A 113,048-nucleotide genomic window follows, 5' to 3' on the forward strand; every position below is an offset into this window, starting at 1 on the left:
CCGACCTCGACAACGCCGGGCCGGTGATGGAGCGCTTGTTGCTGCTGCCGGGCTACCGTGCACGGCTGCAAGGTCCGCAGGAAGTGATGATCGGTTATTCCGACTCGGCCAAGGACGCTGGCACCACGGCGGCGGCCTGGGCGCAATATCGTGCACAGGAACGCCTGGTGGAGATCTGCCGCGAGCAGCAAGTCGAACTACTCCTGTTCCACGGTCGCGGCGGTACTGTTGGTCGTGGCGGTGGCCCGGCGCACGCGGCGATTCTGTCGCAGCCGCCGGGATCGGTGGCGGGGCGTTTCCGCACCACCGAGCAGGGCGAAATGATTCGATTCAAATTCGGCCTGCCAGATATCGCCGAACAAAACCTCAATCTGTATCTGGCGGCGGTGCTTGAAGCGACTTTGCTGCCGCCACCGCCGCCAACGCCTGAGTGGCGCCATCTGATGGATGAGTTGGCGGCTGACGGTGTCAGTGCTTATCGCCAGGTCGTGCGGGAAAACCCGCAATTCGTCGAGTACTTCCGCCAGTCCACGCCGGAGCAGGAACTGGGGCGTTTACCGCTCGGTAGTCGCCCGGCCAAGCGTCGCGCGGGCGGCATAGAAAGTCTGCGAGCGATCCCGTGGATTTTTGGCTGGACGCAAACGCGGTTGATGCTGCCAGCGTGGCTGGGTTGGGAGTCGGCGCTGAGCAAAGCACTGGAGCGCGGCGAAGGCGAATTGCTCGGGCAGATGCGTGAACAATGGCCGTTCTTCCGCACTCGTATCGACATGCTCGAAATGGTCTTGGCCAAGGCTGATGCGGATATCGCATTGTCCTACGATCAGCGTCTGGTCGAGCCGGACTTGCTGCCGTTGGGCGCGCAGTTACGCGACCTATTGTCGCAGGCGTGTGCGGTGGTGCTCGGCCTGACTGGCCAGTCGCAGCTGCTGGCACATAGCCCTGACACCCTCGAATTCATCCGTTTGCGCAACACCTACCTCGACCCGCTGCATCTATTGCAGGCCGAATTGCTGGCCCGTTCGCGGCAACAGGAGGTCGAGCAGGGCAGCCCGGTGGAACAGGCGTTGCTGGTGTCTGTGGCGGGGATTGCCGCCGGTTTGCGAAATACCGGCTAACGTTTTTGTCGTGGCGTGCGGCATCGGCAACAAACGTCGGATGCCGCTTTGCCTCACGGCGCAAAGTGCCGCCAGGCGACAGTTAATGATGGGGTTGCGACTTGGGTTACCGCGTCGCAAGGTCGCGGGGGGCTTCGGTTTCTCCGACTTTTGGCGTCTTGTGTGGGCGCAGCCTGCTGTGTATCTTGATCAGCCTTTGGCCGTTTGTGCGGCCACGACCCGTATTTTCAGGATTCGTCCCAAGCGGCGAATCCTTTGTTTTGTAAAAGCTTTTTATAAAAAAATTGAGGAGCACATCTAATGCGCGTCATTCTGCTGGGAGCTCCCGGGGCCGGTAAAGGTACTCAGGCTAAGTTCATCACCGAAAAATTCGGCATTCCACAAATTTCCACCGGCGACATGCTGCGTGCAGCGGTCAAGGCCGGTACTCCACTGGGCGTGCAAGCCAAGAGCATCATGGATGCCGGCGGTCTGGTGTCGGATGACCTGATCATCGCACTGGTTCAGGACCGTATCGCTCAGCCTGACTGCGCCAACGGCTTTCTGTTCGACGGCTTCCCGCGCACCATTCCGCAGGCTGAAGCCCTGGTGACTGCCGGTGTTGAGCTGGATGCCGTGGTTGAAATCGCTGTTGAAGACGAAGAAATCGTTCAACGCATCGCCGGTCGTCGTGTTCACGAAGCCAGCGGCCGCGTTTACCACATCGTCTACAACCCGCCGAAAATTGCGGGCAAAGACGACATCACCGGCGAAGAGCTGGTACAGCGCAAGGACGACACCGAAGAAACCGTGCGTCATCGCCTGTCGGTCTACCATTCGCAGACCAAGCCGCTGGTGGAGTTCTATCAGAACCTGTCCGCGAAAAACGCTGGCAAGCCGAAGTACAGCCACATCCCGGGCGTTGGTTCGGTCGATGCGATCACCGCCAAGGTGCTGGCCGCGCTGAGCTGAAAAGTCTGAACCGCAGCATCATCCACGGCCCGCTTGCGGGCCGTAGTTGTTTATACTGACGCACTTTTTCCCACCCCTGTTTTGGAAACATCGATGAGCACCTTGCTGGCCCTGGACACCGCGACTGAAGCTTGCTCCGTTGCTTTGCTGCATGACGGCAAGGTCACGAGCCATTACGAGGTGATCCCGCGCCTGCACGCGCAGAAGCTGCTGCCGATGATTCAGCAACTGCTGGCCGGCGCCGGCACCACGTTGCAAGCGGTCGATGCGATTGCCTTCGGTCGCGGGCCGGGTGCGTTTACCGGGGTGCGGATTGCCATTGGTGTGGTGCAGGGGCTGGCGTTTGCGCTGGATCGTCCGGTGTTGCCGGTATCCAACCTTGCCGTGCTGGCGCAGCGCGCGTTGCGTGAGCACGGTGTGAGCCAAGTCGCGGCGGCCATCGATGCGCGGATGGATGAAGTGTATTGGGGCTGCTACCGCGAGACGGCGGGGGAGATGCGTCTGGTTGGTGCCGAAGCGGTGTTGCCGCCGGAAGTCGCGGCGCTGCCGGCCGATGCCAGTGGCGACTGGTTCGGTGCTGGCACCGGTTGGGGTTATGGCGAGCGCATTGCGGTCAATCTGAGCGGCTCCAACGCCGGCATGCTGCCCCACGCCGAAGACCTGCTGACGCTGGCGCGTTTTGCCTGGGAACGCGGCGAGTCGATCCCGGCGGATGACGCGCAACCGGTTTACCTGCGCGACAAGGTCGCCACCCCGAAAGCCCGCTGATTCACTCGATACCGAATTGCCCCTTTCGCGAGCAGGCTCGCTCCCACAGGTACAGCGCTGTCCTTGTGGGAGCGAGCCTGCTCGCGAATAGCTTTCTGCCGACGACACCAATCGTCAGTTTCTAACCCCGCGTTTTAAACCTTTTGCGCTTTATGTGTTCTAGTTATCACTCGGCGGTTTGCTAAGTCAGTCAAGTGCCGCTAAATTGCCATCATCGATACCGAGCATGAATTTATGCGTATAGACGGCCTTTCCTCTCAGTCCTACCCCATCAAGCGCAAGCCTCGCAAAGGCCATGTGACTGTGGATGAGTCCGTCGACGATATCGACGGTGAGATCGAATTTCCGACTGAAGAGCAACTGGCTGCCCGTGCTGCCGCCAAAGCCGCCGCGCAACGCCTGAGCAATCTGCCCGCCCGTCAACAAGACATGATTTACCACCGTGCGATGAAAAAGAGCGTAGCCATGGCCTTGGCCAGCTACCTGAGCACCGCCGGTTTTGTCGATTGGGATGCAGACGTGCTGGGCCTCGATCTGTACATCTGATGGATCTGCCTTACTACCTCGGTTGCCCGTCCTGGAGCGAAAATGCCTGGCGCGAGTATCTGTACCCGGTAGACGCCAAAACCGCCGATTTCCTCGGTCTCTATTCGCAAGTGTTCAACGCCGTTGAAGGCAACACGACCTTCTACGCTAGCCCGTCGCCGGCCACCGTGCAGCGTTGGGCCGAGGTGATGCCCGAACACTTTCGCTTCACCGCCAAATTTCCCGGCGACATCAGCCACAGCGGTGATCTGCGCGAGCAACTGACCGCCGCCGATACCTTCCTGCAATTACTCAAACCCCTCGGCCAGCGTGTCTCGCCGATGTGGTTGCAACTGTCGAAAAGCTTTACGCCGCATCGCCTGCCGGAACTGGCAGCGTTCATCGATGCGCTGGATTGCCCGTTGGCGGTGGAAGTGCGGCATGAACAGTTCTTCGCCAAGGGCGAGAGCGAACGCCTGCTGAATCGCCTGCTGCTGGATCGTGGTGTCGAGCGCATTTGCCTTGATCCGCGTGCGCTGTTCAGCTGCCTGTCGACCGAGTCTTCGGTGATTCACGCGCAATCGAAAAAGCCGCGAGTGCCGACACGCCCGGCGGCATTTACGCAATTTCCGCAGGTGCGCTTCATTGGCCATCCAGAGCTTGAGGCCAACGACCCGTTTCTGCTGCCGTGGGTGGCTAAAATCGCCGAGTGGATCGAAGAGGGGCGCACGCCGTACATCTTCCTGCACACCGCCGACAACCTGTTGGCGGCAAAACTGGCGCAACGTTTTCACACGCAACTGATGCAACGTTTGCCTGGCCTGCCAGCGCTGCCTGAGCTATACAGAGAACCCGCCGCCGAGCAACTTGACCTGCTCTGAGGCGGATTTTTATCCTGCCAGGGAGCCTGCCGATGGACGCCTCAGCCCTTCAAGAACAAACCCGTAAAGCCCACGCCTTCAAAGTCCTGCATGAGCGTCCGGGGATTTTTGTCATTCCCAATCCGTGGGATGCAGGTTCGGCGAAAATGCTCGCCAGCCTGGGGTATCAGGCCTTGGCGACCACCAGCGCCGGGTATGCGTTTTCCCAAGGCAAGGCTGACGGTGCCTTGAGCCTTGATGAGACCTTGGCCAATGTCCGCGCAATCGTCGCCGCGACGGATCTGCCGGTGGCGGTGGATCTGGAAAACGGTTTTTCCGATGACCCGGCCGAAGCCGCGAAAAGCCTGCTTCGCGCAGCCGAGGCGGGCGCGGTGGGTGGCTCGATCGAAGACGCCACAGGCCGCGCGGATGCGCCGATCTATTGTTTCGAACACGCCGTGGCGCGCATCGAAGCCGCTGTTGCTGCGGTGCGCACGCTACCATTTCCCTTCATCCTCACCGCGCGTGCGGAAAACTATCTGCACGGCAATCCCGACATCAACGACACCATCCGCCGCTTGCAGGCCTTCGCCGAAGCAGGCGCCGACGTGCTGTACGCGCCAGGGTTGCGCAACGCCGAAGAAGTGCTGGCGGTGGTGCGCGCGGTGGCGCCGAAACCGGTCAATGTGCTGATGTCCGGCGGTTTGAAACTGACCGTGCAGGAGCTGGAGGAAATGGGCGTGCGCCGCATCAGTACTGGTTCGGCGCTGGCGTTGGCGGCGTTCGGCGAATTTTTTCGCGCCGCTGAAGAGATCCAGCAATCGGGCACGTTCGGCTTTACCTCGCAGTCGATGCCGTACGCCAAGGCCAATCAGTTCTTCAAGGGTTGAGCATGGGGCGATGGATTGCGCTAAGCGTCCTGTTGATCATCGGCGGCGCGTTGATCAGTGTCTGGCGCGGTTGGCTGGACGTGCCGCCAGAATGGAATCCATGGGCGCCGCTGGATGTGCAAGCCGCGCCCAACTGGCTGACCGGTTACAAGCTGATGCGCTTGCGCAGTGATCCTGAGCTCTGCGCCCAGGCGTTAAGCAGTTCCGATCTGCGCGTCACACCTCAATCCGACAGCCCCGACGCCAAGTGCCCACTGATCGGCGCATTACGCGTGCAGGGCGGTGAGGTGGCGCTGAGCAGCAGTTTCCTCGCCAGTTGCCCATTGGCGGTCGCCTACGCGATGTTCGAGCACCATTCGCTGCAACCCGCCGCACAGTCGGTTTACGGTCAGAAAGTCGCGCGAGTCGATCACCTCGGCAGCTTCGCCTGTCGCAATGTCTACAACCGCGAAAGCGGCGCGCTCAGCCGTCATGCCAGTGCCGATGCGCTGGACATCGCCGGTTTTCGTCTGGCCGACGGTCGCAGTATCAGCGTGCTCAAGGACTGGCCGAAGCAAAATCAGGACGCGCAGTTTCTCCGTCAGGTGCGCGACGGTGCCTGCGAGGCGTTCAGTGTGGTGTTGAGTCCGGATTACAACGCCGCCCATCGCAATCACTTTCATGTCGATGTCGGGCGCTGGAGCGTGTGTCGCTGAGTGTTAAGCGGCTAGGCGCAGGTTCTGCAGAACGATCGGACGTGCCCAGCCGTTATCGAAGTCCAGCGCTTTCTGTTGCTCGACGATTTCTTCCGGCGGGAACGGCGGGTAAGGCTTTTGCAGCAGATCCAGATCGAACTCGGCAATCGGCAGGTACAGCGGTTTCTTCTGCGGTGCCGGGCCTGGTTCTGGTGTTGGCTGACCGTTGTTGATCACCACCGGCCGTACCCAGCTGCTGTCGAAATCCTGTTGCTCTTGCTGAGCTTTCAATTCTTCTGGCGGGAACGGTGGGAATGGCTTGTCGAGCAAGTCCATTTCGAACTCGGCGATCGGCAGGAACAGCGGCTCCGGCGGACGCACTTCGGTCTCGACCACATCGCACTCGCGCTGGCTGACGATGTGCGCGTGCAGCTCGCTGCCGATGGTCGGTTCTTCAGGGCTGCTCAGGTCAACCGGCGGAAATGTACCGCAGGCAGGCACCACTTCACTCGTCTGTTCGGCCAGCGCCTGGGCAAAGAAATCCTGCCACAGATGACTGACGCCGCTCAGTGCTTGAGTGTTTTGACGGCTAAAGTCGCCATGGGGCGAGATGTAGCCAATCGATGTGGGAAGAATGCCTGACATTTTTTTCGGTTGACGCTCAGCTCTGGCAAAATGCGCGTTGAATGAATTATCGGCGGTTTTTGCCGATCCTTGAATTTTTGAGCGTGTTTTCCATGATCGAGCAACCCGCGGCCTGCCGCATCCATGTCGAAGCCCTCGGCGCGACGTATGAAGCGCAAGCCGAGCAGTGGGCCGAGCGTCTGGGCCTGCCGCTTGAAGTGGCGGACGGCGAGTTTGCCTTGCAGGTCGGCGAGCAGGGTTTGCAGCTGCAACAGCTCGGCCCGGACGCACCGGGGCCGGTGCGCGTCGACTTCGTTGAGGGCGGCGCGGCGCATCGGCGTTTATACGGGGGCGGCAGCGGGCAGATGATCGCCAAGGCTGTCGGCATTGCTCAAGGCGTGCGCCCGCGTGTGCTGGATGCCACGGCGGGGTTGGGCAAGGATGCGTTTGTGCTGGCCAGCCTCGGATGCGAAATGAGCCTGATCGAGCGCCAGCCATTGATTGGTGCGCTGCTGGAGGACGGTCTGGCGCGCGCGGCGGAAGATTTCGACGTGGCCCCGATCGTGGCGCGGATGAAATTGCTCAAGGGCAATTCCATCGAAGTCATGCAGAACTGGGAAGGTGAGCCGCCGCAGGTGATTTATCTCGACCCGATGTTTCCGCATCGCGAGAAGACCGCGCTGGTGAAGAAGGAAATGCGTCTGTTCCGGCCGCTGGTGGGCGATGATCCGGATGCGCCGGCGTTGTTGCAGGCGGCGCTGGCCTTGGCGACGCACCGGGTAGTGGTCAAGCGACCGCGCAAGGCGCCGTGCATTGAGGGGCCGAAGCCGAGTCATGCGCTGGATGGCAAATCGAGCCGCTATGACATCTATCCGAAGAAAGCGCTAAAACCCTAAGACCGAGTCGCTGCTATTCGCGAGCAGGCTCGCTCCCACCTTGGAATGCATTTCAACTGTGGGAGCGAGCCTGCTCGCGAAGGCGTCCCCCCAGACACCACAGAATCAGGGGCGATAGGCGCGCATAAACAAAGCCACCACTTCCTCGATATGGCTCTCTGCAGCCTCTTCGCTCAACGGCTCCCCACAGCCATACAACAGCCGGAAATTTCCCGCGCCCTTGATCAGGCAAAAGAAATGCTCGGCGGCATTGCGCGGCAGATCGATGCTCAGCACGCCCGTCTCGTGGATGCGCGTCAAAAGCCGCTCCATGCCCTGCACCATGCGCTGCGGGCCGGCCTCGAAGAAGATCAGTGACAGCTTCGGGTCCTGACTGCCCAGCGCCATGATCAAGCGGTGCAAGTTCACCGATTCATCGCTGTTGATCAGGTGATGAAAGCCTCGCGCAATGTTCAGCAACACATTTTCCACGGCGATGCCTTCAGGCAATTCGAAGAACAGTGGCGGTAATTGCTCTTCGCATTTGGCCACCACGGCGGCGGAGAACAGCGTCTCCTTGTCGTTGAAATGGCTGTAGACCGTCAGCTTCGACACGCCGGCCTCGCTGGCGACCGCGTCCATGCTGGTGTTGGCGTAGCCATGACTCAGAAACAGAATTTTCGCCGCGTCGAGGATGGCCTGGCGCTTGGCCAGATCCTTGGGGCGGCCCGGACCGTTTGGAGCTGAAAGATTGTTCGACATTCTTCGCTTTTAATACTGGACTGGTGAGTTTGCTATTAATACCATACCCGCCAGTATAATTATTCCAAGCACCATTAGCGAAAGGTCCGTCACCATGTTCCGCCATGCGTTGTCCCTCGCGTTGCCAGTGAGTCTGGCGTTCCTTTTGTCAGCGTGTGGTCAGGAAGAGGCGACGCAAGTCACCGTGCGACCGGCCATGGTGGTGCAGCCAGAGCCTTCGGCGCAGGCGATGGAAAGTTATCCGGGCGAGGTTCGCGCTCGCTACGAACCCGATCTGGCCTTCCGCATTGGCGGCAAAGTCAGCCGACGACTGGTCGATGAGGGCCAGCGGGTGAAGGCTGATCAGCCACTCGCCGAGCTCGATCCGCAGGACGTGCGCCTGCAACTGGAAGCCACCCGCGCCCAGGTCGCCGCCGCCGAAGCCAATCTCAATCTGGTGCGTGCCGAGCGCGATCGCTACAAGACCCTGATGGATCGGCAGATGGTCAGCCGCTCGGCTTACGACAATGCCGAAAATCTTTACCGCTCCGGTGAAGCCCGCCTCAAACAAATCAAAGCCGAATTCAACGTATCGACCAATCAGGCCAGTTACGCCGTGCTGCGTGCGCCGCAGGATGGCGTGGTGGCCAAGCGTTCGGTCGAGGTGGGGCAGGTGGTTGCCGCCGGGCAAACCGTATTCACCCTGGCCACTGATGGCGAGCGCGAAGTGTTGATCAGCCTGCCGGAGCAGAGCTTCGGGCGCTTCAAGGTCGGTCAGCCAGTGACGGTTGAATTGTGGACGCAGCAAAACCAGCGATTTGCCGGGCAGATCCGCGAACTGTCGCCCGCCGCCGATCCACGCTCACGCACCTTTGCTGCACGTATTTCCTTCACCGGCGGCAAAGTCCCGGCCGAACTGGGCCAGAGCGCCCGGGTGTTTGTGCAATCGGCTGACAGCGTTTCCCTGTCGGTGCCGCTCTCGGCACTCACCGCGGAAAACGGCGCGACCTACGTGTGGGTCGTCAACGGCAACAACACCTTGAAGAAAACCCCGGTGCGCATCGGCCCGTTCGGCGAGAAAAGCGTACCGGTGCTCGAAGGCTTGAACGCCAGCGACTGGGTGGTGGCCGCCGGTGTGCATGTGTTGCTTGAAGGGCAGCAGGTGCGTCCGGTGGATCGCTCCAACCGTGTGGTCAATCTGGCGGACAAGGAGTAAGCCCCGATGCGCTTCAACCTTTCCGAATGGGCGCTGCGTAATCGCCAGATCGTACTGTTCCTGATGCTTTTGCTGGCGATCGTCGGTGCGTTGTCCTACACCAAGCTCGGCCAGAGTGAAGACCCGCCGTTTACTTTCAAAGCCATGGTGATTCAAACCCGCTGGCCGGGGGCGACCGCGCAGGAAGTCTCGCGGCAGGTCACCGAACGCATCGAAAAGAAACTGATGGAAACCGGTGAGTACGAACGCATTGTGTCGTTCTCGCGCCCCGGTGAATCCCAGGTGACATTCATTGCCCGCGACTCGATGCACTCCAAGGAAATTCCCGACCTCTGGTATCAGGTGCGCAAGAAGGTCAGTGATATTCGCCAGACCTTGCCGCCGGACATACAGGGGCCGTTCTTCAACGATGAATTCGGTACCACGTTCGGCAATATCTATGCGCTGACCGGCGACGGTTTCGATTACGCGGTGCTCAAGGATTACGCCGACCGTATCCAGATCCAGCTGCAACGGGTCAAGGATGTTGGCAAGGTTGACCTGCTTGGTTTGCAGGATGAGAAAATCTGGGTCGAGCTGTCCAACGTCAAACTGGCAACGCTCGGCTTGCCGCTGGCGGCGGTGCAACAAGCGCTGCAAGAGCAGAACGCGGTGTCGACCGCGGGGTTCTTTGAAACCGGTAGCGAGCGTTTGCAACTACGAGTCTCAGGGAATTTTCAGACGGTCGAGGAGATAAAAAACTTCCCGATCCGCGTCGGTGATCGTACGTTCCGCATCTCCGATGTCGCCGATGTGCGTCGCGGGTTCAACGATCCACCGGCGCCGCGCATGCGCTTCATGGGCGAAGACGCGATTGGTCTGGCGGTAGCGATGAAGGATGGCGGCGACATTCTGGTGCTGGGTAAAGCGCTGGAAGGCGAGTTCTCGCGCATCCAGAAAAACCTCCCGGCCGGTATGCAATTGCGCAAGGTTTCCGACCAGCCGGCGGCGGTGAAAACCGGAGTCGGCGAGTTCGTTCAGGTACTGGTCGAAGCGCTGGCGATTGTCTTGCTGGTGAGCTTCTTCTCCCTCGGCGTGCGCACCGGCATGGTGGTGGCGCTGACCATTCCGCTGGTGCTGGCGATGACTTTCGCCTGCATGTATTACCTCGGCATCGGCCTGCACAAGATCTCCCTTGGCGCGTTGGTGTTGGCGCTTGGCTTGTTGGTGGACGACGCGATCATCGCCGTGGAAATGATGGCGATCAAAATGGAGCAGGGCTTTGATCGCATCCGCGCGGCGAGTTATGCCTGGACCAGCACCGCGTTCCCGATGCTCACCGGCACATTGATTACTGCCGCCGGGTTTCTGCCGATTGCCACGGCGCAGTCCGGCACTGGCGAATACACCCGCTCGATCTTCCAGGTTGTCACAATTGCGCTGCTCGCTTCGTGGGTGGCGGCGGTGATGTTTGTGCCGTATCTGGGGGAAAAACTCCTGCCGGATCTGGCGAAAATTCATGCGGCCAAACATGGCACTGGCGACGGTCAGCCGGATCCGTATGGCACGCCGTTCTATCAGCGGGTTCGGCGTTTGGTGGAGTGGTGCGTGGCGCATCGCAAGACCGTAATCGTGCTGACGGTGGGGCTGTTTATCGCCTCGGTGATGTTGTTCCGTTTCGTCCCGCAGCAGTTCTTCCCGGCCTCCAATCGACTGGAGTTGATGGTCGATCTGAAATTGGCTGAAGGCGCGTCGCTGGCCAATACCACCGGTGAGGTCAAACGGCTGGAGGCGATGCTCAAGGATCATGCGGGCATCGACAATTATGTGGCCTATGTTGGCACCGGTTCGCCGCGTTTCTACCTGCCGCTGGATCAGCAGTTGCCGGCGGCGAGCTTCGCGCAGTTTGTGGTGTTGGCGAAAACCATCGAAGAGCGTGAGGCGCTGCGCAGATGGTTGATCGAAACGCTTAACGAGCAATTTCCTGCATTGCGTTCGCGGGTTACACGCTTGGAAAACGGTCCGCCGGTTGGCTATCCGGTGCAGTTCCGCGTCACCGGCGAACACATCGAAGAGGTCCGCGCGTTGGCGCGCAAAGTGGCGGCCAAGGTTCGCGAGAACCCGCATGTGGTCAATGTGCATCTGGATTGGGAAGAGCCGAGCAAGGTGGTCTACCTGAATATCGATCAGGATCGTGCCCGGGCGTTGGGTGTGAGCACGGCTAATCTGGCGAAATTCCTGCAGAGTTCGTTGACCGGGTCGAGTGTCAGCCAGTATCGCGAAGACAATGAGTTGATCGAGATTCTGCTGCGCGGCACGGTGCATGAGCGTACCGAGTTGTCGTTGTTGCCGAGTCTGGCGGTGCCGACGGATAACGGCCGCAGCGTGGCGTTGTCGCAGATTGCTACCCTTGAATACGGCTTTGAGGAAGGGATTATCTGGCACCGCAATCGTCTGCCGAACGTGACCGTGCGGGCGGATATTTATGGCAAGGAACAGCCGGCGACGCTGGTGAAGCAGATCATGCCGACGCTGGATTCGATTCGCGCCGAGTTGCCTGATGGTTATCTGTTGGATGTCGGTGGCACGGTGGAGGATTCCGAGCGTGGGCAGAAGTCGGTGAATGCCGGGGTGCCGATGTTTATTGTCGTGGTGCTGACGTTGTTGATGGTGCAGTTGCGCAGTTTTTCGCGCACGGCGATGGTGTTTTTGACGGCGCCGTTGGGGTTGATCGGGGTGGTGCTGTTTTTGATGGTGTTCCGCCAGCCGTTCGGGTTTGTGGCGATGTTGGGGACGATTGCGTTGTCGGGGATGATCATGCGCAATTCGGTAATTCTGGTGGATCAGATTGAGCAGGATATCAAGTCCGGGCTTAAGCCTTGGCAGGCGATTATCGAGGCTACGGTTCGACGCTTCAGGCCGATTGTGTTGACGGCGTTGGCGGCGGTGCTGGCGATGATTCCGTTGTCGCGGAGTGTGTTTTTCGGGCCGATGGCGGTGGCGATCATGGGGGGGTTGATTGTTGCGACCGCGTTGACGCTGTTGTTTTTGCCGGCGTTGTATGCGGCTTGGTTCAGGGTTCGGCGCGAGGCTTGATCCTTTGTTTGACGTGGCGGCCTTCGGGCCGACCATGTTCTTGGGGGTTGGGTGAATATCCGTTTCTGCGGGTGCTGCCGCTGGCGGTTTCGCTTTTACAGCGAGTCCCTTTGGCAAACGCCCCAAAGGAACCAAAGGTCTGCGCCCTGACGTTCGGCCCGCTCGCTGGGGCTCGGGGTTCCTTCGCTCCGGGATCGATCCGGGGGCATCGCTTCCGGTTTGCTTCGCTGCACCTCCTTTCGATGTGTTCGACTTCGTCGAACGGTCGCTGCGCTCCCACCCCCGGATCAATCCCTCCACTCAGCCTGCCGACGGGCTTCCAGATCAAGATCAAAAGCTGCAGCCGAGCTAACGCTCATCCTGTTGAGTGGTGAGGAGCAGAAGCGATCTGCTCTTGCTCTTTTGTGGGAGCGAGCTTGCTCGCGAAGGCGGCCTGACAGCCGACCTGTTTTCTGCAGATGTACGCAATCCAAATGTAGGAGCGAGCCTGCTCGCGATGAGGTCCTGACAGCCGCCCAATCTCTACCGGCATACACCCAATCCAATTGTGGGAGCTGGCTTGCCAGCGATGGCGGCCTGACAGCCGACCTGTTTTCTGCAGGTGTACTCAATCCAACTGTAGGAGTGAGCCTGCTCGCGAAGGCGGCCTGACAGCCGACCTGTTTTCTGCAGGTGTACTCAATTCAACTGTGGGAGCGAGCCTGCTCGCGAAGGCGGCCTGACAGCCGACCCGTTTTTTGCAGGTGTACTCCATTTAACTGTAGGAGTGACCCTGCTGGCGATGACGATCGGACAGGCAAAATTGTTTAACCGTGTTGCGAAAATACAGAACCTTCCCACAAGGTTTTCAGGTTGTCCGTCGGAAGCGCGATCTCTAGGCTAGGTCTGTCGCTGCAAAAATCAGCGACCGGGTTTCGCAGCCCGGTTAAACTTCAGACGCACAGCGTCCACCATCCGAAAGCGGGCGCTTTTTTATGCCTGTGTCATGGCGGTTGTGCGCGGGATACCTTCGGGTATGCCGGGTGCCTGAAGTCCCGGTCTGCGAACCTGCGTACAGCTGCCACCTAACTTTCGTTTCGCAGCGAACGGTGGCGGCTCCACTACTTCAGGAGATTTCGCCATGTTCAAAACCACACCCAATCCCCCCAAACCCGTCAGCCATCCCAGCACAATTTTTACCGTCCTTCCCTAAGTCGATTCCGAAACATTACTCGCTCACGCCTGTGAAACCCTGGCCTCAGCCAACATCATGGCCAGCGAACTGGCGTTCACCCTGAATGGCCCGACGTGTAGTCAGCTTCTGGGTATTCAGCAGATGATTTCCCTCGCTGAGCCGTCGGTGAATCGCGTCCTCGATCAAGTCGATCCGCAAAACTGACGCCCACAAAAAAGCCCGCTGAACCGGTAAAGGTCAGCGGGCTTTTTGTCGTTCAGCACATTACAACGTGCCGAACACCTTCTTCGCCAGGCTGGTCGCCGCAGCGGCCGGGTTCTGGCGGATGGTTTCTTCCTGTTTGCCGATCATCTCGAACAGGCCATTGAGCGCTTGCTCGGTGACGTAGTTTTCAACGTTGGCGCTCTTCGCATCGACAACGCCAAACGCAGCAGCCTGGCCCGCGAACGAGTTGTACTTCTGCGCTACGCCAACCTTGTCGGTCGCTTGTTTGACGATCGGCAGGAACTTGGCGCGGATCTGTTCGCGGCTGGATTTGTCGAGGTATTGCGTGGCCGAGTCCTTGCCGCCACTGAGGATGCCTTTGGCGTCTTCCACGCTCATTTTCTTCACGGCATCGACGAGGATTGGCTGGGCCTGGGTCACCGCGGATTCGGCAGCCTTGTTCATGGCAGTTTCCAGTTCTTCAACCTGGGCGCCCATGCCGAAGGCTTTCATTTTGCTCGCGGCTTTGCCGAGTTTGCCCGGCAGTTCGATCTTCACGTCGGGGTTGTTGCTGAAACCGCCGGGTGTGCCGAGTTGTTTGACGGCGATTTGCGCACCCTGGGTCAGGGCATCCTTGAGGCCGCCGGTGGCGTCTTTTTGCGACAGGTCACTCAGCGACAAGGCCATGGCGCTGGCGGAGATCATCAGGCCTGCACACAGGCCGGCGAAGCGAAGGGTAGGGCGGAGCATGGCGGCTTCCTTGAGGCAGAAAATGAATTAACGAACGGCGTCGACGCGAATTTTCAGCGGCTGCGGGTCGTTGCCGTCGAGTTGCACGGCGTGGTTTTCGGTGGTGATGAACATCAACTCACCGTTGATTTCAATGCGCGCGCTGACCGAGTAACGGTGGCCCGGTTTGACCTGCGCCGGATCGTAGCTCAAGTGGAAGGGCAGCGGTACCTGGCCTAGGACCGGGCCTTTCTGTTCATCCAGCACCACGGCTGGCGCATCGGCCAGCGAAACGTCCTGCAGGCTGACGCTGAGGGTCGTGCTCGGTGGCAGGGCGATGCGCTGCAAGTAGAACACTTCACCGTCAAGGCCGACCTTGCCGGCAGGTGTGGTCGATTGGCAGGCGCTGAGCAGTGTGGCGGCGGCGAGCAGGGTGAGTTTTTTCATCGGACGTTCTCCTTTTCAATGTGGGAGCGAGCCTGCTCGCGAAAGCGGTTTAGCATTCAACATTTCAGTTGTCTGACACTCCGCCTTCGCGAGCAGGCTCGCTCCCACAGGGTTTGCATCAGGTCTCGGGTTGGGCGACGACCTGATCGGCAGCATCTTCACTGCGATGCAGTGCAACCTGGCGGATCGACAAACGAATCTCCGCCGGCAACACGCGCTTGGCCGCACCTTCGGCGAGTTCGCCAAGCAGCTCGTGGTAACTCAGTTTTCCGGCTTCGTCGCGGCGCAGCACGTCGAGGTCGAGCATCGTCTGGATGAAGTGACGGAACAGGCTCTTGTCGAAGAACTCCGGCGCATTCAGACCGTGGAGGATCGACAGGCGCTGGGCCATGACCGTGCAGAGATCTTCCAGCTCTTCGGCGCTGACGGTGTTCTGGCCGCTGTTGAGCAGCAAGGACACGGTCATGTAGAAGCGCTGCAAGGTCTGGGCGATGCTCTTCGACAGCAGCGTCAGCAATACGAAATGCCGCGAACTTGGCGCCGGACGCAGGTAGACGTCCTTCTCGAAGCGCAGCAGGCCTTGCTCGACGAATGCTTCCAGCCACTGATCAACCACACCGTCCAACTCATCCAGCGTCCAGCGAATGAACAGTTCCGATTGCAGGTACGGATACAACGCGCGGGTGTAGCGCAGGATCTGTTCGCGACTCATACGCGAAGCGCTCTGGAAGAAGCTCGCCAGCAGCGCAGGCAACGCGAAGATGTGCAGCACGTTGTTGCGGTAGTAGGTCATCAGGACGGCGTTCTGCTCGTCCAGATAGAGAATCTTGCCCAGCGCATCGTTCTGCTCGGCGAGCAGGTCCATGTCCTTCACATGCTCGATCAGCGCACGACCATCGCCTTCCGGCAGCGTGGTGTGCGGCGAATACGGGACTTTGCGCAGCAGCGCCAGGTACAGATCCAGTACCCGTGCCATGGCGCGATCGTCCAGTGCCAGACGTGTGGTCGACAGCAGCGCCAGCGCGACAAGGTTGACCGGGTTGATCGCCGCCGCTTCGTTCAAATGCTGCGCGACTTTCTCGCCAAGGCGATTGGTGGTTTCGTTGAGCCACGCCGGTTTGTACTGCGGGCCGAGTTCCTGCTGGCGCCAGTCCGGTTGCTCGGCATCGAGGAATTCCGCCAGTTTGATCGGCTCGCCGAAGTTCACCGCGACCTGACCGAAGCGCTGCTTGAGCGCACCGATGACTTTGAAAATGTCGAAGATCGATTCTTTCTTCTTGCTCGCGCCGCGCAGTTCGCCGAGGTAGGTGCGACCTTCCAGCACGCGCTCATAACCGATGTACACCGGCACAAACACGATCGGCATCCGCGACGAACGCAGGAAGCTGCGCAGGGTGATGGCGAGCATGCCGGTTTTCGGCTGCAGCATGCGCCCGGTGCGCGAGCGGCCGCCCTCGACGAAGTACTCGACCGGGAAACCTTTGGTGAACAGGGTGTGCAGATATTCGTTGAACACCGAGGTGTACAGCGGATTGCCCTTGAATGTGCGACGCATGAAGAACGCGCCGCCGCGACGGAGCAGGCTGCCGATCACCGGCATGTTCAGGTTGATCCCGGCGGCGATGTGCGGCGGGGTCAGGCCGTTGCGGAACAGCAGATACGACAGCAGTAAATAGTCGATGTGGCTGCGGTGGCACGGTACGTAGATCACTTCGTGACCCTGGGCGACCTTCTGCACGCCTTCGATGTGGTTGACCTTGATGCCGTCGTAGATCTTGTTCCAGAACCAGCTGAGCACCACTTCGAGGAAGCGGATCGCGGTGTAGGTGTAGTCCGAGGCGATCTCGTTGCCGTAACGCAGGGCCTGGGCCTTGGCTTTCTCCGCGGAGATGTTTTCGCGCTCGGCTTCGTCGAGGATCGCTTGCTTGACCAGTGGCTGGTTGAGCAGACCTTTGACCAGGTTGCGACGGTGGGAAATGTCCGGGCCGATCACCGCTGCTTTCAGATTACGGAAGTGTACGCGCAGGATTCGCTGGGCCATGCGCACGGTGCGTTCGTGGCCCTTGTTGTGCTCGATCAGCTCGCGCAGGTGAATCGGCGCCGAGAATTGCACGCGGGTTTTACGCCCGAGAACAATGATGCTCAACAGACGACGCAGGCGCCCGGTGACGGCCCAGCTGTCGGCGAACAACAGCTTCCACGGACTGTTTTCGCTGTCCGGCGATTGGCCCCAGAACACGCTGACCGGAATGATCTGCGCATCTTCAGCAGCGTTCTGCGTCAGTGCGCTGACCAGGCGAGTCAGGGTTGGCGGCGCGCCGCGTTTGTCCTGGCGACCGAGCCAGTCTGGGTCCGGCGTCAGGTAAAAAAACGCCGCCGGTTCGATCAGCGAACCCACCGACACCGGCAGCACCGGACGCGGCAGGCCGGCCTTGGTGCACTCGGTGTCGAGCACGGCCAGATCGGTCAGCGAAGGGTTTTGCAGGACGTAGAACACCGGACGACTGCGGTCGAGGTTGAGGGTGAACGACGACTGGTTGATCGTCTCCGAGCGAACCCAGAGGTACAACAGTCGGCGCAAGGTGCCAAACACAAGACGGCGGAACGGGGAACGGGTCATACGGCTTCTGCGTGAGTGGATAAAACCGAGCATTTGCTCGGGAGGTCGACAGTTTGCCGTATTCACCGAAAATCGGCAAAAAAGCGGCGAAGTAATCTCCTGTTGAGAGTTTTCGCGCCTGTCATATACTCGGCGGTCTGTCGCCGGGGCCCTTTTATGGACGTCGGACGCAGGCTGACGTTCCGCAAAGGCTTTCCTGCGAAAAGCCTGTTCAATAATAAAAAAGGAGTATGAACAGATGGCAACACGTGAAACCGGCAACGTGAAGTGGTTCAACGACGCCAAAGGCTACGGCTTTATCCAGCGCGAAGACGGGGTGGACGTGTTCGTGCACTACCGCGCGATTCGCGGCGAAGGGCATCGGTCGCTGACTGAAGGCCAGCAGGTCGAGTACGCGGTGATTACCGGCGAGAAGGGTTTGCAGGCTGAAGACGTTGTAGGCCTGTAATACAACTCTTCAGAACGCCAAAAACCACTGTGGGAGCGAGCCTGCTCGCGAATGCGTAGTGTCAGTCGATATGAATGGTGACTGATACACCGCATTCGCGAGCAGGCTCGCTCCCACATGGGATCTGCGTTGCCTGTTGTTAAGCGGTTTTCCAGGTGATTTCTTCTTCACCGTCTTCGCTGATGCGCATCCAGCGATCCGCCGTTTCCTCACCTTCTTCTTCAACCCACGTGCCCGGCGCGCAACGCACTTCCACGTTCAGCGCAGCGAATGCGGCGCGGGCGCAGGCGATGTCGTCGTCCCATGGCGTCTGGTCGCTTTCCAGGTACAGGCTGTTCCATTTGCCCACGGCTTTCGGCAGCCAGGTCACCGGCACGTTGCCGGCCTTGCACTTGTAGGTCTGGCCTTTCTGAACCCAGTCGGTGCACGGGCCCAGCGCGGCGCCCAGCCAGGCCGAAATGGCCTTGTGGTCGACGTCGGCGTCTTTCAGGTAAATCTCGATATCCGGTTGGCGCATGGATGTCCTCACTGCGGGTCTGAAAAATCCATTCGCGGATTTAGCCGGCCCCGGGCACTCGCCCGAGACCAAAAGTTATTGAAGAACGAAATAATCGTAGCGCATCGACACGGTGGTCTCGAACGGCTCGGCCTGTTCGATCACCGCCGCACGACGCTCGGCACTGGCGCGCCAGCCGTGGGGCGTCATCGCCAACAGGTTGGCGCGATCCTCGGGCTTGTCCAGCGTCAGCTTGAATTCCAGGGTTTCACTGTGCGCCAGCGCCATGCCTTCCGGCACCAGGGCCAGATGCTTGTCGTCGGTGTACTCGCGCACTTCGTCGTACAGGCGTTCGCGCAACTCCATCAAGTGGCCGCTGGTCGGGCCGACTTTCATCAGACCGCCGCCGACACTGAGCAAGCGCTTGGCCTCTTCCCAATCCAAAGGACTGAAAACACTGGCGAGAAACTGGCAACTGCCCGACGCCAACGGCACGCGGGCCATGCTGGCGATCAACCAGGTGATTGCCGGGTTGCGTTTGCAGGCGCGTTTGACCGCTTCACGGGAAATATCCAGCGCGTAGCCATCAGCGTTCGGCAGGGCCTCGGCGATCTGCGCGGTGTAATAACCCTCGCCGCAACCGATATCGACCCAGCGATCCGGCGCATAACTCGCTGCCAGTTCGGCCAGACGCTTGGCTACCGGCGCGTAATGGCCAGCGTTCAGGAAGTCGCGGCGCGCTTCGACCATGGCCTGGTTGTCGCCAGGATCACGGCTGTTTTTGTGCTGCACCGGCAGCAGGTTGAGGTAACCCTGTCGCGCACGGTCGAAACGATGGCCGGCGGGGCAGACCACGCCGTTATCCACCGCATTCAGCGGTTCACTGCAGATGGGGCAAGCGAGCATCAGGCGAGCAACTTGATCAGGGTCTGGTAGTAGATTTCGGTCAGCACATCGAGATCTGCTGCCAGCACGCGTTCGTTGACCTGGTGAATGGTCGCGTTGACCGGGCCCAGTTCAACCACCTGCGTACCCATGGTCGCGATGAAACGGCCATCGGAGGTGCCGCCGCTGGTCGACGCCTTGGTCTCGCGGCCGGTGATGTCCTTGATGCTCGCCGACACCGCGTCGAGCAGCGCGCCAGGTTCGGTGAGGAACGGCAGACCGGACAGCGCCCAGTCGATGTGCCAGTCCAGATCATGCTTGTCGAGAATGTCAGCCACGCGCTTCTGCAGGCCTTCAACGGTCGATTCGGTGGAGAAACGGAAGTTGAAAACCGCCACCAGATCGCCCGGAATCACGTTGGTCGCGCCGGTGCCGGAGTTGACGTTGGAAATCTGGAAACTGGTTGGCGGGAAGAAATCGTTACCGTGATCCCAGTGCTCGGCGGCCAGTTCGGCCAGCGCCGGAGCGGCGAGGTGGATCGGATTCTTTGCCAAGTGTGGATAGGCGACGTGGCCCTGAATGCCTTTGACCGTGAGCTTTGCACCCAGCGAGCCGCGACGACCGTTTTTCACCACGTCGCCAACCAGTGTGGTGCTCGACGGTTCGCCGACGATGCACCAGTCCAGACGCTCGTTGCGCGCGGCCAAGCGCTCGACCACTGCTTTGGTGCCGTGATGCGCCGGGCCTTCTTCGTCGCTGGTGATCAGGAACGCGACCTTGCCCTTGTGGTTCGGGTAGTCGGCGACGAAACGCTCAGCGGCGACGGTCATCGACGCCAGGCTGCCTTTCATGTCCGCCGCGCCACGGCCGCAGAGCATGCCGTGCTCATCGATCACGGCGTTGAACGGGTCGATCTGCCACGCGGTGACCGGGCCGGTCGGCACCACGTCGGTGTGACCGGCGAAGCACAGTACCGGGCCGTCGTTGGTGCCGTGGGTCGCCCAGAAGTTATCCACATCTTCGATGCGCATCGGCTCGAGGCTGAAACCGGCATCGCCCAGGCGCTGCATCATCTGCTTCTGGCAATCGGCGTCGACCGGCGTCACGGACGGACGGCGGATCAGGTCGATGGCGAGTTGGAGGGTCGGCGAAAGGTCGGCGTGGGCCGTCATGGAAAACTCCGGGATCATGAATTTGAGCGAGGGCCAATGTGGGAGCGAGCCTGCTCGCGAATGCGGCGTATCAGGCAACATAAGGGTTGAATGTTACAAAGCCTTCGCGAGCACGCTCGCTCCCACAGGGATTGGGTTCGGTCGGTTACACCGCGTATCACGCCAAGCCCCGCAAAATGGCGGTTATCTTAAAGCAAAACGGCGACCATTGGCCGCCGTTTAGTGCATCGATGAGGATTTAGACGACCGGCGCCGGCTCAGGCGCAGCGGCAGGTTTGGGCAGCGACGACAGGAACGCCATGATCAGCGCCGCCAGATACGGCAGCGACTGCACCAGCAACATCACCACCCAGAAGCGCATGTCGTTGCTCGGCATGCCGTTGACCAGATAGATCCCCAGCGCCGCGCCCCACAACAGCAGCATGATGAACAGCTCTTCGCGTGCTTCGGAAATCGCCACCCAGAAGCCGTGGTTGTCGGCGTTTTTCGGCGTGCGGAAGAACGGAATGCTGCTGGTGAAGAAACCGTACAGCACCGCTTTGGCGATGGTGTGCGACAACGCCAGCCCGGCCAGCGCCGCGCAGAAGGCATCTTTCAGGTTCACGCCGACGGCGCGACGGTAGAGGAAGATGATCTTGCCGACCTTGAACACGAACAGCGCCAGTGGCGGGATCGCGAAGATCAGCAACGGCGGATCGACCCGCTGCGGCACGATGATCATCGCCGCCGACCACAACAGCGCGCCGACGGTGAAGAAAATGTTCATGCCGTCCGCGACCCACGGCAACCAGCCCGCGAGGAAGTGATAGCGCTGGCCACGGGTCAGCTCGGTGTCCTTGCCGCGCAACAGGCTGCCGGTGTGACGCTTGATGATCTGGATCGCACCGTAGGCCCAGCGGAAACGCTGCTTCTTGAAGTCGATGAAGGTGTCCGGCATCAGACCCTTGCCGTAGCTGTCGTGGTAATACGCCGCCGACAGGCCTTTTTCGAACACGCGCAGACCGAGTTCGGCGTCTTCACAGATGCACCAGTCAGCCCAGCCCAACTCTTCCAGCACCGAACGACGGGTCATGGTCATGGTGCCGTGCTGAATGATCGCGTCACGGTCGTTACGGGTAACCATGCCGATGTGGAAAAAGCCTTTGTATTCCGCGTAGCAAAGCTTCTTGAAGGTGCTTTCGTTCTGATCGCGATAGTCCTGCGGCGATTGCACCACAGCGATTTTCGGGTCGGCGAAGTGCGGCACCATGTGCTTGAGCCAGTTCGGGTGTACGCAGTAATCGGAGTCGATCACCGCGATCACTTCGGCGTCCTTGGCAGTGTGCGGAATCAGGTAGTTCAGCGCGCCACCCTTGAACCCGGCCAAGGGCGAAACGTGGAAGAACTTGAAGCGCGGGCCGAGGGTTTCGCAGTAGTCGCGCACCGGTTCCCAGACCGCCGGGTCCTTGGTGTTGTTGTCGATGATCAGGACTTCGTAGTCCGGATAATCCAGCGCTGCGAGGGCGTCGAGGGTCTGTTTGACCATGTCCGGTGGCTCGTTGTAGCACGGCACATGGATCGAGACTTTCGGGCGATAGCTGGAGTCGCCCTCGACCGGCAGGAACTCGCGCCGACGCTTGTGAATCCACACCGCTTCGGCCAGTTCATGCGCCTCGGTCAGCAAGACGATGAACACGCCGAGCGCACCCAGCGCCAAGAGAATGCCGACCGTCAAACTGAACCACGTGCTGTATTGCAGGCTGTAGTCGTAACCGATCCACACCAGCACCGAACCGCAGAGGAACGCGATGAAGGTCAGGAAGATCCGCCCGCGTTGACGCAGCGCCGAGCCGTCGATCATCAGCAGGGTCAGCGACAACAGCGCCAGCACCACCGAACCGATCGCCAGTACGCGCCATTGCGGAATCGCGACCACCGGGCCCTCGAAGTTGAATTTCTGCTGACGCGCAGCGTTGAACACGCCCCAGTAGGCGCCGACCGAACCTTCGTCACTGGCCTTCCACGGCTGGTCGAAGGCTTCGATCACGAAGTAGTTGAAGCCTTGGCGGTTGAGCTTGTTGACCAAGGTCCGCAGGTAGATCGCCTGATCCGCCGGCGACGCATCGGCGCCGCCACGCATGCGGCCGTTGCTCGGCCAGCCGACCTCGGAGAGCAGCAGCGGTTTTTTCGGGAACAGCTTTTTCAGATCGCGGGCACGGTCGAACACGAACTGGCCGGCCTTGTCGACCGGGATGAATTCCCAGTAAGGCAGAACGTGCGCAGCGATCAGGTCAACGTGCTTGGCCAGTTCCGGGTGTTCTTCCCAGACGTGCCATTGCTCTGACGTGGTCACCGGCACTTTCACCGCAGAGCGCACGCGATCGAGCAATACGCTCAGCTCTTGGGCGGTGATTTCCTTACGGAAAATCGCTTCGTTACCGACCACCACACGAACCACGCTGCGCGAGGTGTTGGCCAGTTCGATGGCGCGGGTGATTTCCCGTTCGTTGCGTTCCTGGTCGGGACTGATCCAGATCCCCAAGGTCACGCGCAGGCCGAATTCTTCAGCCAGTTTCGGGATGTCTTGCAGCGAGCCGTCGACCGAGTAGATACGGATGTTGTCCGTCAGCTTGCTCATGATCTCCAGATCACGGCGCATTTCGTCGTCAGACGGATACTGATCCTTCTGCGGGAATTGTCCTTGCTGGAACGGCGAATAGGAGAAACCGGAGATCTGCTCCGGCCAGTTCGGCGCGGAAACCGGGCGATTGATCAGCGCCCAGAAACCGGTGAACAGGGCAGCGATTGCCAGAACCACCACCAGGTTGAGTCCAAATTTACGCGATGACATAGCTATTTCGGGTTCCAAAGGCTGTGGAACGAAGGATCGGTCGGCTAGACGCCCGAGGGGCGCGCATCCTACACCGGCAGTTCACAAGTCGTACATCAGACAGGGAAATGCCCGACATTGGGCAGCCGACTTTGACTTAAGTTCTTACACTTGTAGCTGATGTTTAGAACTTGTCGCCGCGTAGCCCTATAATGCGCGCCGGTTTTTGGGGTAATGGTCATGAGTACAGAAGATCCGCGGTTTGCAGGCATCGCCCGTTTGTATGGCATTGAAGGCCTGGAGCGCCTGCGCGCGGCCCATGTGGCGATTGTCGGCGTCGGTGGCGTCGGTTCCTGGGCGGCGGAAGCCATGGCCCGCTGTGGCGTCGGCGAGATTTCGCTGTTCGACCTCGATGACGTCTGCGTCAGCAACGCCAACCGCCAGTTGCACGCGCTGGACAGCACCGTCGGCAAACCCAAGGTCGAGGTGATGGCCGAGCGTCTGCGCGGGATCAACCCGGATTGCACCGTGCACGCCGTGGCGGATTTCGTTACTCGCGAGACCATGGCTGAATACATCACGCCGAACGTTGATTGCGTGATCGACTGCATCGACGCGGTCAACGCCAAGGCTGCGCTGATCGCTTGGTGCAAGCGCCGCAAGATCCAGATCATCACCACGGGTGGTGCGGGGGGGCAGATTGACCCGACGCTGATTCAGGTGTGCGACCTCAACCGCACGTTCAACGACCCGTTGGCGTCGAAAGTGCGCTCGACGTTGCGGCGTGATTATGGTTTTTCGCGCACCGTGACCCGGCATTACAGCGTGCCGTGCGTGTTTTCCACCGAGCAACTGCGCTATCCGAAACCGGATGGCAGCATTTGTCTGCAGAAGAGTTTTGTCGGCGATGGCGTGAAGCTCGACTGCGCCGGTGGGTTTGGCGCGGTGATGATGGTCACGGCAACGTTCGGCATGGTCGCGGCGACCAAGGCAGTGGACAAGATTGTCGCGGGTGTACGGCGTCCGGCTGACCGAGTCAAATCTGACGCCTGACCGGTTGATCGTTCCCACGCTCCGCGTGGTAATGCAGCCCGGGACGCTCCGCGTCCCATCCAGAGCCGAACGCGGAGCGTCCGTTGAGGCATTCCCACGCAGAGCGTGGGAACGATCAGTCAGCGAGCCAGCTCATTCATCCGCTGGAGCACGGCATTGAGGCCATTGCTGCGCGATGGCGATAGCTGACGCGAAAGGCCTAGCTGATTGAACCAGTCCGGCAAATCAACCTGCTGCAATTCAGCCGCCGACAACCCGTTAACCCGCAACAGCAACAACGCCACCAACCCGCGAATCATCCGCGCATCGCTGCTGGCGCTGAACTGCCAGTGACCGTCGTGCAACGCCCCAACCAGCCACACCTGACTCTCACAGCCATGCACTCGGTTGGCATCGCACTTGTCGGCGTCACTCAACGGCGGCAGACGATCACCAAACTGCATCAGCAACCGCGCCCGCTGTTCCCAGCCGGCTGCGTTCTGAAAAATGTGCAGCGCTTCAGCCGCCGCGACCGGCAAACTCATCGCAACAACTCCAGCGCCTGATCCAGCGCTTCAAAGAAGCGCTCCAGATCCTCGGAATCGTTGTACAGCGCCAGCGACACCCGAATCGCGCCAGCCAGTTCGAAGCTTTTCAGCAGCGGCATCGCGCAGTGATGCCCGGCGCGCACGGCGATTCCTTGCTCGGTCAGCAAGTGCGCCAGATCAGCGTTATGCACACCCTCGACAACAAAACTCGCCAACGCCAATTGCGGCTTGCCAAGCAATCGAATGCCGTTACGCGCTGCGAGGCCGCGCAGCAAATAGTCATGCAGCGCTGCTTCATGGGCCGACACCGAGTCCTGATCCAGCCCGGCCAGATAATCGAGCGTTGCGCCGAGGCCGATCACACTGGCAATCGGCGGCGTGCCCGCTTCAAAACCCAGCGGCGCAGGGCGGAAACGCGCGTCGTGATAGTTGGCTTCCAGGACCATCTCGCCACCGAACTGCCACGGTTTCAGTTGCTCAAGTGCTGCGTTGCGCCCGAACAATACGCCGAGGCCATCGGGGCCATACAGTTTGTGGCTGGAAAACACATAGAAGTCGCAACCCAGCGCCTGCACGTCATGCCGGCCATGGACCACGCCTTGCGCGCCATCGACTACAGTCAGCGCGTTCTGCGCCTTGGCCATGCCCAGCAAGGCCGGCAATGGCTGCCATGCACCGAGCACGTTGGACAACTGACTGACTGCCAGCAAGCGCGTGCGCGGGCCGATCAAATGTACCGCGGCAGCAAGGTCGATCAGACCGTCGGCATCCAGCGGCAGGATCACCAGTTTCAGGTTGCGACGTTGCGCCAGTTGCTGCCACGGCAGCAGGTTGGCGTGATGCTCCAGGGCGCTGATGACAATTTCATCGCCCGGGTGGAAAAGATGTTCCAGGCCATAAGCCAGGAGATTCAGCGCACTGGTGGCGCCGTGGGTAAAGATGATCTGCCCGCTGTCACCGACATTGAGCCACTGGGCGACCTTGAGCCGACTGTCTTCGAACGCCTGCGTCGCGTGAGCGCCGGGCAGGTGTTGCGCACGATGCACATTGGCTGCGCCATTGGCGTAGTAATGCGTCAGTGCGTCGAGCAGGGCTTGTGGTTTTTGCGTGGTGGCGGCGTTGTCCAGATAGGTCTGGTCTTGCCGTTGCAGCGCGGCGATGGCCGGGAAATCGGCACGCCAGGGGGAGGGAATCATCATGTGGTATACGCCTGACCCTGTGGGAGCGAGCCTGCTCGCGAAGGCGTCCTTGAGGACGCTAAAAGCTTCGCGAGCAGGCCCGCTCCCACAGGTTATCAATGTGCTGCTTAGTTGTGAGCGTGCAGCGCTTCGTTCAGTTCGATCGCCGATTTGTGGGTTTTGCACTCCACAGCACCGGTTTCCGAATTGCGACGGAACAGCAGATCAGTCTGACCGGCCAGCTCGCGCGCCTTCACAACCTTGACCAGGTTGTTGTTTTCGTCGAGCAGGGCAACCTTGGTGCCAGCGGTCACGTACAGGCCCGACTCAACGGTGTTGCGGTCACCCAACGGGAAACCGATACCGGCGTTGGCGCCGATCAGGCAGCCTTCGCCAACCTTGATCACGATGTTGCCGCCGCCCGACAGGGTGCCCATGGTCGAGCAACCGCCGCCCAGGTCCGAACCCTTGCCGACGAACACTCCAGCGGAAACGCGGCCTTCGATCATGCCCGGGCCTTCGGTGCCAGCGTTGAAGTTGATGAAACCTTCGTGCATCACGGTGGTGCCTTCACCGACGTAAGCGCCCAGACGCAGACGTGCCGCGTCAGCGATACGCACGCCAGCCGGAACCACGTAGTCGGTCATTTTCGGGAACTTGTCCACCGAGAACACTTCCAGCAGCTCGCCACGCAGGCGGGCTTCCAGTTGCATTTCCGCCAGTTCGCTCAGGTCGATTGCACCCTGGCTGGTCCACGCTACGTTTGGCAGCAGCGGGAAAATACCGGCCAGGCTCACGCCGTGTGGCTTGACCAGACGGTGCGACAGCAGGTGCAGCTTCAGATACGCCTCAGGCGTCGAGGTCAGCTGTGCGTCTTCGGCCAGCAGGGTGGCGACCAGTGGCTTGTGGCTTTCAGCCAGACGGGTCAGCAGCTTGCCTTGCACGGCGTCGATGCCTTTCACGGCTTCAGCCAGTTGTGCAGCCTGGGCGGTGGTGAAAGTGATGGCCTGGTTGCCTTCGGTGTAACCGAGGATTGGCGCAACTGCCGCGACCAGTTCGGCCGATGGGTTGAGCAGTGGCTGTGCGTAGAACACTTCCAGCCACGCGCCTTGACGGTTCTGAGTGCCGACACCAAAGGCGATGCTGAACAGGGAATTGGACATGTAAATACACCTCTACAAAGAGTGACGGGCTGCTTACTTCAGAGCGGCCGCGTAGATATCTGGCTTGAAGCCAATCAGGGTTCGGTCACCGAGATCGAGCACCGGGCGCTTGATCATCGAGGGTTGAGCGAGCATCAGTTCGATGGCTTTCGACTGGTCGAGATCGGCTTTGCGTTCGTCGTCGAGTTTGCGAAAGGTCGTGCCTGCGCGGTTCAACACCGTTTGCCAGCCGTGTTCGTCACACCATTGGGTCAGGTGTTCACGGTCGATGCCGGCGGTTTTGTAATCGTGAAAGTCGTAGCTGACAGCGTGTTCATCGAGCCAGGTGCGCGCCTTCTTCATGGTGTCGCAGGCTTTGATGCCGAAAAGGTGCAACGTTTTACTTGAAACGGTCAAGGAATTGCCCCCTTTACAGGTGCTGGAGAAAAATGGTGTCGGATTATGCCATGACCAAACCGGTTCGCGGCGCCTCAGGTCGATTTGGCAATGCAAAACCCTGTGGGAGCGAGCTTGCTCGCGAAGTGGTCGTGTCAGTCAATATCTCTGTTCGGTGAATGACCGCATTCGCGAGCAGGCTCGCTCCCACAAGGGACTGCAATCGGGCAGTGCTACATAGGTGCAACGGTCAGACACAGCCTAAGCGGCTAATATGGCAGTTCAACGCTGTCGATTGTCTGAGATTTCCGCTTTATGCAAACTGCTTATACCGTCCTGATCCTGCTGATGCTGGTCAGCGTTTCGCGTCTGGTCGGACGGGTCATCCCGCTGCCGCTGCCCCTGGTGCAAATCGCCGCTGGCGCCTTGCTCGCCTGGCCGACCCTCGGTCTGCACGTGGCCCTTGATCCCGAATTGTTCCTGTTTCTGTTCCTGCCGCCATTGTTGTTCTCCGACGGCTGGCGCATGCCCAAGCGCGAGTTCTGGCACTTGCGCGGACCGATCCTGACCCTGGCGGTCGGGCTGGTGCTGTTCACCGTGGTCGGCGCCGGCTACTTCATTCATTGGTTATTGCCGTCAATTCCGTTACCGGTAGCCTTTGCCCTCGCGGCGGTTTTGTCGCCCACCGACGCCGTGGCGGTGTCGGCCATTTCACAAAACCGCTTGCCGACCCCGCTGATGCATATATTGCAGGGCGAGGCGCTGATGAACGATGCCTCGGGTCTGGTGACCTTCAAGTTCGCCCTGGTGGCGGCCATCACGGGCGTGTTCTCGCTGACCAACGCCAGCCTGACCTTTGTCGTGGTGGCGCTCGGCGGACTGGCGGTCGGGGTGGCATTGAGCTGGCTGGTCGGGCGCTTGCGGGCGTGGATGATCGCCCGTGGCTGGGACGATCCGGCCACTCACGTGGTGTTCATGTTGCTGTTGCCGTTCGCCGCTTATGTGTTGGCCGAACGCCTCGGCGTCTCGGGCATTCTCTCGGCGGTAGCGGCGGGGATGATGCAGAGCTGGCTTGATCTGCTGCCACGACAGACCAGCACTCGCTTGCTCAATCGCAGCGTCTGGTCGCTGCTGGAATTCGCCTTCAACGGTCTGATCTTCCTGCTGCTCGGCCTGCAATTGCCGGACATCATCAAAGCCGTGGTCAGCCACGAGCCAACCTTGTGGCCGACGCTGTTCTATCGCTGCCTTGATGTCGTGGCGATTTTCCTCGCGTTGGTGTTGCTGCGGTTTATCTGGGTGCAGAGTATCTGGCGCTTGTCGGTGTTGCTGCGACGTTTGCGCGGCAAGGGCGAGCTGACACAAGTGCCGACCGCGCGCTCCTGTTGGTTGCTGACTGTCGGAGGGGTGCGAGGTGCGGTGACACTGGCGGGTGTGATGTCGGTGCCGATGTTGATGGGGGCGGACGCGTTCCCCGAGCGTGATCTGCTGATCTTCATTGCTGCCGGGGTGATTCTGCTGTCGCTGATATCGGCGTGTATCGCTCTGCCGCTGTTGTTGCGCGGGATCGAAAAGAGCCCGGACGACAAACGGCGCCAGGAAGTGCGCGATGCCTGGCGCAAAACTGCGGAAGCGGCGATTCATGCGCTGGAAACAGAAGAAACGTCTCCGCAGGACGCTGCTCAAGCCGCGCTGTCGGCCGAGCTGAAGGCACGGATCATGTCCGAGTATCGCCATCAACTCGATGTCTTCAACGATTCCGCCGAAGCTCAGGCCTTGGCGTTCCAGATGGATCTGCTCGAGCGACGCCTGCGCTTGAAGGCGCTCAGGGCACAGCGTCTGGAACTCTATAGCCTCAGTCGTCATCACCAGATCGGTGATGACGTCCTGAGAGAGGTGTTGGCTGATCTTGACCTGAGTGAAGCCAATCTGGGGCAGGTCAAATAGACACATCCTGATAGTTGATGGGCGGATAAGCTATTCTCGCTAATTGCTTGTCGCCTTCACTGATGTGTTTATTGATGGGGATCTCGAAGTTGTTGGTAGTCAAAAAAGATTGAATCGGGTAGTGCATGATGGAGTGCTTGTCGTAGTTGCCCAGAACAAGCCCGCCGGTCGTGTCGAGATCAAAGAGATTCAAATCGACCTCATCTTTTTCCCAGCCGACGACTTCGACGAAATATTGGTATACGGCATCTTTATCCCATGGAATGTTCGCATCGGGATGAAGGTGAGCGTGATGGAAGCCCAGCGCATGGCCAAATTCATGAATCAGTGAGATTTCGAAGGATGGTGTATCTGATCGTTCTGTGACTACTAACGTAGGTTCGTCGGATGCGATCGTCAGGGCATTCGTCCCTAGTGCCGAATAATTGCCGGAGCCCTCCAGATCGATACGAATCTGGCCGGGGCCATCCTCAACCCGTTCGAAGGCAAGGCTGACAAAGGGTTCCCATTGTCGAATGCAACGTTCAACGCGGTATTTCATTTCCTCAGGGAGCGCGCGCATGAACGAAAAACTGACAGTGCTGGCGTTTTTCCAGAACTTTTCCGAGTAAGCCACTGAGCGTTTGGTGCGTGCCGGTGAATACAGGTTATCTGCATCCAGCCTGGGTTTTAGTATTTTTACGTAATGGTAATTTTGCATGGTTAATATCCATATTTTTATGACTTGTCGGTAAGTGCACTGAACCTGGCATTTAAAAAGTGTTGTCAAAGTCGCTGCGACTTAAAGACTAACTTTGCCGGGTAAAGGCAGGAAGACGAGAAATAATTGGATATGTAACCTGCAATCGAGCCTGCGCGCCAGATTGCCTGGCGCGGGCATGTGATGTTTACTTTTGTCGCGTTGCAAACGCGCGAATTCGCTCCGCCGCTTCTACGCACTCTGCCAATGGTGCAACCAGCGCCATGCGCACGCGGCCAGCCCCCGGGTTGACGCCATCGACGTCACGGGACAGGTAAGAACCCGGCACCACGGTCACGTGCTCCTGCTCGAACAGATCGCGGCAGAACGCGGCGTCGTCGCCTTGCACGTTCGGCCACAGATAGAAACTGCCATCCGGGCGCTGCACGTCCATCACCGGGCTGAGGATTTCCAGCATCGCATCGAATTTTTCGCGATACAGCGCACGGTTGGCGCGCACATGCACTTCGTCATTCCACGCCGCCACGCTGGCCAGCTGCGTTTGGACCGGCATCGCGCAGCCGTGGTAGGTGCGATACAGCAGGAAGCCTTTGAGAATGTCGGCATCGCCGGCAACAAAACCCGAGCGCAGGCCCGGCAGGTTGGAGCGCTTGGACAGGCTGTGGAACACCACGCAACGCTTGAAGTCCTTGCGGCCCAGTTCGACACACGCAGTGAGCAGGCCCGGCGGCGGGGTTTGCTCATCGAAGTACAACTCGCTGTAGCACTCGTCGGCGGCGATCACGAAATCGTACTCGTCGGCCAGGGCGATCAGCTTTTTCAGGGTATCGACCGGGATCAGTGCGCCGGTCGGGTTGCCTGGCGAGCAGAGGAAGAGGATCTGGCAGCGTTTCCAGATATCTGGCGAAACCGCATCGAAATCCGGGTTGAAGCCGTTCTCGTCGAGGCACGGCAGGTAATGCGGCTTGGCCCCGGCAAGGAATGCGGCGCCTTCGTAGATCTGGTAGAACGGATTCGGACTGACCACCAGTGCGTCGTCGCCACGGTTGACCACGGTCTGGGTGAACGCGAACAGGGCTTCACGGGTGCCATTGACCGGCAGCACGTTGCGCGCCGGGTCGATCCAGCCGCTCGGCACGCCGAAACGACGCTCGCACCAGCCGGCGATGGCTTCGCGCAGGGCCGGGATGCCGAGGGTGGTCGGGTACACGGCCATCTGATCCAGACTGTTGGCCAGAGCCTCGGCGACAAAGCTTGGCGAACGGTGTTTCGGCTCGCCGATCGACAGAGCGATCGGGCGTTTGTCCGGGTTCGGCGTCACGGTGCCGAGCAGGGCGCGGAGCTTTTCGAACGGGTACGGCTGGAGCTGGTTCAGAGCATTGTTCATTGGGGCAGGGTCTCTCGCAAAGCCATTTGAATCCGGGGCGCCATCAGATACTGATGCGCGACAGTTTGATATCGGGTTCCTGATTGACGCTCAGTTGCTCAACGATCGCATCCTGCAAACGGCTGCACAGCAGCGGGTCGGACAACGGTTGGTTGTGGGCGTCGGTGATGAAGAACACGTCTTCCACCCGCTCGCCGAGTGTCGCGATCTTGGCGTTCTGCAGCGACAGGTCGAACTCGAGGAAAATCCCGCCGATCCGCGCCAGCAGGCCCGGGCGATCGGGCGCGGTCAATTCCAGCACGGTCACCGGACGCTGCGCATCATTATGAATCGTCACCTGCGGCGCAAAGGCGAAATGCTTGAGCTGGCGCGGCACCCGGCGTTGAATGATCGTCGGGTAATCGTCGGGATTGCGCAGGGCTTCGGTCAAGCCTTCGCGGATCTGCTTGACCCGCGCCGGGTTGTCGCCGATGGACTCGCCTTCGTTGTCGAGCACGATGTAGGTGTCGAGGGTGAACTGGCTGCTCGAGGTGATAACCCGGGCGTCATGAATGTTCAGGTTCAGCTGATCCATAGCCGCCACGGTCACCGCGAAGAAATCATGCTGGTCCGGTGCATAAATGAAGATCTGCGTGCCACCCTCGAACTCGCGTTGGGTGGTTTCCTTGATCAGCACCAGCGGCCCGCCATCGACGGGTTGCTGGAGGATCGCGTCGCTGTGCCAGGCCACGTCACCGGCGGTATGGCGCAGGAAATAGTCATCGCCCAACTGCGCCCACAACTGCTCGACATCGTCCGGATCGGTGCCGCCGCGCACCAGAATATCCAGTGCGGCGCTTTGGGTCTGGCGGATCTGTTCTTCGCGATCCACCGGGTTTTCCAGACCGCGACGCAGCGCGCGTTTGGTCTCGGTGTAGAGCTGACGCAACAGGCTGGCGCGCCACGAGTTCCACAGCGTCGGGTTGGTGGCGTTGATGTCGGCCACGGTCAGCACGTAGAGATAGTCGAGACGGGTTTCATCGCCGACAGCCAGGGCAAAGTCGTGGATCACTTGCGGGTCGGACAAATCCTTGCGCTGAGCGGTGGTCGACATCACCAGATGGTTCTGCACCAGCCAGACGATCAGGCGGCTGTCCCACACCGGCAACTGATGGCGCTGGCAGAACGCCTCGGCATCGACCGCGCCGATCTCCGAGTGATCGCCATGTCGGCCTTTACCGATGTCGTGGTACAGGCCGGCCATGTAGATCAGTTCGGGCTTGGGCAGCTTGGCCATCAGCTTGGCGGCCAGCGGGAATTTCTCCGAGACCTGGGTGTACTGCAATTTGCGCAGGTGCTTGATCAGGTTCAGCGTGTGCGCATCGACCGTGTAGATGTGAAACAGATCGTGCTGCATCTGCCCGACGATAAAACCGAACTCCGGCAGATAACGCCCGAGAATGCCGTAACGGTTCATCCGGCGCAGGTTGCGGTGGATGCCGATCTTGCACTTGAACAGTTCAATGAACAGGCTGGTATTGCGAATATCGTTGCGGAAGTTGTCGTCGATCAGGTGACGGTGCTCGCGCAGCAGACGAATGGTGTCGGCGCGCACGCCTTTGATTTCCGGCTGCTGGGCCATCAGCACGAAAATCTCCAGCATGGCGAACGGCGTGCGGCGAAACACGTTGTCGTTGCGTGCCTCGATATAGCCGTCGTGGAGCTGGAAGCGCGAGTTGATCGGCTGCGGCGGCGCTTCGTCTTCCGGCGCGAGGATCACTTCCTCGAAATGCTGGATGATCAGGTCGCTGAGCTGGGCGATGCTCATCACTACGCGGAAATACTGTTGCATGAAGTTTTCGACGGCCTGCTTGGCGTCGTCGCCTTCAAAACCCAGTAGTCCGGCGATGGTGCGCTGGTGGTCGAACAGCAAGCGGTCTTCGGAGCGGCCGGCGAGCATGTGCAGGGCGTAGCGAACCTTCCAGAGAAATTCCTGAGAGGAGGCGAGCAGGGCGTTTTCACTCTCGACCAGGAAACCTTCGCCGGCGAGGGCGCGCAGGTTCAGGGTGCCGTATTGGCGACGCGCAACCCAGAGAATCGTCTGAATATCCCGCAGTCCGCCGGGCGAGCCTTTGACGTTGGGTTCCAGGTTGTATTCGGTGTCGTTGTATTTGTGGTGGCGGGCTTTTTGTTCGGCACGCTTGGCCAGGAAGAACTCCTTGGCCGGCCACATGTGTGCGGTGCTGGTGACGTCGAGCATGCGCTGGCGCAGGCGCTCGGGGCCGCAGATGGTGCGGCTTTCCATCAGGTTGGTGACGACTGTCAGGTCGGCGCGGGCCTCTTCGGCGCATTCATCGACCGAGCGCACGCTCTGACCGACTTCCAGGCCAATGTCCCACAACAGCGTCAGAAAACGCTCGATGGAGTCGCGGAAGACCTCGTGATCGGCGCTGTCCAGCAGGATCAGCAGATCGATATCGGAATAAGGGTGCAGCTCACCGCGACCATAACCGCCGACCGCGACCAGTGCGATGTCGGCGTCTTCACTCCAGTTGAACTGCTCCCAGGCCTTTTGCAGGATGTTGTCGACGAACCAGGCACGGTCTTCGATCAGCCGGCGAATGTCGCGACCCTGGCGAAAACGCGTGTCGAGCACCTCGCGAGCCTGGCGGATCGCCTTCTTGAACGCCGCGATAGGACTCGCTTTGAGAGCCAGTTCGGCCTGGAACTGACCGCGGTCGAAGAGTTCGGGATCCACCTGCGGCATCGATTGGCATTCCTTCTATAAGGCTGGGAGCGTTGTGTGGATCAGGCCGAGATGCGCGGGATGGTGTCGTCGGCGCGCAGGGTGAAGATCTCGTAGCCAGTGTCGGTCACCAGCAGGGTGTGTTCCCACTGTGCTGACAGCTTGCGATCCTTGGTGATCGCGGTCCAGCCGTCACCCAGTACTTTGGTGTCGGCCTTGCCCTGGTTGATCATCGGCTCGATGGTGAAGGTCATGCCGGCCTTCAGTTCCATGCCGGTGCCGGCGCGGCCGTAGTGGAGGATCTGCGGCTCTTCGTGGAAAACCTTGCCGATGCCATGACCGCAGAACTCGCGAACCACCGAGAAGCCGTTCTTCTCGGCGTGCTTCTGAATGACTTCGCCGATGTCGCCGAGGCGGCAGCCGGGTTTGACGATCTCGATCGCCTTGTACATGCATTCCTGGGTGATCTGCGACAGGCGTTCGGCCCAGACGGGTACTTCGCCGACATGGAACATGCGGCTGGTATCACCGTGGTAACCGTCCTTGATCACGGTCACGTCAATGTTCAGGGTGTCGCCGTTTTTCAGCGGCTTTTCATTCGGGATGCCGTGGCAGACCACGTGGTTGATCGAAGTGCAGATCGACTTCGGATAACCCTTGTAATTGAGCGGGGCAGGGATGGCTTGCTGCACATTGACGATGTAGTCGTGGCAGATCTGGTTCAGCTCATCGGTGGTGACGCCCGGTTTGACATGTTCGGCAATCATTTCCAGCACATCGGCGGCCAGTTTGCCGGCGACACGCATGCCAGCGATGTCCTCGGGGGTTTTGAGGTTGACGGTCATACAGGCTCTCTCTGCGCTCGGCGGCGCTTGCTGATACGAATAGGGCGGCAGGTGATCGTTTTGCGACCCTGAAAAACGCGATTCTAACAGACGCATGGCGCAATTCAGCGCCCGCGTGCATCGCTTCTCTCTATACAATGGTGCGTTCGGGGCCGATTCCAAGGGGGCTGCGCCCATGTCCTTGGTGCGAATACAGATTCCGGGTTCCGTTTCGGCGCACCCTGTGGTATAAAATGCGCCGCTTTCCGGGGATACCCCGAAAAGCTTAAATCCACACACGTGTCGACACGATGACCTGGGTGCTTTTGGCTTTATGCCACTGGTTGGTCATTGGGATACGTGGAGGCCAAACCCGACTTATTAAGGAACTATCATGTCCCAAGTCAATATGCGCGATATGCTGAAGGCCGGTGTGCACTTCGGTCACCAAACCCGTTACTGGAATCCGAAAATGGGTAAGTACATTTTCGGCGCGCGTAACAAGATTCACATCATCAACCTTGAAAAAACCCTGCCAATGTTCAACGAAGCTCTGACTTTCGTAGAGCGTCTGGCCCAGGGCAAAAACAAGATTCTGTTCGTCGGCACCAAGCGTTCCGCTGGCAAGATCGTTGCTGAAGAAGCAGCACGTTGCGGTTCGCCGTACGTCGATCACCGCTGGTTGGGCGGCATGCTGACCAACTTCAAAACCATTCGTGCTTCGATCAAGCGTCTGCGTGACCTTGAAGTTCAAGCCGAAGACGGTACTTTCGCCAAGCTGACCAAGAAAGAAGCGCTGATGCGCTCCCGTGACCTGGAAAAGCTGGATCGTTCGCTGGGCGGCATCAAGGACATGGGCGGTCTGCCTGACGCACTGTTCGTGATCGACGTTGACCACGAGCGCATCGCGATCACCGAAGCCAACAAGCTGGGCATCCCGGTAATCGGCGTTGTCGACACCAACAGCAGCCCGGAAGGCGTTGACTACATCATCCCAGGTAACGATGACGCAATCCGCGCTATCCAGCTGTACATGGGTTCGATGGCTGACGCAGTTATCCGTGGTCGCAACAATGTTGCTGGCGGTACTGTTGAATTCGCAGCTGAAGAAACTCAGGCTGCAGCTGAGTAATTGACGCCCTGGCGTTGACTCAGTAAGCAAAAAGGGGGCTTGGCCCCCTTTTTGCCACCTCGAAAACCATTTGTCGGCGCCCACGGCACTGTTTGTAATGTGCGGCAGCTAACAAGGGTGGTTCGGGAAGAATTGAACGCCCGTTCGATCGGGTGGAATGGTTGAAAACCTATCCAAGAGGAATTTGAAAATGGCAGCAATTACTGCAGCGTTGGTTAAAGAACTGCGCGAGCGTACCGGCGAAGGCATGATGGATTGCAAGAAAGCCCTGGAAAAGGCTGACGGCGACATCGAAAAAGCCATTGATGACATGCGTGCTTCGGGCGCGATCAAGGCTGCGAAGAAGGCTGGCAACGTTGCCGCTGAAGGCGCAATCGCAATCAAGGACGACGGTAAAGCTGCCGTTATCCTGGAAGTGAACTCGCAGACCGACTTCCTGGCTCTGCAAGACGACTTCAAGAACTTCGTTGCTGTCAGCGTTGAAAAAGCTTTCGCTGACAAGCTGACCGACGCTGCTCCACTGATCGCTTCGCAAGAAGCCGCTCGTGAAGCACTGGTTGCCAAAGTAGGCGAGAACGTCAACATCCGTCGTCTGGCCCGTATCGAAGGTGACGTTGTAGGTTCGTACCTGCACGGCAACAAGATCGGCGTTGTTGTGGCTCTGAAAGGCGGTGACGTCGAGCTGGCCAAAGACATCGCGATGCACGTAGCGGCAAGCAACCCTGAGTTCCTGCTGCCATCGGAAGTTTCGGCTGAAGCGATCGAGCGCGAAAAAGCTGTGTTCCTGCAGCTGAACGAAGAAAAAATCAAAGGCAAGCCAGAAAACATTGTTGAAAATATGGTCAAAGGCCGTATCAGCAAGTTCCTGGCTGAAGCGAGCCTGGTTGAGCAGGCGTTCGTCAAGAACCCTGAAATCAAGGTTGGCGAACTGGCCAAGAAAGCCGGTGCTGAAATCGTTTCCTTCACTTACTACAAAGTAGGCGAAGGCATCGAGAAGCCGGTCGACAACTTCGCTGAAGAAGTTGCTGCCCAGCTGGCTGCCGCCAAGCAATAAGACGGTTTTTCAACTGTCGCCCGAAAGAGGCTGCCCGCTTACGCGCGCAGCCTCTTTTCAGATGGGGTTGCCAATTTTTATTGGTTTCCACTTGGAACTGACTTACAAAGCCATGTTCCGATGGCGCTGAAGCAGCGCCAAGCTAGAGTGAACGCCAGCTGTAAACAGCTCGCAAAGAATTTTAAATACGCCGCAGGAGAGATTCGCAATGGCTCAGCAGGGCAGTGGTTATCAGGCTCGCTATAAACGCATTCTACTCAAGCTTAGCGGCGAGGCCCTGATGGGCTCGGAAGAGTTCGGGATCGATCCAAAAGTGCTGGATCGCATGGCGCTGGAAGTCGGCCAGCTGGTCGGTATCGGCGTACAGGTCGGTCTGGTGATCGGCGGTGGCAACCTGTTCCGCGGCGAAGCCTTGAGCAAAGCCGGTATGGATCGGGTTACAGGCGACCACATGGGCATGCTGGCCACTGTGATGAACGCTCTGGCCATGCGCGATGCGCTGGAACGTGCCAACATCTCGGCCATCGTGATGTCGGCGATTTCCATGGTGGGTGTGACCGATCACTACGATCGCCGCAAAGCCATGCGTCACCTGAACTCCAAAGACGTCGTGATCTTCGCTGCCGGTACCGGCAACCCGTTCTTCACCACGGATTCGGCAGCCTGCCTGCGCGCAATCGAAATCGATGCCGACGTCGTGCTGAAAGCGACCAAGGTCGATGGCGTCTACACCGCTGACCCGTTCAAAGACCCGCATGCCGAGAAGTTCGATCATCTGACTTATGATGAAGTACTGGATCGCAAGCTGGGCGTGATGGATCTGACCGCTATCTGCCTGTGCCGCGACCACAAGATGCCGTTGCGCGTATTCAACATGAACAAGCCCGGTGCCCTGCTGAACATCGTCCATGGCGGCGCTGAAGGCACCCTGATCGAGGAAGGTCAACAATGATCAACGAAATCAAGAAAGACGCTCAAGAGCGCATGCAGAAATCCCTGGACTCTCTGGCTCACGCTTTTGGTCAGATTCGTACCGGCAAGGCTCACCCAAGCATTCTGGGTAGCGTGATGGTGCCGTACTACGGCGCGGACACCTCCATCACTCAAGTGGCCAACATCACTGTAAAAGACTCGCGCACCCTGCAAGTCGTCGCCTTCGAGCGCAACATGCTCGCAGCGGTCGACAAGGCAATCCAGAGCGCTGGCCTGAACCTCAATCCGACCAACCTGGGCGAATTGTTGCTGATCTCCATGCCTGCCCTGACTGAAGAAACCCGCAAGGGCTTCACCAAGCAGGCGCGCAGTGCCGCCGAAGACGCGCGTGTTGCCGTGCGCAACATTCGTCGTGACGCCTTGGGCGAGCTGAAGAAACTGGTCAAGGACAAAGAAATCAGCGAAGACGAAGAGCGTCGTGCCGCTGCCGATATTCAGAAACTCACCGACAAGGCTGAAGCTGATATCGACACGGCTACCAAGCAAAAAGAAGCGGATCTGATGGCCGTATAAGGTTCGAGCTTTTAATGGACAAGACCAAGCAGACTGCGCCGTCCGCGGTGCCGCGCCATGTCGCGATCATCATGGATGGCAACAATCGCTGGGCGAAAAAACGCTTTATGCCGGGTGTCGCCGGGCATAAAGCGGGCGTGGATGCTGTGCGTGCCGTGATCGAGGTGTGTGCTGAGGCCAAGGTCGAAGTGCTCACCCTGTTCGCGTTTTCCAGTGAGAACTGGCAGCGCCCGGCCGATGAAGTCAGTGCCTTGATGGATCTGTTCTTCAAGGCATTGCGTCGAGAGGCCAAGCGCCTCAACGACAACAACATCAGCCTGCGCATCATTGGCGATCGTTCGCGCTTCCACCCTGAGCTTCAGGCGGCGATGCGCGAAGCCGAGGCCATGACCGCCGGCTCCAACCGCTTCATTCTGCAGATCGCCGCCAATTACGGCGGTCAGTGGGATATCGCCCAAGCGGCTCAGCGTCTGGCGCGTGAAGTTCAGGCCGGACACCTGCGTCCGGAAGACATCACCCCGGATCTGCTGCAAACCTGTCTGGCGACCGGCGATCTGCCATTGCCCGACTTGTGCATCCGCACCGGTGGCGAGCATCGCATCAGCAACTTCCTGCTGTGGCAACTGGCCTATGCCGAGTTGTATTTCTCCGACCTGTTCTGGCCGGACTTCAAACACGATGCCATGCGTACTGCGCTGGCCGATTTCGCTTCGCGTCAGCGTCGCTTCGGTAAAACGAGCGAACAGATCGAAGCTGGAGCCCGGGTTTAATGCTTAAACAACGAATCATCACTGCGCTGATCCTGCTGCCGGTTGCCTTGTGCGGGTTTTTCCTGCTGGAAGGTTCCGGTTTTGCGCTGTTCATCGGTCTGGTCGTGAGCCTGGGGGCTTGGGAGTGGGCGCGTCTGGCTGGCTTCGCCGCACAGTCGTTCCGTGTCGGCTATGCCGCTGTCGTTGCGCTGATGTTGTTCGTCATGTACGTGCTGCCGGGCCTCGCCCCTTGGGTGTTGGGCGCTTCGGTGTTGTGGTGGGCAGTGGCAACGTACCTGGTGCTGACGTATCCGCGTTCGAGCGAGCGCTGGTCCACGGCGGCCACCAAACTGGTGATCGGCCTGCTGATTCTGCTGCCGGCCTGGCAAGGTCTGGTACAGATCAAGCAGTACCCGCTGGGTAACTGGCTGATCATGGCGGTGATGGTGCTGGTTTGGGGCGCCGATATCGGTGCCTATTTCTCTGGTCGAAAATTCGGCAAGCGCAAGCTGGCCCCGCAAGTCAGTCCGGGTAAAAGCTGGGAAGGCGTCTACGGTGGTCTGGCGCTGAGTTTGCTGATTACAGCGATTGTCGGTCTCGTGCGTGACTGGACCGTCGCCGAGCTGCTTAAAGGCTTGATTGGCGCTGCGCTGATCGTCTTCATCTCCGTTGTCGGCGACCTGACCGAAAGCATGTTCAAGCGTCAGTCCGGCATCAAGGACAGCAGTAATCTGCTGCCCGGTCATGGTGGGGTGCTTGATCGTATCGACAGTCTGACAGCGGCAGTCCCGGTGTTTGCAGTGCTGCTGTGGATGGCGGCACCGTGAGTCGTCCTCAACAGATTACCGTTCTCGGTGCGACGGGCTCGATCGGTCTGAGCACGCTGGATGTCATTGCCCGACATCCTGAGCGTTATCAGGTGTTCGCGTTGAGTGGTTTCACGCGTCTCAGTGAGCTTTTCGCCTTGTGCGTGCGCCACGTGCCGCAATTTGCCGTGGTTCCCGAGGCTGCTGCCGCGCGTGGCTTGCAGGACGATTTGCGTGCCGCCGGTTTGCCGACCCGTGTGCTGGTGGGGGAGGAGGGCCTGTGCCAGGTCGCTGCTGCTCCGGAAGTCGATGCGGTGATGGCTGCGATCGTCGGTGCAGCAGGTTTGCGTCCGACCCTGGCGGCTGTCGAAGCTGGCAAGAAGATTCTCCTGGCCAATAAAGAAGCGCTGGTGATGTCCGGCGCCTTGTTCATGCAGGCGGTGCGCAAGAGCGGTTCGGTGTTGTTGCCGATCGACAGTGAACACAACGCGATTTTCCAGTGCATGCCACAGGATTTTGCCCGTGGATTGAGCTCGGTGGGTGTTCGTCGGATTTTGCTCACAGCCTCTGGCGGCCCGTTCCGACAGACGCCGATGAGTGAGTTGGCGCATGTTTCACCTGACCAGGCGTGTGCGCACCCGAACTGGTCCATGGGGCGCAAGATTTCGGTCGATTCGGCCAGCATGATGAATAAGGGGCTCGAGCTGATCGAGGCCTGTTGGTTGTTTGATGCCAAGCCGTCGCAGGTCGAGGTAGTGATTCACCCGCAGAGCGTCATTCACTCGCTGGTCGATTATGTCGATGGCTCGGTGCTGGCGCAGTTGGGTAATCCCGACATGCGTACGCCGATCGCCAACGCCCTGGCCTGGCCGGAACGCATTGATTCGGGCGTGGCACCGCTGGATCTGTTTGCTGTCGCGCGTCTGGACTTCGAAGCGCCGGATGAAGAGCGCTTCCCTTGTCTGCGTCTGGCACGGCAAGCTGCCGAGGCTGGCAACAGTGCACCGGCGATGCTCAATGCGGCCAACGAAGTGGCGGTGGCAGCGTTTCTCGACGGACGGGTCCGTTACCTGGAAATCGCGAGTATCATCGAGGAGGTCTTGAGCCTCGAGCCGGTCGTTGCACTGACAGATCTCGATGCCGTGTTTACGGCTGATGCCAAGGCGCGAGCTCTGGCTGAGCAATGGTTGAAGCGTCACGATCGATAGAATTTGCAACACAATGGCTACACGCGACACTGAACAGGATTGCGGAGAAAGTAGATGAGCGCGCTCTATATGATTGCCGGCACCCTGATCGCCTTGGGTGTGCTGGTCACCTTTCACGAATTCGGCCACTTCTGGGTCGCGCGTCGCTGTGGCGTCAAGGTTCTGCGTTTCTCCGTAGGCTTCGGCATGCCGCTGCTGCGCTGGCACGACAAGCAGGGCACTGAGTTTGTGGTCGCGGCGATACCGCTGGGCGGCTACGTCAAAATGCTCGATGAGCGCGAAGGCGAAGTGCCGGTCGATCAGCTTGATCAGTCGTTCAACCGCAAATCCGTGCGTCAGCGTATCGCTATTGTTGCGGCCGGCCCGATTGCCAACTTCCTGTTGGCGTTGGTGTTCTTCTGGGTCTTGGCCATGCTCGGCAGCGAGCAGGTGCGCCCGGTCATCGGTGCGGTTGAATCCGGCAGTATCGCTGCCAGTGCCGGTTTGAGTGCAGGTGAGGAAATTGTCGCGGTCGATGGTGAACCGACTTCCGGTTGGGCGGCGGTCAATCTGCAATTGGTCCGACGCCTTGGCGAAAGCGGTTCTCTGCAATTGCTGGTGCGTGAACAGGGTTCTACTGCGGATTCGCCGCGTGAGCTGAAGCTGGATAACTGGCTCAAAGGCGCTGATGAGCCGGATCCGATCCGCTCGCTGGGTATCCGTCCATGGCGCCCGGCTTTGCCGCCGGTGCTCGCCGAGCTCGATCCGAAAGGCCCGGCCCAGGCGGCTGGCCTGAAGACCGGTGACCGCCTGTTGGCTCTCGATGGTCAGGCGCTGAATGACTGGCAGCAGGTGGTCGACACCGTTCGTACGCGTCCTGATACCAAAATCATGCTGCGCATCGAGCGCGACAGTGCTCAAATCGACGTCCCGGTGACGCTGGCGGCGCGTGGTGAAAGCAAATCGCCAAGCGGTTATCTGGGGGCGGGCGTAAAAGCTGTCGACTGGCCGCCGGAGATGATTCGCGAGGTCAGTTACGGGCCTCTGGCTGCGATTGGCGAGGGTGCCCGTCGTACTTGGACCATGAGCATTCTGACGCTCGATTCGCTAAAGAAAATGCTGTTCGGCGAGCTCTCGGTAAAAAACTTGAGTGGACCGATAACCATTGCTAAAGTGGCGGGCGCTTCTGCCCAGTCGGGCGTCGCTGATTTCCTGAATTTCCTTGCTTATCTGAGTATTAGCCTGGGCGTTCTGAATTTGCTGCCCATTCCTGTACTGGATGGGGGGCATTTGTTGTTTTATCTGATCGAGTGGGCGCGTGGTCGTCCCTTGTCGGATCGGGTGCAAGGTTGGGGGATACAGATCGGTATCAGTTTGGTGGTCGGGGTGATGTTGCTTGCTCTGGTCAACGATCTGGGTCGACTGTAACGCTTCGCTGAATTGCGAATCTGCCGCATTTTGCGGCAGTTTGTTTATTGCCAGTTGGAATAAGAAAGGACTTCATGAAACGTCTGCTGCTAACTGCGGTTCTCACCGTATTGATGATCGCCGAAGTTCACGCCGAGTCCTTCACTATCTCTGATATTCGCGTCAATGGCCTCCAGCGGGTCTCCGCGGGTAGCGTTTTTGGTGCCTTGCCGTTGAACGTCGGTGAGCAGGCGGATGATCGTCGCCTGGTGGAATCCACTCGTGCGTTGTTCAAAACCGGTTTCTTTCAAGATATCCAGCTGGGTCGCGAAGGCAACGTTCTGGTCATCACGGTCGTCGAACGTCCGTCGGTCGCCAGTATCGAGATCGAAGGCAACAAGGCGATCTCCACTGAAGACTTGATGAAAGGTCTCAAACAATCCGGTCTGGCCGAAGGCGAGATCTTCCAGCGCGCCACCCTTGAAGGTGTGCGTAACGAACTGCAGCGTCAGTACGTCGCGCAAGGTCGCTACTCGGCTACGGTCGATACCGAAGTGGTCTCGCAACCGCGTAACCGCGTTGGTCTGAAAGTGAAGATCAACGAAGGTACCGTTGCCGCCATTCAGCACATCAACGTGGTGGGCAACACGGTTTTCCCCGAGGAAGACCTGACCGACCTGTTCGAACTGAAAACCACCAACTGGCTGTCGTTCTTCAAGAACGACGACAAGTACGCCCGTGAAAAGCTTTCCGGTGACCTGGAACGTCTGCGTTCCTACTATCTGGACCGTGGCTATATCAACATGGATATCGCTTCGACCCAGGTGTCCATCACCCCGGACAAGAAGCACGTCTACATCACTGTCAACGTCACCGAAGGCGAGAAATACACCGTTCGTGACGTCAAGCTCAGCGGTGACCTGAAAGTTCCTGAAGATCAGGTCAAGTCCCTGCTGCTGGTGCAGAAAGGCCAGGTGTTCTCGCGCAAGCTGATGACCACCACATCCGAGCTGATCACCCGCCGTCTGGGTAACGAGGGGTACACCTTCGCCAACGTCAACGGCGTACCGCAGCCGCATGATGATGACCACACCGTCGACATCCTGTTTGCTGTTGATCCGGGCAAGCGTGCCTATGTCAACCGCATCAACTTCCGTGGCAACACCAAGTCCGAGGACGAAGTGCTGCGTCGTGAAATGCGTCAGATGGAAGGTGGCTGGGCTTCGACCTACCTGATCGACCAATCCAAGACTCGTCTTGAGCGTCTGGGCTTCTTCAAGGAAGTCAACGTTGAAACCCCGGCTGTGCCAGGTGTCGACGACCAGGTTGACGTGAACTATGCCGTTGAAGAACAGGCTTCCGGTTCGATTACCGCCAGTGTCGGTTTCGCCCAGAGTGCCGGTCTGATCCTCGGTGGTTCGATCACCCAGAACAACTTCCTCGGTACTGGTAACCGCGTCAGCATCGGCCTGACCCGCAGCGAATATCAGAGCCGCTACAACTTCGGCTACGTTGACCCGTACTGGACCGCCGATGGCGTGAGCCTGGGTTACAACGCGTTCTATCGCACCACTGACTACAAAGACCTCGACGTCGATGTAGCAAGCTATGCGGTAGACAGCCTGGGTGCCGGCGTCAACGTTGGCTACCCGATCAGCGAAACTTCGCGTCTGACCTTTGGCCTGTCGGTTCAACAGGACGAGATCAAGACCGGTACCTACACCGTTGACGAGATTTTCGACTTCGTTAACAAGGAGGGCGACAAGTACCTGAACTTCAAGGCGTCGGCCGGCTGGTCCGAGTCCACCCTGAACAAAGGCGTACTGCCGACCCGTGGCCGTTCCCAGAGCCTGACCCTGGAAACCACCGTGCCGGGCAGCGACCTGTCGTTCTACAAGCTTGATTATCGCGGTCAGCTGTTCCAGCCGATCAGCGAGAACTACACCCTGCGCCTGCATACCGAGCTGGGTTATGGCGACGGCTACGGTGGAACCGACGGCTTGCCGTTCTATGAAAACTACTATGCTGGTGGTTTCAACTCGGTTCGTGGCTTCAAGGACAGCACCCTCGGTCCACGCAGTACGCCGAGCCGTGGTACCAACCCGGGCACGCTTGCTGACCCCGACCAGGATCCGCTGCCGTTCGGTGGTAACGTCCTGATCCAGGGTGGTGTCGAGGTTCTGTTCCCGCTGCCATTCGTGAAAGATCAGCGCTCCCTGCGTACTTCGGTATTCTGGGACGTGGGTAACGTATTTGACTCGCAGTGCAAGGACACTACCAATGCGAACGGCTCGACGTCGAACACCAAGTGCAACGACATCAGCCTGAGCAACATGGCCAGTTCCGTCGGTGTGGGTGTGACCTGGGTCACCGCACTGGGTCCTCTGAGCTTCGCGTTGGCCATGCCGATCAAGAAGCCGGATGAGGCTGAAACTCAAGTGTTCCAATTCTCCCTCGGCCAGACGTTCTAAGCGTCTGACCCAAGATAACGACAATGGATTTTGTAGGAGTGCATCGTGCGTAAGTTGACTCAATTGGTTCTCCTGGCCTCCTTGATGGTGGCAGGCCCGGCATTTGCCGACATGAAAATCGCTGTTCTGAACTATCAGATGGCCTTGCTCGAATCCGACGCAGCGAAGAAGTACGCCGTGGATGCCGAGAAGAAGTTCGGCCCGCAACTGACCAAACTGAAAACGCTGGAAAGCAGCGCCAAGGGTATTCAGGACCGTCTGATGGCCGGTGGCGACAAAATGCAGCAAGGTGAACGTGAGCGTCTGGAGCTGGAATTCAAGCAAAAGGCCCGTGACTTCCAGTTCCAGTCCAAGGAACTGAACGAAGCCAAAGCTGTTGCCGACCGCGAAATGCTCAAGCAACTGAAGCCGAAACTGGATAGCGCAGTGGAAGAAGTCATCAAGAAAGGTGGTTTTGACCTGGTGTTCGAGCGTGGCGCAGTGATTGATGTCAAACCACAGTACGACATCACGCGCCAGGTTATCGAGCGCATGAATCAGCTGAAGTAACCCATGACCGTGACTATCAAGCTCGGCCAGTTGGCCGAGTTCCTCGGCGCCACCCTGCGTGGCGACCCTGAGAAGCAAATTACTGGGCTAGCCACTTTGCAAGAGGCTGGCCCAGCTCAGTTGAGCTTTCTGGCAAACCCTCAATATCGCAAATACCTGGCAGGCTCGCAGGCAGCAGCACTGCTGCTCAAAGAGGCCGATGCCGAGGGTTTTGCCGGTAATGCGTTGGTGGTGCCTGATCCTTATCTGGCTTACGCACGCATCTCACACTTGTTCGATCCCAAGCCAAAAGCCACTGCGGGTATCCATCCTTCGGCGGTCATTGCGGCGGACGCAGTGGTTGATCCAACCGCCAGCGTCGGTCCTTTCGTGGTGATCGAGGCCGGCGCGCGGATCGGTGCGCAAGTGACACTGGGCGCGCATTGCGTCATCGGTGCACGCAGCGAAATCGGTGAGGGCGGCTGGCTCGCTCCACGCGTGACGCTGTATCACGATGTACGCATCGGCAAGCGCGTAGTGATTCAGTCCGGTGCCGTGCTTGGTGGTGAAGGCTTCGGCTTCGCCAACGAAAAAGGTATCTGGCAGAAGATCGCGCAGATCGGTGGCGTGGCCATCGGCGACGATGTCGAGATTGGCGTGAATACCGCCATCGACCGTGGCGCTCTGGCCGATACCGTAATCGGTAATGGCGTGAAGCTCGACAACCAGATCCAGATTGCCCACAACGTTCAGGTCGGTGATCACACCGCGATGGCAGCGTGCGTCGGGATCTCCGGCAGCACCAAAATCGGCAAGCATTGCATGCTCGCCGGCGGTGTCGGGCTGGTCGGCCACATTGATATTTGCGACAACGTTTTCCTGACCGGGATGACCATGGTGACCCACTCGATTACCGAGCCGGGTGCCTATTCTTCCGGCACAGCCATGCAACCGGCGGCCGAATGGCGCAAAAGCGCGGCCCGCATTCGTCAGCTCGATGATATCGCGCGGCGTTTGAAACAGCTGGAAAAGCGCGTAGGGGAAGTGACCCCTGACGGCAATGCTTCATCAGATGGCTGATACCATTTCCATATCAAGTGTGCACAGCCGCTAGACTGCCTCCTTGATTTGCTAGAGGAGTGCGCGTCAGTCGCGCTCCCAATCTTTACATAGGCTTCCCCCCGAAATGATGGACATCAACGAGATTCGCGAATACCTGCCTCACCGTTACCCGTTCCTGCTGGTGGACCGGGTGGTGGAACTGGACACTGAAGGCAAGCGCATTCGCGCCTACAAGAATGTCAGCATCAATGAGCCGTTCTTCAATGGTCACTTCCCTGCGCATCCAATCATGCCGGGCGTGTTGATCATCGAAGCGATGGCTCAGGCTGCCGGGATCCTCGGTTTCAAAATGCTTGATGTGAAGCCTGCCGACGGCACGCTTTACTACTTCGTCGGTTCCGACAAGCTGCGCTTCCGTCAGCCTGTGTTGCCGGGCGATCAGCTGATCCTCGAAGCCAAGTTCATCAGTTGCAAGCGCCAGATCTGGAAGTTCGAATGCCAGGCTTCGGTCGATGGCAAGCCGGTCTGCTCGGCTGAAATCATCTGTGCGGAACGCAAGCTATGAGTTTGATTGACCCTCGCGCAATCATCGATCCGTCGGCCGTTCTGGCTGACGGCGTCGAGGTCGGCCCGTGGTCGATCATCGGCGCAGGTGTGGAAATCGGCGAGGGTACCGTGATTGGGCCGCATGTAATCCTCAAAGGCCCGACCCGCATCGGCAAGCACAATCGCATCTACCAGTTTTCCTCGGTAGGCGAAGACACGCCCGATCTGAAGTACAAAGGCGAAGAAACCCGCCTGGTGATCGGTGACCACAATGTCATCCGTGAAGGCGTGACCATTCACCGTGGCACCGTGCAAGACCGTTCGGAGACCACGCTGGGCGATCACAACCTGATCATGGCCTATGCCCACATCGGGCATGACAGCGTCATCGGCAATCACTGCATTCTGGTCAACAACACAGCGTTGGCCGGGCATGTACATGTGGATGACTGGGCGATCCTTTCCGGATTCACCCTGGTTCACCAGTATTGCCACATCGGCGCTCACAGCTTTTCCGGTATGGGCACGGCGATCGGCAAGGACGTTCCGGCGTTCGTCACCGTGTTCGGCAATCCCGCAGAAGCGCGCAGCATGAACTTCGAAGGCATGCGCCGTCGCGGTTTCAGCGAAGACGCGATTCATACCCTGCGTCGCGCTTACAAAACCGTCTATCGCCAAGGCCTGACGGTTGAGCAGGCGCTGGCCGAACTGGCTGAACCTGCTGCGCAGTACCCGGAAGTGGCAATATTCCGCGACTCCATCCAGTCGTCGACTCGCGGCATCACGCGCTGATCATGGCCAATCTGCGTATTGCGCTGGTGGCGGGTGAAGCTTCCGGTGACATTCTCGGCGCCGGTCTGATGCGCGCCCTCAAGGCACAGCATCCGGCGGTCGAGTTCATCGGCGTCGGCGGGCCGTTGATGCAGGCTGAAGGCCTGACTTCGTACTTTCCCATGGAGCGTCTGTCGGTGATGGGGCTGGTGGAAGTCCTTGGTCGCCTGCGCGAGTTGCTCAAGCGCCGCAAGGATCTGATCGTCACGCTGATCGCCGAGAAGCCGGACGTATTCATCGGTATCGATGCACCGGACTTCAATCTCAACATTGAATTGAAGCTGCGTCAGGCCGGGATCAAAACCGTGCATTACGTCAGCCCTTCGGTGTGGGCATGGCGGCAGAAGCGTGTACTGAAGATTCGCGAAGGTTGCGATCTGATGCTGACGCTGTTGCCATTCGAAGCCAAATTTTACGAAGAGAAAGGCGTACCGGTACGGTTCGTCGGCCACACGCTGGCCGATACCATCCCACTGGAAGCTGATCGCGCTGCGGCCCGTGCCGAACTGGGCTTGCCCGACGGCCCGCTGGTGGCGCTGATGCCCGGCAGCCGTGGCGGTGAAGTGTCCCGCCTCGGCGCGCTGTTCCTCGATACTGCCGAACGTCTACGTGCGATGCGCCCGGGTTTGCGCTTTGTCATTCCGTGCGCCAATGCGGAACGCCGCGCGCAGCTTGAAGAGCTGCTCGCTGGCCGGGATCTGCCGGTGACCCTGCTCGATGGCAAGTCTCACCTGGCCTTGGCGGCGTGCAACGCCGTGCTTATCGCCTCCGGCACCGCCACCCTCGAAGCGCTGTTGTATAAGCGGCCGATGGTGGTGGCTTATCGCTTGGCGCCGCTGACGTTCTGGATCCTCAAACGCATGGTCAAGAGCCCGTACGTGTCCTTGCCGAATCTGCTGGCCCAGCGTCTGCTGGTCCCGGAATTGTTGCAGGATGATGCGACGGTCGAAGCGCTGGCCCAGACGCTGTCGCCGTTGATCGACGGTGGCGAAGAACAAACACGCGGTTTCGACGAGATCCATCGCACGCTGCGGCTGGATGCCTCCAATCAGGCGGCGGACGCCGTCCTTAACCTGATCGGTCAGACACGATGAGCAAGACAAGCATGCAGATGGGCCTGGATTTCACCCTGGTCGCCGAAGTCGACGAACTGGTCGCCGGCGTCGATGAAGTCGGTCGCGGCCCGTTGTGCGGGGCCGTGGTCACGGCAGCGGTGATCCTTGATCCGAACCGCCCGATCCTCGGTCTCAACGACTCGAAGAAACTCACCGAAGCCAAACGCGAAAAGCTCTACGACGAAATCATCGAGAAATCCCTGAGCTGGTGCATCGCCCGCGCCGAAGTCGAAGAAATCGACGAGCTGAACATTCTCCACGCGACCATGCTGGCCATGCAGCGCGCGGTCGCCGGCCTGCACATTCAGCCGAAACTGGCGATGATCGACGGCAACCGCTGCCCGCAGTTGCCGATGCGCGCCGAAGCGGTGGTGCAGGGCGACGGCAAGGTGCCAGCGATTGCTGCTGCGTCGATTCTCGCTAAAGTCAGTCGCGACCGCGAAATGGCTGCTTTCGACTTGATCTACCCGGGTTACGGCATCGGCGGCCATAAAGGCTACCCGACGCCCGTTCATCTGGAAGCCTTGGTACGTCTCGGCCCGACGCCGATTCACCGACGCTCGTTCGCCCCGGTGCGTCAGGCTTATGAAGCGCTCGAAGGCCTGACACAGGTTTAGTCGCAAGGCTGATGTTTTGTTCGAGGCCCGGTACAATCCGGGCCTTGTTGTCTCTATGTAACTGGACAGGATCACTATGCCGGCTTCATTCGTTCATCTACGCCTGCACACTGAATACTCGCTGGTCGACGGGCTGGTGCGGATCAAGCCACTGGTCAAGGCGCTGACCGGCATGAACATGCCTGCCGTCGCGGTCACCGACCAGAACAACATGTGTTCCCTGGTCAAATTCTATAAAAACACCATGGGCGCAGGCATCAAGCCGATCTGCGGCGCCGACCTGTGGTTGTCGAACAAAGACCCGGATGCACCGCTGAGCCGGCTCAGCCTGTTGGTGATGAACGCCAAGGGTTATCGCAACCTCACCGAGTTGATCTCGCGCGGCTTCATCGAAGGCCAGCGCAACGGCATGATCATCGTCGAACGCGAGTGGGTCGCCGAAGCCAACGAAGGCCTGATCATGCTGTCCGCCGCCAAAGAAGGCGAGATCGGCATGGCCATGATCGGCGGCAACCCCGCTGAGGCCGAAGCCTTGGCGCGCGAGTGGATGGCGGTGTTCCCGGATCGTTTCTATCTGGAAATCCAGCGCACCAACCGTCCCAACGATGAAGAGCAATTGCACGGCGCCGTTGCCCTCGCCGACAAGCTCGGCGCGCCGCTGGTGGCGACCAACGATGTGCGCTTCATCAAGCAGGAAGACTTCGCCGCCCATGAAACCCGCGTGTGCATCGGTGAGGGCCGCGCCCTCGACGATCCGCGGCGTTCGAAGAATTACAGCGATCAGCAATACCTGAAAAGCGCCGAGGAAATGATCGAGCTGTTCAGCGATATTCCCGACGCGATTGAAAATACCGTCGAGATCGCCAAGCGCTGCAATATCGAAGTGAAGCTGGGCACTCACTTCCTGCCCAACTTCCCGATCCCCGATGGCATGACCATCGATGAATATTTCCGCAAGGTGTCCTTCGACGGTCTCGAAGAGCGCCTGTCGGTGCTGCTGCCCAAGGACACCACCGAAGACTACGAAGCCAAGCGTCAGGTCTATGTCGATCGGCTGAATTTCGAGCTGGATATCATCATCCAGATGGGCTTCCCCGGTTACTTCCTGATCGTGATGGACTTTATCCAGTGGGCCAAGAACAACGGCGTGCCGGTAGGTCCTGGCCGTGGATCGGGTGCCGGGTCGCTGGTGGCTTACGTGCAGAAGATCACCGACCTCGACCCGTTGGAATACGACCTGCTGTTCGAACGTTTCCTTAATCCGGAACGGGTATCCATGCCCGACTTCGACGTCGACTTCTGCATGGACGGTCGTGACCGGGTGATCGACTATGTGGCCGAGAAATACGGCCGCAACGCGGTAAGCCAGATCATCACCTTCGGTTCCATGGCCGCAAAAGCGGTGGTGCGTGACGTGGCGCGGGTGCAGGGCAAGTCCTACGGCCTGGCGGATCGTCTGTCGAAGATGATTCCGTTCGAAGTCGGCATGACCCTGGAAAAAGCCTACGAGCAGGAAGAAATCCTCCGTGACTTCATCAAGGTCGATGAAGAGGCGGCAGAAATCTGGGAGATGGCACGCAAGCTCGAAGGCGTCGTGCGTAACGTCGGTAAACACGCCGGTGGTGTGGTAATCGCCCCGACCAAGCTGACCGACTTCTCGCCGATCTATTGCGACGAGGCCGGTGACGGTCTGGTAACCCAGTTCGACAAGGACGACGTTGAAGCAGCCGGTCTGGTGAAGTTCGACTTCCTCGGTCTGCGGACCCTGACGATCATCGACTGGGCGCTGAAAACCATTAACCGCGACCGCGCCAAGGTCAACGAGCCGCCGCTGGATATCGCGTTTATCCCGCTGGACGACAAACCGACGTACTCGTTGTTGCAGAAAGCTGAAACCACTGCGGTGTTCCAGCTTGAATCGCGCGGCATGAAAGAGCTGATCAAAAAGCTCAAGCCCGACTGCCTGGAAGACTTGATCGCACTGGTGGCCCTGTTCCGTCCGGGCCCGCTGCAGTCCGGCATGGTGGACGACTTCATCAACCGTAAGCACGGTCGCGCCGAATTGGCGTACCCGCACTCGGATTACCAGTACGAAGGCCTCAAGCCAGTATTGGCACCGACTTACGGCATCATCCTGTATCAGGAACAGGTGATGCAGATTGCTCAGGTCATGGCCGGTTACACCCTCGGCGGTGCGGACATGCTCCGTCGCGCCATGGGTAAGAAAAAGCCCGAAGAGATGGCCAAGCAGCGCGGCGGTTTCATTGAGGGTTGCGCGACCAACAATATCGACGCCGACCTTGCCGGTAACATCTTTGACCTGGTAGAAAAATTCGCCGGTTACGGCTTCAACAAATCCCACTCCGCCGCTTACGGTCTGGTGTCGTACCAAACGGCATGGCTGAAAGCCCACTACCCGGCGCCATTCATGGCCGCGGTACTCTCGGCGGATATGCACAACACCGACAAGGTCGTGACCTTGATCGAAGAAATTCGCACCATGAAGCTGCGTCTCGACGCGCCGGATGTGAATACTTCGGAGTTCAAGTTCACGGTGAACGACGATGGCCGCATCGTGTATGGCCTCGGCGCGATCAAGGGGGTCGGTGAAGGCCCGGTGGAAGCGATCACCGAAGCGCGTCAGGAAGGTCCGTTCAAGGATCTGTTCGATTTCTGCGCGCGGGTCGACCTCAAGCGCATCAACAAACGCACGCTGGACGGTCTGATCCGCAGCGGTGCGCTGGATCGTCTGGGCCCGTACTTCCACGACGAGCAAAAGGCTTATCAAGCCAACATCGACCGTAACCGCGCCGTGCTGCTGGCGGCGATGGAAGAGGCGATCAAGGCTGCCGAACAGACCGCCCGCACCCACGACAGCGGCCACGCCGACCTGTTTGGCGGGTTGTTCGTCGAGGCAGATGCCGACGTTTACGCGTCCCATCGCAAGGCCAAGGAGCTGACCCTCAAGGAGCGTCTCAAGGGTGAGAAAGACACCTTGGGCCTGTACCTGACCGGTCACCCGATCGACGAATACGAAGGCGAGATCCGCCGTTTCGCCCGTCAGCGCATCATTGACCTGAAACCGGCCCGGGATACACAAACCGTGGCGGGGATGATCATTGCCCTGCGGGTGATGAAGAACAAGAAGGGCGACAAGATGGGTTTCATCACCCTCGACGACCGCTCGGGGCGGATCGAGGCGTCGCTGTTCGCCGATGCGTTCCATTCTGCGCAGTCGTTGTTGCAGACTGACGCGATGGTGGTGGTCGAAGGTGAGGTCAGCAACGACGACTTCTCCGGCGGCCTGCGCTTGCGGGTAAAGCGCGTGATGAGCATGGAAGATGCGCGCACCAACCTGGCCGAGAGCCTGCGCCTGAAGCTGCAAACCCAGGATCTGAAAGGCGATCAGCTACGCTGGTTGGGTGATTTGCTCAAGCGTCATCGCGGCGCGTGCCCGATTACCATGGAGTACACCAGCCCGGATGCGAAGACCTTGCTGCAGTTTGGCGAGACGTGGCGGATCGACCCGGCAGATGCCTTGATTCAGGCTCTGCGTGACCAGTTCGGGCGAGACAACGTCTTCCTCCAATACCGTTGACCGGCGAGTGCCATTACTGCGCTTGCCCGCAACCTGAATTTTTAATCTCGACCTCAGCGCGCCTCTCCCTTAAGGTAGGGCGCGAATAGACAACCGGCCGGCCCAAGCTCATTTGGGACACGACCCAAGACGGACGCCTATGAACCCGAATTTTCTAGATTTCGAACAGCCGATCGCCGACCTGCAAGCCAAGATCGAAGAGTTGCGCTTGGTCGGTAATGACAATTCGCTGAATATCGGCGATGAGATCTCCCGCCTGCAGGACAAGAGCAAGACGCTGACCGAAGACATCTTCGGCAAGCTGACCAGCTGGCAGATCGCACGCCTGGCGCGTCACCCGAAACGCCCCTATACCCTCGACTACATCCAGCACATCTTCACCGAGTTCGACGAACTGCACGGCGACCGTCACTTCTCTGACGACGCCGCCATCGTTGGCGGCATCGCCCGTCTGGACGATCAGCCGGTGATGATCATCGGTCACCAGAAAGGCCGTGAAGTGCGCGAGAAGGTTCGCCGCAACTTCGGCATGCCGCGTCCGGAAGGCTACCGCAAGGCTTGCCGTCTGATGGAGATGGCCGAGCGTTTCAAGATGCCGATCCTGACCTTCATCGACACCCCGGGTGCCTACCCAGGTATCGACGCTGAAGAGCGTAACCAGAGCGAGGCGATTGCCTGGAACCTGCGCGTGATGTCGCGTCTTAAGACCCCGATCATTGCCACCGTTATCGGTGAAGGCGGTTCTGGCGGTGCATTGGCGATCGGCGTCTGCGACCAACTGAACATGCTGCAGTATTCGACCTACGCGGTGATCTCGCCGGAAGGTTGCGCTTCGATTCTGTGGAAAACCGCAGAAAAAGCGCCGGATGCTGCTGAAGCGATGGGTATCACCGCCGAGCGTCTGAAAGGTCTGGGCATCGTCGATAAAGTTATCGGCGAGCCTCTGGGCGGCGCACACCGTGATCCGGCTGCCGCCGCTGCATCGATCCGTGCCGAGCTGAGCTCGCAACTGGCGATGCTGAAGAAGTTCGATAACGAAGCGCTGTTGAAGCGCCGTTATGATCGACTGATGAGCTACGGTCTCTAAGTCGAACGCAATACCTCTGTAGGAGTGAGCCTGCTCGCGATGAGGGCGTAACATTCAACCAATGTGTTGGCTGTCACACCGCTATCGCGAGCAGGCTCACTCCTACATTTGTTTTGGGGCAAAGAGTTAAATATGGGTCAGTCCATGATTGATTTGCCTTCCCGGCTGTTGCTCAACCTTGAGCCTTGGCGCAATGCCGCTCATTGGCGCATCGCGTTATCCGGTGGTCTCGATTCCACCGTCCTGCTGCATCTGCTTGCCTCTCTGGCAAAATCTGAATCCCTCCCTGCGCTAAGCGCCATCCATATCCATCACGGCCTTCAGGCTGCGGCTGATGCGTGGCCACAACACTGCCAGTCTGTCTGCGATGCGCTGGGGGTGCCGTTGCTGATTGAGCGGGTGAGGGTGCAACCGGGCGCGAGTCTGGAGCAGGCGGCGCGGAATGCGCGATACGCCGTGTTCAGTGCGCTGACGCAAGCCAATGACGTGTTGCTCACTGGCCAGCATCGTGATGATCAAGCGGAAACGCTGTTGTTTCGATTCATGCGTGGTGCGGGTGTGCGCGGATTGGCGGGGATGCCCAAGCAGCGACCAGTCGGGCAGGGCACACTGATTCGTCCGTTACTGGATGTCTCTCGTTCCGAGCTGGAAGCGTATGCGCAGGCTCATCACTTGAACTGGATCGAAGACCCATCGAATCAGGATCGGCAGTTCTCGCGCAACTACTTGCGCCATCAAGTCATGCCGCTGCTGACCGGGCGCTGGCCGCAAGCGCAGGTGAGCATGGCCCGCAGCGCCGCGCATCTGCGTGAAGCGCAGGGCTTGCTCGATGAGCTGGCGCAGATTGATCTGGCGCAGGCGGCAACCGCCCATGATTTCCAATGGCTGGGATTGCCGTCGCTGGCGTTGGCGCCGCTGGCGGCGTTGTCTGCCGCCCGCCAGCGAAACGCCCTCAGTCACTGGCTCGAACCGCTGACGCGCCTGCCGGACACCGACCATTGGTCGGGTTGGACGGATCTGTGCGATGCCGCCCCTGATGCCTCACCGATCTGGCGTCTGGCCGATGGCGAGTTGCACCGCAGTGCCGGTCGTCTGTGGTGGCTCAGCGGTGACTGGCTACGCACGCCAGTGATCGGCTGCGAGTGGCAGAGCCCCGCGTCAGCGCTACGCTTGGGCGATAACGGACGTGTCATGTTCAGCGGGCAAACTCCCGTCGGGCCTTTGCAGATTCGCTATCGGCAGGGCGGCGAAGTCATGCATCTGGCGGATCGCGGCCACCGCGATCTCAAGCGCCTGCTCAATGAGCGCGCGGTGCCGGGCTTTGTCCGTGGCAGATTGCCGCTGCTGTTTCGCGGCGATGAATTGCTCGCGGTGGCGAACCTGCCGGGACTTGATGGTCATGTGCAGGACGGCTGGAAATTGCATTGGCTGCCAACAGACGAAGATCAAGGTTTGAGCTGAAAGGAGCATTCCGGTAGACTACGCTCCCTTCTTGATACAACTTCTGTGGATTCGCCTGAATTGCAGGAGTTGCCGATTACCAAGCAGTCTTTGCTGGGCGATTCCAAAAAATGTGTAGCGAGCAACGTACCGGTATTTTCACTTCCGGTCTGTCCCAACGCGGCGGTTTTTTTGAAAGGTGCACTGTGATTAATGCAGGTGATCGGGGGCTTCGGCCTTCCTTCGCTTTCCCCGGCGGCTCGTACCGCTTTAACGCAGACTTCTAGGGTTTTTCATGACGCGCTACATATTCGTCACGGGCGGTGTTGTTTCTTCATTGGGGAAAGGCATTGCATCGGCTTCATTGGCGGCCATCCTGGAGGCGCGGGGACTTAAGGTCACCATGCTGAAGCTGGACCCGTACATCAACGTCGACCCGGGCACCATGAGCCCGTTCCAGCACGGTGAAGTGTTCGTCACCCACGACGGCGCCGAGACCGACCTGGACCTGGGCCACTACGAGCGGTTCATCCGCACGACCATGACCCAGAACAACAACTTCACCACTGGCCGTGTCTACGAGCACGTGCTGCGCAAAGAGCGCCGTGGTGACTACCTGGGTGCAACCATCCAGGTGATCCCGCACATCACCGACGAAATCAAGCGCCGCATCATCAAGGGTGCCGGTGACGCTGACGTGGCAATGGTCGAGATCGGTGGCACCGTCGGTGACATCGAGTCGCAACCGTTCCTCGAGGCCATCCGTCAACTGCGTTTCGAAATCGGCGCCAAGCGCGCGATGCTGATGCACTTGACACTGGTGCCGTACATCGCCACTGCCGGCGAAACCAAAACCAAACCAACTCAGCACTCGGTAAAAGAGTTGCGTTCGATCGGCCTGCAGCCGGACGTGCTGGTGTGCCGTTCCGATCACCCGATCGACATTTCGTCGCGTCGCAAGATCGCCCAGTTCACCAACGTTGAAGAGCGCGCGGTGATCGCTCTGGAAGACGCCGACACCATCTACAAGATCCCGGGCATCCTGCACTCGCAGGGTCTGGACGATTTTGTTGTCGAGCGTTTCGGCCTGCAATGCGGCAGCGCTGATCTGTCCGAGTGGGAAGCAGTGGTTGACGCCAAGCTGAACCCGGAACACGAAGTGACCATCGCCATGGTCGGCAAATACATGGAACTGCTGGACGCCTACAAGTCGCTGATCGAAGCGATGAGTCATGCCGGCATCAGCAACCGCACCAAGGTCAACCTGCGTTACATCGATTCCGAAGACATCGAAAACCAGGGCACTGCGCTGCTCGAAGGTGTCGACGCGATCCTCGTACCGGGCGGCTTCGGTCTGCGCGGCGTGGAAGGCAAGATCACTGCCGTTCAGTACGCACGTGAAAACAAGGTTCCTTACCTGGGTATCTGCCTAGGTATGCAAGTGGCGGTGATCGAGTTCGCTCGTAACGTCATGGGCTGGAAAGACGCCAACTCCACCGAGTTCGACCGCGCCAGCGGCCATCCGGTTGTCGGTCTGATCACCGAGTGGGAAGACGCAACCGGTGCCGTTGAAGTGCGTACCGAATCGTCCGACCTGGGCGGCACCATGCGTCTCGGCGCACAGGAATGCCTGCTTGAAGCCGGCTCCAAGGTGCACGACTGCTACGGCAAGGACGTGATTGTTGAACGTCACCGTCACCGTTATGAAGTGAACAACAACCTGTTGCCACAAATCATCGAAGCCGGCCTGAAGATTTCCGGTCGCTCCGCTGACGCGGCATTGGTTGAAGTGGTTGAAGCTCCGGATCATCCATGGTTCGTCGCTTGCCAGTTCCACCCTGAGTTCACCTCCACACCACGTGATGGCCACCCGCTGTTCAGCGGCTTCGTCAAAGCAGCGTTGGCTCAACACCAGAAGAAGGCGTAACCCCGATGGCACAGAAGATCATCCGCGTCGGCGACATCGAGATTGCCAACGACAAACCCATGGTGCTGTTCGGCGGCATGAACGTGCTGGAAAGCCGTGACATGGCCATGCAGGTTTGCGAGGAGTACGTGAAGGTCACCGAAAAACTCGGTATCCCTTACGTGTTCAAGGCCAGCTTCGACAAGGCCAACCGTTCTTCTGTGACCTCCTATCGTGGTCCTGGCCTGGAAGAGGGCATGCGCATCTTCCAGGACATCAAACAAGCCTTCGGCGTACCGATCATCACCGACGTCCACGAGCCTGATCAGGCCGCGGTCGTCGCTGAGGTCTGCGACATCATTCAACTGCCGGCCTTCCTGTCGCGCCAGACCGATCTGGTCGTCGCGATGGCCAAGACCAATGCAGTGATCAACATCAAGAAAGCCCAGTTCCTCGCGCCTCAGGAGATGAAACACATTCTGAACAAGTGCGTGGAAGCGGGTAACGATCAATTGATCCTCTGCGAGCGTGGTTCGAGCTTCGGCTACAACAACCTCGTGGTCGATATGCTCGGCTTCGGCATCATGAAGCAGTTCGAGTACCCGGTTTTCTTCGACGTGACCCACGCGCTGCAAATGCCGGGTGGTCGTGCCGACTCCGCCGGCGGTCGCCGCGCACAGGTTCTGGATCTGGCCAAGGCCGGCATGAGCCAGTCGCTGGCGGGTCTGTTCCTTGAAGCACATCCGGATCCGGACAACGCCAAATGCGACGGCCCTTGCGCCTTGCGCCTGGACAAACTGGAGCCATTTCTGGCCCAGCTCAAAGCTCTGGACGAACTGGTGAAGAGTTTTCCGACGGTAGAAACCGCGTAACACTCAATTCTCCGGTAAAGTACCGCACGATTTGTCGCTCATGCCCTCGGGCATGAGCGTTATCGTCTGCAAGTCTGCCCGCTGCACACCCCTTGCCGACGGTAAAAAGATTTCCTCTAGCTGCGTCGTTTTCGTCAACTTTGGAGTGTTTACAACAATGGCAAAAATCGTCGACATCAAAGGTCGTGAAGTTCTCGACTCCCGTGGCAATCCCACCGTGGAAGCGGACGTGCTTCTCGACAACGGCATCATCGGCAGCGCTTGCGCGCCGTCCGGTGCATCCACTGGCTCGCGTGAAGCGCTCGAGCTGCGTGATGGCGACAAGAGCCGTTACCTGGGCAAGGGCGTGCTCAAAGCGGTAGCCAACATCAACGGTCCGATTCGCGATCTGCTGCTGGGCACCGACCCAAGCGACCAGAAAGCCCTGGATCACGCGATGATCAAGCTCGACGGTACCGAAAACAAGGCAACCCTGGGCGCCAACGCCATCCTCGCCGTATCCCTGGCTGCGGCCAAGGCTGCTGCACAGGATCAGGACCTGCCGCTGTACGCACACATCGCCAACCTCAACGGCACGCCGGGTGTTTACTCGATGCCGGTGCCGATGATGAACATCATCAACGGTGGCGAGCACGCCGATAACAACGTCGACATCCAGGAATTCATGGTGCAGCCGGTTGGCGCCAAGTCGTTCTCGGAAGGTCTGCGCATGGGCACCGAGATTTTCCATCACTTGAAAGCTGTGCTGAAGGCCCGTGGCCTGAGCACTGCCGTTGGCGACGAAGGCGGTTTCGCACCGAACCTGGCGTCCAACGAAGACGCGCTGAAAGTGATCTCCGAAGCTGTGGCCAACGCCGGTTACAAGCTGGGCACCGACGTGACCCTGGCCCTGGACTGCGCGGCCAGCGAATTCTACGAAGACGGCAAGTACAACCTGTCCGGCGAAGGCCAGGTGTTCACCGCTGAAGGTTTCGCCGATTACCTGAAAGGTCTGACCGAACGTTATCCGATCATCTCGATCGAAGACGGTCTGGACGAGTCCGACTGGGCTGGCTGGAAAATCCTCACTGACAAGATCGGCGAGAAGGTTCAACTGGTAGGCGACGACCTGTTCGTCACCAACACCAAGATCCTGAAAGAGGGCATCGACAAAAAGATCGCCAACTCGATCCTGATCAAGTTCAACCAGATCGGCACCCTGACCGAAACCCTGGAAGCCATCCAGATGGCCAAGGCTGCCGGTTACACCGCAGTGATCTCGCACCGTTCGGGCGAAACCGAAGATTCGACCATTGCCGACCTGGCTGTGGGCACTTCGGCTGGCCAGATCAAGACCGGTTCGCTGTGCCGTTCCGACCGCGTTTCCAAGTACAACCAACTGCTGCGTATCGAAGAGCAGTTGAATGGCAAGGCCAAGTACAACGGTCGCAGCGAATTCCGCGGCTAAGTACAAATCGATGGAAGGACACCGGATTGTGTCGAAAAAGTCGTGACAGCGATGGATTTGCCACTAATCTGATGCCTTAACAGCACAAGCCTGGGTCTTCCAGGCTTCGTGCTATCAGATGCTTCAAAGTTTTGGCGTGGCTGTCTTTTTTCACTGGATACCTGATATTCGATGCGCAGTCCTTACTGGTTGTTTCTCGTTTTGCTCTTGCTACTGGCCGGTCTGCAGTACCGCCTGTGGGTGGGCAATGGCAGTCTGGCGCAAGTCGCAGAGCTGAATCAGCAGATAGCTGATCAACACGCCGAGAACGAAGGTTTGCTGGAGCGCAACCGAGTGATGGACGCTGAAGTCAGCGAGTTGAAAAAGGGCATGGAGACCGTTGAAGAACGGGCTCGTCACGAACTGGGCATGGTCAAGGACGGCGAAACCCTTTACCAGTTGGCCCAATGATCAACTCCCTGCCGGCCTTCTGGGCCGTGATTCCTGCCGCGGGCGTCGGTGCCCGAATGGCCGCGGACCGTCCCAAGCAATACCTGCAACTGGGCGGACGCACAATTCTCGAACACAGCCTTGGCTGTTTCCTCGATCACCCAAGCCTTAAAGGGCTGGTGGTCAGTCTTGCGGTTGATGATCCTTACTGGCCGAACCTGGCGTGCGTCAGCGATCCGCGTATTCAGCGGGTTGAGGGCGGGGCCGAGCGTTCCGGCTCGGTGCTCAATGCCTTGCTGCACCTGCATGCGCAGGGTGCCGATGATGAGGATTGGGTGCTGGTGCACGATGCGGCACGGCCCAATCTGAGTCGCGATGATCTCGACAGGTTACTGGATGAACTGGCGGATGATCCGGTGGGCGGTTTGCTCGCCGTCCCTGCGCGCGACACGTTGAAGCGCGTCGACAAGCACGGTCGTGTGGTGGAAACCGTCGATCGCAGCGTGATCTGGCAGGCGTATACGCCGCAGATGTTTCGTCTTGGGGCGTTGCATCGGGCGTTGGCGGACAGTCTGGTGGCGGATGCGGTGATTACCGATGAAGCTTCGGCGATGGAGTGGGCGGGGCTGAAGCCGCGTCTGATTGAGGGGCGGGCGGATAACCTCAAGGTGACCCGGCCGGAAGATCTCGAATGGTTGCGTCAGCGTTGGGCGAATCGCCGCTGAATTTTTGTGGTGCCTGTTGAATCGCCATCGCGAGCAGGCTCACTCCCACCTTTGATTTGCGCCTGACCCCAAATTTGCATTCACCGCCGATCCCCTGTGGGAGCGAGCCTGCTCGCGAAAGCGATAGTTCAGGCAACCCATCACTCAGCTTCGATACTCCGGCCGCTCAGCCAATCCTTCCTTGAGAAAATCCACCAACTTGCGCACCTTCGGCGACAGATGCCGCTGTTGCGGGTACAGCGCCCACACCGCCGTATTCGGCGGCTGATGCGCCTCCAGCAACGAAATCAACGCACCGCTGTGCAAATGCTCCAGCACGTAATAATCCGGCAACTGACACAACCCCACTCCCTGTAACGCCGCATCCAGCACTGCTTGCCCACTGTTGCAACGCCAGTTGCCCTGCACGCGCTGGGAAAACTCGCGCCCGTTTTGCTCAAGCTGCCAGATGTCCGAACTGCCGATCAGGCAATTGTGCCGACTCAATTCCGACAGGCTGTGTGGGCGGCCATACCGTTCAACGTAGGACGGAGAGGCGCAGAGATACATGCGTCGTGGCGCCAGCCGGGCGGCGACCAGGCGCGAGTCCTGCAACCGACCCAGGCGAATCGCCAGATCCAGCCCTTCATGCACCAGATCAAGTTGGCGATTGCTCAATTCGATATCGATGCGCAGCTGCGGATACAGCCCCATGAACCGCGTCACCAACGGCACGATAAACCGCTCGCCGTAGGCGACGGCGCAGGTCATGCGCAGCATCCCTTTTGGTTCGCTGGTCAGATCGCCGACAGCGCGCAATGCTTCCTCGCGACCATCCTGCAAGCGTTGGCAATGTTGCAGAAAGGTCTGCCCGGCCTCGGTCAGTGTCACGCGACGGGTACTGCGATAAAGCAGCCGCGTCTGCAAGCGCTCTTCCAGTCGTACGATTTGTCGACTGACGTGAGAGGAAGAAACCCCAAGACGTTCGGCAGCGGCGGTGAACTGGCTGCATTCGGCAACGGCAACAAATTCGTCGATGCCTTCCCAGCGGTTTTCGGACATTCGATTATCCCTGTACGGCAATAATATTTTGCATTTGTCCGGATTATTAATCAGTTGGCGCTGAACTACACTGGCTGTCTGGTTTTTTTATTCAATGGATTCACTGGAGAGTCAGCATGATCAAGTCGCGCGCCGCCGTTGCCTTCGAGGCCAAGAAGCCGCTGGAAATCGTAGAAGTCGATGTCGCCATGCCCAAGGCCGGTGAAGTGTTGCTGCGTGTAGTCGCTTCCGGTGTTTGCCACACGGACGCCTACACCCTGTCCGGCGCTGACCCGGAAGGCATCTTCCCGTCGATCCTTGGCCACGAAGGTGGCGCAATCGTTGAAGCGATCGGCGAGGGCGTGACTTCGGTTGCCGTTGGCGATCACGTCATTCCGCTGTACACCCCCGAATGCGGCCAGTGCAAATTCTGCAAGTCGGGCAAGACCAACCTGTGTCAGGCAATTCGCGCCACTCAGGGCAAAGGTTTGATGCCGGATGGCACTTCGCGTTTCTCCTACAAGGGCGAAACGATTTTCCACTACATGGGTACTTCCACGTTCTCGGAATACACCGTGTTGCCGGAAATCTCCGTGGCCAAGATCTCCAAGGACGCGCCACTGGAAAAGGTTTGCCTGCTGGGTTGCGGCGTCACCACCGGCATCGGTGCAGTGCTCAACACCGCCAAGGTCAAACCGGGTGACACCGTGGCCATCTTCGGTCTGGGTGGCATTGGTCTGTCTGCGGTGATCGGTGCCGTGAAAGCCAAGGCTGCACGCATCATCGCCATCGACATCAACCCGGCCAAGTTCGAGATCGCCAAGCAACTCGGTGCAACCGACTGTGTGAACCCGAAAGATTTCGATCGTCCGATCCAGGAAGTGATCGTCGACATGACCGATGGTGGTGTCGACTTCTCCTTCGAGTGCATCGGCAACGTGCAATTGATGCGCGCCGCCCTTGAGTGCTGCCATAAAGGCTGGGGCGAGTCGGTAATCATCGGCGTGGCCGGAGCCGGCCAGGAAATCGCGACCCGTCCATTCCAGTTGGTGACCGGTCGCGTCTGGCGCGGTTCGGCATTCGGCGGCGTGCGCGGTCGTACCGAGTTGCCAAGCTACGTCGATATGGCTCAGAGCGGTGAAATCCCGCTGGATACTTTCATCACCCACACCATGGGTCTGGAAGACATCAACAAGGCCTTCGACCTGATGCACGAAGGCAAGAGCATCCGTACCGTCATTCATTTCTAAAAGCAGCCCCAAGTTACAAGCTTCAAGCTGCAAGCAAAGGCGCTTTTGCCTTTTCTTGAAGCTCGAAGCTTGCCACTTGCAGCTGGGAGAATCCCCATGAGTCTGGAAAACATCTCCTGTCAGAAAAGTTTTGGCGGTTGGCACAAACGCTATCGCCATCGCTCCGACGTGCTCGGCTGCGACATGGTGTTCGCCGTCTACCTGCCACCGCAAGCGGAGCAGGGCGGCAAGTTGCCGGTGCTGTATTGGTTGTCGGGCCTGACCTGCACCGATGAAAACTTCATGCAGAAGGCCGGCGCGATGCGCATGGCTGCTGAACTGGGTTTGATCATTGTTGCGCCGGACACCAGTCCGCGTGGCGCCGATGTCCCGGGTGATCCGGACGGCGCATGGGATTTCGGCCTCGGCGCCGGGTTCTATCTGAATGCCACGCAAGAACCCTGGTCGCGGCACTATCGGATGCATGACTATGTCGTGCAGGAATTGCCTTCACTGGTTGAAGCGCATTTCCCGGCATCGGACAAGCGCAGCATCAGCGGACACTCCATGGGTGGCCACGGTGCGTTGGTCTGCGCGTTGCGCAATCCTGGGCGTTACCAATCGGTGTCGGCGTTCTCGCCGATCAATAATCCGATGGATTGCCCATGGGGCCAAAAAGCATTTTCCCGCTACTTGGGCGAAGACCGTTCGAAATGGAAAGAGTGGGATGCTTGTGCGCTGATTGCCGAAGCGGATGAAAAACTGCCGCTGCTGGTCGATCAAGGCGATCGCGATGACTTCCTCGCTACCCAGCTCAAACCCGAAGCCTTGCAACAAGCGGCAAAACAAGCGGGCCATCCGCTGACATTGCGCCTGCAACCGGGCTACGACCACAGCTATTTCTTCATCTCAAGCTTTATAGACGACCACTTGCAGCATCACGCACGCGCTCTGCGCGGTTAATGCGGGTAGAATCACGCCCTGACAAAAATCGGGGCGTTTTTTTTATGCGTATTGGCCACGGCTATGATGTGCACCGTTTCGCTGAAGGCGATTTCATTACTCTGGGCGGCGTGCGCATTGCACACAGCTTCGGGCTGCTCGCTCATTCCGACGGTGACGTCCTGCTGCACGCCTTGAGCGATGCCTTGCTCGGCGCCGCTGCGCTGGGTGATATCGGCAAGCATTTCCCGGACACCGACCCGCAATTCAAAGGCGCCGACAGCCGTGCGCTGCTGCGTCATGTGGTCGCGCTGATCCACGCCAAAGGCTGGAAAGTCGGCAACGTCGATAACACCATCGTCGCCCAGGCGCCAAAAATGGCCCCGCATATCGAATCGATGCGCGCGTTGATCGCGGCGGATCTACAAGTTGAGTTGGATCAAGTGAACGTGAAAGCTACCACCACCGAAAAGCTTGGCTTTGTCGGTCGCGAAGAAGGCATCGCCGTGCACTCCGTTGCCTTGTTGCTGCGCGCATGAATGAACTGCAATTGCTCGGCCCGCGCGCCTATGGCGAACCCTTGGGCACCGCGGTACTGAAAGCCATCGCTGAAGATTTTCAGGTGGATGAAGTCCTCGACATTCCGTTCAGCGGCGACGGCGAACACCTGTGGATCTGGGTCGAAAAACGTGGCTTGAACACTGAAGAAGCCGCACGGCGTATCGCCAAGGCTGCCGGCGTGCCGTTGCGTACCGTCAGCTATGCCGGTCTCAAGGATCGTCAGGCGCTGACCCGCCAGTGGTTCAGCGTGCAATTGCCGGGCAAGGCCGATCCGGATCTGACAGCGGCGGAAAACGATACGCTGAAGATCCTCAAGACCACCCGCCACAAGCGCAAGCTGCAACGTGGCGCGCATTCGGCCAACGGTTTCACTTTGCGCCTGACTCAGTTCGCTGGCGACAAAGACGCGATCGAGCAGCGCCTGCAACTGATCGCTAAACAAGGTATTCCCAATTATTTCGGTGCCCAGCGCTTCGGCCATGACGGCGGTAACGTCGTCGATGCGCGTTCGTGGGCGGCACGCAAGGCCTTGCCGGAGCAACGCAATGTGCGTTCGCGGCTGCTCTCGACCGCGCGCAGTTTTCTGTTCAACAAGGTGCTGGCGGCGCGTGTTGCCGATGGCACCTGGCAAAAAGCCCAAGTCGGCGATCTGCTGGCCTTCACCGACAGTCGCAGTTTTTTCCCTGCCGGTGAAGCTGAGTGCAGCGATCCGCGTCTGGCCATTCTTGATCTGCATCCGACCGGCCCGCAGTGGGGCGAAGGTGACTCGCCGACCGCAGGGGCTGTCCATGATCTGGAGCAGGGGATTGCCGCTGGTGAAGCGGATCTGCGCGATTGGTTGATCAACGCCGGCATGAGCCACGAACGTCGCATCCTGCGGCTGCCCATTGGCGGGTTGACGTGGCATTATCCCCAGCCTGACATTCTGCAACTGGAATTCGTCCTCCCGGCCGGATGCTTCGCCACCGTATTGGTGCGCGAGCTCGTTGATCTGGTGCCGGTGGGGCAGACGGACAGCCCATGCGTATTCTGATTTCTAACGACGATGGGGTAACCGCACCCGGTCTCGCCGCGCTTTATGCTGCGCTGGCGGATTACACCGAGTGCGTGGTTATCGCCCCGGAGCAGGACAAAAGCGGCGCCAGCAGTTCGCTGACGCTCGACCGTCCGCTGCACCCGCAATACCTGGCCAACGGCTTTATCAGCCTCAACGGCACACCGACCGACTGCGTGCACCTGGGCCTCAATGGCTTGCTGGAGCGCGAGGCGGACATGGTGGTCTCCGGGATCAACCTCGGTGCCAACCTGGGTGATGACGTGTTGTATTCCGGCACCGTCGCGGCAGCGCTCGAAGGGCGCTTCCTCAAGCGTCCCTCGTTTGCCTTTTCGCTGGTCTCGCGGCAGGTGGATAATCTGCCGACGGCGGCGTACTTTGCGCGCAAACTGGTCGAGGCCCATGCCGGGCTCGATCTGCCGCCGCGCACGGTACTCAACGTGAACATTCCCAATCTGCCCATCGATCACATTCGTGGCATCCAGCTGACCCGTCTCGGCCATCGCGCGCGGGCGGCGGCGCCGATGAAAGTGGTCGACCCGCGTGGCAAGGCCGGTTACTGGATTGCCGCTGCCGGCGATGCCGAAGATGGCGGCCCGGGGACTGATTTTCATGCGGTGATGCAGGGCTATGTTTCCATCACTCCGTTGCAGCTCGATCGCACCTTCAACGATGCGTTCAGAAGCCTCGACGGCTGGCTGGAGGGACTGCGCTGATGGCCCGTGAACACGAAGACCGACTGCGCAGCGGTATCGGCATGACCTCCCAGCGTACCCGCGAGCGGCTGATCCAGCGCTTGTATGAGGAGGGCGTGTCCAACGCCAAGGTGCTGGAAGTGATTCGGCGCACGCCGCGCCACCTGTTCGTCGACGAGGCGCTGGCACATCGCGCTTACGAGGATACGGCGCTGCCGATCGGCAATAACCAGACGATTTCCCAGCCTTATATGGTGGCGCGCATGAGCGAGCTGCTGCTGGAGGCGGGGCCGCTGGATAAGGTGCTGGAGATTGGCACTGGTTCCGGTTACCAGACCGCTGTGTTGTCGCAATTGGTCGAGCGAGTGTTCTCGGTCGAGCGCATCAAGGTCCTGCAGGACCGGGCCAAGGAACGTCTGGTTGAACTGAACCTGCGCAACGTGGTGTTCCGCTGGGGCGATGGCTGGGAAGGCTGGCCGGCGCTGGCACCGTATAACGGCATTATCGTCACGGCCGTGGCCACCGATGTACCGCAAGCCTTGCTCGATCAACTGGCTCCGGGCGGGCGCATGGTGATCCCGGTGGGCTCGGGAGAAGTGCAGCAATTGATGCTGATCGTGCGTGAGGAAAACGGCTTTTCCCGGCATGTTCTGGGCGCCGTTCGTTTCGTGCCGTTGCTTAATGGGCCACTGGCCTGAGCATTTGTCTGCGTGCGCTGAATTCCTTTCGTTCGCCTGTGTCTTACTCCGGCAGCGATGGTTTAAACGCAGCAGATTGTCAACTTGCAAACGTGTGCGCGAAGCGATTTCGCTTCATTAAAGGTAAAGCCGATCCGGCCCGTTATACTGGCGACACCTCATGCCGGAATCCGGCATTTCACATTTTTCAGCCACCACAAAGGGAGCGGCGGGTGAGTCTCACAGTCATTGCGCAGCGTATGGGTAACACGAGCTTTCAGCGCCTGGTGACTGGCCTTGTCTTGAGCACCTTGCTGGTCGGTTGCTCCAGCACCAAATCGAGCAATGTCCGGGTGGTCGATCGCAACAATGCGGTGGCCCAGCGTCCTACCGTGACGACCGGACAGTATGTAGTCCGTCCGGGCGATACGATGTTTTCGATCGCGTTTCGCTACGGTTGGGACTACAAAGCCCTCGCGGCCCGGAACAATATTCCTACGCCGTATACGATCCATCCGGGTCAGACAATTCGCTTTGATGGCCGGACCGGTTCAACGCCGACGGCGGTGGTGAGCAACAGCAGTTCTTCGCCTTCTTCGTCGAGTAAAACCACGGTAATCCGGCGCCAGGCAAATGGCACGACAACCACCACAACCACCGGTTCTACGGGGGCTGTACCGTCCGTCGCCAGCAAACCGGCCCCCGCGCCACTGCCTCCAGCGGGCCCGGCCCCGACCGGCTGGGGATGGCCATCTAATGGCATTCTGATTGGAAAATTCTCTTCAAACGGTAGTTTGAATAAAGGAATTGATATCGCCGGAGATTTGGGACAGCCTGTTTTAGCTGCGTCTGATGGGACGGTGGTATACGCCGGGAGTGGCTTAAGGGGCTACGGCGAATTAGTCATCATCAAACACAGCGAAACCTACGTCAGTGCCTACGGACATAACCGCAGGCTGTTGGTTCGGGAGGGACAGCAGGTCAAGGTCGGACAGACAATTGCCGAAATGGGGTCAACGGGTACAGACCGGGTGAAACTGCATTTTGAGATTCGCCGCCAAGGTAAACCTGTAGATCCACTGCAGTTCCTGCCAAGACGTTGATTTGTAAGCCAGCCTGTTCCGTCGCGTAGAGGGGACAGGCTCCAGCGCTGCCAAGGATAAAGGCGTCGCTTGAGCTTGGGGTCGAACTCACCAAAGGACTATAACAATGGCTCTCAGTAAAGAAGTGCCGGAGTTTGACATCGACGATGAGGTTCTCCTTATGGAGACCGGCATCGATTCGGATTCGATGTCGAATGATGAAGGGGCTGCTCCACCTTCCGTTCGTTCCAAATCCAAACACTCCGCTTCACTTAAACAACATAAGTACATCGATTACACGCGGGCACTTGATGCCACGCAGTTGTATCTCAACGAAATCGGCTTTTCCCCATTGCTCTCCCCGGAGGAAGAAGTTCATTTTGCGCGCTTGTCGCAAAGTGGCGATCCGGCCGGGCGCAAGCGCATGATTGAAAGTAACCTGCGGCTGGTGGTCAAAATCGCCCGGCGTTACGTCAATCGGGGGCTGTCGCTGCTGGATCTGATCGAAGAGGGCAACCTCGGACTGATCCGGGCGGTGGAAAAGTTCGATCCCGAGCGCGGCTTCCGCTTCTCGACCTACGCGACCTGGTGGATTCGTCAAACCATCGAGCGCGCGATCATGAATCAGACCCGGACCATCCGGTTGCCGATTCATGTGGTCAAGGAACTCAACGTGTACCTGCGGGCTGCACGGGAGCTGACGCAAAAGCTCGACCACGAACCTTCACCCGAAGAGATCGCCAACCTGCTGGAAAAACCGGTGGGCGAGGTCAAGCGCATGCTTGGTCTGAACGAGCGGGTTTCTTCGGTCGACGTCTCGCTGGGTCCGGATTCGGATAAAACCCTGCTGGACACCCTCACCGATGATCGTCCGACTGATCCTTGTGAACTGCTGCAGGATGACGACCTGTCGCAGAGCATCGATCAATGGCTGTCTGAGCTGACCGACAAGCAGCGCGAAGTGGTTGTACGCCGCTTCGGCCTGCGCGGTCACGAAAGCAGCACGCTGGAAGATGTTGGCCTGGAGATCGGCCTGACCCGGGAGCGGGTGCGGCAGATCCAGGTGGAAGGCCTCAAGCGCCTTCGGGAAATCCTGGAGAAGAACGGCCTGTCGAGCGAGTCGCTGTTCCAGTAAGCGCCTCAAACGCCCGCCCGCAAAAGCCCCGACTGGTTCGGGGTTTTTTGTTGGCCTGGATTTGTTGGCAATCCATGTCCACCCTGCTCATTGCCGGACGTACGGTTGGCAATTCCATCGTTTGTAGTCTCGCGGTGTAAGCCTTGGCTTACTCTTTCGTAAGTGTTCACTATCTTTACACCGCGGCAGACGTCGATTGCTCTAAATAATTTTGTTTAACTTGTTGATTTGTATATATATTTTTTAATGTGAAGTGCTTATTACAGCGCTTTTCCGCTCCGAGGGCCGATTGCTCTTGGCAGGGAACTCTTTAGTATCTGGGGTGTGTCGACGGACAGACACGCCCTTCAAGGATGAGGGGAACGGACATCGCAGGACGCGATTCATCAGGACGATGAAAAGGAATACAGGGAATAGGGAAAAAATGTGGGCGGGTCATACCGCCCCTTTTTTTGTCTGCACAAAAGCAAAAAGGCCCGCAAGGGGCCTTTTATTCGAGCGCGTGACAGATCAGCGTTCGAGGTCTTTGATCTTGCCTTTGACGCCATCCCACTCTTCGGCATCCGGCAGCGATTCTTTCTTCTCGGTGATGTTCGGCCAGATTTCAGCCAGCTCAACGTTGAGTTGAATGAATTCCTGCATCTCTTCCGGAACTTCGTCCTCGGAGAAAATGGCTACGGCCGGGCATTCCGGTTCGCACAGGGCGCAATCGATGCACTCATCCGGGTGAATCACCAGGAAGTTCGGGCCTTCGTAAAAGCAGTCCACCGGACAGACTTCTACGCAGTCGGTGTACTTGCACTTGATGCAGTTGTCGGTGACGACGAAGGTCATTTCTAATTTTCTCCTCAGGCGGCGGCAGCGTTGCCCCTTCACGGTTGGGGTCGCCAGGTTCGGGAGCGATACCTGCTGGCCAGGCTATTAGCCAGCAGCATCCCAAACCGCGCGAGATTCTAACAGCTTGAAGCCGTTTGCGTTATATCCGCTTCTTCAGTACTTATATCCGGTTCTTCAGTGCATAGAGCATTTCGAGTGCACGACGCGGGGTCATGTCATCGATATCCAGCTTGGCCAGCTCATCCAGTACCGGATGCGGCAGGCTGGCGAACATGTCGCTCTGCTGCGGTGTTGCTGGTTTGCCCTTGGCAGCCGGCTTCGGCGCCTCGTGGGGCAACGCAGTGTCTTCCAGTCGGCTCAAGTGTTCGCGTGCACGCACGATTACTTCGCTGGGTACACCGGCGAGTTGCGCCACCGCCAGACCGTAACTCTGGCTGGCCGGCCCTGGCAGCACGTGGTGCAGGAACACGATGCGTTCATTGTGCTCTGTAGCATTGAGATGCACGTTGGCCACCAGTGGCTCGGCTTCCGGCAACACGGTCAATTCAAAATAGTGTGTGGCGAACAGAGTATAGGCACGCAGATGAGCCAGACGCTCGGCCGCGGCCCATGCCAGCGACAGACCGTCGAAGGTGCTGGTGCCGCGACCGACTTCGTCCATCAGCACCAGACTGCGCTCGGTGGCATTGTGCAGGATGTTGGCGGTTTCGCTCATCTCGACCATGAAGGTCGAACGGCCACCGGCCAGGTCATCGCTGGAGCCGATTCGGGTGAAGATACGGTCGACCAGCGACAGTTCGCAACTGGCCGCCGGTACGAAGCTGCCGATATGCGCCAGCAGCACGATCAACGCGGTTTGACGCATGTAGGTGGATTTACCGCCCATGTTCGGGCCGGTGATCACCAGCATGCGCGTGTTGTCGTCCAGGCTCAGGTCGTTGGCCACGAACGGCGTGGTCAGCACTTGCTCAACCACCGGGTGACGACCCTGGGTAATACGCATGCACGGCTCACTGACAAAACGCGGGCAGTTCAGGTCGAGGTTCAGCGCACGCTCGGCGAGGTTGCTCAACACGTCGAGTTCAGCCAGCGCGCCGGCGGTGTCCTGCAGCGGTGGCAACTGGCTGATGAGGTCTTCCAGCAGCGCCTCGTAGAGCATTTTCTCGCGGGCGAGGGCACGGCTCTTGGCCGACAGTGCCTTGTCTTCGAATTCTTTCAGCTCAGGCGTGATGAAACGCTCGGCCCCTTTGAGGGTTTGCCGACGGATGTAGTCCGCCGGCGCCGACTCGGCCTGTTTGCTCGGCAACTCGATGAAGTAGCCATGAATGCGGTTGTAGCCGACTTTCAAGTGGCTCAGGCCAGTGCGGGCTTTCTCGCGGGCTTCGAGATCGATGAGGAACTGGCCGGCGTTTTCGCTCAGCGATTGCAGCTCGTCGAGTTCGCTGTCATAGCCGGTTTTCAACACGCCACCGTCACGGATCACCGCTGGCGGGTTATCGATAATGGCTTTTTCCAGCAGTGCCGCCAGTTCCGGGTAAGTGCTGGTGGTGGTCGCCAGACCTTGCAGGTGCGGCGCTTCCAGATCGGTCATCGCCACTTGCAGTTCAGGCAGGGCGCCAAGGGCGTCACGCAGCCGTGCGAGGTCACGAGGACGGGCATTGCGCAGGCCGATCCGCGCGAGAATGCGCTCGATGTCGCCGATTTCCTTGAGCTGCGGTTGCAGCTTTTCGAAACGGTAGCGATCGAGCAGGCAAGTGATCGAGGTCTGTCGCGCCAGCAGCACGGTCAGATCGCGCAACGGGCGATTCAGCCAGCGAGTCAGCAAACGGCTGCCCATCGCGGTCTGGCAGCGATCGACCACCGATTGCAGGGTGTTGTCGCGGCCACCGGCCAGGTTGGTGTCGAGTTCGAGATTGCGGCGGCTCGCGCCGTCGAGCACCACCGTGTCGTCGAGTCGTTCGTGACGCAAACTGCGCAAGTGGGGCAGGGCGGTGCGCTGGGTTTCCTTGGCGTAGGCCAACAGGCAACCGGCGGCGCCGATGGCCAGGGTCAGGTTCTCGCAGCCAAAGCCCTTCAGGTCTTGGGTGGAGAATTGCTGGCAAAGGCTTTTCAGTGCTGAGTCGCGCTCGAAATCCCACGGCGCACGGCGACTGACGCCACGGCGTTTTTCCGCGGGAAGATCCCTCGGCCAATCGTCCGGGATCAGCAATTCCACCGGGTTGATCCGCTCCAGTTCCGCCAGCAGATTTTCCCAGCCTTTGATTTCCGACACGCTGAAACTGCCGCTGGTGATGTCCAGCACGGCCAGACCGAACAGACGCTCGTCACCCAGCAGCGCAGCGATCAGGTTGTCGCGGCGCTCATCGAGCAGCGCCTCATCACTGACTGTGCCAGGCGTAAGGATGCGCACCACCTGACGTTCCACCGGCCCTTTGCTGGTCGCCGGGTCGCCGACCTGTTCGCAGATCACCACCGACTCGCCAAGCTTGACCAGTTTTGCCAGATAGCCTTCCGCCGCATGGTAAGGAATGCCACACATCGGAATCGCCTGCCCCGCCGACTGCCCGCGCGCGGTCAGGGTGATGTCGAGCAACTTGGCCGCCTTCTTCGCGTCTTCGTAGAAGATCTCGTAGAAGTCGCCCATGCGGTAGAACATCAGCTGATCCGGGTGCTGATTCTTCAGGCGCCAGTACTGCTGCATCATCGGGGTGTGGGAGGACAGGTCTGAAATGGCTTTATTCATCAGGGGTTTAGCTATACCGGAAAAAGTGACAAGACAAAAACGGGGTCGTTCGCATCTACGAAATGGCGAGTGTTTGCCAGCGATGCGCCCCGAGGGTTGATTCAGTGGGGCTGAGTATGAAGTTTTTTTGAGGTGGATGCAGCAACCCGCCGCCGCTCGGGTTGGCATTGTGTCCTATAGTGCCGAAAAGCTATCGAATGATCGGAGTTCGTGGGTTGAAGGTCAGTTGAGGAAGCAGCGTGGAACAGTCTGAAGGCATTGGCTCAGGATCGACACCGAGCGATTGCTACTACGATGCAGAAAAAATGTCCCTCACTCGGGCGCAGCGATCAGTCTGTCTGGGCAGCAATGAAAGTGATCTGTTGTTGGCATTGATCGCCGGAGTTACCGATAAGGAACAGCTCATCTCGCGGGTCTGGGGTGAGCGCGGGCTGGTGATTTCCGACAGCAGTTACTACAAGACCCTGCACTTGCTTCGCGCGCACCTCGCCGACGTCGGTTTGCCACGGGACAGTCTCAAGACCTTGCCGCGCCGAGGCGTGGTGCTGTTGTGTGAAATCAGGCTGGTCAGCGCTACTGTCGCCGAGATTGAATCCCCGCCTGCGCCAGTAGCCTCTGATGAGCAGGCTTGCATTACCGTTACGAAGTCGTCGCGCCGCTACTGGCGCTTCCTTCTGTACGTAGTCGTTGCGTCGGCAATTGCACTTCCACTGTTTTACGCTTACTTGCTCTTTAAGAAGCCCGCCGATCTGGAAGAGTGGAAACTCGTCTGGCGGGAAGGCGATGCGAAGTTATATGTGGAAGAAAGTGAAAGGATGTCCAAGGACGAAATTGTAAAAGCGCTCAGCGAATTCGAACCGCCCATTGTGTTGTCCGATACGAACTTCTATGTGCGAAAGCCGCTCTCCCAGTTGTTGATCAAGTGCGTAAAGCCTGAAAGTAAGGGGGAGGCCATATGCGTGAATTATCAGCTCGTTGGAAAAAAATAATCGCACTCTCGGCTATCTCTTCGGTGTTGATTTTCGGTGTATTGGTTGTTCGGTATTTCTATTTGATCAATCGCGACATTCCGCGTGCACCGTGTTTTGCTTCCATCGATTTTGTGCATACCCATGATCACAAAGTTCGCTGGCATGGCGTCGGTGATATGACGATCGACCCGAAAGAAGGCGCCCTTTATGTTTATTACCTGGTGAAAACACCAGAGGGCAAAGTCTATACCTATGATCGAAAGTTCAACATTGCCCTCACTCATCTCGATACGTCCAGGTTCTTGTTCAAGACGCGATCGGTTGTAAAGTTTGATGCCGATACTGCAGGAGATGAACTGCCGTTCATGGAAAGAGGCTTTCAAGGCGGCATGGTGACGTTTAATTACTTCTCCGATGCCGAGTACTACTACAACATCAATAACCTGATCAAAGGCGTCTGCCACGTCCCGCGTTAGCGAAAAACCCGCTGGCGCAAGGCCCCGGAGTGACTAAGTAAGACTGAGTAAGATGCCAGTAAGGCCGTGATGGTCCTGCGTTGTTAATGTGATTCGAGTCAGGCCAATAGCCTCTGCGACTGTAACGGAGAGTCAGCGCAGTGCGGCTGTTGTTATTGCCTGCAAGCATTCGACGACGTTTAGGATATTGAGGGGGCTTTATAAATGCTCTGGTTTTGCGTGCGTAATCATCATGGGGTTCAGGCTCCGGCATGGAAACGATCCATTGCTATTAATAAAGAGGGTACTGTATTCGTTGCAGCAGCGATTGCTGGAAAAGAAAAAGACGTGAGTATTTCCACATTATCTGATCGCACGCCGGTGTTGCTGTGTTTTGATCATGTTTACGTACCCGTGGCGTGGCTGGTCAAACACTTTCCAATATGTAAGGCGCACTGTCGCGATATGGTGTCGGCAGCCTTGTTCGGCCTACAGAGAATATTGAGATGCCGTGATGCCTGGAGTCGCATCAGCTATTTCTGCAACCGTTCGGGTGAGAAGAGTTACTTGGGGTATGTCTCATGAAGCCAAGTCTGTTTTGCAGTCTGTCTCTGGCCGTCAGTTGCGTTTTAATCATTGATCGTTCATTCGCCGACGCGCGTCAAAGTTGCGCGCCGCGCCGCGCTGAACTTGTCCGACAAATAGAGCGCGCCAACGCAGCGGATAATGTTTATCGCAAGGCCGGCCTGGAGCAGGCGCTGGCCAATGTCGAGCGTTACTGTCGCGAACCGTCGGTAGAGGATGACCACGAAAAAGCCATCCAGAAAGCCGAAGCTGAAATTCGGCGCAGACAAAACCATCTGAAAGCGGCGCGTCAGTACGGTGATGTGAAAGTCATCAAGAAGCAAGAAGCCAGGCTCGAACGGGCCCAGGCAAAACTGCAACGGCTTGTGAATGAGTAAGCGCCAGTTCGGCTGTGAACCAACCTCTGTATCAGTGACCACCGGAAATTCGATGATGAAAAACGCACTTGTCTTTGCTTCACTCTTTACCTCTGCCATTTTGCTCTCCGGTTGCACCGCCACCGATTGGGTACACGCTGCTGGTGGAATCCTCGGCGCCAAAGACGACTACGACAAAAAAGCCCGAAACGATCGGCTCAAGCGAGCGAATGCGGCGGCACGTCGAACCAAATACTGATTTATGCATAAGTTATGCAAATCAGCATTTGTCTTCGCGTGTAACTTCAAGCACTATGCGCGTTATGCAAAAACGCAACGTAGCCTCCGTCTTAAGAGCACTGCTCGACCAGCACGGGATCTCCCCCACGGAGCTCCACCGTCGCACCGGCGTGCCTCAATCCACTCTCTCGCGGATTCTCAGCGGGAAGATCGTCGATCCCTCGGATAAACACATTTCGAAGATCGCCGAGTACTTCGCCGTGAGCACCGATCAATTGCGCGGGCGCGCAGATGTCGCCCCGTCGGCCGGTGCCGCGCGCGATGACGTACACGCGGAACTCAAGGACATAATGCTGTGGGACGACGATACGCCGGTCGATGATGACGAAGTATCGGTGCCGTTCCTTCGCGAGGTTGAATTGGCTGCTGGATCAGGAAGATTCGTCATCGAAGAGAGCGAGCGCTCTAGCCTGCGCTTCGGCAAGCGCAGCCTGCGTCATAACGGTGTGCAGTTCGACCAGGCCAAATGCGTGACCGTACGTGGCAACAGCATGTTGCCGGTGTTGCGTGATGGCGCCACCGTCGGTGTGAATGCGGGCAAGTGCGGCATCGGTGACATCATTGATGGCGACCTGTACGCGATCAATCACAACGGCCAGTTACGCGTAAAGCAGCTTTACCGCTTGCCTACCGGCATTCGTCTGCGCAGCTTCAATCGCGATGAACATCCGGACGAGGACTACAGCTTCCAGGAAATCCAGGAAGAGCAGATTGTCATCCTCGGTCATGTCTTCTGGTGGGGCATGTACGCCCGCTAACCCGACCCTCTCCAGAAAAACCCGTCCATTGGCGGGTTTTTTTTCGCCTGAATGAAACCGTCAAGCCCTTGAGTTGCGGGGCTTTCATGCATTTCGGCATTTCTTGCGCATAAATAAATGCATTTACGCATTGACTGTATATGCATACATGCATATTCTTGCCACCAAGCCGCTCGACAAAGCGGCTGGCAAGAAAGCTCTTTAGTTCCACAAGAACAGGCAGCGATGAATCGGCCTCAACGGTTCAGAGGGTTGGCAACTGACCCGGGTGTGCAGCGTAAAGCACCAGAAGCAGTTATCCGGCGGGCAGGGACCGCGGTCGGAAAAACAATTTGAATGGACTCGTACCGCGCCAGTAGCGCCGAAAAGTCAGCTTCCTTCTTGAACACAGGATTTGAAGGAAGGCGAAGGAGCGCATTACTGAAAAGCCCGGTGCATCACCGGGCTTTTTGGAATGCCTTTATGACCGCGTTACCCATTCACCGAATCAAAAAGCGAAGGAGTATCAAATGAACCTTTATGCACTGATTGAGTACGGCAAAGTCAGTCAACTGAAAGAAAGCGAAGCCGAGCCACCTTTTGTATCGGCAATGACTGTCTGGGTCGATGTGACAGGAAATACGAAAGTGCGGGTTGGCTGGGAGGCAACACTCAATGGCGTCTGGACGTTTACTGCGCCATCCGAGCAAGACTTGCGCAATGACGCTCAGGAAAAGAAATGGCAGTTGCTGAATGGGGCCACGATGTGGCTGATGCTCAACTCTCTGCAATTCAAGGCGGATCTTGACGTAGCAGACCCGCAGGAGCAGGCGTTGCTACTTCTGCACAAACAGTACTGCATTGCTCTCAGCGATATCGATAAGCAAGCAGGTTACCCGGTGACCATTGATTGGCCAACCGTACCGTACTGACAAGAGCACATTGCCGGTCGCTCCGCTGATAGCAGTTTAAGTGCCTGCCTGAACTCGCAGATGTTTAAATCAAGGTAAGTACTGATTTAAAAATACATAAGGAAGTAACAATGAACCGTTATGCTCTTATCGAGACGGTGTATCAACAAAACTATTACGTCGTCTCGCAACTAGTGGATGCGGATGATTTTCCTCCCTTCCCTGAAAATGGCGGGGGAAGCTGGATTGATACCGCGGGACTCGCGGTTCAAGTGGGTTGGCTGGCTCAATTTCAGACGTTTCAGTGGGTCTTTACCGAGCCGGACTACGAGGCTTACGTGCGACTTGCCACGGCCCGAATGAGCGAGCGTTTTGACAAAGCCATTCACTGGCTTACCTTTAATCCACTGCAATACAAAAAAGATATCGGTACTGCCACGCCTGACGATGAAGCTGCACTGCTTTCTTACAAGCAGTACTTTGTCGCCGTCAGCGAAGTAAAAAACCAGTCTGGTTATCCATCAATCATCAACTGGCCAATCGCGCCATTCTGAAAAATAAAAGGCTCGGTGAATTGCCGGCTTTCTTACATGTTCATTTACTCGCCGCACTTATTTCGACCGGATGAGTTGAAAGTCGAGAAGTGCCGAATCACGCATGTTGTTAATACAAACAAGGAATTAACATGAATCGTTACGTATTCATTGAGATGAGTAATCAGTACCCGTTTTCCCGGGTTGCGGAGATTATCGAGTCTGAAGAAACACCGCTCACTCCTCCTCAGGGGATCTCGGGCAGTTGGTACCAGGTTGCAACGGATACCATCGTTCAAGTGGGCTGGAAGGCTACGTACGCGGCAACTGGCTGGGTCTACTCGGAGCCAACGTATCAGGACTATGCCGATCTCGTCTTGACGCGTATTCGTCAGCGCATCGGTGCTGCGTCCAGCTGGCTTGATCTCAATCCCGTGCATTACAAGGTCAATCTAGGTGTCGCCACGCCAGAAGAAGAGGCCGCCTGGACTTCTTACCAGCAGTACTACATCGCTGTCACCGCTGTGAAAAATCAACCGGACTACCCGTTCACGATCGACTGGCCGGTAGCGCCCTTCTGATTACGTAGCGCCTGTCAGACGAAACCGAGAGTGCATTACTGAAAAGCCTGGCCCAAGCGCCGGGCTTTTTGGAATGCCTACCTGAAGAGACATCGCTTGAGCCCAACACACATCACTCATCAATCACCTACGGAGGCGTGAAATGACAAACGAGCAACAAGCGTTGGCAGACATGCCTATCTGGCTGGTCATCCTCCTTGCCGTCGTCGGCGGGGTGTCCGGCGAAATGTGGCGCGCCGACAAGGAGGGCGCTCGTGGCTGGCCGCTGTTACGGCGTCTGGCCCTGCGCTCCGGCGCCTGCATGATCTGCGGCGTGTCGGCGATCATGCTGCTGTATGCCGCCGGCATGTCGATCTGGGCTGCCGGCGCGTTCGGTTGCCTCACCGCAATGGCCGGGGCCGACGTGGCCATCGGTCTGTACGAGCGCTGGGCGGCCAAGCGCATCGGCGTCTGCGAAGTCCCGCCGCGCGATTCGCCGACCGATCCATGATTCCCGCAAAGAGAAACGCTGAATATGAATGACGAAGATCTGGCCGCAATCAATCGATTGGTTGCGGCGCTGCAAATCCAGTCCGACAGTCAGACGGCATTGAGTGCCTCCATTCGATTGTTGGCGCAAAGCAATCAGGCACTGGTCGATTTGATAAAGAGCCGAGAACCGGATCCCAACGCACCGCCCTATCTGGACGGTACACCTGCACCCTGACTGAACGCCGCTCGCAACGCCGAGACAGGTCCATCCGAGTAATACCCTCAACCCCGCTATTGCGGGTTTTTTGTTCAATGGAGAACGCCAGATGTCGATTCTTACCCAAGGTACTCAAATTTTCGCCCTTGTTCCGCCAGCCGCAGGCACCGGCCCTTACACCGTACTGGAAATCGAGCACGCTACTTCGTTCGATCCGGGCGGTGCCCCTGCAGAACAGATTGAAGACACCAGTCTCAACGCTGAAGAGCGCACCTATAAAAAAGGTCTGCGCACACCTGGTACCGCCAGCCTCGGCCTCAACGCCGACCCGACCAACGCCAGCCATATCCGTCTGCATCAATTGTCGGAAGCCGACGGTGATACCGGCATCAAATGGGTTGTGGGCTGGTCTGACGGCAAAGGTGTTGCGCCAACGGTGAATGCTCAGGGCAATGACTTCGAATTGCCAGCCACCCGTACCTGGTTCGCCTTCGACGGTTATGTGTCGGACTTCCCGTTCAACTTTGCACTCAATGCCGTCGTCACCACTACCGTCACTATTCAGCGTACCGGTGGGTCCGCCTGGATCAAGAAAGCCTGAGATCAGCCATGAACCTCAAACAACTGAAAGCCAAGGGCGGCATCGTCGACGGTCAGCCGATCAAAAAAGAAGTGAGTTGGACTCATCTCGATAGTCAATCGGGCAAGGAAGTCACTGACACTTTCACGTTGCACATTCGCCGACAGTCGTTCGGCGTGATTGAGCGACTGTTCGCCCAAGGTGAAAACGAACAGAGCCGGAACGCGAGTTACATTGCGGCGTCGGTCTCGTTGGGAGCCGAAGGCGCGGAAGCACTTTCCTACGACGACGCCTACAACCTCGAACCTTCGTTAGGGTTTCTGTTGCTCAACGCAGTCAATGAGGTGAATGGCACAGGCGGTAGCGCAGTAAAAAACTGACTGCCGCCGATGAGTTCTGGCACGAATTGGTGCTGAACGGAGTCGGCGGCCGCACGATTGCCGAAGCCAAGGAACGTATGACCTACCAGGAAGCCCTGGCATGGGGTCGATACATTGATCGATATGGATCGCTTCATACCGGTAGGCGGCTGGAAGCGGGTAGCGCAATGGTTGCGCTACAGACTCACCGGCTGGGCGGCGGTCTGGCGGAACTGCTGGACTTCATGCCTCATGAGCAGCGTCAGGGGCTTTCCCTCGAGCGTGCGATTGAGCAATGGCAATAGCCAGAAATTTATATGACCCGTTTCGGCGGGTTTTTTCATAGCCCGGAGAAACGCACATGGCAGTTACTTCCTCTGCAGGTTTGACGCCGAACCTCGACGGCCTTGAACAAGCCTGGACTCAGGCGTCACGTATCACCGAACAAAAGCTGCGTCAGATGCAAAAGCAGATCGAGGATGCCGCAAAGAAAATCGGCGTAACGCTGCATGCGTCGGCCAACTCGATTGCGCAAGCGAACATCGCTACTTACGTCGACGTTCAGGAGCAAGCCAGTCAGCAAGTCAACTATTCAAACGACTTCGACAAGTTGCGGCGCGATGGCTCGCTGGCTGCCGCACTCGTTGGAATGGGCTCACGAGAAAGTGATCGTGCGAAAGCGTTGAGTGAAATCGACCAGAAATATGCAGTCTCGCGAAAAGCGCTGGATACTCCTGTGTCTGGAGGTGTTGCGCCTCAAGACAGCGCCGACTACGGCACTCGACTGGCGGCGTTGAAGTCCGAGCACGACTCAATGACTCTTCAGGTTCAAAGCAACTATGAGTCGATGACCGAGGCTCAGGGCAATTGGATCAACGGGGCCACTTCGGCCTGGGATGATTACCTGACCAGCTCCAACAATGTTGCAGCTAAATCCAAGGCAGTGTTTACCAATGCGTTCAACACCATGGGCGATGCGGTTTCGACATTTGCGCTGACAGGCAAGTTTTCGTTTTCCGATTTTGCCAAATCGGTGCTTGGAGACATGGCCAAGCTGGCCGCTCAAACAGCGATGTCCAAAGGTCTGAGTTCGTTGTTCGGTCTGGTCGGAACGGCGGCGACGTCGCTGTTTGGTGGTGGCAGCGCACCTGGGGTGACGACCGCCAGAGTAGGGGCGGACACCACCATCTTCAACCCGGCTTTATCGCTTGGGTCGGATTTCAGATACACCGGATTCGCCAAGGGTGGTGCCTTTACAAGCGGCGTTGCTACGGGGCCGATCCTGGCGCCGATGGCCATGTTTGGCGAAGCAGGACCGGAAGCCATCATGCCGCTCAGCCGCGGTTCCGATGGTTCCCTCGGCGTGCAAGTGCAGGGTGGTGCGCTGGGCAGTACCAGCAGCCATCAAGTGGTGATTCAGCAAACAATCAATGTGGGTGACAGTTCAGGTGGTGGCGCAGCGGGCGACATTAATTCGCAAACCGTCGCCAAGGCCTACGCCGGTGCAGCCAAACAGGGCGCCGCCGAACAGATTGCTCGTGACCTTAAACCGGGTGGGCAGATCTGGTCCGCCATCAACGGCCGCTGACGATCAGCGGCTGCAATCACTCACGCCCGGAGAAAACATGAGCACGGAAACATTCAGCTGGCTTCCAAAAGTAGAGCCTGTCGGCAATGTCGAGTTTCGCCTCAAGTCGGCGAAGTTTGGTGACGGCTATCAACAAGTGGCCGCAGACGGTATCAACAACAAATCACAATCCTGGCCGTTGACCTTCGTCGGTGACGAGGCGCGGATCAAATCCATTGTGCAGTTTCTTGATCGTCATGCTGGAGCCGCGCCTTTTTACTGGGCGGCACCGCTGAGCGAGCCGGCCCTCTATCGCTGCAAAGGTTATCAACCGACTCCGATGGGAGCAGGTCTCTTCACTTTGGTAGCCACCTTTGAGCAGGCATTTCACCCGTAAATCGGGATACGCCTGACGCGAAAACCACCCTGCCTTGTGCGGGGTTTTCTTTGCCCGGAGATTCAAATGTCCATTACTGCAGATATCCAGGCGCTGGAACCGGGCGCCTGGGTCGAGCTGTTTGAACTCGATGCCACCAGCCTCGGCGCCGAGCTATACCGCTTCCACGGCTATCCACAGCAAGCCTCGATCTTCTGGCAAGGCCTCGAGTATTCACCATGGCCCATTCAGGCCGAAGGCTTTGAAATGACCGGGCAGGCCACACAGCCGACTCCATCGCTTTCGGTCGGTAACGTCGGTGGTTTTATCACTGCTCTGGTGTTGTATTTCGATGATCTGGTCGGGGCGCGGATGATCCGTCATCGCACGTTGGGCAAGTACCTCGATGGTCAGCCTGAAGCCGATCCCGAAGAAGAACTGCCTCCAGATGTCTGGTACATCGAGCGCAAGGTCAGTGAAGACAGTGAAGTGGTGAAGTTCGAACTCGCCAGTGCACTGGACTTCAATGGCGTACAACTGCCGCGTCGACAAATCGTTGCCAATGTCTGCTGGTGGCTCAGTTGTGGCGGTTATCGCGGTCCGTACTGCGGCTACAACGGCGGTCCTGTGGCGGATGCCAATGACGTGATCGTCAGCGATGCGGCCAAGGACAAGTGCGGTGGACGCCTGAGCAGCTGCAAGCTGCGTTTTGGCGAAAACAATCCACTGCCATACGGCTCGTTTCCGGCCGCAGGTCTGATTCGGAGCTGATCATGAACAAGACCACGCTGGCCGCCATCGAGCGTCATGCCATTGCGCAGTATCCCGACGAATGCTGCGGTTTGCTGATTCGCGACGGACGCAGACAACGTTATGTGCCGTGCCGCAATACTGCGACGACGCCCAGTGAACACTTTCGTCTGGCACCACAAGACTACGCAGCGGCCGAGGAGTGCGGCGAGATCATCGCCGTCGTTCACAGCCATCCTGATTATCCCGCGACGGCCAGTGAGGCAGACCGGGTCTCTTGTGAAGCCTCTGGGTTACCGTGGCACATTCTCGAAGTGCGCAAGGATGATGAAGGGCAAGTTCACAAGGGTGAACTGGTCACCATCACACCCAGTGGATATCTGGCGCCCTTGATTGGGCGCGCATTCGTCCACGGTGTACATGATTGCCTGAGCATCATTCTTGACTATTACCGAAGGGAAATGGGTATCGAACTCGGTGACTATGACCGCGAGGACGGCTGGTGGGACAAGGGCGCAAATCTCTATCTGGAGAACCTGCCCGCCGCTGGTTTTGAACAGGTCAGCCAATTGCAGCAGGGCGATATCGTGCTGATGCAAATTCGTTCGCCGGTGCCCAACCATGCCGCCATTTATCTTGAAGATGGCGTACTCAAGACTGATCCCGATCGCTTCCCCGCGCCGGGTTCAATCCTGCATCACCTTTATGGGCGAGACAGCCGGCGCGATACCTATGGCGGATACTGGACAGAAGTGACAGTGAGCTGTTGGCGGCATCAATCGAAAATTTCGCATCACCAGCCCCCTGACTCAATGACTGAAACCTGACTGGAGGTCTTCTCCTGGAGCTGTGAAATGCATCAGCAAAAACTTAGGACTATTCGCCTTTATGGCACCTTGGGTGCCAGCTTTGGTCGCGTGCACCGGCTGGCTGTGAACAACGCCGCGGAAGCCATTCATGCCTTGTGCATTCTCGTTCCGGGATTTGAGCGCTTTCTGATGGAGTCCAGGGACCGGGGGCTTACGTACTCTGTTTTCCTGGGGCGCGACAACATTGGCCATGACCGGCTCAAAGCGCCAAGTGGCACGATGGATATTCGTATTGCGCCAGTGGTTATTGGCAGCAAGCGAGCGGGCTCATTGCAGACGGTTGTCGGGGTCGTATTGATCGCCGCAGCAACATTTTTCACCGGTGGTTTTGCAGGCATTGCCGCTGGCGGTACCTGGGGCGCAGTGGGGTCTGTAGGGATATCCATGGTGATTGGTGGCGTCATGCAGATGCTTTCTCCACAAGCCAAAGGCCTGGGCACCCAGGACGGTCCTGCCAACCGAGCCAGCTACAGTTTCAACGGCCCCACCAATACCAGTGCTCAAGGCAACCCTGTGGGTCTGCTTTACGGCCAGGCCATTGTCGGCAGCGCAGTGATCAGTGCCGGGATCTACGCGCAGGATCAACTGTAGCGAGCGGCTTTTTCACTGCCGGAGAAAACTATGGCAATGCAACCAGATCAACAAAAAATTCAGACGGTCCTGTTATCCGGATCCCTGGCACGATTGTTTGGGCGCAAGCATCGCGTGACAACTTCCGGCGGGTTTCGGGATGTCATGGGCTACTTCAAGCAATTCCCCGGTTTCGAAAGGTATATGAACGAAAGCGCTGGCAAAGGGCTCCGGTTTGCGCTGTTCAATGGTCGAGAAAATCTTTCGCAAGATGAACTGGGTAAGCCAACCGGCAAAGAGGTGCTGCGAATTGTGCCAGTCATCGCAGGGTCAAAGCGCGCAGGCTCACTCCAGACCATTGTCGGCAGCGTGATGATTGCCGCCGCTTTCGTTCTGTCATTTACGCCATTCGCCGGTGCTTCACCTTTTCTGTACCAAATGGGAACCGCCATGGTGATCGGTGGCGTTTTGCAAATGCTGTCCCCCCAAGCCAAAGGCCTGGGGGCTCAGGACAGCCCCGCCAATCGCGCCAGTTACAGCTTCAACGGCCCGGTCAACACCAGCGCCCAAGGTAACCCGGTCGGTCTGCTGTATGGCCAGTTGGTCGTCGGCAGTTCCGTGATCAGCGCTGGTATCTACGCGCAGGATCAACTCTAGCGTTCGATCTTTTATTGACGTCCACCCAACCCGCCCTGTGCGGGTTTTATTTCGCCTGAAGGAAAGCCATGACTGACCTCATTCTCGCTGGCAGCAAAGGTGGCGGCGCCAAGCCGCGCCCCTCCGTGGAGGCGCCAGACAGCCTGCAAAGCACGGCTTACGCTCGTATCCTCGATCTCGTCAGCGAAGGCGAGATTGTCGGTCTGAAAAATGATTCCCGCTCGGTGTTTCTGGATGAAACACCGCTGGCCAACGACGACGGCAGCCTGAACTTCAATGGTGTCACGCTGGATGTTCGTACCGGTAGCCAGGATCAGGCACATATCCCCGGTTTTCCCGCGGTGGAAAACGAGACGGTCGCAGCGGTCGAGCTGCGTAGTGATCAACCGTGGACCAAGGCCTTTACCAACCTGCAACTGTCGGCTGTGCGGATTCGTCTGGCGGTGGCGCGACTGGCGCAGACCAATACCAGCAACGGCGACACTAACGGTTATACAGTCAAATACGCGATTGATCTGGCCACCGATGGCGGTGCCTTCGTCGAGGTACTGGCGTCCGCGTTCAGTGGCAAAACCACCACCAAGTACGAGCGATCGCACCGCATCGATCTGCCTGCGGCCAAAAGCGGTTGGACCGTGCGAGTACGCCGTTTGACCCCTAACTCCACCAGCGGCGCCATTGCCGACACCACCAGTGTCGAATCGAGTACGGAGGTAATTGACGCCAAGCTGCGCTATCCCGGCTCGGCGATCATCGGTTTGCAATTCGACGCCTCCCAGTTCCAGTCGATACCGTCGCGTTCCTTTGAATTGCTGGGACGGATCATTCGGGTGCCGAGCAACTACGACCCGCAGAGCCGCACGTACAACGGCATTTGGGACGGTACGTTCAAATCGGCCTGGACCGACAACCCGGCGTGGATTTACTACGACCTGCTGCTGCATCCGCGTTATGGCCTGGGCCATTTGCTCAATGCCGGTCAGGTCGATAAATGGGAGCTGTACCGCATCGGTCAGTATTGCGATCAGCCTGTCTCCGACGGAAAGGGCGGGACTGAACCGCGCTTCACCTGCAACCTGTATCTGTCGGTGCGTGCCGATGCCCTGAAGGTTTTGCAGGATCTGGCTACCACGTTTCGTGGCATGTCGTATTGGGGGGCGGGTTCGGTCATGGCGGTGGCCGACATGCCGGAAGACCCGGTGTACACCTACTCCAACGGCAACGTCATTGGCGGCAAGTTCGTCTATGGCGGGTCGGCGAAAAAGACCCGTTTCAGCGTGGCGCTGGTCAGTTGGAATGATCCGACGGACTTCTACCGGCAGAAGGTTCAATACGTCGATGATGCTGAGGGTGTCGCTCGCTATGGTGTACAGCAGACTGAGATCACCGCTACCGGTTGCACGTCTCAGGCCCAGGCCCAGCGCATCGGTAAATGGGCACTGCTGACCAATCGCCTGGAAACTGAAAGTGTCACTTTCTCCGTCGGTCTGGACGGGACGCTCGCGCGTCCGGGACAAATTATCCGCGTGGCTGACAACGACCGTGCCGGCAGACGGATTGGTGGCCGCCTGCGTGGTGCAACACTCGATACGCTGACCCTGGATGCCCACGTGACCGCCGAAGCTGGCGATACGCTCACCCTGGTCATGCCGACCGGTAAAGCCGTTTCCCGCGTGATCAAGTCAGTGAGCATCAGCGACCAGGCTCAACGTGTGATCCTGGCTCAGCCCTTGAGCGAGTTGCCACCGGCGCAGTCGATGTGGGCCATTGATTCCGCTTCCCTGGCCGCACAGCAATTTCGCGTGTTGTCGATTGCTGAAGACTTCACCGACACGGAAATCAAGTACAGCATCAGTGCAGTCAAACATGTGCCGAGCAAGTACGGCGCGATCGACAACGGCTCCCGTATCGAACGCCCCCCTGTCACGGTCATACCGCCAGGCGTTCAGGCGCCACCGACTTCAGTCACGATCAGTAATAACCACTTCGTCGATCAGGGCAGTGCAGTCGGTGTGATGACCATCGAGTGGGCGCGCCCGGCCAACGCCATTGCATATGAAGTTTACTGGCGCAAGAACGACAGCGAATGGGTGTTTGCCGGTCGAACCGGTGGTTCGTCGATGGAGGTACGCGGCATTTATGCCGGGCGTTACGTGGCCAAAGTGCGAGCCATCAACGCGCTGGACATCGGTTCGATCTATGCGACTTCGGTGGAAACGCAACTGTCCGGGAAAACCACGCCACCGCCTTCAGTGACTTTCCTCAAGGCTGACAGCCTGCTGTTCGGTATCGGCCTGAAATGGGAGTTTCCGGCGGGCGCCGAGGACACACAGCGAACTGAAATCTGGTATGGGCCAACGGCAAACCTTGAGGCCGCTACCAAACTGGCCGACCTGGCGTATCCGCAAAGTGATTACACGATGCAGAGCCTGTTGGCAGGCACGTCGTTCTTCTTCTGGGCGAGACTGGTCGATCGTACGGGCAATATCGGGCCGTGGTATCCGACCGGTAATGGCGTGCTGGGGCAGGCCAGTTCGGAGGCTGGACCGATTCTTGACCTGCTCGCGGGCAAGATCTCGCAGACCGAACTGGGGAAAGATCTGCTCGGTGAAATCGAGAAAATTCCCGGATTGCAAAGTCGGGTTGATGCCCTGGATGAAAGCTATGATCCGACGAGGACTTATGCGAAATATGCCGTCGTCCGTCAGGGCGATCGCTTATATCAGGCCAAGGCGCTGGTACCCGTCAATCTGCCACCGCCGAACACCGAGTATTGGGTCGACGTGGGGCAAACTGTCGAGACCGCCTCCGGTCTGGTTCAGCAGGTCGGGACCAACACCGCCGATATCAGCAAGATCGATGGCGCGGTAACGGCTCAGGCCGCCGCATTTCAGTCGCTACGCGCAGCGTCTCGGGATGACAACGGTGAAGGCGAGCTGGCAGATGCGCTCAAAGGCTGGACCAGTACGGCGGCCATTGCTATGGAAAGCAGCGTCCGTGCGTCCCAGAACGAGGCAACCGCCCAACGTGTTTCAACGCTGGAAGTCGGTATTGGAAATAACGCGGCAAATATCCAGTCGCTTGAGAAGGTTGTAACAACCAATAGCTCGGCCACGGCGACGAAGCTCGAACAGTTAAATGTGTCCGTTGGGCAAAACACTGCCGCCGTTCAGCAAGCCTCAAGTGCCATTGCCGATACCAGTGGCAAGTTATCGACGATCTGGTCTGTGAAGATGGACACAACGGCGGGAGGCCAAAAATATGCCGCTTCGTTTGGTTTGGGGCTTCAGGTAGATCCTTCGGGTGTTTCGTCACAATTTGTTGTGCGTGCCGATACCTTCATGTTGTTGAACCTGGCTAATGGGAATCCGGTATCGCCATTCACCGTGAGTGGCGGTCAAACATTTATTAACGACGCCTTTATTCAAAATGGCTCAATTAATATGTTGAAGATTGGCGATAGCCTGCAGTCAGATAATTATTATCCAGGAACAACTGGCTGGAGACTGACCAAGTCCGGTAGCTTCGAAATCAACAGCAGCGTAGCCGGACAGGGACGAGTCATCATGACCAACAGGTCGCTCCGGGTGTTTGATGCCAATAATGTCAAACGCGTACAACTTGGAGATTTAAGCGAATGAGCTATGGAATGGCGGTCTTTGATTCCAACGGCGTGCAAACGTTGGGTATGGAAGATTTTACAATTGAAAAGTTGGCTCAGATGTACTTGCCTGCCGTCCGCACCATGGGCAATGGCATCAGGTCTGATTATATTGTGATGGACGTTCCAGGGTATAACCCGGCTACTTGTTTTGTTGTGATTACACCGCGGGTTTATGCTGGCTATAGTCAACCAGGTCGTCCGGATTCGTGGGGCTATGTACCAACTTATAAGGACCTTGGCGGAACGCAAATCGGTATTTTTACATACGTGAACAGGCGGCGACCTACCGGCTATCACAATAACTACGTTGACGAATGGACCGAGCATACAGTCGAGTGCGTGGTTGAAGTCGTGAGGGTTTTGTAATGGCGGATTACGGACTTTCAGTGACGAATACGTATGGGGCTGTGGTTATCTCCAGCACCTATAAAGTGATGGTGTTTTCCGAGCGTGGCAGTTTCAGAATACAGTCCAGGTATACCGATCGCGAAGGCAGCGGCGCTGTTGCGTTCGTGAAGCCGATCCTGACACAGGAGGCTCCACAAGTTTTTTTCAGACATGTAAATGGGTTTCATACATCTCTCGGTGTTTATATAACCATGTTGGGAGGACCCGGGAACTGGACGGGTTTTCTGGTGACATCAGCAGTGCGTAATGGGAGTAATTTACAGAACTATTTGATGGAGTATGTCATCTGTAAGTTTTCCGATCAGCCCAGTCCGCAACGGTATGGCATGAATATCTTTGATGCCCAAGGCCAAATCGTATTTTCTTCCGAAGACAGAGTTGTTCGCTATCACAAGTTTGCCAAGTCATGGTCTCTGGTAGTAGGTGACTATGTAGATACATACAAAAGCAACCTTGTCATCGAAGCGGATGATTTCGTGTGTGTTTCGAGTATTGATCGTGGTGTCACGTGGTTTGCTGATGGTTTTGGTTTTGTAGGTATGAGCTTGCTGGATAACAATGTTCCTGTACTGAATATTACCGCACAAAGGGCGGGCGGCGGATACTGGTATTACCAAGGCACAAATGGAACTTGCTTCGGAATCCCGGTGTGCAAGTTTCCATCGTCTAGATATTACAACTAGCCAACTGAGGAGATCGGTATGCCATGGAGCAAGACCGGAAGAGTAAGCGTCACAAATAATTCCAATTCAGTTATCGGGGTCGGGACATCCTTTATCGTTAATGGACGTGTAGGGGATGCGTTCAGAGGCCCTGATGGCAGTTGGTATGAAGTCACCAACATTGCCAGCGATACGGCCATGTCGATTTCGCCGAACTATCAGGGCGTGACTGACGGAGCAGGCGGGTATGCATTGGCGCCGCTGCAAGGCTACGTAAAAGAGTCAGCTGATACGTTGCGGGCTTTGGTCAACACCTACGGTACCAAGCTTGCGGCATTGGGGGCCACCGCTAACTTCGACGTGCTGCCTGTCTCGAAAGGCGGGACTGGCGGCGTGTCTCCGGCCGCAGCTCGCGCTGCTCTGGAGCTGGGCAGTGCCGCTTCAGCCACCCTTCAAACCACTTACAGCGACGCCACGGCAGGCCGCGTGATGCAGGTCGGAGCATTTGGGATCGGCGGTGACGCCCCGGTCTACAACGGCAACATCGACGACACCGCGGCTGTTCCGGCGGGGCGCTGTTTTGTCATTAACACCGCCACGGGCGTGAAACCGACGGGATCGTCCTACGGTTTGATGGACACCATCAAATACGTCGGTCAGCCGGTTCATCAGGCCTGGCACGAAGTCAACGGCACCGCAGGCGGTGGCACTTTACGCACTTGGGAGCGAGATCAATACGGCACGGGGGTTTTCGGCCCCTGGCGCATGGTTTATCGGCAGAACAACATCCTCGGCGTCGTTTCAGGGGCAGGAGCCCCCACGGGAGCGATCATCGAGAGGGGTGCCAACGGCAACGGTGAATACACCAAGTTTGCAGATGGCACCCTTGTTTGCTGGAGAGTTATCCCCACCAACTCAACCGGCACGTACGCCGTGGGCGCTCTGTTCGGTAGTGATGCCTATGCTCCCGGCCCGTTTCCCTCGGCTTATGCATCGGTGCCTACAGTCACGTCGGGGGCCACAGGGGCTGTACACGCGGACTGCATTTTCGCCAGTGCCTGGATTCCCCCAGCGCTTAACAATTGGGGAGGGTGGCGTGCTATGGCAACCACGAACGTAGCCGCGGCTGCCCAAATTAACCTGATCGCCATCGGGAGGTGGTACTGATGAATATTGTTTTGTCTCCACAGCGTAGAGAGGATTCTCTGGCGCTTTACAAATCGGGTGACGTGCTCACCATCAACGGTGAAGCGTTCGATTTCTCGCTGCTCTGCGACGGCGATACGTTGCCACAAGGCGCGATCAAATCTGAATGGTTCGTGGGTGACGTTACTCGCGAGCAGGGGCAACTGACGCTTCATCTGTTGTTGCCGATTCCCGCCCATTACAGCCAGGCGCAAGCATTTCCCGAGGACCTGATCGATATTCCCGAAGGTGACGTGGCATTGCCACAGCCTTTGCCGCAAGCGGAGGTTGAAGTATGAACATCGACTGGTCGCAATTGATCACCAAAGCCATGAAAGAGGCAGCGGCTGCCGCAGCACGATTGACCGAAGCTCAAGCACTGCTCAAGAGCAAAAACGAGGTGGCTGCAGCGCAGGTCGCTCGCATTCAGGATCGGATCGACACCCTCGGTTACGGCATCGATCTGGGGGAGGCGACGTCTGAGGATGAGGCGGAACAGCAAGCACTGCTTGCCAACCTGAAACAGTGGAAAGCCTACAAGTTCAGCTTGGGCAAAGTGAGCACACAAGCTGCCTGGCCCGTGGCGCCAGAGTGGCCTGTCCAGCCCGATGTTCCGGTAATTGTGGTTGATCCGGTGCTGCCGCCGGGCTGACTGGCTTTCTGACAGCTACCTGATCGAGATCGTCTTGAACACCCATACCGCCGAGTGCGGTTTTTTTTCGCTTAAAAAAAGGACTGCACCATGCCATGGCTTAGAACAGGTTCGGTCAACGTCAGCAACAACTCGCCTGCAGTCATCGGTGTCGACGTTGATTTCGTCACCAACGTCCGGGTGGGCGATGCCTTCGTCGGACCTGATGGACGACAATATGAAGTCAGCAATATCGCCAGTCCGGTCTTGTTGTCGATCACCCCGGCTTACCAAGGCGCAACGGCAAACGACGCGTCCTATTCGATCATGCCGGTGCAGGGGTATCCCAAAGCACTGGCTGATGCATTCAACAACCTTAACGTTCAGTACGGCCCGAAGCTGGCAGCACTAGGTGATGCGAGTGGTTTCGATGTCCTGCCGCTGCGAAATGGCGGCACCGGAGGAACGGATCTTGTTTCTGCTCGCCAGGGCCTTGGCCTGGGTGCAGTCGCAACCGACACCATTGTGCCCATCGTACGTGGTGGCACCGGTGCGACGGATGCCGCGTCGGCGCGCCAGGCGCTTGGACTCGGTGCTGTGGCAACGGACGCTGTTGTACCGGTGGCACGAGGTGGCACGGGTGGCAACTCCCCGGCAACCGCTCGGTCGGGTCTCGGACTGGGCAGTGCCGCCGTTGCCGCGTTGGTCGGAGCGGTCAGCCAGGACAAAGGCGTTCCAACCGGAGCCGTCATTGAGCGCGGCGCCAATGCCAACGGTGAATACGTCAAGTTTGCCGACGGCACGTTGATTTGCACCCTCTGCAACACGGGCGGCGTAGTGTTTAACAACCCGTCCAACATGGGCTTCAACTGGTCTTATCCGATGCCCTTCGTGACGCTGGGATTTGTCATTGGGAATCTGGTTGGAGTATTGGGTGTGACAAGGGCGGTGACCAGCGTCAGCGCCTACAGCAGAGGGCTCGGTTTTGCCAGCATCTGCGCTTTCAGCCTTGGTCAGTTCGTACAAGGTGACGAGCTAATAGTCTCGTTTGACTGCTTCGCCATCGGCCGGTGGTTCTAAGCAAAACCCAGACTGAAAACTGCGGGCTGGGGTTCCTCGTTAAATCGGGTTGAGTACAGGCGCTGACCTGCGACCGCCCCCACTCGGTACTTCCTCATGAAAATGACCCCTCTGGTCACGCAATTGCGTGCTCAGTGCCCGACGCTGGGCAATCGGATCGCAGTAGGCATTGATGTTACGGCATTGCAAGCCGATGCCTCGCTGCAAACCCCGTGCGCCAGCATCACACCCCTGGCCGATCTGGCCAGCAACAGCACCACCCAAAACCTCACCACCCAACCGATCCGCGACCGCTTCGAAATCGTCCTGGCGCTTGACGCCACCGACGCTACAAAAGCGCTGGATCTGTTGCACGACCTGCGCGCCGAGTTGTGGCGCGCGCTGGTGGGGTTCAAGCCCGATTCCGACTACAGCGCCATCGTCTACGACGGCGGCGAACTGGTCTCGATCAACAGCAGCCGCGCCTTTTACCGGCTGCGCTTTTTTGCCGAGTTCCAGCTCGGTCGCAATCTGCCGAGTCAGCCTGCGGAGAGTTGGCACGAACGCGAACTGGACGGTTTGTCGTCCTTTACCGGGGCCACCGTGCGGGTCGATGCGATCGATCCGGCCGACCCCAACCTGAAACGCCCGGGCCCCGATGGGCGCGTGGAAATGACTTTCTCTGCAGAGGTAACCCCATGAGCAATCGCATCACCGTACTGCCGGCCGCTGGCCGCGTCGTACCTGACCCGGAGGCCGGCGATCTGCTGCCGCTGGAAGGCCGTGAAGTGCTGGACAGCGCCTGGTGGCGCCGACGTCTGGCCGACGGCGATATCACCCTCAAAACCGCACCAGCCAAACAAAAGGGAGCCAAATAATGGCGATCGGATTCAGCAACATCCCCGCGGACATTCGTGTACCGCTGTTCTATGCCGAAATGGACAACTCGGCCGCCAATAGCGCGAGCTCGACCCTGCGTCGTTTGATCGTCGCTCAGGTCAACGACAACATTGCCCCGACCGAAGTCGGCAAACTGGTGCTGGTCTCCAGCGTTGCGCTGGCCAAGAGCATCGGCGGCCAAGGCTCGATGCTCGCCTCGATGTACGAGACCTTCCGCAAGGCTGACCCGATCGGTGAGATCTGGTGCCTGCCGCTGCACAATACCGAAGGCGCGATCGCCAAAGGCGTGCTGACCCTGACCGGCACCGCGACCCAGGCTGGCGTGATGAATCTGTATGTCGGCGGCGTGCGTGTGCAAGCCACTGTGGTCAACGGTGCCACCGCTGCCCAAGCGGCCACCGCACTGGCGCAGAAAATCAACGCCACCGCCGACCTGCCGGTCAGCGCTGCCGCTGCCGAAGGTGTGGTCACCCTGAATGCCAAATGGACTGGCGACAGCGGCAACGACATCAGCCTGCAATTCAACCGCCTGGGCAAGAGCAACGGCGAAGAAACCCCGGCCGGCCTGACCTCGGCGATCACCGCCATGACCGGTGGCGCCGGTGTGCCGGATCAGGTCGCGGCGATTGCCGCACTGGGCGACGAGCCGTTCGAGTTCATCGCACTGCCATGGTCGGATCTGTCGACGCTCAATACCTGGCAAGCGGTCATGGATGACAGCACCGGTCGCTGGTCGTGGGCCAAGCAACTGTTTGGTCACGTCTACAGTGCCAAGCGCGGCACTGTCGGCACTCTGGTTGCTGCCGGCCAGGCACGCAACGACCAGCACATGACCATTCAGGCGCTGGAGCCGGGCGTTCCGCAACCGTTCTGGGTGCAAGCCGCCGCACTGGCTGCACGCACGGCGGTGTTCATCTCTGCCGACGCCAGCCGTCCGACTCAGAGCGGCAGCCTGCCGGGTGTCGATCCGGCACCGGCCAGCGAACGCTTCACGCTGACCGAGCGTCAGTCGCTGCTCAACTACGGCATCGCCACCGCGTACTACGAAGGCGGCTACGTGCGTATCCAGCGCTCGATCACCACCTACCAGAAAAACGCTTACGGTCAGGCCGACAACTCCTACCTGGACAGCGAAACCATGCACCAGTCGGCGTTCATCGTGCGCCGTCTGCAAAGCGTGATCACCAGCAAGTACGGCCGCCACAAACTGGCCTCCGACGGCACCCGTTTCGGCGCCGGCCAGCCAATCGTGACGCCTGCGACCATTCGCGGTGAACTGATCGCCCAGTACGCCAAGCTCGAACTGGAAGGCCACGTCGAGAATGCCGAGCTGTTCGCCGAGCACCTGATCGTCGAGCGCGACGTGCAGGACCCGAGCCGTGTGAACGTGCTGTTCCCACCGGATTACATCAACGGTCTGCGCGTGTTCGCACTGCTCAACCAGTTCCGTCTGCAGTACGACGACGCGGCTTGATAGCCGCGTTTGACGGCAAGTTTTCAGCCCACCTCGCGTGGGCTTTTCTATTCAAGGGAGTAACACCATGGGTCAACTGATTGCAGGCACCTGCTACGTCAAAGTCGACGGCGCACAACTGACCATCAATGGCGGCTGCGAAGCCCCGCTGATGGCGGTCAAACGCGAAACCGTCGTACCCGGTTTCTACAAGGAAACCGATATCGCGCCGTCGTTCAAAGTGACCGCGCTGCACACCGCCGACTTCCCGCTGAAGAAGCTGATTGAAGGCACCGACATCACCGTCACCTGCGAATTCAGCAACGGCAAAGTCTACGTACTGGCCGGCGCTTATCTGGTTGAAGAGCCAGTTTCCAAGGGCGATGACGCCACCATCGAACTGAAATTCGAAGGCATCAAGGGGGCCTGGCAATGAGCGGCGCCGTGAAGCTTCAGGTTGCGATCGAAGCTCACGGCGAGCCCCTGACCGAACTCGTCCTGCGCCGTCCGACGGTGCAGGAAGTGCGAGCGATCAAGGCGCTGCCGTACAAGATCGACAAGAGCGAAGAAGTCAGCCTCGACATGGACGTGGCGGCCAAATACATCGCCGTGTGCGCCGGCATTCCGCCGTCGTCGGTCAACCAGCTGGATCTGGCTGACCTCAATGCGCTGAGCTGGGCCGTTGCGAGTTTTTTCATGAGTGCGGCGTCGGCGCCATCACCGACCTGATCGCCGTCGCCTATGACCTGGCCTGGTTCTGGAAGGTTGACCCCGAACAGATGATGGCCAGGCCACTGGATGTGCTCCGCGAATCGCTGGAGCACGCGCAACGGATCAATGCGATGCAGCAGGTGCAATGATGGCGAATACGAATTTGAGCCTGATTCCGCAGACCTTTCCTGTCACGGTCAACATGCTCGTGGTGCTCAAGGGCGCCGAGAAGATGGAAGCCGAAATGAAAGGGCTGCGCGGCAAGGTCGCAGCATTCAAGAAAAGCATGGAAGACAGCGGCCTCGAGCCGCTGGACGTCGCCGGGTTCATCTCCGAAGGTGGCTTGCTCAAGCCGTTTCAGGACGGCATCAAGAAAGCCATCGAGGCGCAGGATGCGCTGGCGAAAAAGGTCGCGGCGAACAAAGGCCTGAAACTGCCGAAAGTGGTGCAGGGGGAAACCTCGGCCAACCTGGCAAAGTTCAACGAAGCGCTGGACAAGATCTCGTTGAACATTGGCAATGCGTTGTTGCCAGCGGTGAACGGTATCGTTACCGCAATCACGCCGGTGATCACCTCGATTGGCCAGTTTGTGGCGAACAATCCTTCTCTTGTCGAAGGGCTGGCGGCGGCAGCCGTCGCGTTCACGGTAGTCACCGTGGGTGCGATGGGGCTGGTCGGTGTATTGGGCATTCTGACGTCACCGATCGGTTTGATTGCCGCCGCGATTGCGGCCGCGGTGGCGATTATCGTGATCGGCGCGCGCTTGATCAGCAACAACTGGGGGGCGATCTCGGGCTTCTTCAGCCGGACCTGGCAATCGATCAGCGATGCGACCCGTCGCGGCATCGACGACGTGCGCAAAGGCTGGGATGAGATGGTCGCGGATGGCAGGCAACAGTTCGAGTCGATGCGTGCCACAGCTTCGCAGAAGTGGCAGGAGATGCGCGCTGACGCTATCGCTGGTGCCAGCCGTCTGGCGGCAGGAGCGTCCGAACGTCTGCACGCATTCGGCGCGTCCATCGAGCAGACCTGGGATTCTGCTCGCAGCTCCGTCGGCGCTTACTGGGACAGTGCAGCTGCCAGCACTGCGGCTGGATTGCAAAGCCTCAAGGCCCGGTTGTACACCTCGCCACTGGAGAAGATGAGCGCACTCTGGGACTCGGCCGATGAGTCCGTCACCGGTTACTGGAATCGTAGCTATGCAGCGACGCAGTCCGGTTGGGAATCGGTCAAGTCGACGTTTGACGGCACGCTGACAGCAAAAATGTCAGGCGCATGGGATGCCGCACAAAGCGCGGTCTTCACGGCCATCGACGATATGAGCAACAGGGTTGCAACCGGTTGGTCGAACATCACATCGCTGTTCGACGGCACGCTGGCAACCAACATGTCGACGGTCTGGGGTTCTGCGCAAAGCACGGTTTTCGATGCGGTTGGCAGCATGCACAGCATTGCGGCGAGTGGTTGGGAGCAACTCAAATCGACGTTCGCCTGGTCTCCGACCGCGATGGTCGAAAGCGCCTGGCAACCCTTGGCACCGGTTTTTTCAGCGCTGTGGGACGTTCTTCGCGCGGGTGCCCAGCCATTGAAGAGCGAGTTTCAGAACTTGTTCGGCAACGCTCCCGTGGAAGCGGTCATGGCGAAATGGAATGGCGTCACGGAATATTTTTCCGGTTTGTGGGCAACGCTGAACACCGACGCACAATCGGTGAAAGCAACCTTGGGTGATCTGTTCAGTCAGTCGCCGCTGGAATCCATCCAGGAGAAGTGGCAGCCCGTTCTCGTCTGGTTCGGTGATATGTCGACAAGACTCCAAGGTATTTTCGCACAGGTCAAAGAACTGCTCGGCGGCAATGTCTCCGGGTTCTTCGCCACGATCACCGGCACCAGCGCTGCGGTGCCTGCCGGGGCGCCAGGAATGAGCAGCACACTGCCGCAAACCTCTGGCGCGCTGATTCAACAAAGTGCAATCAACAACCGCACGCAGCTCGAAGGCGGCCTGACCGTACGCTTCGAAAATGCGCCGGCCGGGTTGCGCACCGATCAACCACAAAGCAATCAACCGGGCCTGGCGCTGTCTTCGCGCATCGGCTATCGCTCGTTGTCGATGGGAGGTTCCAATGAACTGGCGTGACCGTTTGTTGCCGGCATCCTTTCGCGGTGTCGGGTTTTGGATCGATCAGGCGAAAACCCCGGTCGGTCGCAAAGGCCAGTTGCACGAGTATCCGCAACGTGACCTGCCGTATTTCGAGGACCTCGGCCAGCAGGCAAGGATTCACGATGTCACGGCATTCATCATCGGCGCGGATTGCCTGGAACAGCGCGACAAGCTGCTCAAGGCATTGGAGGCGGGCAGTGGTGAACTGGTGCATCCGTGGCTCGGGCGCCTGCAAGTCAAGGTCGGCGAATGCGACATGACCCACACCCGCCAGGACGGCGGGTTGGTGACCTTTACCCTGAAGTTCTATCCAGACCAACCGTTGCCGTTCCCGACTGCCACCGTCAGCACACAGAAAGTGTTGCTGGCCAAGGCCGACACGCTGTTGGGGTCTGCGGTGGCGCGTTTCGAACAGGCGATGACCTTGATCAAGGCTGCGCGGATCGGCATTGCCAATCTGCGCAACAGCCTGACCGGAGTCTATGAGGTGATCAAAGAGCAGCTCAAACCGCTGATCGAGCAGTACCGGCAGATCACCGAACTGGTCAAGGCAGTGAAGGAGTTGCCCAAGGAGGTGGCGGCTGAGTTCAAAGGTTTGCTCGGCGATATCAAAGAGCTCAAGGAATTCGCGAAGGAGGGCTACCGTGGGGTGATTGCCGACGTGTCCCAACAACTCGAAGCGATTCGCAAGGCGGATGCGCCGAAGATCACCACCGGCAAGGACACCAACGCCGCGGCACAAGCCATGGCCGATCTGGTCCAGGACACGCTGATCGTGAAAGCGGCGCAGTGGATCGCATCCATGCCGGTGGCCACCAAACCGGTGAAATTGCCGTCGACACCTTCCGTCGATCAGCAGGCGAACCAGCCGATCAATCGTCCGGACGTGCCCGCCATCGATGATGTGCAGGCGATTCAGAAGACGCTGATCGAGACCCTGAATCTGGTGAAGACCAAGGCCGGCCCTGCGCACCACCAACTGATCAGTGATCTGCAGGATGCGGCGGTCGCGCACCTCAAGTCGGTCGCATCGTCCGGTGTGCGCCTGGTGACTAAAACCATCCAGGAAAGCGCTCCGGCGGTGGTAGTGGCCTACAAGTATCTGGGCGATGCCACACGGGTCACTGAAATCACTCAGCGCAACGGGATGAACCATCCAGGTTTCTCGCCCAACGATGTGAAAGTCTCCGGGGAGTGAACCATGAGCGAAATGGACAATCGCGTCACGCTGACGGTCAACAACATGGAATACGGCGGCTGGAAAAGCGTGGAAATCACCGCTGATCTGGAGCGCCAGTTTCGCACCTTCAAACTCGACATCACCTGGCAATGGCCGGGGCAGACTGTCGCCAAACCGATCAAGCCCGGTGACCCGTGCGAAGTGCGAATCGGCAAGGATCTGCTGCTCACCGGTTACGTGTTCAAAGCCCCGATCAGGTATGACGGGCGGCAGATCAGCCTGACTATCGAGGGCAGTTCCAAGACTCAGGATCTGGTCGATTGCGCCGCCAGAAACCAGCCGAACCAGTGGCAGGAGCAACCCCTGTTGAGCATCGTTCAGGCGCTGGCGATGGAGTACGGGCTGATGGTGGTCAATGAAATCCCCGAGACTGCAAGGCTGACCAAGCACACGATCGTGCCGGGTGAAACGGTGTTCCAGTCGATCGACCGGTTGCTCTCGTTGCTGCGGGTGTTTTCCACCGATGACGAACAGGGCCGGCTGGTGCTGGCCAAACCCGGCAGCGGTGGTCGGGCCAGCGATGCGCTGGAACTGGGCAAGAATATTTTGTCCGCCAGCGCGTCGATGGATTACAGCCAGGTGTTCTCCGAATACCGGGTGATCGGCCAGCAAAAAGGTTCGGATACCAAAAGCGGCGCGGCGGCCAGCGAAGTCGAATCCACAGCGGCGGACCTGACCTTCAAGCGTCGGCGCACCACGGTGATCAACGAGGGCACGCAACTGACCTTTGAGTTGGCGCAGCAGCGAGCCCAATGGGAAAGCGCGACCCGCATGGGCCGAGCGCAGACCACCACTTATCAGGTGCAGGGCTGGCGTCAGTCCAACGGCGATTTGTGGCGCCACAACACGCTGGTGCGGGTCAAGGATCCGGTGCTGGAGTTTGACGGCGACATGCTGATTTCCAAAGTCACTTATTCGCTGTCGGCACAAGGCTCGGTGACCACACTGCAAGTGGCGCCGCCGCATACCTTCGATCCTGATCCAACACCCCCGAAAAAAACCTGAGCCTGACTCCGGACCCTGTGGGAGCGAGCCTGCTCGCGAAAGCGCTGGCAGCTTCAACATCACATTGCCTGACCCAGCGCATTCGCGAGCAGGCTCGCTCCCACAGTGGATCGCGTGATGCCTACCTCTTGAGGACAATTCATGAGCCTACTGACACGCCTGCTGGCGCGCGGCACTGTCGTGCTCGCCAATTCGGCATCCAAGCTGCAATCGCTGCAAATGCGCCTCACCGCCGGTGAAGTGAACGATGATCTCGAACACTTCGAACCCTACGGTTTTACCAGCCATCCGTTGGCCGGCGCCGAAGGTGTCGTCACCTTCATCGGCGGCGACCGTTCCCACGCCATCGCTCTGGTCATCGCCGACCGCCGCTATCGCCTGCAATCGCTGGCGTCGGGCGAAGTGGCGATCTACACCGACGAGGGCGACAGGATTCACTTCAAGCGCGGGCGGATCATCGATATCGAAACCGCCACGCTGAACATCCGCGCCAGCAGCGCGGTGAACTTCGATACGCCAGTGATCAACCAGACCGGCAAGATCGTGTCCACCGGTGATCAGTTGGCCGGCGGCATCAGCCAGATCAAACACGTGCACGTCGGTGTGCAGGCCGGCAGCGGCCAGACCGGCGCGCCGGCAGGAGGCAAGTGATGCTGAGCCCGAACCTCCACGCTGCACTGACCCGCTCTGTACTGATCAGCCTGTTCACCTGGCGCCGCGCCGCCGATGACGACGCCCTCGACGACGACGAACGTTTCGGCTGGTGGGGCGACACCTTTCCCACCGTCGCCGACGATCGCATCGGTTCGCGGCTGTGGCTGTTGCGCCGGGTCAAGCTGACTCGACAAACGCAGATGGACGCCGAGTTCTACGCCCGCGAAGCCTTGCAGTGGCTGATCGACGACGGCCACTGCAGCGCCATCGACATCATCAGCGAACGCCTCGACGCCCAGCGCCTGAACCTGCGCACGGTCCTGACTCTGGCCGACGGCGAACGTCTGGACATCAACCCCGATAACAGTTGGCAGGTGATCTATGCCGTTTGAAACCCCTTCGCTGCCGGTGCTGATCAAGCGCACCCAAAGCGACCTGGCCGGCGATTCGCTGCGCCAGTCCGATGCGCAAGTGCTGGCCCGTACCCTCGGTGGTGCGGCTTATGGTCTGTACGGTTATCTCGACTGGATTGCCGAGCAGATTCTGCCGGACAAGGCCGATGAGTCGACCTTGGAACGCATTGCCGCTCTGCGTCTGAACCAACCGCGCAAACCCGCGCAAGTGGCCACCGGCAGCGTCAGTTTTACCGCCACTGCCGGCGCGGTGCTCGACGCCGATACGCTGCTGCAAACCAATGACGGCCGCACCTACAAAGTCACCGCCGCGCGCACCACCGTCAATGGCAGCAACACCACCACGATCGCCGCGCTGGATGCCGGCAGTCTGGGCAATGCCGACGCCGGGCTGGCGCTGACACCGGTGCAGCCGATTGCCGGTGTGATCGGCAACAGTTTTGTGGTGCTGGCGCCGGGACTCAGCGGCGGTGTGGCGCGGGAAAGTCTGGAGTCGCTGCGTTCGCGGGTGATCCGTTCCTACCGCGTGATTCCCCATGGTGGCTCGGCCAGTGACTACGAAACCTGGGCGCTGGAAGTGCCCGGCGTGACGCGCGCCTGGTGCCGTGGTGGCTTACTCGGCCCAGGCACCGTCGGCGTGTACATCATGCGTGACGACGATCCGCAACCGGTGCCGAACGACGAGCAACTGGCCGAGGTGCAGGCCTATATCGAACCGTTGCGTCCGGTGACGGCTGAAGTGCATGTGCGTCCGCCGATTCAGGTGCCCGTGACCTATCGCCTGAAGTTGACCCCCGACACCAGCGCCGTACGCGCGGCGGTCGAAACCCAATTGCGCGACTTGCACAACCGTGAGGCTGACCTCGGCGAGGATCTGCTGATCAGCCATATTCGCGAAGCGATCAGCAGCGCAGCGGGTGAAACCGACCACGTACTGACGGCCCCCGTCGCCAACGTTTCGGCCAACGACAGCGAACTGCTGACCTTCGGAGGTTGCGTATGGGGGGCATAAGAACCGCCGCGCAATATCAGGCGCAACTGCGCGCCTTGCTACCCAGTGGCCCGGCATGGGATCCGGAGCGCGTGCCGGAGCTGGAAGAAGTGCTGCAAGGCGTCGCCGTCGAACTGGCACGCCTCGATGCGCGTGCTGCCGACCTGCTCAACGAAATGGACCCGGCCGGCGTCAGCGAACTGGTGCCGGATTGGGAGCGGGTGATGAACCTGCCCGACCCGTGCCTGGGCGCGACGCCGCTGTTCGACGACCGCCGCCTCGCCGTACGCCGGCGCTTGCTCGCGGTCGGCAGCCAGGCCGTCGGCTACTACCTCGACATCGCCAAAAGCCAGGGCTACCCCAACGCCACCATCACCGAACTCGAAGCCCCGCGCATGGGCCGTTCGCGTTTCGGCTCGGCGCACTGGGGCACGTGGGAGGCGCAGTTTATGTGGACGCTTAACACCGGCGGGCGCCTGTTGCTCGGTCGACGTTACGGCGCGAGCTATTGGGGTGAGCGTTTCGGCGTCAACCCGGGTTCGGCGCTGGAATGCCTGATCCACCGCAGTGCCCCGGCGCACACCAAGGTGCATATCAATTATGACTAGGGAGGAATGACGGGATGGATTATCCGAAAAGTGTGCCCAGTTCGGGGCTGGTGAATGGCAAGTTTGTTGATGAAAACCCATTGATGGGCACGCCGGGATCGCTGATTCCGGCGCGGTGGGGCAACAGCGTCACCGATGAAATCATCAACGCGATCACTGCTGCCGGTCTCGTCCCCGACGAGGGCGACAGTACGCAACTCAGAGCGGCGATTTCGGCAATTGTCGAAAAGAACAAAAGTGATTCTCTGGCAACCAAGGATGAAGCAGAGGCGGGCACAAGCAGCAGTCGCCTGATGACCCCGCAGCGGGTGTTTCAAGCGATCGAAAAGAAAGTGGTGCAAGCCACGGAAGCTGTTTTTGGCTGGGCGCGGATCGCGACTCAAACCCAGGTCAACGCAGGGACTGATGACACCACCATCGTCACACCGAAAAAGCTCTGGTTTGGTGTTTCCTACAGCATTGGCGCGAACGGCTATATCGCTTTTCCGAGCTGGCTGGGCGGCTTCATGATCCAGTGGGTCGTGATCACCATCGCTACAGATAAAACCTATGTTGCAAAACCCTGGCCGGTGGCTTTCAAGACCCAGTGCGCCGCTACCTGGGCAAGTTACTCGCACAGCGGCAACGCACCCTTTTTCGATATCGTCACTCCACCTTTGGTGACCTACTTTGATCCCAGCCAGGTTCAAGTCTTGAGCAATTCCGGTGGCTCCGGTTTTGTCACTGTCCTGGGGGTGGGGAACTGACATGAAACGTTTCTATAGCCGCACCACCGGCAACACCTATTTGTCGGGTTATCACACCAGCCTTCCGGACGATGCCGTTGAAATCGACGAGGCGCGCTATGAGTCGGTCATCGCAAACCCAGTAGCGGGTACCGAGCGATCTCATGACGATCACGGTCTGCCGATCCTGGTCGAGTTGACAGCTCTTTCTGATGAGCAAACTTCGGCCGAAGCCAAGGCGTGGCGCGATCAGGAATTCAACCGGGTTGCCTGGTTGCGCGATCGCCACCGTGACGAAGTGGAGCTGATGAAGGCCACCACGCTGTCCGACGCTGAATACCTGACGCTGCTGACTTACCTGCAGGCGCTGCGCAAGTGGCCCCAGGCGAAGAAATTTCCCGCTAAACGCTCTCGACCGAAAAAGCCTGCCTGGATGACTGCCGAGTGACTGGATGCTGCGTTGTCGGCATCGCCCATCAATGTTCCAGGTATAGGAAAACCAATTATGGATTATCCCAAAAGCGTCCCCAGCGTCGGTCTGGTCGATGGCCGCTTCGTCGATGAAAACCCGGTGGCGGGTACGCCGGGGTCGTTGATTCCGGCGGTGTGGGGCAACAGTGTGACTCAGGAAATTCTGAGTGTGATTACAGCGGGTGGGTTGGTGGCCTCAGAGGCGGACACCACTCAGTTGTTCAAGGCGATTCAGTCGATTGTCGGCAGCACGAGTCCGATGCGTTCGGTCATCACCCGATTGGCCGCGTCGAAAACCCTGACTGATGCCGAACTCGGCCTCGTCCTGATCGATGGCAGCCCCGGCCCGGTGACCTTGCTGCTACCACCGGCCAACGTCGCACTCGGTGTGCGTGATGTGATTGTTCGGCGGGTGGACAACAGCGGCAACCGCATGGTCATCCAGGCATCGGGCACGGATCGCATCCGCTTTCATACGCATCTGGCGGCCAGCGGTTATCCATTTTTCGTGTTGATGGGCGGCGGAGACTGGTGGCATTTGCGCAGTGATGGGGCCGGGAGTTGGTGGCCGGTCGGACGCTTCGACAATACCCCGCTTGGCCGGCCGTTTTTCGAGACAACCATCATGCTCAGCCCCGGCGGATACGGTGCGCTTAATGGCACCGTCATGAAACGCGCGGAATGGCCGTGGCTGTGGGATCACGCCCAGCAATCAGGCATGTTGGGCGCTGAAGCCTTTCGGGCGAGCACTGAGGGCAAATGGACCACCGGTGACGGTGCAACGACGTTTCGCGGTCCTGATGGGCGAGGGGAATTCCTTCGGGTTCTGGATGAAGGTCGTGGTGTGGATACCGGACGCGGGATGGGTACTTTTCAGACTGGATCGACGCACTCGTATGCGATGGGGGCGAATGGTGGCGGCGCCGTCGGGTCGCGCTGGACGGACAGCCTGACGGCAGTGGGGGCGGATACTCGAGAGGAGCCTCAATACGTTTCGGGGTTGAGCAATGGCGGTCCGATTTATCCAGTGGGTACCAATTATCAAATGGACCCGTCAGCGACTCTGCTCTACGCCTTCAAATCCCGCCCGCGCAACATGGCCTATCCCGGTCGCATCAAACTCATCTGAGGCGCTTTATGTTCAATTATCTATTTGATGGTTCGGGCGCTCTTTCCGGGCCTGTCGAGTTCATTGCCACGCCAGGCATCGGCGTTCAGTTGCCCGGTAATGCCGTTGAGCTGGCCTACGAGTTGCCCGAGCCGGAAGCCGGTCGCAGCTGGGCGCTGATCAACGGTGTACCCCGTGAAGTGATTGACCGCCGCGGTGTGGTTTATCGCAAGGACGGCGGTGCCCAACAGATCTGGACCGAGCTGGGAGAGTTGCCAGACACCCTGACCGCACAGCCGTGGCCAGGGGAGTTCCATGTCTGGCGCGACAACGCCTGGGTACAGGATGAGCAGGCTCGCTTGGTGAGCGTAAGACAGCAATGCCTCGATCAGCGCGACGTACTGCTACGCGATGCCGTACTGCGCATCGCACCCCTGCAATACGCCGAAGACATTGGCGATGCCAGCCATGACGAACAACTGCTGCTGATCGAGTGGAAGCTCTACAGCGTCGAGCTGAACCGCATCGAAAAACAGGCCGGTTTCCCCGATGAAATTACCTGGCCGGTCGCACCCGGCGCAACCGTAGCCAACTGATTTCAGCACAGGAAGCAGTGCAATGGATTATCCAAAAACTATCCCCGGCGTGGGACTGGTCAACGGCGGCTTCGTCGATGAAAACCCGCTCGCCGGAACACCGGGATCGTTGATTCCGGCGGCGTGGGGCAACAGTGTCACGCAGGAAATTCTCAATGCGATCAAGGCCGCCGGATTGACACCGGATGAAGCCAGAACCGATCAGCTGGCCAGCGCAATCGGTGCACTGGTCGACTTCAGCAAACTGAAAAATACCCCAACCACGTTGGCCGGTTATGGCATCACCGATGCGGTGGGGCGGTTGCTGGCAGTCAGGCAGTTCGAATCCGTCGGTATCACGCTTTACAAACCCCATCCCCGAGCGAAACGCATACGTGTGCGCTTGGTCGGCGCGGGTGGTTCCGGTGGTGGCTGTGAACCTGTCCCCGCCAATAATCACCGTATTGGTGGTGGCGGTGGTTCCGGCGCCTATGCGGAGAGTCTCTACGACGTGACCGCGCAAATGCTGGCTGGCGTGCCTGTGTCTTTGGGGGCGGGCGGCGCTGCAGTCAATACGACCGGGATGACCGGGGGCGGTGCTTCCTTCGGCACCTATATGAGCGCCGCTGGCGGTGCAGGCGGGCAAATCCTTTCATTCCCGGTGACAGCAACGACGGTCGGTTTCGTCATGGGCGGTGCTGGCGGTCAAATCGTCACGGGTGGTGGTCTTGCCAACGCTCGTGGCAGCCCTGGTGAGTTCGCGATGTACAACTTCAATTGGGGTGTCGTTTCCGGCGCTGGGGCTGCCAGCCCGTTTGACGGTGGTGGCACACGTGTAGGCGTCAATGGAAATGGCATCTCCGGCGGGCGAGGCTCCGGTGGCAGCGGATCCTGTTCGGTCAATGCGTCCGCTTCAGTCGTCAGCGGCGCCGGCGGCCACGCCTTCTGTGAAATCTGGGAGTACGAGTAATGGCCGTTTATGCACGGATCGAGAATGGCGTGGTCGTCGAGCGGATCGACACCGGTGACTACGCAATCAGCCAACTGTTTGCGCCGTCTTTTGTGGCGTCGATGGTGCGAGTTCCGGATGGTCAGGCGGTCGAAATCGGCGCGCCGATCAGTGAGTTGCCGACAGCTGCCGACCCACTGCCCGCGCAGCAAAGTCCGGTGATCCTCCTGGCGCCGGTTGCTGCAGATCAAACGCCTGCGGCAGCGGAACGTAGCTGGCGTCAGGCATCCCTTTCAGCGACCGAATGGCTGGTCACTCGCCATCGCGATGAGCAGGAACTGGGGCGTGGAACCTTGCTCAAGGCTGCGCAATACCTGGAACTGCTCGAGTACCGACAAGCGCTACGCGACTGGCCTGATTCCAGCCATTTTCCGGGAGTGGTTTCCCGGCCGTCAGTGCCGCTTTGGCTGGCCAGCGCGATTGGCTAAGGCCTGCGCGCCCACTGTATTTCAATCAAGGAGATGAACATTGGACTATCCCAAGAGTGTGCCCAGTGTCGGACTGGTCAACGGCCAGTTTGTCGATGAGGACCCAATTGCCGGAAAACCCGGTTCGCTGATCCCGGCGACATGGGGCAACAGCGTCACGCAAGAAATTCTCAACGTTGTTCAAGCTGCCGGTCTGACGCCGAACGAGTCGTCAAACAATCAGTTGCTGGGGGCGCTGCGCAGCCCGGCATTGTTCATGACAGCGCCTCAGTTTGATGGCGGGCGCTCGGCAGCAACGTCCGAGTTTGTGCAGCGGGCGCTGGGCAGCTACGCAAGTGCTCGCGGTATATTCGCCGCCACCCAATTGACCCAGGCCGACGTTGGCTGTTCGATCGGTCTCGGTGGTAACGCGACGTATACCGTGACGCTTCCGGATGCCGCTGCGGTGCCGAGCGGTGCCACGATCAGCCTGCATTGCCGTAACAGCGCTCCCGTCACCGTGGCCAGTAAAACCGGCACACAGATCAGCCCGCAAGGTGCTTATCTGGCGTCGATCGTTTTGAACAATGGTGAGAGTGCGAACTTTGTCAGAGAGTCTGGAGTGTGGGTGGTGTATGGCACCGCTGCGCTCAAGTACTCCGTCAATTACGCCGCACAGTTCGCCACAGCGGGATATCAAAAGTTTCCCAGCGGTTTGATCCTGCAGTGGGTAACGGGGGGCTCCGATGCGAATGGCAACATGACGGTGTCGTTGCCGATCAGGTTTCCCAATGCTGTCGTCGGCGGTGTTGCCAATGAAGGCTACCCGTCAGGTTGGGGGGCCTCCAACGTCACCGTTTGGGCATTTGACGGCGCGAACTCCACGACAACGACAGTGGTGGCTCGGGTCCGAAGTGTCCAGGCTTCAAGTGTCAAGGTTGATTCGGGCATTTCGGGTCGCATTCTGGTTTGGGGGTACTGACCATGACTATTTATTTCTATGCGCAAAGCCTCGGTTTTGACCGGGTCGAAAGCGCACTTCCCGAACTGCCTGAAGGGGCGGTGGAAATCACCCAGGCGCAATACTCCGAACTGTTTGCCGGCCAGGCGAGCGGCAAAATCATCAGCGCCAGTGCCAGTGGTCAGCCCGTTTTGACCGACCCCGTCGTTTCTCCTGAAACGCTTGCCAGCCACGAGCGCGCATGGCGCAACCGCGTTCTGCAAAACACCCAGTGGCTGGTGTTTCGTGATGCCGAAGAACTGGAAGTGGGCGAGGGTACGACTTTGCGCTCCGAGGAATTCAAACAACTATTGGCGTATCGGCAGGCACTGCGTGATTGGCCGATTGATCCGGACTTCCCGAATTTACTTTCCCGACCAGTTGAGCCTGACTGGCTGGAAGGCTTGCTTCGGACAGCCAGTTGAGGAACTAACGTGGACTATCCAAAAAGCGTTCCCAGCGTCGGGCTGGTGAATGGCAAATTCGTCAATGAAGACGTCGTCGCGGGATTGCCCGGATCGTTGATCCCGGCGACATGGGGTAACGGTGTCACCGATGAATTGTTGAACGTCGTCAGATCTGCGGGTCTTGAACCCAATGAAACCGATGCGACGCAGCTGTTGCAGGCGCTGAAAAAAATCAGTCAGGCCGGTGAAGACAAGCATGCGATCGATATCGGCGCCGCCAATCTGTACATGGCCAACTACGTGCCGGCCATCAGTACGTTGAAGGACGGTCTGGCGCTGCGCTTTACTGCTGGTAATGCCAACACTGGAGCGAGCACATTCGCGCCGAATGGCTTGCTGCCCAAGCCGTTATTGAGCCTTGGGCTGAGTGCGTTGCGGCCAGAGGAGATTGTCGCCAGCAGCCTGTGTTCGGTGATGTACAGCGCTGCACTGGACAGTTGGGTGCTGGTGTATGCCAGCGGCGGTAATGCTGTAAGCGGCCGGTTGTTGGGAGTGAAGACGTTTACCGCATCCGGCACCTATGAGCCGACAACCGGGATGAAGCATGTTCTGGTCAAGGTGGTGGCCGGCGGTGGCGGAAGTGCGGGAGTCGGTGCGACCACAACCTCCCAGTATGCAACCGTGGGTGGCGGCGCATCCGGAAGTTATGCTGAAGCATGGCTGTCTTCCGACACGATTGGTTCTCGTCAGGTCGTCACGGTGGGGGCTGGCGGAAGCGCGGGACTGGCAGCGGCGAATGCCGGAGGTGGTGGTACCAGTTCTTTCGGTTCGCTGGTTTCTGCTGCCGGTGGTGGAGGGTCGCCGTGGATTGGATTTGTCGCGAATCAGGGCATGGGGCTTTATACCGGAGGCTATCCCGGTCAGACGGCCAGTGGAGGCAACATCGTCAATAGCGCGGGAAATGCAGGCACCCCCGGAATATCTGTCAACGGCTCGACCCTTGCTGGGCACGGTGGCAGCTCGCCGTTGGGCGGAGGCGGTTTTGGCAACAGCGCAGCAGGCTCTCTGGCCGCACCAGGTTCCGGTTTCGGTTCCGGTGCGGGAGGAATCGCCAACGCCCCCAATCAACCTGGCAGACCAGGTGGCACAGGTGCTTCAGGCGCCGTGATCATCTTCGAGTACGCCTGATGAAAACCTACGCACGCATCACCCACAACACCGTGGTCGAACTGTTCTCGACCAACGGAAACATGGCCGAAATGTTTCATCCGGATCTGCTCTGGGTCGACATCACTGAAATCACTCCGGCACCGCAAATCGACTGGACTGCCAATTTCGGCACACTCGGTTGGATGTTCACATCCCCCGAAGAACTTGCGCCGGAGAACTCACTGAAAACTCTGGCAAGAAAATGGTTCACAGGTGTTGGCCGTCAATCGTGATTCAATCGGGGGCAATATCCAGGGAGGATCAAGCATTATGCAAATAACTGAAAACAACCTTATCGACATCATGCCCAACGCCCGCTCCCAAGCGGGCGTTTTTGTTTCTGCACTCAACAGTGCCATGGCTCGGCGGCGTATCGACACGCCTAAACGTATTGCTGCGTTCCTTGCACAAGTCGGCCATGAGTCGGGGCAGTTGCGCTATGTGCGCGAACTGGGCAACAACCAATACCTGAGCAAATACGACACCGGTACGTTGGCCTTGCGTTTGGGCAATACACCGGAGGCCGATGGCGACGGGCAAAAATACCGAGGGCGCGGGTTGATCCAGATTACTGGCCGTTCGAATTATCGCCAGTGCAGCCTCGGTCTGTTCGGCGATGAGCGTCTGCTGTCGTTGCCCGAGCTGCTCGAGCAACCGCAATGGGCGGCCGAGTCCGCGGCATGGTTCTGGGAGCAGAACGGCTTGAATGAACTGGCCGATCGCGATCAGTTCAACAGCATCACCCGGCGCATCAACGGCGGGTTGAACGGGTTGCAGGACCGCCTGGAAATCTGGGCGCGGGCGAGGGCGGTGCTATGCCAATCCCTTGGCGAATGATCGGCATCCTGATGCTGGCCGCTGGTGCTTTTGCCGCGGCCTGGCAGTTTCAGGACTGGCGCTACGGCCGGCAATTGGCGGAGCAGGCACGGTTAAACGCCGAAGTCCTCAATCAACAGAATGTTGCTGCTGCCTCAGCGCAACAGGCTGAGCAGGATAAACGCCTGGCGCTGGAGCAACGACTCGCCGCCAGTGAACAAACCCACTACCGAGCGCTGAGCGATGCCCAACGTGATCAGGATCGCCTGCGCGATCGTCTTGCCACTGCTGATGTGCGCCTGTCAGTCCTTCTCGACGCCAGCGACGTTGCCCCAGGCTGCAACATGCCAGCCACCGCCGGCCCCGGCGGCGTGGATCATGCAGCCGTACGCGCCCGACTTGACCCGGCGCATGCTCAACGAATTATCGCCATCACCGACACCGGCGACCGTGGACTGATTGCCTTGCAGGCATGCCAGGCCTATGTCAGAGCGCTGGCGCCTGAACATTTTGAATGAGTCTGTGTATTGAAAGCGCAACCGGCTCGTGTACGGTGGAGGCATTCCACACGATCCGGAGCATTCCGTGAAAGAGATCACTCAACTGGCCGCCGAACTGGGCCGACGTCTTCAATTGCTCAATGCCCACGTCACCACCGCTGAGTCGTGTACCGGTGGCGGGATTGCCGAAGCCATCACACGGATTCCCGGCAGTTCGGCGTGGTTCGAGGCGGGCTATGTGACGTATTCCAACCGGCAGAAAACCCAGCAACTGAATGTGCCGGCCGAGTTGTTCGAAACGGTGGGCGCGGTCAGTCGCGAGGTGGTCGAGGCGATGGTGCGTGGTGCCCAGGACAAAAGCCTGGCGCGATTTGCCGTGGCTGTCAGCGGTGTGGCCGGGCCGGACGGTGGTTCACCGAACAAACCGGTCGGCACTGTATGGCTGGCCTGGGGTGTTGGCGAAACGGTCACCAGTGAAGTTCAGCACTTTCCCGGTAACCGCGATGATGTCCGCCGACAAACGGTGAAGGCCGCGCTAGAGGGGCTTCTGCGACTAGCGGCACGAGAAATCGAAAATCAGGGGTAGGCGATCCGCGAACGCTGTGGAATAATACTGGCTACTTATACAGGTGTTGGCCGTCAGGCCTTATTGATTACGTGAGGACTTTAATGGACGACAACAAGAAGAAAGCCTTGGCTGCGGCCCTGGGTCAGATCGAACGTCAATTCGGCAAGGGTGCCGTAATGCGTATGGGCGATCAGGACCGTCAGGCGATCCCGGCTATCTCGACTGGCTCTCTGGGTCTGGACATCGCGCTCGGCATTGGCGGCCTGCCAAAAGGCCGTATCGTTGAAATCTACGGTCCTGAATCCTCCGGTAAAACCACGCTGACCTTGTCCGTGATCGCCCAGGCGCAAAAAGCCGGCGCGACCTGCGCATTCGTCGACGCCGAACACGCCCTCGACCCAGAGTACGCCGGCAAACTGGGCGTCAACGTCGACGACCTGCTGGTGTCCCAGCCGGACACCGGCGAACAGGCGCTGGAAATCACCGACATGCTGGTGCGTTCCAACGCGGTTGACGTGATCATCGTCGACTCCGTGGCAGCTCTGGTACCAAAGGCTGAAATCGAAGGCGAAATGGGTGACATGCACGTGGGCCTGCAAGCCCGTCTGATGTCCCAGGCGCTGCGTAAAATCACCGGTAACATCAAGAACGCCAACTGCCTTGTGATCTTCATCAACCAGATCCGCATGAAGATCGGCGTGATGTTCGGCAGCCCGGAAACCACCACCGGTGGTAACGCGCTGAAGTTCTACGCCTCGGTTCGTCTCGACATCCGCCGTACCGGCGCGGTGAAGGAAGGCGACGAAGTGGTCGGCAGCGAAACCCGCGTCAAGGTTGTGAAGAACAAGGTCGCTTCGCCGTTCCGTCAGGCCGAGTTCCAGATTCTTTACGGCAAAGGCATCTACCTCAACGGCGAGATGATCGACCTGGGCGTGCTGCACGGTTTCGTCGAGAAGTCCGGCGCCTGGTATGCCTACGAAGGCACCAAGATCGGTCAGG

General features: G+C 58.8%; 116 protein-coding genes and 1 pseudogene (2 of these 117 running past the window's edge). 97 read left to right on the forward strand and 20 right to left on the reverse strand.

Annotation, left to right across the window (positions count from 1 at the left end):
• From ppc to QOM10_RS05750, 7 genes are all read left to right on the forward strand, one after another.
• Positions 1–1,115 carry the final stretch of a phosphoenolpyruvate carboxylase gene (gene ppc, locus QOM10_RS05720; RefSeq protein ID WP_316917728.1) on the forward strand. It extends 1,516 nt beyond the left edge of the window, so 1,115 of the gene's 2,631 nt are visible here — the last part of the coding sequence; its start codon lies off the left edge, out of view; it ends in the stop codon at positions 1,113–1,115.
• Between the two features lie 300 nt (positions 1,116–1,415).
• Positions 1,416–2,066 carry an adenylate kinase gene (gene adk / locus QOM10_RS05725; protein ID WP_034154864.1) on the forward strand — a complete coding sequence of 217 codons (651 nt, stop codon included), beginning with the start codon at positions 1,416–1,418 and terminating at the stop codon, positions 2,064–2,066.
• Positions 2,067–2,159: 93 nt separating this feature from the next.
• On the forward strand, positions 2,160–2,834 hold the full coding sequence (gene tsaB, locus QOM10_RS05730; protein ID WP_316917729.1) for a tRNA (adenosine(37)-N6)-threonylcarbamoyltransferase complex dimerization subunit type 1 TsaB: 675 nt from the start codon (positions 2,160–2,162) through the stop codon (positions 2,832–2,834).
• Positions 2,835–3,068: 234 nt separating this feature from the next.
• Positions 3,069–3,380 (forward strand): hypothetical protein, encoded by a 312-nt coding sequence (locus QOM10_RS05735; RefSeq protein ID WP_102900558.1) that lies wholly within the window; start codon positions 3,069–3,071, stop codon positions 3,378–3,380.
• Positions 3,380–4,240, forward strand: a complete 861-nt coding sequence (locus tag QOM10_RS05740) for a DUF72 domain-containing protein (RefSeq protein ID WP_316917730.1) — start codon at positions 3,380–3,382, stop codon at positions 4,238–4,240. The genes QOM10_RS05735 and QOM10_RS05740 overlap by 1 nt, the downstream gene beginning before the upstream one ends.
• Positions 4,241–4,272: 32 nt before the next feature.
• The gene (locus QOM10_RS05745) at positions 4,273–5,109 is read left to right on the forward strand and encodes an oxaloacetate decarboxylase (protein WP_127925985.1); all 837 of its coding nucleotides are present in this window, start codon (positions 4,273–4,275) and stop codon (positions 5,107–5,109) included.
• A 2-nt stretch (positions 5,110–5,111) separates the two neighbouring features.
• Complete coding sequence (locus QOM10_RS05750; RefSeq protein WP_316917731.1) at positions 5,112–5,804, forward strand: extensin family protein; 693 nt, start codon at positions 5,112–5,114, stop codon at positions 5,802–5,804.
• Positions 5,805–5,807: 3 nt separating this feature from the next.
• Here the strand turns inward: QOM10_RS05750 and QOM10_RS05755 are convergent, their stop codons facing one another.
• Entirely contained in the window at positions 5,808–6,428 is a 621-nt protein-coding gene (locus tag QOM10_RS05755; RefSeq protein ID WP_316917732.1) for an energy transducer TonB, read from the reverse strand.
• A gap of 92 nt (positions 6,429–6,520) precedes the next feature.
• On the opposite strand from QOM10_RS05755, the gene QOM10_RS05760 reads away from it, so the two are divergent.
• Positions 6,521–7,303 carry a class I SAM-dependent methyltransferase gene (locus QOM10_RS05760; protein WP_410479206.1) on the forward strand — a complete coding sequence of 261 codons (783 nt, stop codon included), beginning with the start codon at positions 6,521–6,523 and terminating at the stop codon, positions 7,301–7,303.
• Between the two features lie 105 nt (positions 7,304–7,408).
• Here QOM10_RS05760 and QOM10_RS05765 read toward each other — a convergent pair whose 3' ends face one another.
• Positions 7,409–8,044, reverse strand: coding sequence for a TetR/AcrR family transcriptional regulator (locus tag QOM10_RS05765; RefSeq protein ID WP_127925989.1), 636 nt, complete (start codon positions 8,042–8,044; stop codon positions 7,409–7,411).
• Positions 8,045–8,138: 94 nt separating this feature from the next.
• Between QOM10_RS05765 and QOM10_RS05770 the strand changes: the two genes are divergently transcribed.
• The 3 genes and pseudogenes from QOM10_RS05770 to QOM10_RS05780 form a co-directional block, all read left to right on the forward strand.
• Entirely contained in the window at positions 8,139–9,239 is a 1,101-nt protein-coding gene (locus QOM10_RS05770; RefSeq protein WP_123594900.1) for an efflux RND transporter periplasmic adaptor subunit, read from the forward strand.
• Between the two features lie 6 nt (positions 9,240–9,245).
• Positions 9,246–12,314, forward strand: a complete 3,069-nt coding sequence (locus QOM10_RS05775; protein ID WP_127925990.1) for an efflux RND transporter permease subunit — start codon at positions 9,246–9,248, stop codon at positions 12,312–12,314.
• A 1,147-nt stretch (positions 12,315–13,461) separates the two neighbouring features.
• Positions 13,462–13,692, forward strand: a pseudogene (locus QOM10_RS05780) (DUF6124 family protein); the annotation flags it as partial.
• 60 nt (positions 13,693–13,752) lie between these two features.
• Here the strand turns inward: QOM10_RS05780 and QOM10_RS05785 are convergent.
• The 3 genes from QOM10_RS05785 to plsB all read right to left on the reverse strand — a co-directional run bounded on the left by QOM10_RS05785 (position 13,753) and on the right by plsB (position 17,488).
• Entirely contained in the window at positions 13,753–14,442 is a 690-nt protein-coding gene (locus tag QOM10_RS05785) for a DUF4197 domain-containing protein (RefSeq protein WP_116028733.1), read from the reverse strand.
• A gap of 27 nt (positions 14,443–14,469) precedes the next feature.
• Complete coding sequence (locus QOM10_RS05790; RefSeq protein ID WP_316917733.1) at positions 14,470–14,868, reverse strand: YbaY family lipoprotein; 399 nt, start codon at positions 14,866–14,868, stop codon at positions 14,470–14,472.
• 118 nt (positions 14,869–14,986) lie between these two features.
• Positions 14,987–17,488, reverse strand: a complete 2,502-nt coding sequence (gene plsB, locus QOM10_RS05795) for a glycerol-3-phosphate 1-O-acyltransferase PlsB (RefSeq protein ID WP_150749452.1) — start codon at positions 17,486–17,488, stop codon at positions 14,987–14,989.
• Positions 17,489–17,726: 238 nt separating this feature from the next.
• Here plsB and QOM10_RS05800 point away from each other — a divergent pair, with 238 nt between their 5' ends.
• Positions 17,727–17,936, forward strand: a complete 210-nt coding sequence (locus QOM10_RS05800; protein ID WP_007908870.1) for a cold-shock protein — start codon at positions 17,727–17,729, stop codon at positions 17,934–17,936.
• Positions 17,937–18,075: 139 nt separating this feature from the next.
• Here the strand turns inward: QOM10_RS05800 and QOM10_RS05805 are convergent, their stop codons facing one another.
• The 4 genes from QOM10_RS05805 to QOM10_RS05820 form a co-directional block, all read right to left on the reverse strand.
• Positions 18,076–18,453, reverse strand: coding sequence for a hypothetical protein (locus QOM10_RS05805; protein WP_150594540.1), 378 nt, complete (start codon positions 18,451–18,453; stop codon positions 18,076–18,078).
• Positions 18,454–18,528: 75 nt separating this feature from the next.
• Positions 18,529–19,338: a putative RNA methyltransferase gene (locus QOM10_RS05810; RefSeq protein ID WP_034156344.1), complete on the reverse strand. Its 810-nt coding sequence runs from the start codon at positions 19,336–19,338 to the stop codon at positions 18,529–18,531.
• A complete protein-coding gene (gene dapE, locus QOM10_RS05815; protein ID WP_127925996.1) occupies positions 19,338–20,489 on the reverse strand; it encodes a succinyl-diaminopimelate desuccinylase in 1,152 nt (383 codons plus the stop codon). The genes QOM10_RS05810 and dapE overlap by 1 nt, the downstream gene beginning before the upstream one ends.
• Positions 20,490–20,727: 238 nt before the next feature.
• Positions 20,728–23,319, reverse strand: a complete 2,592-nt coding sequence (locus QOM10_RS05820; RefSeq protein WP_316917734.1) for a glycosyltransferase — start codon at positions 23,317–23,319, stop codon at positions 20,728–20,730.
• A gap of 213 nt (positions 23,320–23,532) precedes the next feature.
• Here QOM10_RS05820 and tcdA point away from each other — a divergent pair, with 213 nt between their 5' ends.
• The gene (gene tcdA, locus QOM10_RS05825) at positions 23,533–24,351 is read left to right on the forward strand and encodes a tRNA cyclic N6-threonylcarbamoyladenosine(37) synthase TcdA (protein WP_316917735.1); all 819 of its coding nucleotides are present in this window, start codon (positions 23,533–23,535) and stop codon (positions 24,349–24,351) included.
• 119 nt (positions 24,352–24,470) lie between these two features.
• Here the strand turns inward: tcdA and QOM10_RS05830 are convergent, their stop codons facing one another.
• From QOM10_RS05830 to QOM10_RS05845, 4 genes are all read right to left on the reverse strand, one after another.
• A complete protein-coding gene (locus QOM10_RS05830; protein WP_127925999.1) occupies positions 24,471–24,875 on the reverse strand; it encodes a SufE family protein in 405 nt (134 codons plus the stop codon).
• Positions 24,872–26,077: a cysteine desulfurase gene (locus tag QOM10_RS05835; protein WP_316917736.1), complete on the reverse strand. Its 1,206-nt coding sequence runs from the start codon at positions 26,075–26,077 to the stop codon at positions 24,872–24,874. The genes QOM10_RS05830 and QOM10_RS05835 overlap by 4 nt, the downstream gene beginning before the upstream one ends.
• A 107-nt stretch (positions 26,078–26,184) precedes the next feature.
• On the reverse strand, positions 26,185–27,219 hold the full coding sequence (gene dapD / locus QOM10_RS05840) for a 2,3,4,5-tetrahydropyridine-2,6-dicarboxylate N-succinyltransferase (RefSeq protein ID WP_160038498.1): 1,035 nt from the start codon (positions 27,217–27,219) through the stop codon (positions 26,185–26,187).
• Between the two features lie 33 nt (positions 27,220–27,252).
• Positions 27,253–27,615 (reverse strand): ArsC family reductase, encoded by a 363-nt coding sequence (locus QOM10_RS05845; RefSeq protein ID WP_003222107.1) that lies wholly within the window; start codon positions 27,613–27,615, stop codon positions 27,253–27,255.
• Positions 27,616–27,909: 294 nt separating this feature from the next.
• Between QOM10_RS05845 and QOM10_RS05850 the strand changes: the two genes are divergently transcribed.
• Entirely contained in the window at positions 27,910–29,541 is a 1,632-nt protein-coding gene (locus tag QOM10_RS05850; protein WP_150749447.1) for a Na+/H+ antiporter, read from the forward strand.
• Here QOM10_RS05850 and QOM10_RS05855 read toward each other — a convergent pair.
• From QOM10_RS05855 to map, 4 genes are all read right to left on the reverse strand, one after another.
• Positions 29,534–30,241, reverse strand: a complete 708-nt coding sequence (locus QOM10_RS05855; protein WP_127926004.1) for a M12 family metallopeptidase — start codon at positions 30,239–30,241, stop codon at positions 29,534–29,536. The genes QOM10_RS05850 and QOM10_RS05855 overlap by 8 nt on opposite strands.
• A gap of 187 nt (positions 30,242–30,428) precedes the next feature.
• Entirely contained in the window at positions 30,429–31,628 is a 1,200-nt protein-coding gene (gene dapC, locus QOM10_RS05860; protein WP_316917737.1) for a succinyldiaminopimelate transaminase, read from the reverse strand.
• A gap of 43 nt (positions 31,629–31,671) precedes the next feature.
• On the reverse strand, positions 31,672–34,374 hold the full coding sequence (locus QOM10_RS05865; protein ID WP_123594889.1) for a [protein-PII] uridylyltransferase: 2,703 nt from the start codon (positions 34,372–34,374) through the stop codon (positions 31,672–31,674).
• Positions 34,375–34,415: 41 nt separating this feature from the next.
• Positions 34,416–35,198 (reverse strand): type I methionyl aminopeptidase, encoded by a 783-nt coding sequence (map, locus tag QOM10_RS05870; protein ID WP_127926006.1) that lies wholly within the window; start codon positions 35,196–35,198, stop codon positions 34,416–34,418.
• A 373-nt stretch (positions 35,199–35,571) separates the two neighbouring features.
• Between map and rpsB the strand changes: the two genes are divergently transcribed.
• The 23 genes from rpsB (at position 35,572) to ispD (ending at position 61,692) form a co-directional block, all read left to right on the forward strand.
• Complete coding sequence (gene rpsB, locus QOM10_RS05875; protein ID WP_003222119.1) at positions 35,572–36,309, forward strand: 30S ribosomal protein S2; 738 nt, start codon at positions 35,572–35,574, stop codon at positions 36,307–36,309.
• Between the two features lie 190 nt (positions 36,310–36,499).
• Entirely contained in the window at positions 36,500–37,363 is an 864-nt protein-coding gene (gene tsf, locus QOM10_RS05880) for a translation elongation factor Ts (protein ID WP_127926007.1), read from the forward strand.
• A gap of 208 nt (positions 37,364–37,571) precedes the next feature.
• On the forward strand, positions 37,572–38,315 hold the full coding sequence (gene pyrH, locus QOM10_RS05885) for a UMP kinase (protein ID WP_003222124.1): 744 nt from the start codon (positions 37,572–37,574) through the stop codon (positions 38,313–38,315).
• Entirely contained in the window at positions 38,312–38,869 is a 558-nt protein-coding gene (gene frr / locus QOM10_RS05890) for a ribosome recycling factor (RefSeq protein WP_007908855.1), read from the forward strand. The genes pyrH and frr overlap by 4 nt, the downstream gene beginning before the upstream one ends.
• Positions 38,870–38,883: 14 nt before the next feature.
• Positions 38,884–39,639, forward strand: a complete 756-nt coding sequence (gene uppS, locus QOM10_RS05895) for a polyprenyl diphosphate synthase (protein ID WP_127926008.1) — start codon at positions 38,884–38,886, stop codon at positions 39,637–39,639.
• Complete coding sequence (locus QOM10_RS05900) at positions 39,639–40,445, forward strand: phosphatidate cytidylyltransferase (protein ID WP_150749444.1); 807 nt, start codon at positions 39,639–39,641, stop codon at positions 40,443–40,445. Before uppS ends, QOM10_RS05900 begins: the two co-directional genes overlap by 1 nt.
• Complete coding sequence (gene ispC, locus QOM10_RS05905; protein WP_127926010.1) at positions 40,442–41,632, forward strand: 1-deoxy-D-xylulose-5-phosphate reductoisomerase; 1,191 nt, start codon at positions 40,442–40,444, stop codon at positions 41,630–41,632. Before QOM10_RS05900 ends, ispC begins: the two co-directional genes overlap by 4 nt.
• Before the next feature lie 54 nt (positions 41,633–41,686).
• The gene (gene rseP / locus QOM10_RS05910) at positions 41,687–43,039 is read left to right on the forward strand and encodes a sigma E protease regulator RseP (RefSeq protein ID WP_127926011.1); all 1,353 of its coding nucleotides are present in this window, start codon (positions 41,687–41,689) and stop codon (positions 43,037–43,039) included.
• Positions 43,040–43,113: 74 nt separating this feature from the next.
• The gene (gene bamA, locus QOM10_RS05915; RefSeq protein ID WP_127926012.1) at positions 43,114–45,489 is read left to right on the forward strand and encodes an outer membrane protein assembly factor BamA; all 2,376 of its coding nucleotides are present in this window, start codon (positions 43,114–43,116) and stop codon (positions 45,487–45,489) included.
• A 45-nt stretch (positions 45,490–45,534) separates the two neighbouring features.
• On the forward strand, positions 45,535–46,038 hold the full coding sequence (locus tag QOM10_RS05920; protein WP_007908849.1) for an OmpH family outer membrane protein: 504 nt from the start codon (positions 45,535–45,537) through the stop codon (positions 46,036–46,038).
• A 3-nt stretch (positions 46,039–46,041) separates the two neighbouring features.
• Positions 46,042–47,097, forward strand: coding sequence for a UDP-3-O-(3-hydroxymyristoyl)glucosamine N-acyltransferase (gene lpxD, locus QOM10_RS05925; protein ID WP_127926013.1), 1,056 nt, complete (start codon positions 46,042–46,044; stop codon positions 47,095–47,097).
• Between the two features lie 106 nt (positions 47,098–47,203).
• Positions 47,204–47,644: a 3-hydroxyacyl-ACP dehydratase FabZ gene (gene fabZ, locus QOM10_RS05930; protein ID WP_003222142.1), complete on the forward strand. Its 441-nt coding sequence runs from the start codon at positions 47,204–47,206 to the stop codon at positions 47,642–47,644.
• Positions 47,641–48,417 (forward strand): acyl-ACP--UDP-N-acetylglucosamine O-acyltransferase, encoded by a 777-nt coding sequence (lpxA, locus tag QOM10_RS05935; protein WP_038357910.1) that lies wholly within the window; start codon positions 47,641–47,643, stop codon positions 48,415–48,417. Before fabZ ends, lpxA begins: the two co-directional genes overlap by 4 nt.
• Positions 48,418–48,419: 2 nt before the next feature.
• Entirely contained in the window at positions 48,420–49,550 is a 1,131-nt protein-coding gene (gene lpxB / locus QOM10_RS05940) for a lipid-A-disaccharide synthase (protein ID WP_316917738.1), read from the forward strand.
• 11 nt (positions 49,551–49,561) lie between these two features.
• Positions 49,562–50,188 (forward strand): ribonuclease HII, encoded by a 627-nt coding sequence (rnhB, locus tag QOM10_RS05945; protein ID WP_316918367.1) that lies wholly within the window; start codon positions 49,562–49,564, stop codon positions 50,186–50,188.
• Positions 50,189–50,264: 76 nt separating this feature from the next.
• The gene (gene dnaE, locus QOM10_RS05950) at positions 50,265–53,786 is read left to right on the forward strand and encodes a DNA polymerase III subunit alpha (RefSeq protein ID WP_127926016.1); all 3,522 of its coding nucleotides are present in this window, start codon (positions 50,265–50,267) and stop codon (positions 53,784–53,786) included.
• A 139-nt stretch (positions 53,787–53,925) separates the two neighbouring features.
• A complete protein-coding gene (locus tag QOM10_RS05955) occupies positions 53,926–54,873 on the forward strand; it encodes an acetyl-CoA carboxylase carboxyltransferase subunit alpha (protein WP_127926017.1) in 948 nt (315 codons plus the stop codon).
• Positions 54,874–55,005: 132 nt separating this feature from the next.
• Positions 55,006–56,334 carry a tRNA lysidine(34) synthetase TilS gene (gene tilS / locus QOM10_RS05960; protein WP_150749441.1) on the forward strand — a complete coding sequence of 443 codons (1,329 nt, stop codon included), beginning with the start codon at positions 55,006–55,008 and terminating at the stop codon, positions 56,332–56,334.
• 274 nt (positions 56,335–56,608) lie between these two features.
• A complete protein-coding gene (locus tag QOM10_RS05965; RefSeq protein WP_150749439.1) occupies positions 56,609–58,240 on the forward strand; it encodes a CTP synthase in 1,632 nt (543 codons plus the stop codon).
• Between the two features lie 5 nt (positions 58,241–58,245).
• Positions 58,246–59,091, forward strand: a complete 846-nt coding sequence (gene kdsA / locus QOM10_RS05970) for a 3-deoxy-8-phosphooctulonate synthase (protein ID WP_016985082.1) — start codon at positions 58,246–58,248, stop codon at positions 59,089–59,091.
• A 157-nt stretch (positions 59,092–59,248) separates the two neighbouring features.
• Positions 59,249–60,538, forward strand: a complete 1,290-nt coding sequence (eno, locus tag QOM10_RS05975) for a phosphopyruvate hydratase (RefSeq protein WP_042557893.1) — start codon at positions 59,249–59,251, stop codon at positions 60,536–60,538.
• A gap of 171 nt (positions 60,539–60,709) precedes the next feature.
• Positions 60,710–60,988 carry a cell division protein FtsB gene (gene ftsB, locus QOM10_RS05980; RefSeq protein ID WP_007908838.1) on the forward strand — a complete coding sequence of 93 codons (279 nt, stop codon included), beginning with the start codon at positions 60,710–60,712 and terminating at the stop codon, positions 60,986–60,988.
• Positions 60,985–61,692: a 2-C-methyl-D-erythritol 4-phosphate cytidylyltransferase gene (gene ispD / locus QOM10_RS05985; RefSeq protein ID WP_150774120.1), complete on the forward strand. Its 708-nt coding sequence runs from the start codon at positions 60,985–60,987 to the stop codon at positions 61,690–61,692. The genes ftsB and ispD overlap by 4 nt, the downstream gene beginning before the upstream one ends.
• 144 nt (positions 61,693–61,836) lie before the next feature.
• On the opposite strand, the gene QOM10_RS05990 is transcribed toward ispD, so the two are convergent.
• Positions 61,837–62,733, reverse strand: coding sequence for a LysR substrate-binding domain-containing protein (locus QOM10_RS05990; protein ID WP_127926020.1), 897 nt, complete (start codon positions 62,731–62,733; stop codon positions 61,837–61,839).
• 116 nt (positions 62,734–62,849) lie between these two features.
• On the opposite strand from QOM10_RS05990, the gene QOM10_RS05995 reads away from it, so the two are divergent.
• The 8 genes from QOM10_RS05995 (at position 62,850) to rpoS (ending at position 70,087) form a co-directional block, all read left to right on the forward strand.
• Positions 62,850–63,962: an S-(hydroxymethyl)glutathione dehydrogenase/class III alcohol dehydrogenase gene (locus QOM10_RS05995; RefSeq protein WP_007908835.1), complete on the forward strand. Its 1,113-nt coding sequence runs from the start codon at positions 62,850–62,852 to the stop codon at positions 63,960–63,962.
• 90 nt (positions 63,963–64,052) lie between these two features.
• Positions 64,053–64,904 (forward strand): S-formylglutathione hydrolase, encoded by an 852-nt coding sequence (fghA, locus tag QOM10_RS06000; protein WP_174245100.1) that lies wholly within the window; start codon positions 64,053–64,055, stop codon positions 64,902–64,904.
• Positions 64,905–64,948: 44 nt separating this feature from the next.
• Positions 64,949–65,422: a 2-C-methyl-D-erythritol 2,4-cyclodiphosphate synthase gene (gene ispF / locus QOM10_RS06005; protein ID WP_034149878.1), complete on the forward strand. Its 474-nt coding sequence runs from the start codon at positions 64,949–64,951 to the stop codon at positions 65,420–65,422.
• A complete protein-coding gene (gene truD / locus QOM10_RS06010; protein WP_127926022.1) occupies positions 65,419–66,477 on the forward strand; it encodes a tRNA pseudouridine(13) synthase TruD in 1,059 nt (352 codons plus the stop codon). Before ispF ends, truD begins: the two co-directional genes overlap by 4 nt.
• The gene (surE, locus tag QOM10_RS06015) at positions 66,465–67,214 is read left to right on the forward strand and encodes a 5'/3'-nucleotidase SurE (RefSeq protein WP_257357124.1); all 750 of its coding nucleotides are present in this window, start codon (positions 66,465–66,467) and stop codon (positions 67,212–67,214) included. Before truD ends, surE begins: the two co-directional genes overlap by 13 nt.
• 41 nt (positions 67,215–67,255) lie before the next feature.
• Complete coding sequence (locus tag QOM10_RS06020) at positions 67,256–67,891, forward strand: protein-L-isoaspartate(D-aspartate) O-methyltransferase (RefSeq protein WP_172828219.1); 636 nt, start codon at positions 67,256–67,258, stop codon at positions 67,889–67,891.
• Positions 67,892–68,103: 212 nt separating this feature from the next.
• Positions 68,104–68,973, forward strand: a complete 870-nt coding sequence (locus QOM10_RS06025) for a peptidoglycan DD-metalloendopeptidase family protein (protein ID WP_016985074.1) — start codon at positions 68,104–68,106, stop codon at positions 68,971–68,973.
• A gap of 106 nt (positions 68,974–69,079) precedes the next feature.
• Positions 69,080–70,087, forward strand: a complete 1,008-nt coding sequence (gene rpoS, locus QOM10_RS06030; protein WP_007908828.1) for an RNA polymerase sigma factor RpoS — start codon at positions 69,080–69,082, stop codon at positions 70,085–70,087.
• Between the two features lie 510 nt (positions 70,088–70,597).
• On the opposite strand, the gene fdxA is transcribed toward rpoS, so the two are convergent.
• Together fdxA and mutS are read right to left on the reverse strand one after the other, a co-directional pair.
• Positions 70,598–70,921: a ferredoxin FdxA gene (gene fdxA / locus QOM10_RS06035; RefSeq protein ID WP_007908827.1), complete on the reverse strand. Its 324-nt coding sequence runs from the start codon at positions 70,919–70,921 to the stop codon at positions 70,598–70,600.
• A 163-nt stretch (positions 70,922–71,084) separates the two neighbouring features.
• A complete protein-coding gene (mutS, locus tag QOM10_RS06040) occupies positions 71,085–73,655 on the reverse strand; it encodes a DNA mismatch repair protein MutS (protein ID WP_191629813.1) in 2,571 nt (856 codons plus the stop codon).
• A 251-nt stretch (positions 73,656–73,906) separates the two neighbouring features.
• Between mutS and QOM10_RS06045 the strand changes: the two genes are divergently transcribed.
• The 52 genes from QOM10_RS06045 to recA form a co-directional block, all read left to right on the forward strand.
• Positions 73,907–74,656 (forward strand): transcriptional regulator, encoded by a 750-nt coding sequence (locus QOM10_RS06045; protein ID WP_150774121.1) that lies wholly within the window; start codon positions 73,907–73,909, stop codon positions 74,654–74,656.
• The gene (locus QOM10_RS06050) at positions 74,623–75,114 is read left to right on the forward strand and encodes a hypothetical protein (protein ID WP_316917739.1); all 492 of its coding nucleotides are present in this window, start codon (positions 74,623–74,625) and stop codon (positions 75,112–75,114) included. The genes QOM10_RS06045 and QOM10_RS06050 overlap by 34 nt, the downstream gene beginning before the upstream one ends.
• Positions 75,115–75,674: 560 nt before the next feature.
• A complete protein-coding gene (locus QOM10_RS06055; protein WP_316917740.1) occupies positions 75,675–76,055 on the forward strand; it encodes a DUF1090 domain-containing protein in 381 nt (126 codons plus the stop codon).
• Positions 76,048–76,293 carry a hypothetical protein gene (locus tag QOM10_RS06060; RefSeq protein ID WP_158013173.1) on the forward strand — a complete coding sequence of 82 codons (246 nt, stop codon included), beginning with the start codon at positions 76,048–76,050 and terminating at the stop codon, positions 76,291–76,293. Before QOM10_RS06055 ends, QOM10_RS06060 begins: the two co-directional genes overlap by 8 nt.
• Positions 76,294–76,357: 64 nt before the next feature.
• Entirely contained in the window at positions 76,358–77,092 is a 735-nt protein-coding gene (locus QOM10_RS06065) for an XRE family transcriptional regulator (protein WP_007908821.1), read from the forward strand.
• A gap of 509 nt (positions 77,093–77,601) precedes the next feature.
• Positions 77,602–78,003, forward strand: coding sequence for a tail fiber assembly protein (locus QOM10_RS06070; RefSeq protein ID WP_316917741.1), 402 nt, complete (start codon positions 77,602–77,604; stop codon positions 78,001–78,003).
• Between the two features lie 110 nt (positions 78,004–78,113).
• Entirely contained in the window at positions 78,114–78,536 is a 423-nt protein-coding gene (locus QOM10_RS06075) for a tail fiber assembly protein (protein ID WP_316917742.1), read from the forward strand.
• Between the two features lie 131 nt (positions 78,537–78,667).
• Positions 78,668–79,096: a tail fiber assembly protein gene (locus QOM10_RS06080; RefSeq protein WP_224790070.1), complete on the forward strand. Its 429-nt coding sequence runs from the start codon at positions 78,668–78,670 to the stop codon at positions 79,094–79,096.
• Between the two features lie 142 nt (positions 79,097–79,238).
• The gene (locus QOM10_RS06085) at positions 79,239–79,586 is read left to right on the forward strand and encodes a phage holin family protein (RefSeq protein ID WP_127926031.1); all 348 of its coding nucleotides are present in this window, start codon (positions 79,239–79,241) and stop codon (positions 79,584–79,586) included.
• A gap of 24 nt (positions 79,587–79,610) precedes the next feature.
• Entirely contained in the window at positions 79,611–79,802 is a 192-nt protein-coding gene (locus tag QOM10_RS06090) for a hypothetical protein (RefSeq protein ID WP_127926032.1), read from the forward strand.
• Between the two features lie 91 nt (positions 79,803–79,893).
• On the forward strand, positions 79,894–80,385 hold the full coding sequence (locus QOM10_RS06095; RefSeq protein ID WP_127926033.1) for a phage tail tube protein: 492 nt from the start codon (positions 79,894–79,896) through the stop codon (positions 80,383–80,385).
• A gap of 8 nt (positions 80,386–80,393) precedes the next feature.
• A complete protein-coding gene (locus QOM10_RS06100; protein ID WP_127926034.1) occupies positions 80,394–80,744 on the forward strand; it encodes a phage tail assembly chaperone family protein, TAC in 351 nt (116 codons plus the stop codon).
• A 29-nt stretch (positions 80,745–80,773) separates the two neighbouring features.
• Positions 80,774–81,028, forward strand: a complete 255-nt coding sequence (locus tag QOM10_RS06105; protein ID WP_127926035.1) for a hypothetical protein — start codon at positions 80,774–80,776, stop codon at positions 81,026–81,028.
• 56 nt (positions 81,029–81,084) lie between these two features.
• On the forward strand, positions 81,085–82,311 hold the full coding sequence (locus tag QOM10_RS06110; protein WP_127926036.1) for a phage tail tape measure protein: 1,227 nt from the start codon (positions 81,085–81,087) through the stop codon (positions 82,309–82,311).
• 37 nt (positions 82,312–82,348) lie between these two features.
• Positions 82,349–82,687: a phage tail protein gene (locus QOM10_RS06115; protein ID WP_127926037.1), complete on the forward strand. Its 339-nt coding sequence runs from the start codon at positions 82,349–82,351 to the stop codon at positions 82,685–82,687.
• Between the two features lie 66 nt (positions 82,688–82,753).
• Complete coding sequence (locus QOM10_RS06120; protein WP_316917743.1) at positions 82,754–83,437, forward strand: phage minor tail protein L; 684 nt, start codon at positions 82,754–82,756, stop codon at positions 83,435–83,437.
• Between the two features lie 2 nt (positions 83,438–83,439).
• Positions 83,440–84,243: a C40 family peptidase gene (locus QOM10_RS06125; RefSeq protein ID WP_127926039.1), complete on the forward strand. Its 804-nt coding sequence runs from the start codon at positions 83,440–83,442 to the stop codon at positions 84,241–84,243.
• Positions 84,244–84,270: 27 nt separating this feature from the next.
• Positions 84,271–84,876: a tail assembly protein gene (locus tag QOM10_RS06130; RefSeq protein WP_127926040.1), complete on the forward strand. Its 606-nt coding sequence runs from the start codon at positions 84,271–84,273 to the stop codon at positions 84,874–84,876.
• A gap of 30 nt (positions 84,877–84,906) precedes the next feature.
• Entirely contained in the window at positions 84,907–85,512 is a 606-nt protein-coding gene (locus QOM10_RS06135; RefSeq protein WP_150774126.1) for a tail assembly protein, read from the forward strand.
• 68 nt (positions 85,513–85,580) lie between these two features.
• Positions 85,581–89,153: a phage tail protein gene (locus tag QOM10_RS06140; protein ID WP_316917744.1), complete on the forward strand. Its 3,573-nt coding sequence runs from the start codon at positions 85,581–85,583 to the stop codon at positions 89,151–89,153.
• The gene (locus QOM10_RS06145; protein WP_316917745.1) at positions 89,150–89,542 is read left to right on the forward strand and encodes a hypothetical protein; all 393 of its coding nucleotides are present in this window, start codon (positions 89,150–89,152) and stop codon (positions 89,540–89,542) included. The genes QOM10_RS06140 and QOM10_RS06145 overlap by 4 nt, the downstream gene beginning before the upstream one ends.
• Positions 89,542–90,267, forward strand: coding sequence for a hypothetical protein (locus tag QOM10_RS06150; RefSeq protein ID WP_127926044.1), 726 nt, complete (start codon positions 89,542–89,544; stop codon positions 90,265–90,267). Before QOM10_RS06145 ends, QOM10_RS06150 begins: the two co-directional genes overlap by 1 nt.
• An 18-nt stretch (positions 90,268–90,285) precedes the next feature.
• On the forward strand, positions 90,286–91,413 hold the full coding sequence (locus tag QOM10_RS06155) for a phage tail protein (RefSeq protein ID WP_224794565.1): 1,128 nt from the start codon (positions 90,286–90,288) through the stop codon (positions 91,411–91,413).
• Positions 91,413–91,730: a hypothetical protein gene (locus tag QOM10_RS06160; protein WP_127926045.1), complete on the forward strand. Its 318-nt coding sequence runs from the start codon at positions 91,413–91,415 to the stop codon at positions 91,728–91,730. The genes QOM10_RS06155 and QOM10_RS06160 overlap by 1 nt, the downstream gene beginning before the upstream one ends.
• A complete protein-coding gene (locus tag QOM10_RS06165; protein WP_150749425.1) occupies positions 91,727–92,083 on the forward strand; it encodes a phage tail protein in 357 nt (118 codons plus the stop codon). The genes QOM10_RS06160 and QOM10_RS06165 overlap by 4 nt, the downstream gene beginning before the upstream one ends.
• Positions 92,084–92,173: 90 nt before the next feature.
• A complete protein-coding gene (locus QOM10_RS06170) occupies positions 92,174–93,142 on the forward strand; it encodes a hypothetical protein (RefSeq protein WP_160038528.1) in 969 nt (322 codons plus the stop codon).
• A 96-nt stretch (positions 93,143–93,238) separates the two neighbouring features.
• Entirely contained in the window at positions 93,239–93,823 is a 585-nt protein-coding gene (locus QOM10_RS06175; protein ID WP_150749424.1) for a hypothetical protein, read from the forward strand.
• Positions 93,820–93,999, forward strand: a complete 180-nt coding sequence (locus QOM10_RS06180) for a DUF2635 domain-containing protein (RefSeq protein ID WP_034154909.1) — start codon at positions 93,820–93,822, stop codon at positions 93,997–93,999. The genes QOM10_RS06175 and QOM10_RS06180 overlap by 4 nt, the downstream gene beginning before the upstream one ends.
• Positions 93,999–95,495 (forward strand): phage tail sheath subtilisin-like domain-containing protein, encoded by a 1,497-nt coding sequence (locus QOM10_RS06185; protein WP_316917746.1) that lies wholly within the window; start codon positions 93,999–94,001, stop codon positions 95,493–95,495. The genes QOM10_RS06180 and QOM10_RS06185 overlap by 1 nt, the downstream gene beginning before the upstream one ends.
• A 67-nt stretch (positions 95,496–95,562) precedes the next feature.
• Positions 95,563–95,910 (forward strand): phage tail tube protein, encoded by a 348-nt coding sequence (locus tag QOM10_RS06190; protein ID WP_316917747.1) that lies wholly within the window; start codon positions 95,563–95,565, stop codon positions 95,908–95,910.
• The gene (locus tag QOM10_RS06195) at positions 95,907–96,203 is read left to right on the forward strand and encodes a phage tail assembly protein (protein ID WP_007908778.1); all 297 of its coding nucleotides are present in this window, start codon (positions 95,907–95,909) and stop codon (positions 96,201–96,203) included. Before QOM10_RS06190 ends, QOM10_RS06195 begins: the two co-directional genes overlap by 4 nt.
• A 130-nt stretch (positions 96,204–96,333) precedes the next feature.
• Complete coding sequence (locus QOM10_RS06200) at positions 96,334–98,319, forward strand: hypothetical protein (protein ID WP_160038532.1); 1,986 nt, start codon at positions 96,334–96,336, stop codon at positions 98,317–98,319.
• Positions 98,306–99,541, forward strand: coding sequence for a DNA circularization protein (locus tag QOM10_RS06205; protein ID WP_150749421.1), 1,236 nt, complete (start codon positions 98,306–98,308; stop codon positions 99,539–99,541). Before QOM10_RS06200 ends, QOM10_RS06205 begins: the two co-directional genes overlap by 14 nt.
• 3 nt (positions 99,542–99,544) lie before the next feature.
• Positions 99,545–100,588, forward strand: coding sequence for a phage baseplate assembly protein (locus tag QOM10_RS06210; protein ID WP_127926052.1), 1,044 nt, complete (start codon positions 99,545–99,547; stop codon positions 100,586–100,588).
• 141 nt (positions 100,589–100,729) lie between these two features.
• On the forward strand, positions 100,730–101,239 hold the full coding sequence (locus tag QOM10_RS06215) for a phage baseplate assembly protein V (RefSeq protein ID WP_127926053.1): 510 nt from the start codon (positions 100,730–100,732) through the stop codon (positions 101,237–101,239).
• Positions 101,236–101,634: a phage GP46 family protein gene (locus QOM10_RS06220; RefSeq protein WP_127926054.1), complete on the forward strand. Its 399-nt coding sequence runs from the start codon at positions 101,236–101,238 to the stop codon at positions 101,632–101,634. The genes QOM10_RS06215 and QOM10_RS06220 overlap by 4 nt, the downstream gene beginning before the upstream one ends.
• Positions 101,624–102,667, forward strand: coding sequence for a baseplate J/gp47 family protein (locus QOM10_RS06225; RefSeq protein ID WP_316917748.1), 1,044 nt, complete (start codon positions 101,624–101,626; stop codon positions 102,665–102,667). Before QOM10_RS06220 ends, QOM10_RS06225 begins: the two co-directional genes overlap by 11 nt.
• Positions 102,655–103,254 (forward strand): YmfQ family protein, encoded by a 600-nt coding sequence (locus QOM10_RS06230; RefSeq protein ID WP_095112473.1) that lies wholly within the window; start codon positions 102,655–102,657, stop codon positions 103,252–103,254. Before QOM10_RS06225 ends, QOM10_RS06230 begins: the two co-directional genes overlap by 13 nt.
• Before the next feature lie 14 nt (positions 103,255–103,268).
• Positions 103,269–104,000, forward strand: a complete 732-nt coding sequence (locus QOM10_RS31245) for a hypothetical protein (RefSeq protein WP_410479208.1) — start codon at positions 103,269–103,271, stop codon at positions 103,998–104,000.
• 1 nt (position 104,001) lies between these two features.
• Positions 104,002–104,427 (forward strand): phage tail assembly chaperone, encoded by a 426-nt coding sequence (locus QOM10_RS06240; RefSeq protein ID WP_127926058.1) that lies wholly within the window; start codon positions 104,002–104,004, stop codon positions 104,425–104,427.
• 57 nt (positions 104,428–104,484) lie between these two features.
• A complete protein-coding gene (locus tag QOM10_RS06245) occupies positions 104,485–105,579 on the forward strand; it encodes a phage tail protein (protein WP_316917749.1) in 1,095 nt (364 codons plus the stop codon).
• A gap of 8 nt (positions 105,580–105,587) precedes the next feature.
• Positions 105,588–106,154 carry a tail fiber assembly protein gene (locus tag QOM10_RS06250; protein WP_127926060.1) on the forward strand — a complete coding sequence of 189 codons (567 nt, stop codon included), beginning with the start codon at positions 105,588–105,590 and terminating at the stop codon, positions 106,152–106,154.
• Between the two features lie 22 nt (positions 106,155–106,176).
• Complete coding sequence (locus QOM10_RS06255; RefSeq protein WP_127926061.1) at positions 106,177–107,103, forward strand: hypothetical protein; 927 nt, start codon at positions 106,177–106,179, stop codon at positions 107,101–107,103.
• Positions 107,103–107,570, forward strand: a complete 468-nt coding sequence (locus QOM10_RS06260; RefSeq protein WP_127926062.1) for a phage tail assembly chaperone — start codon at positions 107,103–107,105, stop codon at positions 107,568–107,570. Before QOM10_RS06255 ends, QOM10_RS06260 begins: the two co-directional genes overlap by 1 nt.
• A gap of 40 nt (positions 107,571–107,610) precedes the next feature.
• Positions 107,611–108,531, forward strand: coding sequence for a phage tail protein (locus QOM10_RS06265; protein ID WP_127926063.1), 921 nt, complete (start codon positions 107,611–107,613; stop codon positions 108,529–108,531).
• Positions 108,532–108,533: 2 nt separating this feature from the next.
• Complete coding sequence (locus QOM10_RS06270) at positions 108,534–108,974, forward strand: phage tail assembly chaperone (RefSeq protein ID WP_127926064.1); 441 nt, start codon at positions 108,534–108,536, stop codon at positions 108,972–108,974.
• Between the two features lie 9 nt (positions 108,975–108,983).
• Positions 108,984–110,144 carry a hypothetical protein gene (locus QOM10_RS06275; RefSeq protein ID WP_316917750.1) on the forward strand — a complete coding sequence of 387 codons (1,161 nt, stop codon included), beginning with the start codon at positions 108,984–108,986 and terminating at the stop codon, positions 110,142–110,144.
• Positions 110,144–110,398: a hypothetical protein gene (locus QOM10_RS06280; protein ID WP_127926066.1), complete on the forward strand. Its 255-nt coding sequence runs from the start codon at positions 110,144–110,146 to the stop codon at positions 110,396–110,398. The genes QOM10_RS06275 and QOM10_RS06280 overlap by 1 nt, the downstream gene beginning before the upstream one ends.
• Before the next feature lie 37 nt (positions 110,399–110,435).
• A complete protein-coding gene (locus tag QOM10_RS06285) occupies positions 110,436–111,002 on the forward strand; it encodes a glycoside hydrolase family 19 protein (protein ID WP_127926067.1) in 567 nt (188 codons plus the stop codon).
• A complete protein-coding gene (locus tag QOM10_RS06290; RefSeq protein WP_127926068.1) occupies positions 110,981–111,499 on the forward strand; it encodes a lysis system i-spanin subunit Rz in 519 nt (172 codons plus the stop codon). Before QOM10_RS06285 ends, QOM10_RS06290 begins: the two co-directional genes overlap by 22 nt.
• Before the next feature lie 67 nt (positions 111,500–111,566).
• The gene (locus QOM10_RS06295) at positions 111,567–112,067 is read left to right on the forward strand and encodes a CinA family protein (RefSeq protein WP_127926069.1); all 501 of its coding nucleotides are present in this window, start codon (positions 111,567–111,569) and stop codon (positions 112,065–112,067) included.
• Between the two features lie 83 nt (positions 112,068–112,150).
• On the forward strand, positions 112,151–113,048 hold the 5' portion of the coding sequence (gene recA / locus QOM10_RS06300; protein WP_007908746.1) for a recombinase RecA. The gene runs 158 nt beyond the window's last position; 898 of the gene's 1,056 nt are visible here — the first part of the coding sequence; it begins with the start codon at positions 112,151–112,153; its stop codon lies beyond the right edge, outside the window.

It is taken from the genome of Pseudomonas sp. P108 (assembly GCF_032613195.1).
Lineage (GTDB): Bacteria > Pseudomonadota > Gammaproteobacteria > Pseudomonadales > Pseudomonadaceae > Aquipseudomonas.

Coding starts and splice junctions, on each gene's coding strand:
- QOM10_RS05835 (WP_316917736.1), bottom strand. CDS start 26,077: ATGATGATTCCCTCCCCCTGGCGTGCCGATTTCCCGGCCATCGCCGCG.
- tsf (WP_127926007.1), top strand. CDS start 36,500: ATGGCAGCAATTACTGCAGCGTTGGTTAAAGAACTGCGCGAGCGTACC.
- QOM10_RS06110 (WP_127926036.1), top strand. CDS start 81,085: ATGGCAGTTACTTCCTCTGCAGGTTTGACGCCGAACCTCGACGGCCTT.
- QOM10_RS05745 (WP_127925985.1), top strand. CDS start 4,273: ATGGACGCCTCAGCCCTTCAAGAACAAACCCGTAAAGCCCACGCCTTC.
- QOM10_RS06075 (WP_316917742.1), top strand. CDS start 78,114: ATGAACCGTTATGCTCTTATCGAGACGGTGTATCAACAAAACTATTAC.
- dapE (WP_127925996.1), bottom strand. CDS start 20,489: ATGACGGCCCACGCCGACCTTTCGCCGACCCTCCAACTCGCCATCGAC.
- QOM10_RS06170 (WP_160038528.1), top strand. CDS start 92,174: ATGCCATGGCTTAGAACAGGTTCGGTCAACGTCAGCAACAACTCGCCT.
- tsaB (WP_316917729.1), top strand. CDS start 2,160: ATGAGCACCTTGCTGGCCCTGGACACCGCGACTGAAGCTTGCTCCGTT.
- QOM10_RS05805 (WP_150594540.1), bottom strand. CDS start 18,453: ATGCGCCAACCGGATATCGAGATTTACCTGAAAGACGCCGACGTCGAC.
- QOM10_RS06145 (WP_316917745.1), top strand. CDS start 89,150: ATGAGCTATGGAATGGCGGTCTTTGATTCCAACGGCGTGCAAACGTTG.
- QOM10_RS06185 (WP_316917746.1), top strand. CDS start 93,999: ATGGCGATCGGATTCAGCAACATCCCCGCGGACATTCGTGTACCGCTG.
- QOM10_RS05855 (WP_127926004.1), bottom strand. CDS start 30,241: ATGCAAAATTACCATTACGTAAAAATACTAAAACCCAGGCTGGATGCA.
- QOM10_RS06200 (WP_160038532.1), top strand. CDS start 96,334: ATGGCGAATACGAATTTGAGCCTGATTCCGCAGACCTTTCCTGTCACG.
- QOM10_RS05955 (WP_127926017.1), top strand. CDS start 53,926: ATGAACCCGAATTTTCTAGATTTCGAACAGCCGATCGCCGACCTGCAA.
- QOM10_RS05965 (WP_150749439.1), top strand. CDS start 56,609: ATGACGCGCTACATATTCGTCACGGGCGGTGTTGTTTCTTCATTGGGG.
- QOM10_RS06290 (WP_127926068.1), top strand. CDS start 110,981: ATGCCAATCCCTTGGCGAATGATCGGCATCCTGATGCTGGCCGCTGGT.
- QOM10_RS05755 (WP_316917732.1), bottom strand. CDS start 6,428: ATGTCAGGCATTCTTCCCACATCGATTGGCTACATCTCGCCCCATGGC.
- QOM10_RS06240 (WP_127926058.1), top strand. CDS start 104,002: ATGAAACGTTTCTATAGCCGCACCACCGGCAACACCTATTTGTCGGGT.
- QOM10_RS06100 (WP_127926034.1), top strand. CDS start 80,394: ATGAACCTCAAACAACTGAAAGCCAAGGGCGGCATCGTCGACGGTCAG.
- QOM10_RS06285 (WP_127926067.1), top strand. CDS start 110,436: ATGCAAATAACTGAAAACAACCTTATCGACATCATGCCCAACGCCCGC.
- QOM10_RS05810 (WP_034156344.1), bottom strand. CDS start 19,338: ATGCTCGCTTGCCCCATCTGCAGTGAACCGCTGAATGCGGTGGATAAC.
- pyrH (WP_003222124.1), top strand. CDS start 37,572: ATGGCTCAGCAGGGCAGTGGTTATCAGGCTCGCTATAAACGCATTCTA.
- QOM10_RS05850 (WP_150749447.1), top strand. CDS start 27,910: ATGCAAACTGCTTATACCGTCCTGATCCTGCTGATGCTGGTCAGCGTT.
- QOM10_RS06250 (WP_127926060.1), top strand. CDS start 105,588: ATGTTCAATTATCTATTTGATGGTTCGGGCGCTCTTTCCGGGCCTGTC.
- uppS (WP_127926008.1), top strand. CDS start 38,884: ATGGACAAGACCAAGCAGACTGCGCCGTCCGCGGTGCCGCGCCATGTC.
- QOM10_RS06195 (WP_007908778.1), top strand. CDS start 95,907: ATGAGCGGCGCCGTGAAGCTTCAGGTTGCGATCGAAGCTCACGGCGAG.
- tilS (WP_150749441.1), top strand. CDS start 55,006: ATGGGTCAGTCCATGATTGATTTGCCTTCCCGGCTGTTGCTCAACCTT.
- fabZ (WP_003222142.1), top strand. CDS start 47,204: ATGATGGACATCAACGAGATTCGCGAATACCTGCCTCACCGTTACCCG.
- QOM10_RS06095 (WP_127926033.1), top strand. CDS start 79,894: ATGTCGATTCTTACCCAAGGTACTCAAATTTTCGCCCTTGTTCCGCCA.
- tcdA (WP_316917735.1), top strand. CDS start 23,533: ATGGTCATGAGTACAGAAGATCCGCGGTTTGCAGGCATCGCCCGTTTG.
- QOM10_RS06165 (WP_150749425.1), top strand. CDS start 91,727: ATGAACATCGACTGGTCGCAATTGATCACCAAAGCCATGAAAGAGGCA.
- QOM10_RS05790 (WP_316917733.1), bottom strand. CDS start 14,868: ATGAAAAAACTCACCCTGCTCGCCGCCGCCACACTGCTCAGCGCCTGC.
- QOM10_RS05760 (WP_410479206.1), top strand. CDS start 6,521: ATGATCGAGCAACCCGCGGCCTGCCGCATCCATGTCGAAGCCCTCGGC.
- kdsA (WP_016985082.1), top strand. CDS start 58,246: ATGGCACAGAAGATCATCCGCGTCGGCGACATCGAGATTGCCAACGAC.
- QOM10_RS05770 (WP_123594900.1), top strand. CDS start 8,139: ATGTTCCGCCATGCGTTGTCCCTCGCGTTGCCAGTGAGTCTGGCGTTC.
- dnaE (WP_127926016.1), top strand. CDS start 50,265: ATGCCGGCTTCATTCGTTCATCTACGCCTGCACACTGAATACTCGCTG.
- QOM10_RS05990 (WP_127926020.1), bottom strand. CDS start 62,733: ATGTCCGAAAACCGCTGGGAAGGCATCGACGAATTTGTTGCCGTTGCC.
- QOM10_RS06050 (WP_316917739.1), top strand. CDS start 74,623: ATGCGTGAATTATCAGCTCGTTGGAAAAAAATAATCGCACTCTCGGCT.
- QOM10_RS05995 (WP_007908835.1), top strand. CDS start 62,850: ATGATCAAGTCGCGCGCCGCCGTTGCCTTCGAGGCCAAGAAGCCGCTG.
- QOM10_RS06070 (WP_316917741.1), top strand. CDS start 77,602: ATGAACCTTTATGCACTGATTGAGTACGGCAAAGTCAGTCAACTGAAA.
- QOM10_RS06155 (WP_224794565.1), top strand. CDS start 90,286: ATGCCATGGAGCAAGACCGGAAGAGTAAGCGTCACAAATAATTCCAAT.
- QOM10_RS06085 (WP_127926031.1), top strand. CDS start 79,239: ATGACAAACGAGCAACAAGCGTTGGCAGACATGCCTATCTGGCTGGTC.
- QOM10_RS06160 (WP_127926045.1), top strand. CDS start 91,413: ATGAATATTGTTTTGTCTCCACAGCGTAGAGAGGATTCTCTGGCGCTT.
- QOM10_RS06150 (WP_127926044.1), top strand. CDS start 89,542: ATGGCGGATTACGGACTTTCAGTGACGAATACGTATGGGGCTGTGGTT.
- QOM10_RS06245 (WP_316917749.1), top strand. CDS start 104,485: ATGGATTATCCCAAAAGCGTCCCCAGCGTCGGTCTGGTCGATGGCCGC.
- QOM10_RS06115 (WP_127926037.1), top strand. CDS start 82,349: ATGAGCACGGAAACATTCAGCTGGCTTCCAAAAGTAGAGCCTGTCGGC.
- QOM10_RS06135 (WP_150774126.1), top strand. CDS start 84,907: ATGGCAATGCAACCAGATCAACAAAAAATTCAGACGGTCCTGTTATCC.
- rpsB (WP_003222119.1), top strand. CDS start 35,572: ATGTCCCAAGTCAATATGCGCGATATGCTGAAGGCCGGTGTGCACTTC.
- QOM10_RS06210 (WP_127926052.1), top strand. CDS start 99,545: ATGAGCGAAATGGACAATCGCGTCACGCTGACGGTCAACAACATGGAA.
- map (WP_127926006.1), bottom strand. CDS start 35,198: ATGACCGTCAACCTCAAAACCCCCGAGGACATCGCTGGCATGCGTGTC.
- QOM10_RS05785 (WP_116028733.1), bottom strand. CDS start 14,442: ATGCTCCGCCCTACCCTTCGCTTCGCCGGCCTGTGTGCAGGCCTGATG.
- QOM10_RS06060 (WP_158013173.1), top strand. CDS start 76,048: ATGAGTAAGCGCCAGTTCGGCTGTGAACCAACCTCTGTATCAGTGACC.
- ftsB (WP_007908838.1), top strand. CDS start 60,710: ATGCGCAGTCCTTACTGGTTGTTTCTCGTTTTGCTCTTGCTACTGGCC.
- QOM10_RS05750 (WP_316917731.1), top strand. CDS start 5,112: ATGGGGCGATGGATTGCGCTAAGCGTCCTGTTGATCATCGGCGGCGCG.
- QOM10_RS06230 (WP_095112473.1), top strand. CDS start 102,655: ATGGGGGGCATAAGAACCGCCGCGCAATATCAGGCGCAACTGCGCGCC.
- QOM10_RS05765 (WP_127925989.1), bottom strand. CDS start 8,044: ATGTCGAACAATCTTTCAGCTCCAAACGGTCCGGGCCGCCCCAAGGAT.
- rnhB (WP_316918367.1), top strand. CDS start 49,562: ATGCAGATGGGCCTGGATTTCACCCTGGTCGCCGAAGTCGACGAACTG.
- lpxA (WP_038357910.1), top strand. CDS start 47,641: ATGAGTTTGATTGACCCTCGCGCAATCATCGATCCGTCGGCCGTTCTG.
- QOM10_RS06080 (WP_224790070.1), top strand. CDS start 78,668: ATGAATCGTTACGTATTCATTGAGATGAGTAATCAGTACCCGTTTTCC.
- QOM10_RS06205 (WP_150749421.1), top strand. CDS start 98,306: ATGAACTGGCGTGACCGTTTGTTGCCGGCATCCTTTCGCGGTGTCGGG.
- bamA (WP_127926012.1), top strand. CDS start 43,114: ATGAAACGTCTGCTGCTAACTGCGGTTCTCACCGTATTGATGATCGCC.
- QOM10_RS06215 (WP_127926053.1), top strand. CDS start 100,730: ATGAGCCTACTGACACGCCTGCTGGCGCGCGGCACTGTCGTGCTCGCC.
- rseP (WP_127926011.1), top strand. CDS start 41,687: ATGAGCGCGCTCTATATGATTGCCGGCACCCTGATCGCCTTGGGTGTG.
- QOM10_RS05830 (WP_127925999.1), bottom strand. CDS start 24,875: ATGAGTTTGCCGGTCGCGGCGGCTGAAGCGCTGCACATTTTTCAGAAC.
- QOM10_RS05800 (WP_007908870.1), top strand. CDS start 17,727: ATGGCAACACGTGAAACCGGCAACGTGAAGTGGTTCAACGACGCCAAA.
- QOM10_RS05735 (WP_102900558.1), top strand. CDS start 3,069: ATGCGTATAGACGGCCTTTCCTCTCAGTCCTACCCCATCAAGCGCAAG.
- truD (WP_127926022.1), top strand. CDS start 65,419: ATGAATGAACTGCAATTGCTCGGCCCGCGCGCCTATGGCGAACCCTTG.
- QOM10_RS05775 (WP_127925990.1), top strand. CDS start 9,246: ATGCGCTTCAACCTTTCCGAATGGGCGCTGCGTAATCGCCAGATCGTA.
- eno (WP_042557893.1), top strand. CDS start 59,249: ATGGCAAAAATCGTCGACATCAAAGGTCGTGAAGTTCTCGACTCCCGT.
- QOM10_RS06225 (WP_316917748.1), top strand. CDS start 101,624: ATGCCGTTTGAAACCCCTTCGCTGCCGGTGCTGATCAAGCGCACCCAA.
- QOM10_RS06175 (WP_150749424.1), top strand. CDS start 93,239: ATGAAAATGACCCCTCTGGTCACGCAATTGCGTGCTCAGTGCCCGACG.
- QOM10_RS06125 (WP_127926039.1), top strand. CDS start 83,440: ATGAACAAGACCACGCTGGCCGCCATCGAGCGTCATGCCATTGCGCAG.
- ispD (WP_150774120.1), top strand. CDS start 60,985: ATGATCAACTCCCTGCCGGCCTTCTGGGCCGTGATTCCTGCCGCGGGC.
- QOM10_RS06120 (WP_316917743.1), top strand. CDS start 82,754: ATGTCCATTACTGCAGATATCCAGGCGCTGGAACCGGGCGCCTGGGTC.
- rpoS (WP_007908828.1), top strand. CDS start 69,080: ATGGCTCTCAGTAAAGAAGTGCCGGAGTTTGACATCGACGATGAGGTT.
- QOM10_RS06280 (WP_127926066.1), top strand. CDS start 110,144: ATGAAAACCTACGCACGCATCACCCACAACACCGTGGTCGAACTGTTC.
- frr (WP_007908855.1), top strand. CDS start 38,312: ATGATCAACGAAATCAAGAAAGACGCTCAAGAGCGCATGCAGAAATCC.
- dapD (WP_160038498.1), bottom strand. CDS start 27,219: ATGTCCAATTCCCTGTTCAGCATCGCCTTTGGTGTCGGCACTCAGAAC.
- QOM10_RS06020 (WP_172828219.1), top strand. CDS start 67,256: ATGACCTCCCAGCGTACCCGCGAGCGGCTGATCCAGCGCTTGTATGAG.
- QOM10_RS31245 (WP_410479208.1), top strand. CDS start 103,269: ATGGATTATCCGAAAAGTGTGCCCAGTTCGGGGCTGGTGAATGGCAAG.
- QOM10_RS05820 (WP_316917734.1), bottom strand. CDS start 23,319: ATGTCATCGCGTAAATTTGGACTCAACCTGGTGGTGGTTCTGGCAATC.
- QOM10_RS05740 (WP_316917730.1), top strand. CDS start 3,380: ATGGATCTGCCTTACTACCTCGGTTGCCCGTCCTGGAGCGAAAATGCC.
- QOM10_RS06255 (WP_127926061.1), top strand. CDS start 106,177: ATGGATTATCCAAAAACTATCCCCGGCGTGGGACTGGTCAACGGCGGC.
- ispF (WP_034149878.1), top strand. CDS start 64,949: ATGCGTATTGGCCACGGCTATGATGTGCACCGTTTCGCTGAAGGCGAT.
- lpxB (WP_316917738.1), top strand. CDS start 48,420: ATGGCCAATCTGCGTATTGCGCTGGTGGCGGGTGAAGCTTCCGGTGAC.
- QOM10_RS06140 (WP_316917744.1), top strand. CDS start 85,581: ATGACTGACCTCATTCTCGCTGGCAGCAAAGGTGGCGGCGCCAAGCCG.
- QOM10_RS06270 (WP_127926064.1), top strand. CDS start 108,534: ATGACTATTTATTTCTATGCGCAAAGCCTCGGTTTTGACCGGGTCGAA.
- dapC (WP_316917737.1), bottom strand. CDS start 31,628: ATGAACAATGCTCTGAACCAGCTCCAGCCGTACCCGTTCGAAAAGCTC.
- QOM10_RS06130 (WP_127926040.1), top strand. CDS start 84,271: ATGCATCAGCAAAAACTTAGGACTATTCGCCTTTATGGCACCTTGGGT.
- surE (WP_257357124.1), top strand. CDS start 66,465: ATGCGTATTCTGATTTCTAACGACGATGGGGTAACCGCACCCGGTCTC.
- QOM10_RS06090 (WP_127926032.1), top strand. CDS start 79,611: ATGAATGACGAAGATCTGGCCGCAATCAATCGATTGGTTGCGGCGCTG.
- QOM10_RS06180 (WP_034154909.1), top strand. CDS start 93,820: ATGAGCAATCGCATCACCGTACTGCCGGCCGCTGGCCGCGTCGTACCT.
- QOM10_RS06190 (WP_316917747.1), top strand. CDS start 95,563: ATGGGTCAACTGATTGCAGGCACCTGCTACGTCAAAGTCGACGGCGCA.
- QOM10_RS06055 (WP_316917740.1), top strand. CDS start 75,675: ATGAAGCCAAGTCTGTTTTGCAGTCTGTCTCTGGCCGTCAGTTGCGTT.
- QOM10_RS05900 (WP_150749444.1), top strand. CDS start 39,639: ATGCTTAAACAACGAATCATCACTGCGCTGATCCTGCTGCCGGTTGCC.
- QOM10_RS06260 (WP_127926062.1), top strand. CDS start 107,103: ATGGCCGTTTATGCACGGATCGAGAATGGCGTGGTCGTCGAGCGGATC.
- adk (WP_034154864.1), top strand. CDS start 1,416: ATGCGCGTCATTCTGCTGGGAGCTCCCGGGGCCGGTAAAGGTACTCAG.
- fdxA (WP_007908827.1), bottom strand. CDS start 70,921: ATGACCTTCGTCGTCACCGACAACTGCATCAAGTGCAAGTACACCGAC.
- plsB (WP_150749452.1), bottom strand. CDS start 17,488: ATGACCCGTTCCCCGTTCCGCCGTCTTGTGTTTGGCACCTTGCGCCGA.
- lpxD (WP_127926013.1), top strand. CDS start 46,042: ATGACCGTGACTATCAAGCTCGGCCAGTTGGCCGAGTTCCTCGGCGCC.
- QOM10_RS06065 (WP_007908821.1), top strand. CDS start 76,358: ATGCAAAAACGCAACGTAGCCTCCGTCTTAAGAGCACTGCTCGACCAG.
- QOM10_RS05865 (WP_123594889.1), bottom strand. CDS start 34,374: ATGCCGCAGGTGGATCCCGAACTCTTCGACCGCGGTCAGTTCCAGGCC.